Here is a 115343-nt window from a genome sequence, read left to right on the forward strand (position 1 = left end):
GAGGATTGACCGGTCGATATAGAGCAGCACGTGCCCCTCATCGTCCAGGTGACGTACCACATGCTGTTCGATCAGCTTTTCATACAGGGTTTTGCCCGCCATGCTCATGTCCACGCGAAAGTTAAACAAGTCATCAGAGACCTTAGGGTAAACCCATTCGGCGTCAGATCATCAACACGCTCCGTGCAGTGATAGTGCATGATTTGTCATCGCGGCAGCGGATTTAATTTGACCTAAGTCGTGCCCGTCGTTATAAATAATAACCGCGCTCCGTTAGCGGATATATTGTTGCTTTTTCCTGCATTGCTGCTGTATTCCTGCCGTTTATTTCGCCACCCCGCTTTTATGAAAGTTAATTAATTGCCATCAATAGTTAATTAACTAAAAACAAGTTAATCTTTTCGTAACAATCTTTTAATTTGCCAACCGAATTTTTAACGTTCATCTGCAAAGAATAAACAGGACTGGCATGACTCAGACCAAAAAACTTGTGTCCGCGCTTTCGCTGACGGCACTGCTTGTCTCTTCAGCGGTTCACGCTGAGAACGCACCAGAAAAAACCGACGTGCTGCTGATTGGCGGCGGTATCATGAGCGCCTCGCTCGGTACCTGGCTGCAGGAGCTGCAACCGGGCTGGAAACAACTGATGGTTGAGCGTCTCGACGGCGTCGCGCTGGAATCCTCCAACGGCTGGAATAACGCCGGTACTGGCCACTCTGCCAACATGGAGCTGAACTACACGCCAGAGCGTGCAGACGGTTCCATCGATGTGAGCAAAGCGCTGGAAATCAATGAATCGTTCATGATTACCCGCCAGTTCCTGACCAGCCAGGTACAGCGTGGCGTGCTGCACGATCCGCGTTCGTTCATCAACTCCACCCCGCACATGAGCTTTGTCTGGGGCGACAAAAACGTCGAATACCTGACCAAACGCTATGCGGCGCTGCAGAAAACCACCCTGTTCCAGGGCATGAAGTTCTCTACCGATCACAAGCAGATCGAGCAGTGGGCACCGCTGGTGATGGAAGGTCGCGATCCGAATCAGAAAGTGGCCGCCACCTGGACGCCGGTGGGTACCGATGTGAACTACGGTGAAATTACCCGTCAGCTGATCGGCAGCCTGCAGAAAGATCAGAACTTCAAGCTGGAAACTTCCTCTGAAGTCACCGATTTCAAACGCAACAGCGACAACTCCTGGCACGTCACCATCAAAGACGTGAAGAGCGGCGCAAACCGTGAAGTGGATGCGAGATACGTATTCATCGGCGCGGGCGGTGCGGCAATTAAGCTGCTGCAAAAAACCGGCATTCCTGAAGCCGATAACTACGGCGGTTTCCCGGTGGGCGGTTCGTTCCTGATGACCGAAAACCCGGAAATCACCAGCCGTCACCTGCAGAAAGTGTATGGTCAGGCTTCCGTAGGCGCACCGCCAATGTCGGTACCGCACATTGATGCCCGTAACCTCGACGGTAAAAAAGTGGTGCTGTTTGGGCCGTTCGCCACGTTCTCGACCAAATACCTGAAAAACGGTTCGCTGTTCGATCTGCTGAGCGCTACCACCACCAGCAACTTCATGCCGATGACGCACGTGGGCATTGATAACTTTGACCTGGTGAAATACCTGATTGGTCAGGTGATGCTGAACGATGACGACCGCTTTGCCGCGCTGAAAGAGTACTACCCGAACGCGCGTAAAGAGGACTGGAAACTGATTCAGGCCGGCCAGCGTGTGCAGATCATCAAGAAAGATGCTGAGAAAGGCGGCGTGCTGAAGCTGGGTACCGAAATCGTGACCGATCAGCAAAAAACCGTGGCGGCCCTGCTGGGTGCTTCACCGGGTGCATCTACTGCGGCTCCGATCACCCTGAACGTGATGCAGAAGCTGTTCCCGCAGCAGTTCGCGTCACCGGAGTGGCAGCAGAAGATCCGCGCTATCGTGCCAAGCTTCGGCCAGAAGCTGAACGGCAACACCGCGCTGACCCAGCAGGTATGGGATAACACCGCATCCGTGCTGCAGCTGACCAAACCGCCAGTGATTAACATGGACGATCAGCAGTCGGCACCTGCGCAGGCCAAACCGCGCGAAGAGTCCGCGAAGCAGGATATGGCGCTGTAATAGGCCATCGCTGAGTCAATCGAACCGATGCCGGTGCGCGAGCAATCGCCCATCGGCATTTTTTTATCTGGAATCTGGTGATTGCTATGTCAGGTTGCGCAATAAATTGCGCCGCTACGGTTTGTGCGCGCTGTGTTTTCTACACCTTGCAACCGCACCTGGTGTAGCGGCACGATTTATCGTGCTGGTTGTCCATCGCACTGCTGCCTGTTGCGCAATAAATTGCGCCGCTACGGTTTGTGCGCGTTGTGATTACTGCATCTTGCAACCGCACCTGGTGTAGCGGCACGATTTATCGTGCTAGTTGTCCGCTGCGCTGCTGCCCGATGCGCAATAAATTGCGCCGCTACGGTTTGTGCGCGTTGTAATTACTGCGTCTTCCAACCGCACCTGATGTAGCGGCACGATTTATCATGCTATTTGTTCGCCGCGCTGCTGCTCAATGCGCAATGAATTGCGCCGCTACGGTTTGTGCGCGCTGTGATTACTGCACCTTCCAGCCGCACCTTGTGCAGCGGCACGATTTATCGTGCTGGTTGTCCGCTGCGCTGCTGCCCAATGCGCAATGAATTGCGCCGCTACGGTTTGTGCGCGCTGTGATTACTGCACCTTCCAACCGCACCTGGTGTAACGGCACGATTTATCGTGCTAATTCAAAGGTTGCAAGACAACAGTACGTGCGGGCTTTTTGAATCTTCCGTAGGGTGCGCATTCATGCGCACCTGGAAAATAATTACGACTTTACGTAATCCGAATAGGCATTTTGCAGCGCGATGTGGTCGGCAATATATTTCGCATCGTGCCACACGCCGTAAATAAACGACGACGCCCGGTTGACCAGATTGGGCAGGCCAAGGAAATAAATACCGCGCTCGGCAGAAATACCGCGCTTGTGGAATGGCAGGCCCTGTTCATCAAACGCATCCACCTGCAGCCAGCTGAAATCAAATTTAAACCCTGTAGCCCAGATAATGGTGCTGATGCCCACCGCCTGCACGTCCAGCTGCATCAGCGGATTTAACAGGCAGTCCGGATCCGGCAACAGCTCCCACGCCTGCGGCTCGGCCGGTAAATCCAGCCCGTTGCGCTCAATGTACGCATCCGCATCGCGCAGCACCTCGAAATAGGCTCTGTCACCTTCGGCGATATTCTCTGCCAGCCCCGGCGCAAAGCGCAGCACGCCGTTATCCCAGCGCTCGGTGATGCCGACCAGCGTAATGCCCATATGGGCCAGCCGGCGGAAATCCACGGTTTTACCGCCTTCATAGCCGCTGACGGCAAAGGCCACGTGCTGTTTCTTCGGCTTGATTTTGACCTCGTCCCACAGCCCCAGCGCGCCAAGCCACCAGCAGTAATCACGGTCGCGATAGGCGCGTGGCGGGCGGTAGTGCTCGCCGACCGACAGAAACACCTCGCGGCCGGCCTGACGCAACTCCTCGGCAATCTGGGTGCCGGACGCACCCGCACCGACCACCAGCACCGCACCGGGCGCCAGCTGCTGTGGATTTTTGTACGCCGATGAGTGGATCTGCTGCGGCACCGCGCCTTCAGGCACGATGGCCGGGAACGCGGGCTTCTGAAACGGCCCGGTAGCAGCCACCACATTGTCCGCGTCGAATTCTCCCACCGACGTTACCACCCGGAAGCCACTGCGTCCGGGCAGCCGCGTCACCTGCTGTACTTCAACCCCGGTGCGCACCGGCGCGTTGAGCATCTTTGCGTAATCCTCGAAATACTGCGCCATGCGCTCTTTCGGCGGAAACGCCTCCGGCGAAATGTTATCAAACTTCAGCGAAGGAAAGCGGTCGTGCCACGCCGGGCCGTTGGCCACCAGCGAGTCCCAGCGTTCGGAGCGCCAGCGCTCGGCAATGCGGCTGCGCTCCAGCACCACGTGCGGGATCTGCATCTGCGCCAGATGTTCGCTCATGGCGATACCCGCCTGGCCCGCTCCGACGATCACGGTATTGATTTTTTCTACTGACATAGGTCATCCCCGAATAGTTGGCATGCCACCAGCGCGGCGCAAATATTGCGCCGCTGGCGATTAACACCAGGTTGTCATGTTTAACGGCGGCTTAATGGCACAGCGAAATTAATGCCCGGCCTCAACGTTTAATATTTTTCCCAGCCCGAAAAACTTATTGGCGATAATTAACATCGCGGCGGTCACCACAATATAAATAACCGACAGCGCCGCCAGCGTCGGGTCGGCAAATTCACGCACGTAGTTGTACATCGCCACCGGCAGCGTCTGCGTCGCCTGGGTGGTAATAAACAGCGAGGCGGTAAATTCATTGAAAGAGAGAATTGCCGCGAACAGCCAGCCACCAAACAGGCCCGGCAGAATCAGCGGCACGGTAATGGTCCATACCACGCGCAGCGGCGATGCGCCGAGGCTGGCCGCCGCCAGTTCTATCCGCTGCTCGAGATTTTTCAGCGATACATAGACGCTGCGCAGCACGAACGGCAGCACCAACACCACATGGCAGAAAATCACCAGCGCGTAGCCGCGTCCCAGATTGAGCTGCGACACCAGCATCAGCAGGCCGAGGCCAATGGTGAAATGCGGAATAAACAGCGGCGACAGCAGAATGCTCTCCAGCACCTGTTTGCAGGGAAAGCGATAGCGCTCAATGGCAATCGCCAGCGTGGCACCGATGATCACCGCCAGCGTTGACGCCCATGCTGTGACAATCAGTCCGGACCAGAAGCCGTGACGAAAATCGTCGTAGCTCAGCGCCCGCTCAAACCAGCGCAGCGACCAGCCTTTCGGCGGGAAGAACAGTACGGAGGTGCTGCTGAACGACGAGATAAACACCACGACGGTGGGCAACATGACAAACGTCAGAATGGCGATCACCAGCAGTTTGCCCAGCAGCGCAATCAGTTTGTCGTTGTGAGAACGGGTCATATCAGTGCCCTCCCATGGCGTGCAGGAAGCGCGTCATGCGCTTCAGCGCCAGCAGCAGCAGAATGGTCAGCAGCAGGCCAGCAATGCTCAGCGCTGCGGCAAACGGGAAGTTCATCGAGGAGAAGCCCAGCTGATACACCAGCGTAGCCACGGTACTGACGCGTCCGCCGCCAATCAGTTGTGGCGTCGCGAAAGCGCTAAAGGTCCAGGCAAACGCGGTGGTCAGGCTGGCGATGATGCCGGGAATCGACAGCGGAATGGTCACCGTTAGCAGCGCGCGTACCGGCCCGGCACCAAGGCTGGTGGCGGCTTTTTCGTAGTCCGGATTGATGTGTGACAGCGCCGTCGCCAGCATCAGCACCATGATCGGCATGGTGACATGCACCAGCGCGACCACCACGCCGGTCTGGGTAAACATAAACTGGATCGGCTGGCTGATGATGCCCAGCGCCAGCAGCAGGCTATTAAGAAAGCCGCTGTTACCCAGCACGATAATCCACGAATAGGTGCGCACCACTTCCCCCAGAAACAGCGGAGTAATCGCGATGATCAGAATGGTGGATTTGATCCACGCAGTGCGGGTGCGCACCAGCGCATAGGCCAGTGGGTAACTCATCAGCAAACCAAATAAAGCCGTTTTGGCGCTGAGCAGCACAGTATTGAGAAACGCGTCGCCGTAGATGCGTTTGAACAGGCCACTGAAATTGGCCAGCGTAAAGCCGCCGACATCCAGCGAGCCGGGGATGTACGCACGCACGCTGAACTGCATCACCGCAAACATCGCGACGACCAGCCCCATCGCGGTCAGCGTGGCGGGAAGAATGAACCAGGGTAAAAATGTCGGTTTTTTCGTCATGGACGTTACTGCCTGCATAGGTGGTACCGGCTACGGCGAGGCACCCGCCCCGCCGCAGCACCAGGACAATCAGTGAGACATGATGTTTTCAGAGAACCACTGACGCCACTCGGCAGTTTTCTCCGCACGCAGTTGGGGATCGGTATTGATGGTGGCATTCCACTGCGCCGGCGTGGTCAGCATGCCTGGCAGCTTCGCCAGCTCCGGATCGATATGCGCGTTGGTCACCGTCGGGCTACCGCGATAGATCTTCGCCACCTGCTGCTGAATTTCCGGTTTCAGTGCGATGTTGATGAACTTGTACGCCAGATCGGCATGTTTGCTGCCTTTATTGATGCCGACGGTATCCACGCCGAGGATCGCGCCCTCTTTCGGTATCGCCAGCTTGATGTTGACCCCTTCCGCAATCATGCTGTAGGCGTTCATTGACAGCATCACCTGCACCGGCGTTTCTCCGGTAGAGATCAGCTGCTGGCTGTTGGCATCATCGGTGTAGAACGATTTGATGTTAGGAATCAGCGCTTTCAGCTTCGCCTGGCCCTGCTGCCAGTGCGCGGCATCGCTGCCGGAGAGTTTGGCGGCCACGGCGATGATGTGGCTCGGATCCCAGTCGGGCAGCGCCAGCGTGCCTTTCAGCTCCGGCTTCCACAGGTCGTTCCAGCTGGTAAAGGTTTCCCCTTTCGGCACCAAATCCGGACGGTAGCCAATGGTGTAGACGTAGCCCCACACGCCAAGATGATACGGGCTGACTTTCGCCTGCTGCACCAGATTGACCGCGTTAGGAATTTTGCTCATGTCGAGCTTCTCGAACAGGCCGCTGTTGGCATACAGATAGCCGACGTGCGCGGTGGTAAAGGTCACGTCAGTTTCCGGCGAACCGCCCGCCAGTTTGGCTTTGTTGAGGCGATCGATGGTGCCGCCGGTGACGAACTGCACTTCGACGCCGGTCTCTTTGGTGAACTCTTTGGCGATGGTTTGATCGATCAGATCTTTAAAGCTGCCGCCCCAGGTGCTGACAATCAGCTTGTCGGCGGCCATGGCATTCCCTGCGCTCAGAATTCCCGTGGTTAACAACGTTAAGGCACACATCTTACGCAACATATTTTTGTCCCCAGTGAATGAAAAGGCTGTTATCGCTGCTCTGAACCACCGTTGATTCGCCACGGCGCGCTGCGCCAAAACAGTGCGAAAGTGAAAAGCAGGTGTCACAGCGATTCTGCCGCTGGCCGCTGCTGCGGTAAAACAGCCTTTTCCTCGCCGTTGCATCGGAATTTCTGACGCTAAAAAAGTCGCTGCTTTGCAACGGATTTTCTTAAGCCTTAGTGAGGCAGAAGCGAATGGGCGTGAAGGGTCAGGCAGGGGATTATGCTGCTATTCGCTGTCCGGCATGATAAATGCATGGAAACAGGGGTAAATAGAAAAGCCGGCGCGACAAGATCGCGCTGGCGACACCAGGAGAATCTGCATGCTCAGTCGCATCACCCAGCGCCAGCTGGAATACTTCGTCGCGTCCGGCGAAGCCGGCAGCATTATTGGCGCATCCGAACGTATTCACGTGTCGTCACCGTCGATCTCTGCCGCCATTACCCACATCGAATCCGAGCTGGGGGTGCAGCTGTTTGTGCGCCACCACGCGCAGGGCGTGTCGCTCACCGCCATTGGCCATCAGGTATTAAAAGAGGCGAAGCTGATCCTGGAACAGATGTCGAATCTGTATACCATCGCCTCAGAGTCGCTGAACAACGTGCGCGGCCCGCTGCGCGTCGGCTGTCTCGACACGCTGGCCCCGATGCTGACGCCGGAGCTGGTGTTTGGCTTTGGCCGCGCCTTCCCCGGTGTGCGCATCACGCTGGTGGAGGGCAATCATGAACAGCTGCTGAAACAGCTGCGCGCCGCCGATATCGATATCGCGCTGACCTACGATCTGGTGCCGGCCAGCGACATCGCGTTTCAGTCGCTGGCGCAGTTGCCGCCGTATGTGATGGTCGGCGAACATCACCCGTTTGCCAGTCAGTCTGCGGTGACCATTCAGGATCTCGCTACGGTGCCGATGGTGCTGCTGGATATGCCGTGGAGCCGCGAATATTTTCTCAGCCTGTTTAGCGAAGCAGGCGTTACGCCCAACATTGTAATGCGCTCCGGCAATATGGAAGTGGTACGCGCGATGGTGGCCAACGGCGTGGGATTTGGCATCGCCAATGTGCGGCCCAAAGCCAATCTGTCGCAGGATGGCAAACGGGTGATCCGCGTGCGCCTTGCCGGTGTGAACCGGCCAATGTTGCTGGGATACGCCACGGTGGCCCACGTGCAGCAGTCGATGGTGGTCAACGCCTTCGCCGAACGCTGCCGCATGTTCATCTCCGATCAATACATTCCCGGCATGGCCGCACCAAGCTACTTCGACCCGCAGGTGGTGCGCGTCGCCTGACGCGCTCAGTAACCCCGCGCGGGGAACACCTGGTTGAGCACCGGTTCGCCGCGCATCACCCGCTGGATGTTATCAGCCACCTGACGTGCGGCGCTGGCCGGGATCGCTACCGACGCCAGATGCGGGGTGATCAGCACATTTTCCATGCTCCACAGCGCATCGTCGGGCGGCAGCGGCTCACGATCGAACACGTCTAATGTCGCGTGGGCGATCTGTCCGCTCTGCAGCGCCGCGGTCAGCGCGGGCTGATCGACAATCGCGCCGCGCGACACGTTGATCAGCGCGCAGCCCGGCGGCAACCGCGCCAGGCGCTGCGCATCCAGCAATCCGTGGGTTTCCGGCGTGAGCGGCAGCATCACCACCAGAATGTCGCTGCTGGCCAGAAACGCATCCAGCGCCTGCATACCGCTGACGCAGTGAATGCCGTCCAGCGCTTTGCGCGACCGCGACCAGCCGCGCACGTCGAAGCCCTGACGCGCCAGTTCGCGCGCCGCATACGCACCCAGTTCGCCCAGCCCCAACACGCCCACGCGAATCGACGCCGGCTCGCGCGGATGCAGATAGTGCCAGCGATGTTCACGCTGTGCACGCTCAAATGCCGGTATATCACGCGCGTAACGCAACACGGCAAACAGCACGTAACCGGCCATCATGCGCGCCATATCCGGGTCCGATAGCCGGACGATCGGGATGTCAGGCAGGTCGTCGCGCCCTACCAGCGAGTCGACGCCCGCGCCCAGATTCACCAGCAATTTCAGCTGGCGATACGGGGCAAAAAAACCGCGCGGCGGCTTCCACGCCAGCGCAAACTGCACGCTATCGGCATCCGCAACCTGATCGGCACGGCAGATAGTGACATCCGGTAACTGCGGTGCCAGCAGCGCCGACCACGCCTCAAAGCTGTCGAACTCGCTGTAAAACACCAGAGTCGTCATGCGCTGGGCTCCTGTAGCAGCGTCGCCAGCGCATCGATAGCCAGTTCATAACCCAGCGCGCCCAGCCCGGCGATCACGCCGGTGGCGGCTTTCGACACCAGCGACTGATGACGAAACGGCTCGCGCTGCCAGATATTGCTCATGTGCGCTTCGATGATCGGGCCATCAAACATCAGCAGCGCATCCAGAATCGGCACCGAGCGATACGACAACCCGGCGGCATTGATGATCAGCCCGTTTGCCTGCTGGCGCGCTTCCTGAATCCAGTCCACCAGCACCCCTTCATGGTTGCTCTGACGAAACTGCAGCCTAAGGCCGTGCGCGTCGGCGCGCCGCTGACAGCGCTCACCGATGCTGGCGAAACTGTCGCTGCCGTAAGTACCGTGGCGATCCATGCCGTACAGATTGGCATTCGGCCCATTGAGAAAGAAAATCTGAGACATGGCGGCTCCGTTACAGGTGCGGGCGCGTCGCGGCCATCGCCGGATGCGCGTCAAAAAGGGCAAACCAGGCGGCGCTCTGCGGATGCGTGGCGCGCCAGTTGAGTTCAGCAAAACGGAAGTCGAGGTAGCCCAATCCGCAGCCGATGGCGATCAGCCCGAGATCGTCGGGCGTGCGGCTGAACGCCTCCGCCTGCTGCTCAATGGCCGCCAGCGCAGCCGCCACTTTGGTCAGCTGCGCATCGCGCCACGCTGACCACTGCTTTTCCAGCGGGCGGGCGCTGGTTTCATAGCGCGCCAGCAGCGCGGCGTCCAGCAGCCCATCACCCAGCGCCTGGCGCGTGAGGCACAGCCAGCGTGCCTCGCCGTCTGCCGGCAGCAGCTGGCCCGCGGCGCGCTGGTTAAGGTATTCGCAGATCACCCGGCTGTCGTACAAACATAGCCCCTGTTCGGTGCGCAGCGCCGGCACTTTAGCCAGCGGATTAAACGCGGCAATGCGCGCATCGCGCTCAATGGGGTGCGCCGCCGACGCCAGCAGGGTGATCTCCGGCGCCAGACCCAGCAGCTGGGCGCACACCATCACTTTTCGCACGTAAGGCGAGGTAGAGGCGTAATAGAGCTCCATCATGACGTGACCTCCGCATCTGGCAGCAGCAGCACTTTGCCGATATTGGCATTGGCTTCGAGGATGCGGTGCGCCTGCGCGGCGGCCGTCAGCGGTAATCGCTGATGCACCTGCGGCATGATGCGCCCGGCGGCCAGTAAAGGCAGCAGATGGGCGCGCACGCACTGCGCCAGACGCGCTTTTTCCGCCGCGCTTTTCGGTCGCAGCGTGGAAGAGGTCAGGCTTAAGCCTTTGCGCATGATCAGCTGTAAATCGATCTCCACCGTGGCCCGCTGCATAAAGGCGAGGCTGACGTGCCGCCCGCCCGCTGCCAGCACGCTGAGGTTGCGCGCAATGTAGTCGCCGCCGACGTTATCCAGCACCACATCCACGCCGCGTTCCCGGGTCAGCGTCTGAATCACCGCCACAAAATCTTCGCTATGGCGATCGATGGCGCGCCACACGCCCAGCTGCTGCAGCGCGGCAATTTTTTCCGCACCGCCGGCGGTGGCAATCACCCGCGCGCCGCAAGCCTGGGCGCACTGGATCGCCAGCGTGCCCACGCCGCTGGCCGCGCCGTGAATCAGCACGCTGTCGCCCGGCATCAGACGCCCCAGCTCAAACAGGTTGTGCCAGACGGTAAACGCGGCTTCGGGAAACCCCGCCGCGTGGCTGAGCGGCAGCGTGTCGGGCACCGGCAGGCACAGGTCGGCGCGCGCCACGCAGTATTGTGCATAACCGCCGCCGCTCAGCAGCGCCATCACCGCCATGCCCGGCTGCAGTTCGCTGACGCCTGCGCCGAGCGCAACGATGACGCCCGCTGCTTCCAGCCCGAGAATATCGCTGCAGCCTGGCGGCGGTGGCATGCCGTTGCGCTGCAGAATATCGGGCCGGTTAACCCCTGCGCTGACGACGCGCAGCAGCACTTCGCCCGGTCCCGGCTGCGGCACCGGGCGCTGCACCGCAGTCAGCACCTCTGCACCACCCGGCTGTGCGGCGATGATCGCCGTCATGGTTTCCGTTGCCATGCGTTAACCCTGTGCGTCGCTGGCGAAGGCGCAAACGCCCTCGTCATCAAACGTCAGCCCCACCACGCTGCCGACCGGCCAGCGCGTCAGCGCCTCCAGTCCGGACTGACGGGCAAACAGTGAGGCACTGCCGAGCGCCGGGATATCAAGGTGCACGTCAACGTGATCGCCCTGAAACACGTGCGTCAGCACCGTGGCGCTGAGCAGTGCCTGCGGACCAAGCGGCGCCAGCTGCACATTTTCCGGACGCACATACACATCGAGCCGGTCGCCGACGCTGGCCTGCACCCGTTTGGCCGGCAGGCGCAGCGTGTTGCCGCCCAGCTCCAGCAGCGCGCTGGTGTCGCGGCCGGCGTAGCGGCCCGGCAGAATATTCACGTCACCGACGAAGCTGGCGACAAACGGATCCTGCGGGCGGCGATAGATCTCATCCGGCGGCCCAATCTGGCGCACGTGACCGGCCGACATCACTACCACGCGGTCGCTCATGCTCAGCGCTTCGCCCTGATCGTGGGTAACAAAGACCGTGGTCACGCCGAGTTTGCGCTGAATCGCTTTCAGCTCGACCTGCATGGATAAACGCAAATTTTTGTCCAGTGCGGAGAACGGCTCATCCAGCAGCAACACTTTGGGGCGAATCACCAGCGCGCGTGCCAGCGCCACGCGCTGCTGCTGCCCGCCGGACAGTTCACGCGGCTTGCGCTGGCCATAACCCGCCAGCTTCACCAGCGCCAGCGCCTGCTCAACCCGCTCGGCGATTTCCGCTTTCGGCACGCCGCGCATGCGCAGGCCGTAGCCAACGTTTTTCTCCACCGTCATGTGCGGAAACAGCGCGTAGTTCTGGAACACGATGCCGATCTCACGCTGATAGGGCGGGATTTCCGTTACCAGTTCGCCATCGATAAAAATCTCACCGCCGTCGGCTTCGGCAAAGCCGGCCATCAGGTTCAGCAGCGTGGTTTTACCGCAGCCGGACGGGCCGAGCAGCGTAATGAACTCACCTTCGTGGATGGTGAGAGAAATTTTATGCAGCGCGATGGCATCACCAAAGCGCTTCAGGACGCCATCCAGCTGCACCGCCACGTTGGCCTTATGCGGCGCCGATGACAGCGGCTGCGGAAACGGGGTTACTTCTGCACTGACCATACAATCTCCGGATTCGGACGGGGTGGCTCGTCGCGGGTTCATTCGCACATCCAGGTCGCCAGCCGGCGTAACAGGCTGTCACAGGCGCCCAGCTGTGCGAGGGTGATAAATTCGTCGGGCTTATGGCCCTGCTCCATACTGCCGGGACCGCACACCACGCAGGGGATGCCGGCGGCGGCAAACAGTCCGCCTTCAGTGCCAAACGCCACGGTGCCGAAGCTGTCGCTGCCGCTCAGCCGGGCAATCAGCTGTGCCGCAGCACTGTGCGCGGCGGTATCCAGTCCTGGATAGGCGCTGAGCGGCGAGAAGCGGATAGCGCTGGCGGGCTGTACCGCGCGCATCTGCGGCTCCAGCGTCTGCTGCGCATATGCCACCAGCTCCTCTGCCACCTGCTGCGCATCCTCCTGCGGCAGCGTGCGCACTTCGAAATCAAAACTGCAGGCGTCAGGCACGATATTCAGCGCGCGTCCGCCGTGGATCACCCCGGTTTGCACGGTGGTAAATGGCGGATCGAAGCGCGCATCCTGTCGTTCCGGCGCCGCCAGACGTTCACCGATGACGGTTAAGCGCTGGATCAGCTTCGCGGCGTATTCAATCGCATTGACGCCCTGCGGCGCGTACGCCGAGTGGCAGGCCGCGCCCTGCACTTCGCAGCGCATCGCCAGTTTGCCTTTGTGGCCCAGCACCGGACGCAGTTCTGTCGGCTCGCCAATCAGGCAGATCGCCGGTCGATCGCTGCGCTGCGCCAGCGAATCCACCAGCGAGCGCACGCCGAGGCAGCCCACCTCTTCGTCATAGGAGATGGCCAGGTGCAGCGGCTGACGCAGCGGCTGGGTGAGAAAATGCGGCACGGCAGCCAGCATACAGGCGAGGAAACCTTTCATGTCTGCCGTGCCGCGTCCGTACAGCTTGCCGTCACGTTCGGTGAGCGCAAACGGCGGCACCGTCCACGTCTGGCCATCAACCGGCACCACATCGCTGTGGCCCGATAGCATCACCCCGCCGCTGCCGGCTGGCCCGAGCCGCGCATAGAGATTGGCCTTGCTGCGTTCTGCGTTGTGCATCAGTTCACAGGTCACGCCCAGCCCGCTGAGGTAACGCCAGCAGAAATCGATCAGCGCAAGATTGGATTCGCGGCTGGTGGTATCGAAAGCCACCAGGTGTTCGAGCAGGTTACGGCTGGTCAACATCGCGTCTCCTCACGCTTATTCATCGCCTGGCACGCCGTAACGGGGTGCCAGCGTGGGATTGAGCGCGCGCGTCAGGTAATCCTGCATCTGCGGCTGATAGGCCAGCCACAGCTGATGAAGTTCCGCGATGGGATCGCCCTCCGTCCAGTCAACGCGCAGATCAACCAGCGGCCACGACGGTTCGCCCACCACTGCCAGCGCCGACGAGTGAACCGGCCCGGCTTCGCCTCCGGCGGCCATCCCGGCCTGCATGGCCGCGATTAACCGTGCGGCCAGTTCGCCCGGCTGCTGCGTAAACGCGCTGACCATCGCCGCAATCACCTCGGGATTCGCCAGCAAATTACCGGCTGCCACGCAGTCGCTGCCGCACAGCGCGTGATTCATCCCCAGCGTGTGCGTTCCGCTGAAGCAGGCACTGCTGCCGTCGGCCGCCAGCACCGTAAGCTGGCGATAATCAAAAAAGTCATCGCTGGCAAGGCCGCTCTGCAGCGCCTGCTGCGCCGTCTCGCCCTGACTCAGACGATCAAGGATGCGCGACCCCAGCGCCGGCAGCGTGATGTTTTGCGTGGAGACCGCGCCGACGCCGGCACGCAGCCACGGACAGCGTGCGCCGACCGCAATACTCGACGAGCTGACCGCAATGCCCAACTGGCCGGTTTGCGCGCAGCGTCCAACAATCGATAACGTCATGATGCGGCGCTCCTTATTGCGGCTGCCAGTCGTCGGGGATCACCGCAATCACGTCGATCTCCATCAGCCACTGCGGCTGGCCCAGTCCCGAGATCACCAGACCGGTGGAGATGGGAAACACGCCTTTCAGCCACTTGCCCACCACCTGATACACCGGCTCGCGATAGCGCGGGTCGATGATGTAGGTGGTGGTTTTCACGATGTGCGACAGGTCGCTGCCCGCTTCTTCGAGCAGTTGCTTCACGTTTTTCATCGCCTGCTCGGCCTGCGCTGCCGGATCGCCCAGCCCCACCAGGTTGCCTTCGAAGTCGGTGCCAATCTGGCCACGCACGTAAACGGTGTTGCCGGCGCGCACGGCCTGACACAGGTCGTTGTCCAGCGACTGATTAGGATAGGTATCTTTGGTGTTGAATTTGCGGATGCGGGTATGGGTGCTCATGGTGCCTGCCAGCGTTTAATTGGTTTCCGCAAGGTATACCGGGCTTAGCGCAGCAGGGAAAACAGCATTAACTGAGGTGTTGCTTTAAAAAATCCGAAGGAGTGCGGCAGGCCTGCTGGCCCGCCGGTGAGTGATTAATACGCAGCCTTATTTGGCCGCATAAACCGCATCACAAAATGCTTTGCGCGCGCCCAGTTTGGCTGACAGGCGTGCAGCCGCTTCGCGCATCAACACGCCTAACTCCTCATCTTTGCGATTCAGCGTCAGACGCGAAACCGGGCCGGTCAGCGCCAGCGCAGCGGTCAGCCGGTCATTTTCGGCGAATACCGGTACGGCAAAGGCCGCGATGTGCGGATCGCGCGCGCCCGAACTGAATATCGGCAGCGACGGCAGCGCATCGAAAAGATTTTCATTCATGCCCCAGAAACGCAGCACCTTACTGATGGCTGAGTTATCGAGCGGAAAAATTGTCCCCGGCAGGCGCGTATGACGCAGGCCATCAGACGATTCAGCACGAAACAGGCACAGACGCTGGCCGTTATCCAGTACGTACCAGCTGGCGCTCTCGTTGGTCGCCGTTGCCAGTGCCTGCAATTCCGGCTGCACCACGCTGGCCAGATGGAATGATTGCTCATAAAGCTTGCCGAGGTATAACAGACGCGGGCCGAGCGTGTAGACCCCGCTGTCACTGCGCACCACATAGCCCATCCTTTCCAGCGAGTTCATCAGACGATAGACAGTGGTTTTGTGATAGCCGGAAAGCTGCGACAGCGCAGTCAGCGACAGGCTCTCTTCGCCCGGCTTAAAACAATCCAGCAGCGACAACGCCTTCTCCACCGCATTAACGCCTTCATTTCCCATTTTTTCCTCCTGATTTGTGCCGTCCTGAGTGTACCTGAAAACTGTGAGTCACATCGTGTTTACATCACAAACACCTTCGTAACACTGGCATGCGGCGTCAGATCGTCGATATAGTTGTTTTATATTGTACAACATTGTTGTACCAGGTAAAACAAACCACGAGGTGAATTATGTCTGTCTCTGCAAATAACCTGATCAACCGCAACATCGAGCGCGTCAGTGCCCTGTCCGTCAGCCAGGCCGCCGCATTCCAGGCGGCGATTCTGGCCGATGTCGCCGGTCGTCGCGGCACCCTGCATGGCCGCGTTAAGCCGCTGTCGCCGCAGATGAAAGTCGCCGGGCCGGCCATCACGGTGGAAGTGCGTCCGGGCGATAACCTGGCGATTCACGCAGCGCTGGCTATCGCCCAGCCGGGTGATGTGCTGGTGGTGGACGGCAAAGGCGACATCAGTTGCGCGCTGCTGGGTGAAATCATGGCAACCCAGGCCGAAGCGTCCGGCATCGCCGGCATCATCATTGATGGCGCGGTGCGTGATGCTGACGCCCTCGCGCAGGGCAGCTATCCGGTGTTTGCTGCCGGCCTCAACCCGAGCGGCCCCACCAAAAGTATTCCCGGACGCGTTAACCATCCGGTGTCGGTGGCCGGTGCGCCGATTGAGCCGGGCGACCTGGTGGTCGGCGATGCCGATGGCGTGGTGGTGATCGCTAAACAGGATGTGGAACGCATCATTGCCCTGGCGGCGAAGAAGCTGGACGCCGAAACGCGCCGCATCGCGGGTATTAAGCAGGGCGATTTACGTCCGGGCTGGCTGGAAGATGCCCTGCGCGCGGCCGGTATGTTAGCAGAAGGAGAATCGCTGTAATGAGCAACGTAAAAACTATCCTCATCACCGGCAGCGACCTGGCTGCTGAAGCCATCGAGCTGCTGCAGGACTATCAGCTGATTTATGCCGGACGCCAGCCGCAGGAAGCCGATTTGATCGCGCTGTGTGAGCGCCATAATCCTCAGGCGATCATTGTGCGCTACGGCAAAATCAACGGGCGCATCATGGACGCCGCGCCGGCGCTGCGCGTGATCTCCAAGCACGGCAGCGGTATTGACGTTATCGATCAGCAGGCAGCGGCGGAACGCCAGATTGCGGTCCGCGCGGCAGTGGGCGCCAATGCCGCTGCCGTGTCGGAGCATGCGTGGGCGCTGATTCTCGCCTGTGCTAAATCGGTGCCGCAGCTGGACCGCCGGATGCGCGACGGGCACTGGGATAAAGCGCAGCATAAATCGCTGGAGCTGGAAGGACGCACGCTCGGCCTGGTCGGTCTGGGTGCCATCGGCAGCCGCGTAGCGCGCATCGGCCAGGCCTTCGGTATGCAGGTGCTGGCCTACGATCCTTATGCGCAAACCTTGCCGGCTGGCTGTGAAGCGGTTGAATCACTGGATGAACTGTACAGCCGTGCCGATGTGGTGTCGCTGCACTGTCCGCTGACGGACAGCAATCACCAGATGATCAACGCGGCCGCCCTCGCCCGTTTTAAGCCTGGCGCGATTCTGGTCAACACCGCGCGCGGCGGACTGATTGACGATCAGGCGGTGGCGACCGCGCTGCAAAACGGCACGCTGCGTGCCGCCGGACTGGACAGCTTCACCAGCGAGCCGCTGACTGCACCGCATCTGTGGCAGTCGCTCAACAATGTGATTATTACGCCGCACATTGGTGGCGTGAGCGACAATGCTTACGTGCGCATGGGCACCGGTGCCGCGCGCAACGCGTTGCAGGTTCTGCAGGAGCAGGAGGCGGTATCATGACCGTGCTCACCGTACCGGAGGTGCGCGAGTTAACGCTGTTTTCGCGCCTGCCTGAAGCGTTTCGCCGGCCGGACGCCGGCAATGTCTGGGCTGCCGCCAATCGCGGCGGCCAGCTTACCGACTCCTTTCTCGAAGGCCCGGTGTGGCATCCCTCCGGCTGTCTGTATGTCACCGACATTCCCTATGGCCGCATCTTTCGCGTCGATATGAGCGGCAACTGGGAGCTGGTGGTGCAGTATGACGGTGAGCCCAACGGCATGAAGCTGACCGATCCGGACACGCTGATCATCACCGATTACCGTAACGGCCTGATGAAGCTGTCAATCAGCAGCGCCACTATCACGCCGTGGCTGACGCGGCGTAATAGCGAAAGCTTTCGCGGCGTCAACGATTTAACGCCTGACAGTCGCGGCAATCTCTATTTTACCGATCAGGGCCAGACCGGGCTGCACGATGCCAGCGGACGCGTCTATCGGCTCAGTCCGGATGGCCGGCTGGATCTGCTGCTGGATAACTGCCCGAGCCCGAACGGCCTGGTGCTTTCGCCGGATGAGAAAATCCTCTACGTGGCGATGACGCGCGGCAACTGCGTGTGGCGCGTGCCGCTGCTGGCGGATGGTTCGGTGAGCAAAGTTGGACTGTTCTTTACCTCGCACGGACCCAGCGGGCCGGACGGGCTGACCATCAATCAGCGCGGCGAACTGCTGATCGCCAATCCCGGCCTGGGGCGCGTCTGGCGTCTTAACGATCTGGCTGAACCGGAAGAGATTCTGCTCAGTCCGCTGGGTCGCTCCACCACAAACCTGTGCTTCGGCGGGGCCGACCTTAACCAGCTGTTTATCACCGAATCGGTCAGCGGCAGCATCCTGACCTGCACCCAGAACACGCCAGGCCGCGCGTTGCCGGCCATCGATACCTCGTTTCTCTGACTACAACTCTGCGTCATCCGAACGCACCGGAGATTACTATGACCCTGCACTCAACATCCAGCCCTGCGCCGGCTCAGCCGGCTGCGGTGCCACCCCGCCATGAAACGCTCAGCGAACAGGATTTCCAGGACAGTGAGCAGGCGGCCGCCAAAGCCTTTCGTCGCATTCTGCCGTTTATCTTTATCTGCTATGTGGTCAGCTACCTTGACCGCACCAACGTCAGCTTTGCCGCGCTGGGCATGAACGCCGATCTCGGCATCACCGCCGAACAGTTTGGCTTCGGCGCAGGCATGTTTTTTATCGGCTATTTCCTGTTTGAAATTCCCAGCAATCTGATCATGCAAAAAGTGGGCGCGCGCATCTGGATCGCGCGCATCATGATTTCGTGGGGATTGATTTCGATGGCGACTGCGTTCATCAGCGGCCCCGTCAGCTTTGCCGTTGCGCGCTTCTGTCTCGGCGTAGCAGAGGCCGGCTTTACCCCCGGCATCTATCTGTTCTTTACCTACTGGTTTCCCGGCAGCTGGCGCGCCAAAATCACCGCCGCGTTCCTGGTCGGCATTCCGGTGGCCAATATCATCGGCTCACCGATTTCCGGCGCGCTGATGCAGATCACCGGCCATGAGCATATCCGTAACTGGCAGTGGCTGCTGTTGATTGAAGGCTTACCGGCGGTGATCCTCGGCGTCATGTGCCTATTTGTGCTGAGCGACCGGCCGGAGAAAGCGCGCTGGCTGGCACCGCGTGAACAGCAGTTGCTGAGCCGCCGGCTGGCCGATGAGCAGCAGCAAATCGCGGCAACGCACGGTTCCCAGATGCGCGACGCGCTGCGCAATCCGCTGCTGTATCTGCTGGCGTTTATTAACTTTTGCGGCATTGTGGGTTCGATCGGCGTGGGACTGTGGATGCCGCAAATCATCAAACAGCTCGGTGTGAGCCATACGGCAACCGGCTTTCTTGCCGCGCTGCCCTATGTCTGCGGTGCCGTGAGCATGCTGTTGTGGGCGCGCCGCGCTAATGCATCAGCGCACCGTATTCGCTGGATCAGCGGCGCGCTGGTGATCGCCGCCTTAGCCCTGATGTGCAGCGCGCTGAGCGATGCGCCGGTGATCAAAATGCTGGCACTGTGCTGCACCGTCAGCGGTATTCTGGCGTTTCAGGCCTCCTTCTGGGCGCTGCCTTCCGGCTTTTTGACCGGCAATGCCGCGGCAGGCGGCTTAGCTATGATTGTCTCGATTGGTAATCTCGGCGGCTTCTTCGGCCCGTCGCTGATCGGCTATGTGCGTCAGTCTACCGGCGGCTTTATGTGGGCGCTGCTGGCGGTGGCGGCAGTCCTGATGATTGGCGCACTGGCGGTCGCCATGGTGAAAGATCCGTGGCGCCAGCGCAGCGCTGAGCAGAGATAATAACGCCGCGTTTCCCGGTGTGCCTGTGGCGCATCGGGAAACGGCTGTTTTAAAGGATGAAAGCAGGATAACGTCAGACGTGATGAGCCAGATGCGTGCCCTCCCTGGCACAGGCTCATGAGATTATTTCCCGGTGCTGGCCACCGGCTGTTCCGCTTCAACGTGCAGCTTTTTGCTGCGTCCCATCAGCAATACCGCAATGCCGCCCGCCGCGCACAGCAGCGCCAGAGGAATCATCGCCATCGCATGGCTGCCGGTTTTCTCATTGATGATGCCGTAAACGTTCACCATCAGCCCACCACCAATCAGGTTGGCCATCGCGCCGATAGCAGCCAGACCGGCCGCAGCGGTGGTTGAGGACATCCAGCCCGAGGCCAGCGCCCAGAATGGCCCTTTCATCGAGTAGGCACCAATCAGCACCAGTGACAGAATCACCACGCTGCCCGCCAGCGTATCGGTCAGGAACGCCGCCAGCAGTCCACCGGCAATCAGGAACAGCGTCAGCGCGGTGTGCCAGCGACGCTCACCGCTGCGGTCAGAGCTGCGGCCCCAGACAATCATCAGAATCGATGCCAGACCGTACGGAATCGCATTCATCAAACCGGTGGTGAAGTTATCCAGACCAAATGATTTCAGCAGCTGCGGTGACCAGACGCTCAGCGTCGAACCCGCTGCCGACGCGCCGGCGTAAATCAGCGCCATCACCCAGATATGCTTGTGGCGCAGCAGCTGCCACAGGGTGATATGACCAATTGCTTTACGCTGGGCATTCTCTTCAGCCAGTTTGCCGCTCAGCCAGTTGCGCTGTTCGCTGGTCAGCCAGTGGGCATTTTCCGGACGGTTGCTGAGCAGGAAGAAAGCCAGCACCCCCAGCACAATCGCCGGGAATCCTTCGATGATAAATAGCCAGTGCCAGCCGCGCAGGCCGAACCAGCCGTCCATCGTCAGGATTGCGCCCGAGATCGGCGAGCCAATAAAGTTGGCTGCCGGGATCGCCACCATAAAGGTCGCAATCACGCGCGCGCGATATTTCGCCGGAATCCAGTAAGTCAAATATAGGATCACGCCGGGAAAGAAGCCGGCTTCGGCAGCGCCCAGCAGAAAGCGCAGCACGTACAGCATTTCCGCACTGCTGACGAACGCGGTGCACACCGAGACAATGCCCCAGGTCACCATGATGCGCGAAATCCAGATTTTGGCGCCAATCTTCTGCATCGCGAGGTTGCTTGGCACCTCAAACAGAAAATAGCCAACAAAAAACAGGCTGCTGGCCAGGCCAAACACCGCTTTGCTCAGCCCGAGGTCTTCATTCATTTGCAGGGACGCCATGCCGATGTTGCCGCGATCAATAATGGCGATCAGATAGCAGACGATCAGGAACGGCAGAATGCGCCAGATGACGCGTTTTACGGTCTGCTGCTCAATATCGGGCACAGCGGCCGCGCGGGTTATCTTGTCAGACATAGAGTTCCTCACAGAGTCATGGCTTAACGCAAATCGGCCAGTGTTGTTGTTTTACTCTGTACAACATGTGTGTACATAGTAAAACCATTATGTTTGGCCGCGCGACCCTGCGCAGAAAAATGTGTCCGGGCTGCGTGATTTGTCACAAAAAGGTAGCCAGTTGATTATGGATATGTGATGCAGCTGTCAGTTTCTGCTGCAGCACGGGAAAATACCAGCATTCATTCCGTCAGGCGACAGTGGAATTACTTTGCAACATCTTGCCGTTTTCCCGCGGCGTCATTCTGCGGTATACCCATTGCCTCACCGCATAACGCGCTTATCAGGATGCAAAAATGTTCGTAAAGCACTATGACGTAGATGAAAGCCATATCGATTTTCAGGGCGTGGTCGACGGGCTGTACTACCCGTTTTACATGGAGTGGACGCGCCACGCTTACATGCGCGAGGCGCTGGGTATCGACATTGAAGAAGAGTTCAGTCAGGGCAAGATTTACATGGTGCTGGAGTACACGCTGCGCTTCCGCAAGAGCCTGGTGAAAGGCGATAAGGTGGAAGTCACCTGCGCGCTGGAGCAGAATGAGAAGCGCAACCGCGTGAACTTCGTGCAGCAAATCAAGGTCGACGGCGTGGTGTATGCCGAGGCCACGTTTGTCGCCACCTGCCTCGCCAATGGGCGCCCGTCAATGCCGGAAGCGGTAACGCGCGCGCTCGGCCTGTAACGTTACACACTATGTGGCAGCAGCCTGCTTTATGCCTGCTGCCACTCTGCAATCAGCGTCTCCACCAGCTGTGCCGCCGGCAGCGCGCGCACCCGCGCCACGCCCTGACCGGCCCACTGGGCACCAAAGCCGTCCTCGCCGTGCGCAGCCGCCGCTGCCGCCAGGGCTTTTCCCAGCGCATAGGTCAGCGGATAGTCGGGAATCTCCTCCGGCGTTACGTCATGGCACAATTCACAAAATGCGTTGCGCACGCAGCGCGCCTGACGCCCGGAGATCGACGCCGTCATTACCGTGCCACGCTCGCCGGCCGCCAGCAGCGCGCGACGATAGGCCGCACTGGCCGCCGATTCGGGACACAGCACAAACGCCGTACCGAGCTGAACGCCGCTGGCACCCAGTTTCATCATCGTCGCGATGCCGGCACCGTCCATCACGCCGCCCGCTGCCACCACCGGCAGCGCGGTGTGCTGACGAATCGCCTGCACCAGCGCAACGGTCGAAAGCTGCTGGTCTGGCGCGCCCGGATCAAAATGGCCGCGATGGCCACCGGCTTCATAGCCCTGCGCCACAATGATATCGATACCGCTGCGCGCAACTGCCCGCGCTTCCTGCGGACTGGTGGCGGTCGCCAGCGTGACAATGTCACGTTGTTTAAGCCGGGCGATGGCCGTGGCATCGGGAATGCCGAAATGGAAACTGACCGCCGCCGGCCGCGCCTGCTCCAGCACCGTCAGCATCGCCTCATTGTGCAAAAAGCTCTGATAGATCTCCGTTAGTGCCGGCGGCAGCGCCGTCTGGTACTGCGCAAACTGCGGGCTGAACCGGCTGATTCACGCCGCCTCGCGCGCGGCATCCCGCCTTGCCGGCGCGTGACAAAATACGTTGACGTTGATCGGGCCACGCGTCAGCGCCTGGGTGTGGGCAATCATTTCTGCCGCCTGCTGCGGTGTCACCGCGCCAACGCTAATCGATCCCAGCGCCCCGGCATTGGATACCGCTGCGGCCAGCTGCGGCGTGGCGACACCGGCCATCGGTGCCTGAATCAGCGGATACTGCAGTTTTAACAGCTGGCACAGCGCGGTCGTCATGGTGGTTTTTCTCCAACCCGTCATCGGGCGTTGATTGCGTCACGTCTCGGGCATTAACATACATTTAACATGCATCTTTTAACAAGTCCGCTGGGCACTTTTCTTACCCGCACGCGCGGCGTTGATCACTTTTTTCTCACATTTTTAACGCCACGGTCGATAATCAAAGTTGCATAGCAAAATCAGCTTTCAGCTTGCGCTGTAACAACATCAGGCAGGTCACACTATTACACACCCCACCTGCGCACATCCGTGCGTAGCGAGACAGCAGCCGGTGCCTGTGGCAAGGCTGTAATGGACAACCGGGGAAATCATGCGGTGCCGTCCACTGGACGCGCCGAATGCGTTAGCACGCGCGCATCTGCGCCTGCATTTCGTTCAACAGCATACCAAGCGCCTGAGGTCTCTCATGTTCGGGGTGAAAAAATCGAGCCTTTCTCTGCCATTTGCCAAAAGTGGCGACATCGCTAAGGATATTGAAGCGATAAAGCAGCATGTTGCGTGGATTGAGTTTTCACCGGCCGGTGAAATCCTCAGCGCTAATGCGCAATTTTTGCAGGTCACCGGCTATCAGCTGCATGAAATTCAGGGACAGCATCACCGGATTTTCTGCAGCCCTGCTTACAGCCAGTCTTCCGACTATTACGCCTTCTGGCAAACGCTGGCCGCCGGCGAATCGGTGAACGGCATTTTTGAGCGTTTCAACAAGCAGCATCAGCGCTTCTGGCTCAGCGCGACCTATTTTCCGGTGAGCGATGAGCGCGGCAAAGTGTACAAAGTGATCAAGGTCGCGAGCGACATCACCGCGCGTCATCAGGAGCTGGAGCATAAAGAGGCGGTGATAACGGCGCTGGATCGTTCGATGGCGGTGATTGAATTCACGCCGGACGGTCACATCATTACCGCCAACGCCAACTTCCTCACCCACATGGGCTATACCCTGCCAGCCATCGCCGGCCAGCATCATCGCCTGTTCTGCTTCGACAATTTTTACCGCGAGAATCCGGACTTCTGGCGCAAAATCGGCAACGGTCAGCATTTTGTCGGTCGTTTTGAACGTAAGACTGCCAGCGGCGAGCGCATCTGGCTGGAGGCGAGCTACAACCCGGTGTTTGACGGCGATGGTAAGGTCTACAAAGTGATTAAGATCGCCTCGGATATCACCGCGCGCGTCGAGGCGGCGAAGCGCGTGGCGGATATCGCGCTAACCACCTCTGAGCAGACCTCACAAATTACCGATAACGCTAATGAAGTGCTGGATGAAACGGTGCGTAACTCCGGACTGGTGGCGCAGCAGGTGAATGCCGCCGCCGAAATTGGCGCGCAACTCACCGCCTCGGCCAGGAGCATCAGCGACGTGGTGGAAACCATCAACCTGATTGCTTCACAGACCAACATTCTGGCACTGAATGCCGCGATTGAATCGGCACGCGCTGGCGAGGCCGGACGTGGCTTCAGCGTAGTGGCAGGTGAAGTGCGCCGCCTGGCGGCCTCGACCGCCAGCGCCACCAAACAGATATCCGTGGTCGTGGAGCAAAATGCCGACCTGATCCAGCAGATGTATCAGCAGCTGGATGAGGTCAGGCAATTCGTGGTGACCGAACAGGAGAAGATCAGCGTGCTGTCGCGCAGCCTGCGGGAAATCAACAGTGGCGTACACGAGTTTGTGAACGTCATTCACCGGCTGGATGTGTGACAGCGTACGCGGGAGCGCAGGCTCCCGCGCGATTACAGCCCGCTGCCCGCCTGCGGCGCGGGCTGCCGCTTCCACTTCAGCGCATTACGCAGCGCCGGTTCGGCATATTTGCTGATCAGCCAGGCAACGTAATACAGTACGCTGGCCACCACCACCGGCAGCATCGTCATCACCGCCTCACTTTTGATATAGCCATTAAGCTTAATCAATATCGCGATCATCAAATTTTCATGAATCAGATACAGGGCGTAACTGACAAATCCGATGGCGGTGAAAAAGCGCAGGGAAAGCCATCGCTCAATCTGTCTGGAATAAAAGCTGGCGATAAAAAACAGCATTACCAGTAGCAGCGGTATCACGGCGACCACGCCGCTGTTTTTAACGTAGTAGCTGAAATTAATCAGCAAGGCCAGCGCGGTCAGCGCGTAGTGATAACGTTTATCGCGCCCATGCAGACGTTCATAAACCAGACAGCCGACCATAAACCAGGCATAGTGAATAAAACCGAATTTTGAAATGACATCGATTAATAATGGATGGCCGAGTGATTTCAATACCGATGAGGCGGAAAGTAATAACATCGGCACAATCAGCGCCGGCAGACAATATTTGCGTCCGAAGGTAAAATAAACCGCGCCAATAATCAGATAAAACAGCGCTTCAACATAGAGAGACCAGAACGATCCGGCCATGGAGCGGAATTCAATGCCGGTGAGCTGCGTCAGCGTCTCAGGATTAATAAATATCAGACCGGGCAGTAGGTTGCGGCTTTCCGGTGTCATCAGCGACCACTCAGGAAAAAAGCCGCCGGCAACGTACAGCAGCAGACTGGCTATCAGCATTGCCGGAAACAGGCGCAGCCAGCGTTTTTTGAGAAAGCTGAGGTAGCCGGATGATTTATCCAGCGTCATAAATATGACAAAGCCGGAGATCATAAAAAACAACTGCACGCCGACCCAGCCAAATGCCAGCAGCGGAATATGCTGGGTAGTGGCGGCATACGGCAACAGTTCGGGCCAGCGGGCATAGGCGTGATAAGCAATCACCAGCAGGATCGCTAATCCGCGCATGCCATCAAGATGCGTGATACGTGGTTGCATAAGTGGTCTCTGGAAAGAGGAGCAGATGGGTTTCAGCAAATTAGCACTGACAAAGATTTACACTCAACAAGAATAGTCCTGGATAACGCACCATCATTTAACCGGGAAATCCTTTAAGTCCTGAACGTTAAATCACGCTCTGATAAATTATGGCTGTAATATATTTATCGTCATCAGTATGAAATAAACACTAAGCTATTAGCGCAACGGGAAAAGTTTACCGGCATTCGCCGTATTGCACCGGCGCAAACGCAGCGGCAGGGCCTGTTATTAACAGACCTTATGCAGATCTGATTACACCACGGCATCGTCGGGCTTCTGGCCGAATATGCGATCTGTTTTTGCCGCTCCGCTCACGCTTTTTTTACTTTTTCGCCCAGGTTCGGCGCAGTCATGCCGATACTCATAACGTACTTATGAAATATCATTTTACTGGTTTGTGATAAGTCTATGATGGCGAAACGTTCACTGATGGATTTCCCGACCGATGGTCGAATGCGCGGACTGATGCGCCAGCCGATGCTGCTGATGGTGCTGCTGATTTTTCTCTCCTTTATGGTGGCGCTGGTGACGCTGTGCTTTATCGCCAGCGATCTCAACCAGCAGGAGGCGCGGCAAAACCGCCTGTTGCTGGAGAAGGCGTTGCAGACGCGTCAGGAAGTGATGCAGTTTCACCTCTCCGATAATGCAGAATGGGGCGAAGCCTACCAAAACCTGCACCGCACGCTGAATACCGACTGGGCGTGGACGCGGCAGAATCTGGGTGAGTCGCTGTTTCAGACCTTTGCCTACGAGGGCGTGTTTGTCATCGCGCCGCGCGGCGACACGGTTTACAGCGTGATCGACGGTCAGCTGCAGCATCGCGATTTCACCGGCTGGCTCGGTCGCCAGCAATTGCCCGCGCTGCGTCAGCAGTTGCAGCACAATGACGGTAAGGCGCTGTCGCGCTTTGTGGTGGTAAATCAGCAGTTAGTGCTGCTGTGCGCGGCCTGGATCACTACCGGTGGCGATAACAGCGTGCCGCAGGTGCCCGGTGCGCCATCGCTGATGATCTTTGCCGATCGCCTGACGCCGCAAAAATTACAGCAGCTGGGGCACGAGTACGGCATCAACGCACTGCGGGTGGAATTCGCTGCACCCCGTGCGCCAGTGGCAGAAAGTCTGCGCCTCGCCGCCGACGGCCATGACGCCACGCTGCGCTGGGCCAGCAGCAACCCCGGCGGTAAATTGCTGACCGCCCTGCTGCCGCTGCTGGTGATCGCCATGCTAATCACGCTGTATGGCGCCATCATGCTGATGCGCAACGCGCTGCGTAAAGCGCAGCTCAATGATGAAAATACGCTGCTACTGGCGCAAAGCCAGCGGGCGCTCAGCGCCAGCGAGCGCCGCTTCCGTGATATCGCCGAAATTACCACCGACTGGATTTGGGAGATGGACGACCAGCTGCGCTTTAGCTGGGTTTCCGGCCGTTTCCCGGTAGTTACCGGGTTTACCAGCGAGGAGTGGCTGCAGCGCACGCTACTGGATTTCCTGCTGTGCGATGAACACCAGCGCGCCCGGCTTTTACAGCTGGCAGAGTCGGGCGGTCAGCTCACGCTGAACGGCTGCCGCTATCTCTCCGCTCAGCATCAGCCGCGCTACTGCAATCTGACCCTCAAGCGCGTCAGCCTGGCGCACGGCGTCAGCGGCTTTCGCGGCAGCGCCAGCGACGTAACGCTGGAAGTTGAAGCGCAGGCGCGCGCGCACTATCTGTCGCACTTCGATGAACTGACCGGACTGGCCAACCGCGTGCAAATGCGCGAATTCCTCATGGGGCAGCTGAGCCTGCCGCTGCCGGCGCAGCCGCTGCTGGCGATGATTATGATCGACCTGGATAAATTCAAACCGGTCAATGATCTCTACGGTCATGCGGCGGGCGATCAGGTGCTGCATGCGGTATCAGATCGTATCCGGCGCACGCTCAACGGCAACGGCCTGGTGGCGCGGCTCGGCGGCGATGAGTTTGTGGTGATTCTGCCGGAGGCGGGCAGCCGCGAACAGGTCGACGCGCTGTGTCAGCAGCTCATCGCCCAGCTCAATCTGCCGTTCCCGGTGTACGACAACGACATCCACATCGGCGGCAGTCTCGGCATCGCGCTGGCCCCGCAGGATGCCGACAACGCCAGCGATTTGCTGCGCTTCGCCGACATCGCGCTGTATAAAGCGAAAAACAGCGGCCGCAACCAGTGGATATTTTTCGACCGTGACATGGAAGAGAAAATTGTGCAGCGGCGCGAAATGGAGCATGAGCTGCGCGCAGCGCTGCAGGAGAACCAGCTGCGGCTGGTGTATCAGACGCGCTATGACCTGATCGCGCAGCGCATCAGCGCGGTCGAGGCGCTGGTACGCTGGCAGCATCCGCGGCTGGGCTTACTGATGCCCGATCAGTTTATTCCGCTGGCCGAAGAGACCGGCCTGATCAGCGCGCTGAGCGACTGGGTGCTGCTCAATGCCTGTGAGGATATCGCCCGTTACCGGCCGGAAATGGCGGTTTCAGTGAATATTTCCGCCAGCGAGTTGCAGGATAGCGCCTTAGCCGAACGCATCACCCGGGTGCTGCAGCTCAGCGGTCTGCCGAGCCAGCGGCTGGAAATTGAAGTCACGGAAAACGCGCTGCTGAGCGATCCGGACAAAACCCTGGCGGTGATGCAGGCGGTGAAAGCGCTGGGGGTGAGATTTCTGATTGATGATTTTGGCACCGGCTATGCGTCGCTGTGCTACCTGCGCGCCTTCCCGTTCGATGGCATCAAAATCGATAAATCCTTTATTTTTCCGCTGGCCGATTCGCCCCAGGCGCGCCAGGTGGTGGAAAACATGATTGGACTCGGCAAAGCCTATTCCCTGTCGGTAACTGCGGAAGGCGTGGAAACGCCGGTGCAGATGTCGCAGCTGCAGGAGCTGGCGTGCGATGCCATTCAGGGTTACTACATCGGACGACCGCTGCCGCTGCCGCAAATCTCGACCGAGCCGCCGCAGAGTGAACCGGCGCTGCACATGAATATTTAATAAAAGGTGGCGATCCCTCGCCAGAGGTGATTACAGCGACTGGTGCGCGGTTTCTTTGGCTTTCCATAAGGCAAACAGGGTGATCGTCAGCGCCAGCGTCACGTACAGCGACACCCACAGCGTGCTGCCCAGCTCTTTGTACAGCGAGGTGATGATCAGCGGGGCAAAACCGCCGCCGATGATGCCGGCCAGCGTATAGGCCAGTGACGAACCGGCATAGCGCACGTGACTCGGGAACTGCTCGGTGACAAACGCCGCCTGCGGACCGTACATCATGGCGTGAATCAGCAGGCCGATCACCACTGCCAGCACAATCAGCCACGGCTGGGTGCTGTCGAGCAGGACAAAAAACACAAACGACCAGACAATAGCCAGCAGCGCGCCGGCAATGTACACCGGACGGCGGCCAAGGCGGTCGGACAGCGCGCCAAACAGCGGCACCGTCAACGCGTTGCCAATCGCGCCGACCATCGTCGCCATCAGCGCCAGCGGACGCGGCAGCTGTAGCACGGTGGTGACGTATGTCAGGGTGAACACCACTACCAGCGCGTACAGCACGTCGGAGCCGATGCGCGAGCCGCCGGCGATCAGCAGTTCACGTGGATAGCGCAGGAACACCTCTTTCAGCGGCGTGTGGCTGGTTTTCTCCGCCTGCTGCATCGCCACGAAAGTCGGGGTTTCTTCCACGCCACGCCGCAGCCACAGGCCAAACATCACCAGCAGCAGACTGAGCAGGAACGGGATGCGCCAGCCCCACTCCTGAAACTGTTCGCCGCTGAGTGACAACGTCACTAAAGTGATAAAGCCGGTGCCAATCAGCGTACCGCAGGAAGGCCCGACCTGGGCGAACGAGGCGTTACGCCCGCGCTTACTGGCTTCGCCGTGCTCCATGGAGAGCAACACCGCGCCGGCCCATTCGCCGCCCAGCGCGATGCCCTGCACAAAGCGCAGCGCCACCAGCAGAATCGGGCTCCAGATGCCCCACAGCGCATATCCGGGCAGCATGCCCATCAGCGCCGTGGTCACGCCCATGATCACCAGCGTGGTGATCAATACCGCCTTGCGCCCGGCGACATCCCCGAGATGGCCAAAGATAAAACCGCCCACCGGACGCGACACATAACCCACGGCGTAAGTTGAAAACGCCAGAATGGTGCCGACCAGCGGGTCGAAACTGGGGAAAAACACATGGTTAAACACCAGCGCCGCCATGATGTTGTAAACGGTAAAGTCGTACCACTCCAGCGCGGTGCCGATGGAGCTGGCCGCGGCAAGACGGCCGGTGTGGGTTTTCCCTGCTGCGGCACGCGCGGCGTGCGGCAGAGTTGAATCAGTATTCGCCATGAGCCATCTCCTGTTTAGTGAGCTGCCAGCTAAGCGCATAAAATTCAGCGCGGGCATTGAGCGCCTGTGACGCGGCGGCCGCCAGTGTCTGGCAGGCATCGGCGCACGAACAGCTGAGCAGCAGCATTGGCCGCATGGCGCGCTGCGCCCGATCTTCCTGCGGCAGCGGCGTGCTCAGCGTGGTGTCAGGCGTGAGTAAGCGCGAGGCGATATAGCCCGGCACCGTGGCAACCTGCTGCTGCCAGGCGTTGAGCGTTGCAGTTTCAATGCCAGCCTGTAGCGTCAGCACCGCAAGGTGGCTGCCGCTGCCCTGACCGTGCTGCTGAGTGATTGCACACACGCGGCGCATCGGTTTGATCATCCGCTCCAGGTTTTTTACCGACCACGGCGTCTGGCGCGTGAAGGCGGCGTAGTAATCGGCGCTGGTGAAGGTTTCCAGCGAGCGGGTTTCATACAGTCCGAGGTACTTGCGTTCAGCATCCAGCGCCTGATAGCGCGTGCCGCTGAGAAAGCCGTCGATGGCGACCCGCTCGGCGACATGTTCATGGTCATACCATTGATTGAAATCAGCTTCGTTTTCAGCGGCGACGTTTGTGGCGACGAACAGCATGCCGTGAGGATGTGTCATTTTCAGAGACTCCGTTGCAGGATGGATTCAAGCGCCAGCGCCCAGCTGAGCAGCGCGGCATCGTGGCCATGGGTGGCGGCCAGCATCAGACCCACCGGCGCACTGCCGGGCTGATGACAAGGCAGGGAGATGGCGCAGCCGTCCAGCATGTTGATCACGCTGGTGTTGCGCAGCATCAGCAGGTTGACCTGGCGATAGCGCTCCGGGTCGTCGAGTTCGGCGATGGTCGGCGCAATCAGCGGCACGGTGGGCAGCAGCAGGCCATCGAACGGTGCCACCGCCTGCTCCACCCGCTGCCGCCAGTCGGCGCGCTGCTGATACAACAGTTGTGCGTCGGCCTCGTTCAGCAACGCGCCGCGCTCAATGCGCATCCGTACCTGCGGGTCATAACCCGTCGCGTGCGACTGCAGCAGAGACTGATGCCACTGCCAGGCTTCCCAGGCGGTGATGCCGCCACGGGCGTTCATGGTTTCCAGTTCTGCCAGTTCAGACAGCGGCAGCTCGGTGAGCGTGGCACCTTGCGCGCGCAGCTGTGCCAGCGCGTGGTGCCACGCCTGGCTGACCGCGAGATCCAGCCCGTCCAGCACCCGGGTCTGTGGAATCGCAAAGTGCGCCCGCGTGATATCACGCTCTGCCAGCTGCAAAGGCCGATCGGCGATGACGCTGTCGAGCAGCCAGCAACTGCGCACGTCATGGGCAATTACGCCAATACTGTCGAGTGCCGCCGATAGCGGTAGCGTGCCGGCCTGATTGATGCGGCTGGCACTGGGTTTGAAGCCGGTCAGCCCGCACAGCGCCGCCGGTATCCGCACCGAGCCGCCGGTGTCCGTGCCGACCGCCGCGAGGCACATGCCGTCGGCCACCGCCACCGCCGCGCCGGATGAAGAACCGCCGGGAATGCGTTTTTCGCCGCGCTGCCATGGGTTAGCTGGCGTGCCGTAGTGCGGATTGATACCGAGCCCGGAAAAAGCGAACTCGGTCATGTTGGTTTTGCCGACGATAGCGGCACCGGCCTGTTTCAGCTGCTGCACGATATGCGCGTCGCGCGCAGCGGGCGGCGCATCCGCCAGCACGCGCGAGCCGGCGCAGGTGGGTTCGTCCGCCACATCAAACAGGTCTTTGATGCTGATTGGCAGTCCATCAATCGGGCTGCGCGGCTGTTGCTGTTGCCAGCGCGTATCAGCCTGCTGCGCCTGCTGAACGGCGCTGTTAGCATAGGTCCGCGTAAACACGCGTGCGCCTTCGCCCGACGGTTGCTCAGCGGCGCGTAGTGCCTGTTGCGTCGCGGCGCTTGCGGTGAGGTCTCCGGCGCGCAGTTGCTGGCTCGCCTGCCATAAGGTGGTCATACGCGTCTCCTCAGGCAATCACCGGCAGCGTGCCGGTGACATAGTGGTGTTCCAGCGTGCGATTCAGCAGCGGATCGTGCAGCGCCATGCGGAACTCGCTGGCCGGACGGATGCCGCCAATCGCGCTCAACGTGCCGCATGACATCGCAAAGCCTTCACTGACCGGGCGATCGCCAAAGTAGCGCGCCAGCAGATCCATCGGCGTGAGCAGAGACGCCAGCGTGCCCTGCTGATAAGTCACCCAGTCGCCGTTGACTTTGATCCACGCGCGCAGCTCCAGCCGATCCCAGTGCGGCTCAACCTCTGCCATACGCCACGCATGACCGGCGACCGGCTTAACGCAGGCCTGCTTCGACAGTGCCACGCTGAAGGTTTCCAGGTGACGGTCGGTGTGATCGGAAATCAGCGACACCCAGTATTCGCCGCGATGGAAAAACACAAACGGCTCGGCTTCGCCGGAGGTTTGCTCGCCCACCACTTCCAGCGGGCTGTGCTGCGCCAGCTGCTGAGTGGCTACGCGATAAAACAGCGGGACTGCACCAGGTGCGGGCACGCCCAGCGCCTCCAGCTCCCTGATATGGTGCAGCACCGCCGCCTGGTCGCGGCCTACCCATCCGGCAATGACCAGCTGCTTAATGTCGACATCCAGCACCGGGGCGCCTTGTGAGTCGGTTGTAAAGCGTAAATGCATGCGATGATCTCCTGATGAAAAATGCGTGTGAAATTTCACTGCAATTTCAAGATAGCCATTTTCATGCCAGGTTTTTGTGTAAGATGTCTCAGTACCCCAATAAGGATCTGCGTGATGAGTGATTCAGTTGCTGAAAATGTGAAGTCACAGGCCGGACAAAAAAGCGTTTCATTGAATGAACAGGCCTATCTGGCGTTCAGGCATCGCCTGATTACGCTGCGCTATAAGCCAGGTGAATATCTCAATACCGCGCAGGTGATGGAGGATCTGGCAATGGGCCGCACGCCGGTTAACCAGGCAGTACATCGGCTGGCGACTGAAGGGTTACTGCAGATTATCCCGCGTAAAGGGGTGATGGTGGCACCGCTGTCGATTGACGATGCGCTGGAGCTGATTGAAGTACGGCTGGTAAATGAAGCGCTGTGCCTGCGGCTGGCGACGCAGCGCGTGAATCCGGCGCAGATTGCCCAGCTACAGGCGCTGAATCAGCGCATCGCCGCCGCCAGTGTGGCGCGCGACCGTGAGCAGATGATGCTGCTGGACCGCGAGTTTCATCAGGTGCTGGCTGACATCGCCGGCAACGGTCGTCTGTCAGATATTCTCAGCATCATCCACGCCCAGGCGCAGCGCTTCTGGGCAACCACCCTGTCGAGCGTGCAGCACATGCAGGAGGTGATTGCCGAGCATGACGCAATCATTGCGGCGCTGGCGCAGGGTGACGTAACACGGGCAGAAGACGCCGCGCGCGTGCACATCTATTCGTTTAAGCAAGCGCTGCTGAACGCCTGATTTTAGCCAGGGTAAAACGGGCCGGGACCGACGGATTCGCGCAGAATCAGCTCGCCGGCAAAGGTTTTGCGGTTACGCATTTCGCCTCCGTCGAGCATCGACACCAGGCGTTCAATGGTTTCCTCGATCATGCCGGTCACCGGCATGCGCACGCTGGCCAGCGCCGGAATGGTATAGGGCGCCAGCGGAATATCGTCGAAACCCAGCACCGCCACCTGCTGCGGCACGCGGATGTTATGCGCCGCCAGCGCTTTCAGCGCGCCCACCGCCATCTCATCGTTACTGGCGACCAGCGCGCTGAACGGTTTACCACGCGCCAGCAGCGTTTCCACCGCCGCCGCCCCGTGCTGCGCCTGCCATTTGCCCTCCACCACCAGCGCGTCATCTGCCACCAGCTGATGCTGCGCCAGTGCCGCGTGATAACCGGCCAGGCGCTCGCGCCCGGTTGGCGAGTCAAGCGATCCGGTGATAAAAGCGATATCGCGATGGCCGAGCGCAATCAGCTGCGCCACCGCCTCGGCGCTGGTGCGCTGCTGATCGGAGTAGATGCAGTAACTGTCGTGCTGACGCAGTCGCCGGTTGATTACCAGAATCGGATGGCGGTGCTGGGCAATGATGCTGTCCATCTCATCGATGGTGAGAAAACGCGGATAGATGATCACGCCATCGCAGCGCAGATCGAGCAGAAACTGAATCGCCGTACGCTCCTCTTCGGCGCTGTGTTTGCCGTCCACCAGCAGTAGCTGACGGCCCTGCTGCTCAAGAATACGCGCCGAATGCTGCATCATTTCACTGAAATAGCTGCCGGTATACAGCGTGTTGGTGATCACCAGGCCAATGGTCTGGCTGGATTTAGTCGCCAGATTGCGCGCCAGCAAATTCGGCCGGAAGCCGGTCTCGGCAATCGCCTGGTACACCCGATCGCGCTTTTCCTGGCTGACGTAGCCGTTACCGGACAACACGCGCGACACCGTCGCTTTTGACACGCCGGCCTTTTTTGCCACCTCAAGTATGGTTGCCATGCTTCACTCTGCTTCGCTGCTCATCGCCTCAGTGTACCTAAGCGATGAATAAGACGGGGAATTTTCTTGTCGCCCTGCGCCTGCGGTTGAAGATCCCGCCGCCCGTCAGCCGATCAACATCACAAAATTAAAACGAAGATAGCGATTTTTCTTGTCTGAATGAATGCGCCTGTTCATGATTTTGTGAAACCGGTTTCTCATGAACACATAACAGCCAGACGAAACCGACGTTTCCTCTACCCTACAATCAGAGACAAACATTCATGGCGACCAACTACGCTGACGCCGCACGAGCCATTGTGGCCTCGCTCGGCGGATTAGAGAATATTGAAGCCGTTACCCACTGCATGACACGCCTGCGCTTCGTGGTGAAAGACAGCACGCGCGTCGACAACGCCACACTGAAAGCCATTCCCGGCGTGATGGGCGTGGTGCACACCGACAGTCAGTGTCAGGTGATCATCGGCAACAACGTCAATCTCGCCTTTCAGGAAGTGATGAAACTCGGCACGCCGGGCAACAGCGGCAGCGCGCCGGTGAAACGTAAAATCACGCTGCGCAGTATCGGCGCGGGCATTCTCGATGCGCTGGTCGGCACCATGTCACCGCTGATCCCGGCGATCATTGGCGGATCGATGGTGAAACTGCTGGCGATGATGCTGGAGATGAGCGGTGTGCTGCCCAAAGGCTCGTCGACGTTAATCATCCTGAATGTGATTGGTGACGGCGCCTTCTTCTTCCTGCCGGTGATGGTGGCGGCTTCGGCGGCGCTGAAATTTAAAACCAATATGTCGCTGGCGATTGCCATTGCCGGCGTGCTGGTGCATCCCAATTTTATCGACCTGATGGCCAAAGCGGCGCAGGGTCAGGTAGTGGAATTCGCCTCGGTGCCGGTCACTGCGGTGAAATACACCTACACGGTAATCCCCGCGCTGGTGATGACGTGGATTCTGTCGCACATCGAATACTGGGTCGATCGCTTTACCCCGGCGGTGACCAAAAACTTCCTTAAACCGATGCTGATTGTGCTGATTGCTGCCCCCATCGCCATCGTCTTTATTGGCCCGCTCGGTATCTGGATCGGTAGCGGCATTTCGGCGCTGGTGTATACCATTCACGGTTATCTCGGCTGGCTGTCGGTGGCGATCATGGGCGGTCTGTGGCCGCTGCTGGTAATGACCGGCATGCATCGCGTGTTTACCCCGACCATTATTCAGACCATAGCTGAGACCGGCAAAGAAGGCATGGTGATGCCGTCAGAAATTGGCGCCAACCTGTCACTGGGCGGCTCATCGCTGGCGGTGGCGTTCAAAACCAAAAATCCGGAACTGCGGCAGACGGCGTTCGCGGCGGCAGCTTCCGCCATCGTCGCCGGCATTTCCGAACCAGCGCTGTACGGCGTGGCGGTGCGCCTGAAGCGTCCGCTGATTGCCAGCCTGATCAGCGGCTTTATCTGTGGCGCGGTGGCCGGCATTGGCGGCCTCGCCAGCCACTCGATGGCCTCACCGGGCCTGTTTACCAGCGTACAGTTTTTCGATCCCACCAACCCGATGAGCATCGTCTGGGTGGCTGGCGTGATGGTGCTGTCAGTGGTGCTGTCGTTCATTCTGACGCTGATTCTTGGCTTTGAAGATATTCCGGTGACGGAGACCGCGCCGCGCCCCGGTAAGCCGGAAGCGGCAAAGCCGCTCAGCGCGAATTAATAATGGACTGTGATTGAGGTGAGTGATGTCTGAAGTGACATTTCCTGCGGGATTTTTATGGGGCGGCGCGTTAGCCGCCAACCAGTCAGAGGGGAGTTATCGCGCCGGTGGTAAAGGCTTAACCACGGTGGATATGATTCCACACGGCGAGCACCGCATGGCGGTGAAGCTGGGGCTGGAGCCGCGCTATACGCTGCGCGACGATGAGTTCTATCCGAGCCACGACGCCATCGATTTTTATCACCGCTATAAAGAAGATATCGCCCTGATGGCGGAGATGGGCTTCACGGTGTTTCGCACCTCCATCGCCTGGAGCCGCATTTATCCCAACGGCGATGAGCTGACGCCGAACGCGGAAGGTATCGCCTTCTATCGCAGCGTATTTGAGGAGTGCCGCAAATACGGCATCGAACCGCTGGTCACGCTGTGTCACTTCGATGTGCCAATGCATCTGGTCACCGAATACGGCTCGTGGCGCAACCGTAAAATGATCGATTTCTTTGCCCGCTACGCCCGCACCTGCTTCGAAGCGTTTGATGGTCTGGTGAAATACTGGCTGACCTTCAATGAGATCAATATTCTGCTGCACAGCCCGTTCTCCGGTGCCGGTCTGGTGTTCGCGCCGGATGAACATCACGAACAGGTGAAATATCAGGCAGCGCATCATGAACTGGTCGCCAGCGCGCTGGTAACCAAAATCGCCCATGAGATCAATCCGCAGAATCAGATTGGCTGCATGCTGGCCGGCGGCAACTTTTATCCGTGGTCCTGCAAGCCGGAAGATGTGTGGGCCGCGTTACAGAAAGATCGCGAGAACTTATTCTTTATCGATGTCCAGGCGCGCGGCGCTTATCCCGCTTACGCCGCCCGGGTATTCCGCGAGAAAGGCGTGGAGATTGTCATGGCGGAGGGCGATAGCGAACTGCTGCGCCACACCGTCGATTTCATCTCCTTCAGCTATTACGCCTCGCGCTGCGCGTCGGCAGAGATGAATGAACAGAACAGCAGCGCCGCCAACGTGGTGAAGTCGCTGACCAATCCGCATCTGGCGCGCAGCTCCTGGGGCTGGGGCATTGATCCCCTTGGCCTGCGCATCACCATGAATATGATGTACGACCGCTATCAGAAGCCGCTGTTTCTGGTGGAAAACGGTCTCGGCGCGCACGATGAAATCAATGCCAGCGGGGAAATTGCAGACGATTACCGCATCAGCTACCTGCAACAGCACATTCGCGCCATGGGTGAAGCGATTGCTGACGGCGTGCCGGTGATGGGCTACACCACCTGGGGCTGCATCGATCTGGTCGCGGCGTCGACCGGTGAAATGAGTAAACGCTACGGATTTGTCTATGTCGATCGCGACGACCACGGCAACGGCACGCTCAACCGGCTGCGCAAAAAATCCTTCTGGTGGTATCAGCGGGTCATTGCCAGCAACGGCCGGGATTTGGATTTTAATTAAAAAAATGCGGTGAATGGCGCTGAATGATTGTTCAATTCAGGGCCATTGCGCCACAAAGGGAATATCCGGCGGCGCCGGGCAAATCATTTTACGAAAAATCGCGCCGCTGCGCTAATTTTGCTGCGGGCATATCCGGCAGAATTCAGCCTTAATAGGCTTATTATGCTGCGTTTTTATTCATTACTCTTTTAACTCTCTATTTAAATCCGGTCCTGACGAATTTATTCTACCCTGCCTGATCGCGGTATCAGCGCCTGTACGGCGGTACTCTTTTGTACAGCGCGATGGTACTATTTCCCGGTTGCTGTTCAGAGATAGCGCTATGTTACAACTACAATTAAAGGTGAAGGGCGACAGCCAGCTGCTCTATTTATTGCAGGGCTTACGCGCATTTCTTCCCGTATTTTCTCTCATTTATCTCCTCTGTTTTCCTGCTGCTCAGGCGGCAAACAGTGCGGTTCAGCGTGACGATCAGGCTAACCGCATCGTCAGCGGCATCATCAGTTTTAGCCACTGGCCACAGTTAACACAGCCGCCACAGCTGTGCGTATTCGCTTCAGCACAGCACCTTGCGCAGCCTCAGGGCCCGACGCCGTTCAGCGTGGTGTGGATTAACCAGACCAGCGAACTCAGCCGCCAGCGCTGCGATGCCATTTACTTCGGCGATCAGACGCCGCAGCAGCAAACTGAACTGCTGGCGATGCTACAGGGTAAAGCCGTCCTGTCCATCGCGGAAAACAACCCGGACTGTGCGGTTGGCGCGGCCTTTTGTCTGATCTTTAACCGCGATCACACCGCATTTTCCGTCAACCTTGACTCGCTGGCGCGCAGCGGTGTCAGAGTGAGCCCGGACGTGTTGTTGCTGTCCCGCAAAGGAAGCAAATAAGATGAAGTTTGATAGCATAAAAAAGATAAATCATCGATTCGCAATAAGTTGCGTCGTATCAGCACCGTCAATGCCGCCGTGATATTACTGCTGTGCTGGCTGCTGCTGACATCGACGTCTTTACTGTTTATTAAACGCTATGAGAAAAGAAACCTCGAACTCATTGCCGCCACACTCAGCACCAGCCTGACCGCCGCGACGGTATTTGAAGACAGCTATGATGCCCGCAACAAAATAGCCCTGCTCGGCAATGAAGGGATGTTTGCCTCCGCGAAGCTGGTCACGGCGGGCAATACCGTACTGGTGGACTGGCACGATCGCCAGCAAGAGAGCGGCTGGTATGAAACGCTACTGCGTCGCTGGATCTATCAGCAGCCGCTGGCGGTGGAAATTAATCACGCCGAAACCCAGGTCGGCCATTTAATGCTGGCCGGCACCGTCAGCGGTGCGGCCGACTTTATTCGCTATTCGGTGATGATTTTATCCATCGGTATGCTGTGCGTGCTGGTGATTTCCTGCCTGCTGAGTGAATTTCTGCATCGCGGTATCCTGCGCTCGCTGCGCAATATCACCAGCGCCATCCATTACGTGATTCGCTCTGGCGATTTCTCGACGCGCGTACCGCAAAATCCGACCAAAGAGTTTCAGCTGTTTTCCGAAGATCTCAACTCGCTGCTGAGTGAAATGCAGACGCTAAAAGCCTCGCTGCTACGCGATAACCGTTCACTGGCGGCCAAAGCGCTGGAGGATCCGTTAACCGGACTGGCCAACCGCTCGGCGTTTGTTGGCCGCCTGTCGCAGTTGCTCGATCAGCAGCTGGCGCATGAGAATTTTGTGCTGCTGTTTCTCGACGGCGATCGCTTCAAGAGCATTAACGATAACTGGGGCCATGCCGCCGGTGATGAAGTGTTGAAGGCCATCGCGGCGCGCCTCAGCGCGCTGGCGTATCAGGACGATCTGGTGGCGCGGCTGGGCGGTGACGAGTTTGCCATGCTGATCACCAGCCGCACCTCAGAAGCCGATCTGCAGCAGCTGACGGAAGATATTCGTACCGCAATCGCGCAATCGATTGTGATTTCGGAAGGCACGCAGATCACCACATCGGTGACCATCGGCTACGCCTGGTCGCAGCATGGCGATTCGGTGGCGTCGATTCTGGAGCGCGCCGATATGCACATGTATAAAAACAAAGGAATGAGTAAGGTACGCGTATGAAACTGAAATCATGTTTGCTGGTTATGGTGCTGGCCTGTGTCGGCTGTCAGTCAACCGGGCGTTTTAGCGACGCGCAGATTAAAGCGATGCGCGAGGCCGGCTTCAGCGAAAACGCCGAAGGCTGGGGACTGGGCCTGTCCGATAAAATCCTGTTTGGCATCAATGAATCTGACCTGACGCCCGCCAGCAAAGCCAGCATTGCGCAGATGGCGAAAAACCTGGCCGCTACCGGCATCGAACATCTGCGCGTTGACGGCCACACCGATAACTACGGCAAAGCGGATTACAACCAGCAGCTGTCGCTGAAACGCGCCAACGCGGTGGCCGATCAGTGGGCCACCGGCGCGGCGATTCCACGGCAAAACATCGTGACGCGCGGGCTGGGCATGAGCGCGCCGGTCGCCAGCAATAACACTGCGCAGGGCCGGGCGCAAAATCGCCGCGTCGCCATTGTGATCACGGCGCCGTAAGCGGTTAATCAGCGCGTCTGCGCATAGTCATACAGGCGATCGCGCGCGAGGTTCTTCATTTTGACTTCGCACATGATGTCGAAGCGATCAAACGACAGCGCCCAGTCATTCAGCGTCTGGTTGAAATAGTAGTCAGAATGGGCGCGCAGCTTCGGCTTAGAGGCGGCAAGTTGCTCCTGATCGGGAAAGCCGCTCTCCGGGATCAGCCCTTCCTGGGCGATCGAATAGTGCAGCACCGGCCGCACGCCGCGCCACGACTCCAGAATCAGCGCCACGCGTTCATCGCTGGCCTGAATAAACTGATTCTCTTTCACCCAGTGATGGTGAATATCCAGTACCACCGGACACAGCGCACGCGCCTGCAAGACGTCATCCAGCGAGCAGGAAATTTCGTCATTTTCCACCGTCAGCATATTGCGGGCTTCCGGGCTGAGGCGCATAAACGCCGCGCGAAAACCCTCAATACCGCGTTTGCCGTTCATGTGGATGTTGATTTTGAAATCCTGAAACTGCCTGCCGTAGCCCATCAGCACCGCGCACAGCGTGTGGTACTCGACATCCTCCAGCGCCCGATCCACCACGTCATCATTATCCGAAGCCAGCACCGTATACTGGCCGGGATGGAACGACAGGCGAATGTTGTGCGCGCGGGCCAATTCGCCGCAGCGGCTAAACAGCGGCTGCAGCTCGGGCAGAATATCGCCATACAGTTCTGTGGCCAGCGGCACGGTGTACAGCGGCAGCAGATCGCTGCCGATGCGCATCATGCGTAATGCATCCGGCTGCTGCGCCAGCTGTTCCAGCGTCAGAGAGAGGTTCTGCAGGTTATTTTGTGCCAGTGCCAGTAGCAGCGTGGCCGCCGCGTTACGCTCCATAGCGAGAAAGCGTGTGCGGGTGGTGGTTTTAAATGGAAATGGCTGTTTAGCCTCAGAATCAAAGTACTTACACGCAAAACCCAATTTCATTATGTTCCCCTTCAGGTCAGCTAGTGAGTCTAGCTGCCGCTGGCAATTATGCGAGGAACGCCACGTGATTAAACGGGCAGCCGCCTTGCACGGCTGCCCGCACTGTTACACGCTCGGGTAAGTGATATTGCTGCCCGGCGCTTCACGATGCAGATGGATAAAGTTCAGGTGACGCTCGTACTGATCGAGAATGTCGATGATCACCTGCTCCTTGTTGTAGTCCATCAGATCGTTACCCTGGCTGCCCTCCAGCAGGAAGGTTTCCAGCCGGTAATAGTGCGACTTACCGCTGCGGGCGCGATAGGTAAAGCCCGGTACCGAGTACTGCTGCGGCCACACCTGATAGACGAAATCCTGCTCCTCGCCGAGGTGCACGCGCAGATCAAGGTAGCCCAGCGGCTGGCCCTCTTCCGGCGCAACGCTCTCCAGCGATACGCGACCGCCGCGCAGCTCCAGCTCTTTGGCGACATCCTGCATCGCCGGATAGATCACCGTTTCCATCATCTGCTGGGTATAGCGCGTGCCCGGGTAGTTCATCAGGCGCGACAGCCGCTTTTTCCAGCTCAAACGGTCATTGCTCGCCGGAATATAGGGCGCGGTATCACGGCTGGCGCTGGCGCGGCGGTGATCTTCCACTTTGAGTGATTTATACAGCCCGGCCATCACAAAGAAGATCACGAAGCTGAACGGCAGGCCCATGATCACCGTGGTGTTTTGCAGCGCAGAGATGCCGTTGGTCATCAGCATACCCATGGTCAGCACGCCAATCGCCACCGACCAGAAAATGCGCAGCCAGTTTGGCGCATCGCTGTTGATATCCTTCAGCTTCGAGGTGAAGTTCCCCAGCACCAGCGAGCCGGAATCCGCCGAAGTAACATAAAACAGCATGCCGGTAATGGTGGCGACCGAGGCGCTGAACTTAAACGCCGGGTACTGCGCCAGCAGGCTGTAGAACCCGCGCTCGGCATGCGCCATCACTTCCTGGGCAAAACCGGCATCGCCGTGGATGATCTCGTACAGCGCCGCGTTACCGAACACCGACAGCCACAGCAGCGTGAAGGTGAACGGGATAATCAGCGTGCCGAGCACAAACTCACGGATGGTGCGGCCTCGGGAAATACGGGCGAGGAACAGGCCGACAAACGGCGACCACGCCACCCACCACGCCCAGAAAAAAAGCGTCCAGCTATTCATCCACTGCGTCGGACGATCAAACGCAAAGGTGTTGAGCGTCATGCCCATAAAGCGGTTGATGTAATCACCGACGTTCAGCACCAGCGCGTTGAGCAGGAAATCCGTCTTGCCCATAAACAGCACAAACAGAATCAGACCAAGCGCCAGCGCGACATTCAGCTCCGACAGGATGCGGATGCCTTTATCCACGCCCGAGGTCACTGAAATGGTGGCGATCACCACCGACAGTACAATCAGCGCCATCTGCGCCGTCAGCCCTTCCGGCACATCAAATAACACTTTCAGCCCGTAGTTGAGCTGTACCACGCCGATACCCAGCGTGGTGGCGATACCAAAAATGGTACCGATCACCGCCGCGATATCCACCGTGTGGCCAATCGGGCCGTTAATACGTTTGCCAAAAATCGGATAGAGCGCCGAGCGAATAGTGAGCGGCAGATTATAGCGGTAGCTGAAGTAGCCGAGCGCGATGCCCATCAGCGCATACATCGACCAGCCGGTCAGACCGTAGTGAAACAGCGTCCACACCATCGCCTGACGCGCCGCTTCCAGGGTCTGACCGGCCCCTTCCGGCGGCTGCATATACTGCGTGACCGGTTCCGCCACCGAGAAGAACATCAAATCGATGCCGATGCCGGCGGCAAACAACATCGCCGACCAGCTCAGCAGACTGAATTCGGGTTTGGACTGCTCCGGGCCCAGCTTGATGGCGCCGTAGCGTGAACAGGCCATATAGATGACGAAGACGATATACAGCGTGGCGGCCAGCATGTAGTACCAGCCAAAAGTGGACGATACCCAGTTGACGGCGCTCTGGATCCAGCCGGCAGCGAGATCGCTGTACAAAATGGTGACAAGTGAAAATGTCAGAATCAGTCCGGCAGAGGTGTAAAACACCACGGGATTGATTCTGTCTTTTTCACTGGCAGGTGGATTAATCATCGGTTACCTCTGGTTAATTTCCTGTAATTATTCAATGAAGTAGCAGGGCCGTAGCGATCGGCCTTATCGGTATCGTTCTCCTGTTTTCCCTCCTGATTGTTCGGCACGGTTCAGTATTCACCTTCCCGTTGCGCTTTCATAACAACCGAAGCACAGTATCCTAACAAGTTTCTTTTTTATATTGAACGTGCAATCAAAAAAAGTTTTAATAGGGGTCTTACATTGCGGTGGAGCTGGAGTCATGCCAAAGGTGGGAATGCAGCCGATACGTCGTCGGCAACTGATTGATGCGACCCTGAGTACCATTAACGAAGTCGGGATCAATGACGCGACCATTGCGCAGATTGCGCGGCGCGCCGGCGTCTCGACCGGCATCATCAGCCACTACTTCAAAGACAAAAACGGTTTGCTGGAAGCCACCATGCGCGACGTGACGCGTCAGCTGCGTGATGCGGTGGCGGCACGACTGAAACCGCTGGCGGGAGCCGGCACCGAAGCGCGCCTGCTGGCGATTGTCGAAGGTAACTTCGACGACACCCAGGTGCACAGCGCGGCGATGAAAGCGTGGCTGGACTTCTGGGCCAGCAGCATGCATCAGCCGCAGCTGGGTCGCCTGGAACGCGTCAGCAGCCGTCGCCTGTTTTCCACGCTCGCTGCCGAGTTTCGCCGCGAGCTGCCGCGTGAGCAGGCGCGGCTGGCCGCGCACGGTCTGGCCTCGCTGATTGATGGCCTGTGGCTGCGCGCCGCGCTGAGCGGCAAACCGTTTGATCTGGCGATTGCCAGAACGCTCACCACCCAATTCATTCGCCAGCAGCTGGCTGGCGCCGCGAATCACTGAGGAAGGAGCAACCATGTCCCGATTCACCGAGCAGCATTTATACATTGATGGTCAATACGTTGCCGCAGCAGCGGGCGACACATTCCAGACCATCAGCCCGGCCAATGGCGAAGTGCTGGCCGAGGTCCATGAAGCCGCGCAGGCGGATGTCGATCGCGCGGTCGCCGCCGCGCAAAAAGGCCAGAAAATCTGGGCGGCCATGACGGCGATGGAGCGGTCACGCATCCTGCGCCGTGCGGTGGATATCCTGCGCGAGCGTAACGATGAGCTGGCGGCGCTGGAAACCCTCGACACCGGTAAACCGCTGAGTGAAACCCAGGCGGTGGACATTGTTACCGGTGCCGATGTGCTGGAGTACTACGCCGGCCTGATCCCGGCGCTTGAAGGCCAGCAGATCCCGCTGCGTGATACCTCCTTCGTCTATACGCGCCGCGAACCGCTTGGTGTGGTCGCCGGTATTGGCGCATGGAACTATCCGATTCAGATCGCGCTGTGGAAATCTGCACCGGCGCTGGCGGCTGGTAACGCGATGATCTTTAAACCCAGCGAAGTGACGCCGCTGAGCGCGCTGAAGCTGGCAGAAATCTACAGCGAAGCCGGCGTACCGGATGGCGTGTTCAACGTGCTGAACGGACGCGGCGCGGTGACCGGTCAGCTGCTGACCGACCATCCGGGCATCGACAAAATCTCCTTCACCGGCGGCGTGGCCAGCGGCAAAAAAGTGATGGCCAACGCGGCCGGCTCCACGCTGAAAGAGGTGACCATGGAGCTGGGCGGCAAATCGCCGCTGATCGTGTTTGACGACGCCGACCTCGATCTCGCCGCCGACATCGCCATGATGGCGAACTTCTACAGCTCCGGCCAGGTGTGCACCAACGGCACGCGCGTGTTTGTGCCGACGGCATTGCAGCAGGCGTTTGAGGCAAAAATCGCTGAACGCGTGGCACGCATCAAAGCCGGCGATGTCAACGATCCGGCCACCAACTTTGGCCCGCTGGTCAGCTTCCCGCACCGTGACAATGTGTTGCGCTATATCGAATCCGGCATCAGCGAAGGCGCGCGCCTGCTGTGCGGCGGAAAACGCATGAGCGGCGCAGCGTTTGATAACGGTGCCTGGGTAGAACCGACCGTGTTCACCGATTGCCGTGATGAAATGACCATCGTGCGCGAAGAGATTTTCGGACCGGTGATGTCGATCCTGACCTACGACAGCGAGGAAGAAGTGGTGCGCCGCGCCAATGCCACCGAATACGGCCTGGCGGCGGGTCTGGTCACCCGGGATCTGAATCGCGCGCACCGCGTCATTCACCAGATTGAAGCGGGCATTTGCTGGATCAACACCTGGGGGGAATCCGCCGCTGAAATGCCGGTGGGCGGTTACAAGCACTCCGGTATTGGCCGCGAGAATGGCCTGATGACGCTGCAGAGCTACACCCAGGTGAAATCTGTGCAGGTCGAACTGACCCGTTTTCAGTCGGTATTTTAATCAAGCTTAACCTGAGGAGCGACTAATGGAATTTGATTACATCATTATCGGAGCCGGATCCGCAGGGAACGTTTTGGCAACAAGACTGACCGAAGACAGCAGCGTGAACGTCCTGCTGCTGGAGGCCGGCGGTCCCGATTACCGCTTTGATTTCCGCACGCAAATGCCGGCGGCGCTGGCCTGGCCATTACAGGGCAAACGCTACAACTGGGCGTACGAAACCGAGCCTGAGCCACACATGAATAACCGCCGCATGGAGTGCGGACGCGGTAAAGGGCTGGGCGGTTCGTCGCTGATCAACGGCATGTGCTACATCCGCGGTAACGCCATGGATCTCGACAACTGGGCGCAGCAGCCGGGTCTGGAAAACTGGACTTACCGCGACTGCCTGCCCTACTACCGCAAGTCGGAAACGCGCGATATCGGTGCTAATGATTATCACGGTGGCGAAGGCCCGGTGAGCATCACCACCTGTAAGCCAGGCAACAACCCGCTGTTCGCCGCGATGATTGAAGCCGGCGTGCAGGCGGGCTATCCGCGTACCGACGATCTCAACGGTTATCAGCAGGAAGGATTTGGTCCGATGGACCGTTTCGTGACGCCGCAGGGCCGCCGCTCCAGCACCGCGCGCGGTTATCTGGATACGGCGAAACAGCGTCCGAACCTGAAAATCATCACCCACGCCACCACCGATCGCATTCTGTTCGAGGGCAAACGCGCGGTCGGCGTGCAGTATCTGCACGGCGCCAGCGATACGTCGCACACCGTGCATGCGCGGCGTGAAGTGCTGCTGTGCGCCGGTGCTATCGCCTCGCCGCAGATTCTGCAGCGCTCCGGCGTTGGCGCGGCGGCATTGCTGAAGCAGCACGACATCCCGCTGGTGCATGATCTGCCGGGCGTCGGTGAAAACCTGCAGGATCATCTGGAGATGTACCTGCAGTACGAGTGCAAAGAGCCGGTATCGCTCTATCCGGCCCTGAAGTGGTGGAACCAGCCGAAAATTGGTGCCGAGTGGCTGTTCAAAGGCACCGGTATCGGCGCCAGCAACCAGTTTGAAGGCGGTGGCTTTATCCGCAGCCGGGAAGAGTTTGCCTGGCCCAACATTCAGTACCACTTCCTGCCGGTGGCGATTAACTACAACGGCTCGAATGCGGTAGAAGCGCATGGCTTCCAGTGTCACGTCGGTTCGATGCGTTCGCCAAGCCGCGGTCACGTGCGCATTAAGTCGCGCGATCCGCGCCGTCATCCGGCGATTCTGTTTAACTACATGGCGCACGAGCAGGACTGGCATGAGTTCCGCGATGCCATCCGCATCACGCGGCAAATCATCAACCAGCCGGCGCTGGATAAGTATCGCGGCAAAGAGATCAGTCCGGGGCTGGAGTGCCAGAGCGACGAGCAGCTGGATGAGTTTGTGCGCAACCATGCTGAGACCGCTTACCATCCGTGCGGCACCTGTAAAATGGGCAGCGATGAGATGGCGGTTGTGGATGGCGAAGGTCGCGTACACGGCCTGCAGGGGCTGCGCGTGGTCGACGCCTCAATCATGCCGCTGATCATCACCGGTAACCTGAATGCCACCACCATCATGATTGGCGAGAAGATCGCCGACAACATTCGTGGTCGCCAGCCGCTGCCGCGCAGCGAAGCGGACTACTTCGTGGCGGGCGATCGCCCGGTGCGCGGCGAGCCGCTGCGTGCATAAAGCAGTAATATCTCAGGGGAGAACGTACGGTTCTCCCCTTTTTTCGCCCTCTTCTCTCTCGCCACCCTGCCTGCCATTAAGGTCTGTCAGACTTTGCGCCGCACGGTGCTGGCGTCCGGTTGATGTAGCAAACTAACAGTATGTTGTAACTAGAATGCCTTAGCGCCTCCGCTAAGCGCCGGGCTCGTCCAGCGCCAGCGCCTGCAAAAAGCGTTGCAGGATGGCGTTGTGACGCGGGCCCTGGCGGGTGACGAGCGCGATTTGACTGTGGTAATGGAACTGCTGCGGCGCGAGGGCGCGCATTTGCTTTTTCTCCACCCACTGCGCGGCGTAGTGGTCCGGCAGGAAACCGATATAGCGCCCGGTGAGAATGAGAAATGCGATCCCTTCGCGATCGGAAGCGGTGGCGCTGCAGTTCAGCTGCTGATGCAGCGCAATCGCCTCCGCCGGCATGCGAAACAGCGGCGCTATCGCATCGCAGGCCGCCAGCGCGTGGTGTTCCGGCCGCTCCGCCTGGTTAAACAGCGGGTGCGCGTGGCTACAATAGAGCTGCGCATGTTCATCATACAGCTGTGCGTACGCCAGCCCGGAGACCGGCGCCGCCATCGGCAGCGCGCCCACGTGCAGGCGTCCTTCCAGCAGACCTCGCTCGATATCCGCCGCGGTTAACATACTGATGTTGATACGGATCCCTGCCCCGCTCTCCCGCAGCGCCGCCAGTGCATGGGTGAGACGCATGCGCGGCTGCGTCACCAGATTATTGATGATGCCGATGTTGAACTCTCCGCGCAGCTGCTGATGCATCTGGTTCACCTGCTGGCGAAAATCTTCCACCGCCGCCATCATGGTCTCGCTGTGTCGTAAAATTTCACGCCCTTCCTCGGTGAGCGCAAACCCGGCGCGACCGCGCTGGCACAGGCGCATGCCCAGCCGTTTTTCCAGATCGCTCATATGCAGGCTGATGGCCGAGCGCGTAATACCGAGCAGGCTTTCGGCGGCGGAAAAGCTGCCGCACTCGCTGACGGTTTTGAAAACGCGCAGCAGTCTGAGGTCGAAGTCGGTCACCTGGGCCAGCGTTTTCTTTTTCATTCAGGTGAGTAAATCCATAAGTGAAGACAAGTTAATTAGCATTTAACTTAACCGGCGGCGGATTGCAAACTCTGCTTAACACATGCCGGAGAAAACCCGATGTCACAGCCGATCAATACCGCCGACCTGAATTTACAGGCGCACTGGATGCCGTTCACTGCTAACCGCTATTTTCAGCAGGATCCCCGTTTTATTGTCGCCGCGCACGGCCACTGGCTGACCGATGGCGACGGCCGCCAGATTTTCGATAGTCTGTCCGGTTTATGGACCTGCGGCGCGGGCCACACGCGCCGTGAAATCCAGCAGGCAGTCGTGCAGCAACTCGGTACGCTGGATTACTCGCCGGGCTTTCAGTACGGCCATCCGCTGTCGTTTCAGCTGGCCGAGCGCATCGCCAGCCTGATGCCCGGCCATCTCAACCACGTGTTCTTTACCGGTTCGGGGTCGGAGTCGGCGGATACTGCGGTGAAAATGGCGCGCGCCTGGTGGCGGGCCAAAGGCCAGCCCAATAAAACCCGGCTGATTGGTCGCGCGCGCGGCTATCACGGCGTAAACATTGGCGGTACCAGCCTTGGTGGAATCGGCGGCAACCGTAAGGCCTTTGGTCAGCTGCTGGAGGTTGATCACCTGCCGCATACGCTGCAGCCAGAGCTGGCGTTTACCTCCGGCCAGCCTGCCACTGGGGGCGAGGCGCTGGCGGATGAGATGCTGAAGCTGATTGAACTGCATGATGCTTCGACTATTGCCGCGCTGATTGTCGAACCGCTGTCCGGATCCGCCGGCGCGATTATTCCGCCGCACGGCTACCTGCAGCGCCTGCGTGAGATCTGTACGCAGCACGATATTTTGCTGATTTTTGACGAGGTAATCACCGGCTTTGGCCGCATGGGACGCTGGAGCGGCGCGGAGTATTTTGGCGTCACACCGGATCTGCTCAACTTCGCCAAACAGATTACCAACGGTGCCATTCCGCTGGGCGGCGTGGTGGCCAGCAGCGAAATCTATCACACCTTTATGTCTCAGCCGCTGCCGCAGCACGCGGTTGAGTTTGCGCACGGCTACACCTATTCGGCGCATCCGGTGGCCTGCGCGGCCGCGCTGGCGACGCTGGACGTGCTGGAAAACGAGGCGCTGATTAGCCAGTCGGCCGAACTGGCACCGCATTTTGAACGTGCGCTGCACGGGCTGCGCGATTGTCCGCAGGTGGTGGATATCCGCAACTGCGGGCTGGTCGGTGCCATTCAGCTGGCACCCCGTGAAGGTGACGCGACCGTGCGGCCGTTTGAAGCGGGCATGGCGTTGTGGAAAGCCGGCTTTTACGTCCGCTTTGGCGGCGATACGCTGCAGTTCGGCCCGATGTTTGATACCCAGCCGGCCGAACTGGACCGGCTATTTGATGCGGTAGGCGAAGCCCTGCACGGCCTCAGATAATCTCAGTGCTGTAGCTGACCGGTTGCGGCGGAATAAATGCCTGCACCGGCGTCAGCTCGCCGCGGTATTTGCGCAGTTGCACCACGGTGATTTGTCCGCTACAGCCCTGCGCCAGCGATGAAGTACCGATATCCAGCGTCAGCACATTCGGATTACCGTGGCGACACAGCGGTCGCAGCGCGGTGGGATCGACCGGATCGTACCAGGCGCCGGTCGGCAATTGCACCACCCCCGGCATAATGCTTTCGGTGACGCGAGCGCTGGCCAGCACGTGACCGCGCTGATTGTACAACTCGATAATGTCGCCGTCGGTAATGCCGCGCGCGGCGGCATCGTGCGGATGCAGGCTGCACACCTCACGTCCTTCGCGTTTGCCGCTCAGGCTGTAGTCACCAAAATCCAGCTGGCTGTGCAGACGCGTGGCCGGCTGATTCGCGATCAACCACAGCGGATGTTCCGCATCCGGCTGCTGCTGCGGCGCGCGCCACACCGGATGGCCGGGGCAATTTTCGTAGCCAAAGCTGGCGATGGTGGCGGAAAAGATTTCGATTTTGCCGCTCGGCGTCGGTAGCGGTGCCGCCGCCGGATCGGCCCGAAACGCATTGATCATCCGCCCGCCATCTTTCAGCTGCGGCAGTTCAATCACACCCTGCAGCCAGAACTGGTCGAAGTCAGGAATCGTCACCTGATGCGCGGCCAGTTTTTCCTGCAGCTGCGCATAGTGATGGCGCAGCCAGCCGCGGGCGTCGCGTCCTTCGGTGAATGCCTCTTCACGGCCTAAACGACGCGCCAGTTCAGCAAAAATGGTGTAGTCATCCTGCGCCTGCGCGTAAGGTTGCGCCACCGGCTGCATGGCAAACAGATGACGATCGGTCGGCGCACCGCCGATATCTTCACGCTCCAGCGTCATGGTGGCAGGCAGCACGATATCCGCATGGCGCGCGCTGGCGGTCCACGCGGTCTCGTGCACAATCAGCGTATCCAGCTGGCAAAACGCCTGCCGCAGCCGCGCCAGATCCTGATGATGATGGAATGGATTGCCGCCCGCCCAGTAGGCCAGACGGATGTGCGGATAGGTTAAGCGCCGGCCGTTGTAATCAAATTGCGTGCCGGGATGCAGCAGCATATCGGCGATGCGCGCCACCGGAATCAGCCGGTCAATCCCGTTCCTGCCCTGCGGCAGCGCCGGGAAACTCACCAGATTATGATGCTTACCGTAATGGCCGAGCGCGCCGAGCGCATAGGTGTAGCCACCGCCCGGCAGCCCCGGCTGTCCCAGCGCAGCCGCCAGCACCAGCCCCAGCCATACCGGTTGCTCACCGTGTTCCGCGCGCTGCAACGCGTGCGCCACGGTAACCAGCACGCGCTTGCCGTGCAGCTGGCGGGCAAAATCGGTGATTGTTGCCGCGCTGACGCCACAAATCTCAGCCGCCCACTGCGCGTCGCGCCGCGTACCGTCCTCTTCGCCGCGAATATAGGCGACCATTTGCGGCCAGCCGACGGTGTAACGCGCGAGGAAAGCCTCATCGGTGCGCTGCTCGTCAATCAGCACCGACAGCAGACCGAGAATGAAGGCCGCATCGGTACCAGGACGCAGCGCCAGCCACTCTCCCTGCGCCTCATCGGGCAGATCGCTCTGCAACGGGCTCACCGAAATAAAGCGTGCGCCGCGTTCTGCCGCCTGCTGCATAAAGCCGCGTTCGGTATGTTCGCTCAGACCACCGCTTGCTACCTGCGAGTTTTTCAGCGCCAGGCCGCCGAACGCCAGCACGATCTCGCTATGCCGGGCGATCTCTTCCCAGCTGACGCCGCGGCGGGCGATCTCATTCATGTCGCCGACGATATGCGGTAACAGCACCGAAGCCGAACCGGAACTGTAGCTGTTCACCGAGCGCACATAGCCGCCCATCACCGTGTTAAGAAACCGGTGCACCTGGCTCTGCGCGTGGTGAAAGCGGCCGGCACTTGACCAGCCATATGAGCCACCAAAAATGCCTTCCGGCCCATACGCATCACCGACGCGCTGCAGTTCGCGCGCCACCAGCGTGTAAGCCTGCTCCCAGCTCACCGCCACATAGTCGTCATTACCGCGACGTGGATCCGCGCCGGGCCCATTTTCCAGCCAGCCACGGCGCACCATCGGTTGCGCCACGCGCGCCGGGTGATGCAGGACATTGTGAAAGTTTTGCAGCAGCGGGCTGGGATCGGGATCGCCGTGAAACGGTTCGATGGTCAGTCGATCGCCCTGCTGGCGGGCAGTAAAAGCACCCCAGTGGGCGCTGTGCATCACCGGTTTTTGCGTCATCATGCTTCCTGGAGTCAAAAATGAAAAACGGTGCTTACAGCACCGTTGCAATAAAGTTTCTTACCCGTCCGTTTTCCGGATCGTCGAGCACCTGCTGCGTCGGCCCCGCCGCCACAATCCGCCCGCCTTCCATAAACACGATGTTGTCAGCCACCTCGCGCGCAAAACCGATCTCGTGCGTCACGATCACCATGGTGATGCCGGAGTGCGCCAGCTGTTTGATCACCTGCAGCACTTCACCCACCAGTTCCGGATCGAGCGCAGACGTGGGCTCATCAAACAGCATCACGCCGGGATCCATCGCCAGCGCACGGGCGATCGCCACGCGCTGCTGCTGACCACCGGAGAGATTCTGCGGCCACTCTTCTTCGCGCCCGGCCAGCCCCACCTGCTTAAGCAGCGACAGCGCTTTGCTGGTCGCCTGCTGGCGGCTCTGTTTTTTCACCCGCATCGGCGCATCGACAATGTTTTGCAGTACGGTGCGGTGCGGGAACAGGTTGAACTGCTGAAACACCATGCCGATTTCGGCGCGCTGACGCGCAATCTCGCTGCTGCTCAGCTCGTGCAGCGCCTGGCCTTTCTGCTTGTAACCAATGATCTCGCCACCGATACGAATCGTGCCGCCATCCAGTTTTTCCAGATGGTTGATGCAGCGCAGCAGCGTCGATTTGCCTGAGCCGGACGGTCCTAGGATCACCGTCACCGAGCCGGCCGGGATATCAAGATTAACTTCATCCAGAATGGTGACGCCGGAAAAACGTTTGGTCACCTTACGTAAGGCGATCGCTTCAGCCATTGCTGACGCTCCTTTCGGCTTTAGGCGCGGAGAAACCGGGCAGTGACTTGAGCAAACTGCGCTTTTCACGGCGCGTGACGCCACGGCCAAAGTAGCGCTCGACGTAGAACTGACCAACCGACAGTACCGAAGTCATCAGCAGATACCACAGCGTCGCCACCAGCAGCAGCGGGATCACTTCATAGGTGCGCTGATAGATGATCTGCGCCGAAAACAGCACATCCTGCAGGGAGATCACCGATACCACCGCCGTGGTTTTCAGCTGGCCGATGATTTCGTTACCGGCCGGCGGCATGATGGCGCGCATCGCCTGCGGCAGTACGGTATGACGGAAAATCTGCGCCGGACGGTAACCCAGCGCACGTGCGGCTTCCAGCTGGCCATTGCCAACGCTCTGAATCCCGGCGCGCACGATCTCAGCCGCATAGGCAGACTGATGCATTACCAGCGCGATCACCGCCGCGCTGAACGGGCTGACCAGCGCATTGGACTGAGTACTCCAGATTTCACCCAGACCCGGCAGCGACAGCGAAATGGTCGGGTACAGCGCCGCGATGTTGTACCACAGGAACAGCTGTACCAGCATCGGCACGCCGCGGAAAAACCAGGTATAGAACCAGCTGACGCCGACCAGCACCGGGTTGGATGACAGGCGCATCAGCGCCAGCACCGTGCCAAAGGCGAAGCCCAGCACCACCGAAATCGCTGTCAGCTGCAGCGTCATCAGCACGCCCTGCAGGATTGACTCGCCAGTGAAGTTTTCCGCAATCACGCCCCATTCGAAGCGCGGATTGTTGATCATCGAATGCGCCATCGCCACCACGCACAACAGCACCACCAGCGCACTGAGCCAGCGTCCGTAGTAGCGTTTACCGACGATTTTCAGATCGTCGGTGTGGTCGTGAAAGTCACTCATTGAAAGATATCCTGATTACGTTTTGACTCTTTAACCGCGCCAAAGCCGATGCCCCAGTTATCCAGGATCTTCTGGTAGCTGCCATCTTTAATCAGCGAGTTCAGCGCTGCCTGTACGGCAGGTTCAAGCGCGGAATCTTTCGGGAAGGCGACCGATACCGGCGCATCATGCACGGTGATTTCGCCGCTCATGGTCAGCGGTTTGATCACTTTCACCTGCCACAGCAGGCCTTCGTATGGACCGAGGAACATCGGCACACGCCCGCTGACCACGGCCTGAACACCCGCCGGGCGATCCGGGAACACTGACACTTTAATCGGTTTTTTCCCGGCCGCTTCACAGGCTTTGCTGGCCTCTTCCAGACGGGTCACCTGGGTGGTGCCGGAACCGGCGCCGACTTCTTTACCGCACACCTCGTCGAGGGTTTTGAACGGCGCGACGTTGGCGTCTTTCCGCGAAATAATGCCGAGACGGCTGGCGTCGTAGTAACTCACGAAGTCGATAATTTTGGCGCGCGCCGGCGTGGCGTTGATGTTGGACAAGGCCACATCGTAGCGACCGGTTTTCAGTCCCGGAATGATGTTGTCGAAGCCGCCGGTATCACGCCACTGCACCTGAATGCCGAGACGCTCACCGACCGCGTTCATGATGTCAATTTCACGACCGGCCAGCGTTTTGTTGTCTTCTTTATAGAAGGTGGTGGGCGGCGTGTTGGGGTTGGTTCCTGCCACAATATAGCCACGCTTCGCCACGTCGGCGGGCACCAGGCTTTTCAGCGCGGCATCAGCCTGTACATGCAGTGAGCTGTCGGTTGGGACGGATTGTTCGGCGGCAAACGCGGTGTGCGCACTGAGAGCGAGTGCGAAAAGGGTGATACCTTTTGCGAATTTCACTGGAACCTTTCTCCTGATATTTAAAATGTTTCCCGGCAGGGAAAAGGCGTCGAGGTAGCGATGTATTTTTCCCTTTGCCCATGTCGCGTAAAGCCGCGCGGCGCAAAGGATTGTCATCCTCTGAACGTCCCGCAGCCATTCTCTGGAAGATAGGCAGCGATCACAAATGCGAAAAACAGATATCTATTGCCGAAATCCGGCAATAGGGTTCTTTGCTGGCCTGAATGCGGCCCTGTCATCGCGCAAAAATCAGATTGTTACCGCAAATCAGGCACCTGCTTATGCTGCCATGCTGAATGATTTGCTTATTAGCCATAACGTTCCTGTCTAAGCCAGCGTATCGCCCTGCTGACAAAAACTGACAAAAAAGCGGCCCGTCGAGGCGATTTGCGCAGGAATGTAAAGAAGTCGCACATCAATATACAATGCAAACCATTCTCATTATCATGCGCATTTGCTTACAAATGTTAACGCATCAGGGAGATGATATAAGTGAATGTAACTGTATGTGGCAAAAAGCGTCCGGTCGCACTGTGCCTGGCGGGCCTGTTAACCTCACCGGTGTTTGCCGCTGAACCCACGGAGAAGCTGGCCGACGATGAGTCGATGATTGTGACGGCAGAGCAGGAGCTGAAGCAGCAGCCGGGGGTTTCCACCATTACCGCTGAAGACATCAAAAAAAGTCCGCCCGTTAACGACCTCGCGGACATCATCCGCAAAATGCCCGGCGTTAACCTCACCGGTAACGGCGCCAGCGGCAGCCGCGGTAACAACCGTCAGATCGACATTCGCGGCATGGGCCCGGAAAACACCTTAGTGCTGATCGATGGCGTGCCGGTCACCTCCCGTAACTCGGTGCGTTACAGCTGGCGCGGTGAGCGCGACTCACGCGGGGATACCAACTGGGTACCGCCGGAAATGGTGGAACGCATTGAGGTGATACGCGGTCCGGCCGCTGCCCGTTATGGCTCCGGTGCCGCCGGCGGTGTGGTCAACATCATTACCAAACGCCCGACCAATGACTGGCACGGTTCGCTGTCGCTGTTCACTAACCAGCCAGAAGATGACAAGGAAGGCGCCACCCGCCGCGCAAACTTCAACCTCAGCGGTCCGCTGGCCGGTGAGGTACTCACCATGCGGCTGTACGGCAACCTGAACAAAACGGATGCCGACGCCTTCGACATCAATACCGCGCAAAATGGCGCTTACGCCGCCGGACGCGAAGGGGTGCGTAACAAAGACATTAATGGCGTGCTGTCGTGGAAAATCACCCCGACGCAGATTGTCGATTTCAGCTATGGCTACAGTCGCCAGGGCAATATTTATGCCGGCGACACGCAAAACAGCAACAGCAATGCCAGCGCCAGCGGACTGGTGGAAGCGCTGTACGGCAGCGAAACCAACCGCCTGTATCGCCAGAACTATGGAGTGGTGCACAACGGCATCTGGGACTGGGGCACCTCTAAGCTCAACTTTAGCTATGAGAAAACCAATAACACCCGCCTGAAAGAAGGCTCCGGCGGCAGCACCGAAGGGATGATCAACAGCGATACGTACGCTACCAGCCGGCTGGAGAGCTATCGCGCCGGCGGCGAGATCAATTTCCCGCTGCAGCTGCTGGTCGATCAAACCGTTACGCTGGGTGCTGAGTGGAATCGCGATGAGCTTAACGATCCGGCATCGGTACAGGCCACCAGCGCACCGGGCGTCGATTTCGGCGGCGTTTCCAGCGACGGTTCGCAGCGTGACAGTAAAAACAGCGCCACCATCAGCTCGCTCTATTTCGAAGACAACATCGCCGCCACCGACTCCACCGAAGTGATCCCCGGCCTGCGCTTCGACTATCACGATCAGTTTGGCGCTAACTGGAGCCCGAGCCTCAACCTGTCGCAGGGCCTCGGTGATTACTTCACGCTGAAAGCCGGTATTGCGCGTGCCTTTAAAGCGCCAAACCTGTATCAGTCCACTGAGGGCTACATCCTGTCGACGCGCGGCAACGGTTGTCCGATTGGCCTGTCACGCTGTTACCTGCTGGGCAGCAAAGACCTTGATCCCGAGATCAGTGTGAACAAAGAAGTGGGCATTGAATTCAGTCATCAGGGCTATGTCGCGGGCATCACCTGGTTCCGCAATGATTACAAAAACAAAATCATCTCCGGAACCACGCCGGTGGCTTCAACCGGCTCGTATAACCTGCTGCGCTGGGAAAATGGCGGCAAAGCGATCGTCGAAGGGCTGGAAGGCAATCTGAGCATCCCGCTGATCGCCGACACGCTGGAGTGGCGCACCAATGCCACCTATATGTTCCGCTCGGAGAGCAAAAAAACCGGCAACCCGCTGACGGTAATTCCTGAATTTACCATCAACTCGCAGCTGGAGTGGCAGGCGACCGAGGCGCTCAGCGCCAACATCAACTGGACGCAATACGGTCGACAGAAGCCACGTCAGTATGCGGAAACCAGCCTCGAGGCCAGCCGTGGTCTGTCGCAGCGTGAAATCAGCCCGTATTCCATTGTCGGGCTGAACCTCAACTACGACATCACCAAAAACCTGAGCGCCAACGCCGGTATCAACAACCTGTTTGATAAGCGCGTGTACCGCGAAAATGCCGGGGCATCGACCTATAACGAACCGGGCCGCGCCTGGTACGCCGGTGTCACGATGTCGTTCTGAGGAATGGACGCGATTGGTTAGAGCGAGCGAACTTAGCTGAGGGGTTTAAGCACCGCCGCCTGTGTGGCTGGCCTGCGCGCCAGCCGGATGCTCAACAGCGCGCCGGCCGCCAGACAGATCGACATACACACTATCGCCACGATGAAGGCATGGGTAATCTCTCCCGGCCCCTTGCCCGTGCCCAGCACGGCATAAAAGATCCCGCCGATAATGGCCACGCTCAGCGCCGTGCTCAGTTGCAAGGTGGAGCTGGCGATACCGGCAATCATCCCGGCCCAGGCGGGTGCCACGCGTCCGGTGACGATGTGCATCAGCGTCGGCAGCGCCAGCCCCTGGCCAAACCCCACCACAAACAGTCCCAGAGCCAGCGGCAGCGCCGCTGGTGACATCCCAACCGGCGTGCTGGCCATCAGCCACGCCAGGCCCAGCAGGCCGACCACTTCCAGCACCATCCCAGTGGCGTTAACGTAAGGCCCAATCAGCCGTCGCGCAGAAGGCGTGGATAGCGGCCCCAGCAGAAAACCCGCACCAAAGGGCAGAAAGATCAGCCCGGCGCTCAGTACGCCCTGATGCAGCGCGCCCTGTAAATAGATCGAGAACAGCAGGAAGAATACGCCAATCGAGTAGAACAGCAGCGCCAGCAGCAGGGACAGCCCCAGCCCCGGCACGCTGAAAATCGCCGGATCGATCAGCGGATCGCCGCCCTGCTTTGCCAGCCGGCTTTCATAGCGCCAGAACAGAGTGCCCAGCACCGGCACCAGCAGCAGCGATAGCCAGGCCCACAGCGGCCAGCCCGCTTCCCGTCCTTCAATCAGCGGCACGATCAGCAGACCCAGCGTCATCATCGACAGTCCCATTCCGCCAAAATCCAGCTTGCGCGCGTGCTGAGCTCGCGTCTCTTTAATCAACGGGATGCCAAACAACACCACCAGCAGCGCCACCGGCAGATTGACCAGGAAAATGGCGCGCCAGCCGCTATTGAACAGGTTGAGTGAGATCAGGATGCCGCCCAGCGCCTGACCGATCACCGAGGCCAGACCAAATACCGCGCCGTACAGGCTCAGCGCGCGCGATTTCTCCGCCTCCGGGAAAATCGCCTGAATCGAGGCCAGCGCCTGCGGTGCCATAATCGCTGCAGTGATGCCCTGCAGCACGCGGCCAGCGATCAGCGCACCCGGTGACCAGGCAAAGCCACACAGCGCAGAAGCCGCCGCAAAACCGGTCAGGCCAACGAAGAACATGCGCCCGCGGCCAAACAGATCGCCGAGGCGACCGCCGGTGATCAGCGTGACGGCATAAAACCCGGCATAGGACGAGATGACAAATTGCTCCGCCGAGCCGGACGTGGCCAAGTCGCTCTGAATCGACGGCAGCGCCACATTGACAATAAAGAAGTCCAGCGGGGGTAAAAATGCGCCTGTCAGCAGGACGATAAACATCGCCCAGCGGCGTGGCTCGGGATTTAACGCGTGCGGATCTGACATCACAACACCTCAATAAGGAACCGATTGGTTCCAATATGGATAAAAAAATTAGTCGAGCAGACGCATAGTGCAGTCCACTACGGCGTTCATTTCTGCTTCCGTTGCCCCGGTTTTACCGAGGATGCGCATCCCTTCAATCTGGCAAACCAGTAAGCGGGCCAGCACCTGCTCATCACGCTCGGGCAGTTCTCCGCTCAGCTGACCGCGCACCAGTGTTGCCGCATACAGCTGCTGCAAACGCCGGAACATGCGCCCCGAGCGTTCGGCAATCTGTTCATCATGCGCGGCCATCTCGGTGGTAAGCGACACCACCAGACAACCGCGCCGCCCTTTCTCACCGCTGGAGAGCGCGGCATAACGCAGCAGCGAGGCGCGAATCGCCGCTTTAACCGCGCCGGGCTGCGCCAGAATATCCGAGGTGGCTTTCAGACCTTCGGTCATGTAGATATCCAGCGCGGCCAGCAGCAACCCTTTTTTATCGCCGAACGCCTTGTAGAGACTGCCGCGCGATAAACCGGTTCCGGCGATCAAATCCGGTAGCGACGCCGCTTCATAGCCGCGATCCCAGAAAACGTGCATGGCGCCGCGCGCCGCCTCTTCCAGCTCGAACTCGCGCGGGCGACCGATGACGGTCAGGTTCTTCATCACTGCCCTCCCCTGTAATTATAAACCAACTGGTTCCTATCTTAGCCACAATGCAGTGGCTATTGCAAGTCAGCCGCACCCCCTTCACGTCGCGGTCGCTTATGCGTGGGTATTCTGGGTTAAGTGATGCGTTACACAAAGAACTGACGTAACGCGTCGGCCAGCGCCTGCGGTTGCTCATCCGGGATAAAGTGACCACAGTGCGCGAGACGAATCCCGCTGACGTCGGCCGCAAAAGTGCGCAGCGGCTGGGCCATATCGCCAATTGAGCCCTGATCGGCGCTCACCGCCAGCAGCGGGATCGCCAGTTTTCCCCGGGTTTGCAACAACTGACGATTCTGCTCCGCCGAGGTGCTGACCTCACGGTACGCCGCCATGCCGGCGCGCAGCGCGCCGTTTTGCTGCAGCAGCCGCACATATTCCGCCATCTCTTCGTCACCAAACACCATCGGGCTGGCTGCTTTGCGCTGCAAAAACCACTGCAGATAGAGCGCTTCACGACCGGCGATCAGCGCTTCCGGCAGATCCGGCAACAGGTGAAAAGCAAAATGCCAGGTTTTCCAGGCTTTGTCCGGCGTCGCAGGCAGCGCATCCGGCAGCGTCACGCCGGGAATGCCGGCATCCAGCAGCGCCAGTTTGCTGATGGCATCACCGTGCAGCATCGCCAGCGGCCAGGCAACCCAGGCACCCACGTCATGCGCGGCCAGGTAGTAACGCTCAACACCTAACTGCTGCAACAATCCCTGCACGCTGTGCGCCAGCGAGGTGGTGTCATAACCGCTGGCAGGCTTGTCGGAGTCGCCCTGGCCGGGCAGATCCGGCGCAATGATGAAATAGTCTGCCGCCAGCTGCGCCATCACCTTACGCCAGGCAAACCAGCTCTGTGGAAAGCCCGCCAGCAGTACCAGCGTTGGCCCCTGCACATTGCCGCCGCTGACATAGTGCAGCCGCACACCCGCCACCGTGGCGTAAGCATGGTTAAATTGCGGCAGGTGATCGACGGGCTGTGACCAGCGCGGCGCGGCGTCCAGGGCAGGCAGTGACATAAGCGTTCTCCGGTTATTTTGGTAAAGAGTGTTTCCTTATTGGATGCGATTCTGCGCTACCGCGCCGTTAACGCGGACTCATTAAGGAAATGTTTATTTCCTTAATATTAACGACAGCCACGCGCGCCTTGCAAGCGAGTCTGTGAAATAGATCCGGAAGCGAACGGCGGAGTGAATCGTCCCGCCGCCGCGCCTGAGTGATGTGCGGTTATCCCGCCTTCTTCGCCGTGGGTTTCAGCGATCGATTGAGATCCTGAATGCGTTTCATGGTTTTAACCGTGCGTGCCGAACTGGCGGAGGCCACCGCCAGAATCAGCATTTCGAGGCACACCAGCACCGTGCCGTGCAGCGGCATGCGACCATTTTCACCGCCGCGCGGCACGTTAATCACTACATCCGCCTGCTGCGCAAACGCCGAATCCAGCGCGTGGGTCAGCAGAATCACCGGCATACCCAGCCGCTGCGCCTCTTTCAGCGTCGTCATGCCCTCACGGTGCGCCGATTTCTGCGCCATCATGATCAGTACATCGCCGCGCTGTAGCGTTATCAGCTGTTCCGCCAGCGCAATTCCGGCACGGTTAAGCGTCACCGCCGGCAGGCCGATGCGCCGGAACAGTCGCGCGCTGTACTCCGCCAGAATGCCGGAAGCGTTGATGCCAAACAGCGCCACCTGACGCGCTTCCAGCAACAGTGTCACCGCAGCCGCCACCGCCTGACGGTTAACCGGTTCTGCCAGTACTTCGCAGGCGCGCTGATGGCCGCCCAGCACAAAATCGATGCCGGAGTTGATGTCACACGACAGTTCGCTGATGGTCGCGATCATCTTCTCTTCCGAGTTTTGCGCCGGGCCAAACCACGCGGCCAGCGTGGTTTTCAGATCGCGCAAACCGGCAAAGCCCAGCGCCTGCACGGTGCGTACCACGGTGGCGTCAGAAGTTTGGGTGGCCTGGGCGATATCCAATGCAGTCGCGTCTAATATAGCCTCACGATGTTCGTGGATATATCGCGCCACCGTTTGCAGGCTGGCCGATAATGTCGTGACGCGCGCACGGTAGCGTTCACCGAATACATCCACCCGATTTTTAATGTTATTTGCCGCCATTATGTTGCCTGTTAGTAATATCGCATCGTTGTGAACCGCGTCGGCAGGCCGGCTTGTAGTAAAAATTTGCGCCGCTACCGCTGCCCACTCCCTTCGCGCCTGGCTTAACCCGGCCAGCTTCAAACGCTATAAAACAAATAATAAGCTGATTTAAAATAAATTTTCTGACAATCCGGGTTCAAAAGTTTCTGCCGCGTTCTGCTGTAGTATCCACACCATCATTTACGTTTACTACTACATTTTTTCATGTTTGAATGATTCTCAATTACATCTCAGCCGCCTTTTTCCGCTGACTGATGGCATGACAATGCCGGGCCGCGAATGTCCTGTTCGTCACCGGCAGCATTTTACTGATAGCTTCGTTGCGCGGAATAAATAATCCCGCAATTACACCAGGTTTATATTCGATGCAGAACAACTCACCGCGGGCGGTTAAATTACTGTGCCATCCGGCTATCCTTGCCGCTATTTACGGCGTAACGGCACTCAGCAGTACTGACAGCCTTGCCGCTGAACAAAACAGCACCCTCACCGTGACGGCGCAGCAGCAAAACAGTGACGACGGCTATAGCGCCACCAGCAGTTCGGTCGCCAGTAAAACGCCGGTGTCGCGCCTTAATGAAGCCCAATCGGTGAGCGTGGTGACGCAACAGCAGCTGGAGGATTATCAGGCCGCCAGCCTCGCCGACGCGCTGCGCTTTGTCAGCGGCGTAAGCGAAGGTAATACGCTGGCAGGTACCGAAGATGGCTTTGTACGGCGCGGCTTTGGCAGCAACTCGGATGGTTCCATCTATCGTGATGGCGTGCGCAGCAGCCAGGGGTTGAATTTCGACGCCACCACCGAACGTGTCGAGGTGCTGAAGGGCTCGGCTTCGCTGCTGTACGGTATCCAGAATCCCGGTGGCGTGATCAATATTGTGAGCAAAAAGCCGCAATACACCTGGCACACCAAAGTCAGCGGTCGCGCAGCCAGCGAGGGCGGCGGCGCCGGTACGCTGGACGTCACCGGTCCGCTCGGCAACGGTTTTGCTTTCCGCCTGATTGCCGAAAAGCAGAATCAGGATTACTGGCGCAATTTCGGCAGCGATAAACACACCTTAATCGCCCCCTCGCTACAGTGGTATGGCGAGCAGGCCAGCTTCCTTATCAGCTACGAAGATTATCAGTACGATATTCCCTACGATCGCGGCACGGCGTTTGTTAACGGTAAGCCGGTAGCGATTGGCTATAAAGATCGCCTGGACGACAAAGCTAACCATGCGTGGGGCCACAATAAAACCCTGAACGCGCACTACGACTGGCAGTTCAATGAGGCGTGGAGCACGCGCCTGACTTTTGGCTGGAACCAGCGTCAGTACGACAACAACGAAGTGCGGGTTACGGCAATCAACCCCACTACCGGCGTGGTGACGCGCCGCGCCGACGCCAACCGTGGCTTCAACCATAAAACCAAATACGTGGCGTGGGATGTGATCGGTTCGCCGCAGCTGTTTGGCATGACGCACGATGTGGTGTTCGGCACCGATTATGAAATGAACCAGACTTACCGTGCGCACCAGTATCAGGGTAAAGCGAACACCGGCTTCAACCTGTACGATCCGCAATACGATATGCTGGCACCGATCACCAACAGCAGCAGTGAAAACAGCGCCAACGCCAACCTGCTTAACCGCCTGCACAGTCGCTCGGTATATGCCAAAGACAGCATTTCGCTCACCGACGACTGGATTGCGGTGCTGGGCGGACGCTATCAGCACTATGAACAGCGCGCGTCAAAGGGCTTCGATCCGGTGGTGCAAACGCTGGACAGCGAGGGCAACAAGTTCCTGCCGCAGGCCGGGCTGATTTACAAACTGACGCCGGATGTCTCACTGTACAGCAGCGTGAGCAAATCCTTCACGCCGTCGACTGACGTCGACGATGACGGCAACGTCGGCAAGCCAGAACAGGGCACCACATGGGAAGTGGGCAGCAAGTGGCAGATTTCGCCCCGGCTGTTTGCCAGCGTAGCGCTGTACCGTATCGACGAACGTGATATGTCGCTTAATATCAACGGCACCACGCGCGCCATCAATAAAGCGCGTTCGAGCGGCGCTGAATTTGAGCTCAATGGGGAAGTGCTGCCGGGCTGGGATCTGAGCGCCAACTACAGCTACGATAAGGCCGAAATCGTCGACGATGGCGTCAACCCGGCGAACAAGGGCAACCGCCTGCAGAACGCACCGCGTCACGCCGGGGCACTTTACCTGAGCCATAATCTGACGCTGAACGGCATTCCCGGTGACTTCCGCGTCGGCGGCGGTGCGCGCTACGTTGGCTCACGCGCCGGCGATCCGGAGAACAGCTTTACGCTGCCGGATTATGTGGTCGCCGACAGCTTTATCGCCTGGAATAATCAGCTGTTTGGCGAGAAAACCCAGCTGAAGCTTAACCTGAATAACCTGTTCAATAAGCACTATTACACCTCCAGCGGCGGCAACCTGCGCGTGCGCGAAGGGGAAACCCGTAACCTGATGGTCGAGGCCAGCGTTGAATTCTGATCGAGCGAAAAAGCCGCTGACGTGGCGTGCCTGGCTGGCTGCCCTCCTGCTGCTGGCGTTCAGCACCAGCACGCTGGCCAGGGTGATCACCGATATTGACGGCAATCGGGTGGAGATTCCCGATAGTCCGCAGCGCATCGTGCTGGGTGAGAGCCGCATGCTGTATACCCTGGCGCTGCTGGCGCCGGATGACCCGTTCCGCCACATCGTCGGCTGGCCGCGCGATCTGCAAAAGTATGACAGCCAGACGTGGAACATTTTTGCGCAGCGGTTTCCGCAGATGCTGAACATCCCGACGCTCGGATCGGGCGGCCCTCAGGCGATCAATCCGGAGCAGATTCTCGCCCTGCGGCCGGACGTGGTCATTCTGCCCAGCCTGGCGCGCTACGATGATGCCGATCTGAGGCTGGTCAGCATCCTGAATGCTGCGCATATTCCGGTAGTGAAGATCGATCTGCGCGTACATCTGTTAAAGAACACCCGGCGCAGCGTAGAGATTTTTGGTGAGGTGCTGAATCAGCAGGCGCGCGCGGCGGCGTTCAACCGCTTTTACAGTGCGCATCTGCAGGTGATCGAGGAACGGCTGGCGCGCTATCACGGGCCTAAACCCACGGTGCTGTTGCAGTTGCATCTGGGACGGCGCAACGAGTGCTGCGTGACGGCGATTAACGGCAGTCTGGGCGAGCTGCTCAACGCCGCCGGCGGCGACAATATTGCTGGCAAAACCCAGCACGGCGTGTTTGGCCGTTTGAGTGAGGAGCAGGTGATCGCAGCCCAGCCTGAGTATTACTTTGCCACCGGCTTTGGCGATAACGCCAGCGCAGGCCTGCTGCGCCTCGGGCCGGACGTCGCGCCCGACGCGGTGCTGAGCAGTTTTCGTCAGCTCACCGCGCAGCAGAACGGCTTGCGTGAGCTGAAGGCGATTCGCAACGGCCATGCGGCGGCAATCTGGATGAATTTTTATCTCAGCCCGTGGCACATTGCGGCAACCGAGTTCATGGCAAAAACGCTGTACCCGCAGCTGTTCGCCGACATCGATCCGCAGCAGACGCTGGAAACCCTGTTCCGTGATTTCCTGCCGATCCCCTATCGCGGCACACTGTTTATGCGGATTCCGGCGGTGGATTCATCCAGCCAGCACAAGCCATAGCGGCGCAGCGGTTGGATCAGCGCGATAAATCGCGCCGCTACAAAGCGTGCCAGCGAATAATTCCGTTATTACATACTGCACCAATCGTAGCGGCGCAATTTATTGCGCGAAAACACAGGGCGCAGCGGTTGGATCAGCGCGATAAATCGCGCCGCTACAAAGCGTGCCAGTGACCAGTACCGTTATCACATTCTGCACCAATCGTAGCGGCGCAATTTATTGCGTAAAAACACAGCTGCGCAGCGGTTTGATCAGCGTGATAAATCGCGCCGCTACGAAACCTGCCAGTGACCAGTACCGTTATCACATTCTGCACCAATCGTAGCGGCGCAATTTATTGCGTAAAAACACAGCTGCGCAGCGGTTTGATCAGCGTGATAAATCGCGCCGCTACGAAACCTGCCAGCGACCAGTACCGTTATCACATTCTGCACCAATCGTAGCGGCGCAATTTATTGCGCAAAAACACAGCGGCGCAGCGTTTAGATCAGCGCGATAAATCGCGCCGCTACGAAACGTGCCAGCGACCAGTACCGTTATCAAATTCTGCACCAATTGCAGCGGCGCAATTTATTGCGCGAAAACACAGCGGCGAAGCGTTTAGATCAGCGCGATAAATCGCGCCGCTACGAAACCTGCCAGCAACCAGTACCGTTATCACATTCTGCACCAATCGTAGCGGCGCAATTTATTGCGCAAAAACACAGCGGCGCAGAGGTTTGATCAGCGTGATAAATCGCGCCGCTACGAAACGTGCCAGCGACCAGTACCGTTATCAAATTCTGCACCAATCGTAGCGGCGCAATTTATTGCGCGAAAACACAGCGGCGCAGCGTTTAGATCAGCGCGATAAATCGCGCCGCTACAAAGCGTGCCAGCGACCCGTACCGTTATCACATTCTGCACCAATCGTAGCGGCGCAATTTATTGCGCAAAAACACAGCGGCACTGCGGTTGAATCAGCGCGATAAATCGCGCCGCTACGAAACGTGCCAGCGACCAGTACCGTTATCACATTCTGCACCAATCGTAGCGGCGCAATTTATTGCGCAAAAACACAGCGGCGCAGAGGTTTGATCAGCGTGATAAATCGCGCCGCTACGAAACGTGCCAGCGAATAATACCGTTATAAATACTTATTTATGCCTGCGGCTGGCGCTTAAACACCCAGAATGCCCAACTGTGGTACAGCAGCGTCAGCGGCAACACAATCAATAAACCCGTCACCACAAACCCCTGCGTCACCGGCGAGGAGGCCTGCTGGTGCATCTCCAGCTGCCACGGCAGCAACCACGGATAAAGCCCGCACGCCAGCGCCGCGACCACCACGCCCGTCTGTACCAACGTGATCATCAGCAACGCCACCATCGCTTCCCGCCACAGCGTAAGCAGCTGCAGCAGCCACAGCGCTGGCAACAGGCTCAGCAACACTTTTCCCGGCCAGCGCTGCCAGCTCTGCTGCCACAGCGCCGGCTCCAGCAGCAGCACGGCGATAAAGCAAGCCAGCGTCACCACCCACCACAGCATGGCCAGCGCCCGCGCCCGCTCCACCACCGGCTCGCCAATGCGCCAGCACAGCCAGCAGCAGCCCAGCAGCAGATCAACCGCCACCAGCCCGAGGCCGCACAGCAGCGGCACCAGCGAAAAATCAATCACAATCCCGCTGGGCGGACGCGACACCAGCATCAACCCGCTCATCCAGCCTGGCAAAAACGCCGTCAGCAGCGAGCTGACCATCAGCAGCCGGTCCAGCCAGCGTCGCCCGGTCTCGCCAGGCTGACCGCGATACGCCAGCGCCAGCCCGCGCAAAAACAGCGCCAGCAGGAAGAGAAACAGCGGCACCTTCAGCGTTTGTAGCAGCAGACTGTACAGCGGCGGAAACAGCGCCAGCATGCCGCCTGCCAGCAACACCAGCCAGGTTTCATTGGCATCCCACAGCGGCAGCAGGCTGTGCACCATCCACTGCCGTTCTTGTGGCTGGTCGAAACTGTACAGCAGCATCCCCACGCCGCTATCCGTGCCATCCAGCGCCAGATACATCAGCAGGGCAAACAGCAGGAGCACCGCAGAAAGTTCGACCAACATCCTCACCCTCCTCAGGCTGGCGTCTGTATGGTTTCCGCTACTGCCGTCGCCTGCGGATCCGGCAGCGGTGCCGCCAGGTGGCGCAGCAGATAACACAGGCCAAAGGCAAAACTCAGTGCGTAAATCACCACCACCGACACGAAAATGGCGACGCTGCTGCCGAGGGACATTGGTGCCAGGCTGTCGGCGGTACGTAGCATGCCGTATACCGTCCACGGCTGCCGGCCGACCTCCGTCACCACCCAGCCCGCCAGCAGTGCAATGAAGCCAGCCGGTGACATCAGCGCCAGCAGACGCAGCACGCGCCGCGACTGATCAAGACGACCGCGCCAGCGCTGCACATTGCCCGCCAGGCTGCTCAACAGCATCAGCAGCGCCAGTCCCACCATCAGGCGAAAGGCAAAAAACACCGGCAGCACCGGCGGCAGGCTGTCGCGCGGAAACTCACCCAGGCTTTTGATGTGGCCGCTGAGGTTATGGCGCAGGTAGAGCGAGCCGATAGCCGGGAGCGCCAGCTCGGCGTGATTCCGCTGCTGCGCCTGATCGGGCAGCGCAAACAGCCGCAGCGGCTCGCCCTCCCCTGGCGCAGGCGGCTGCCAGCTGCCCTCGATCGCCGCCAGTTTGGCGGGCTGATAGTCACGGGTGTTTTCGCCGTGCAAATCGCCCACCACCATCTGCAGCGGCAGGATGCACAGCGACACCGTCAGCGCGCTGCGCAGCATCAGCCGGCTGGCGGCCTCGCCAGCATTACGCAGCAGGCGCCACGCTGCGACGCCACCCAGCAAAAACGCCACGCTGATCCATGAGGCCAGCAGCATGTGCGCCAGCCGCCAGCCAAACGAGGGCGCGGAAATCAAACTCCAGGCGCTGTCCGGCGTGAACTGGCCGGCGTCATTGAGCGTAAAACCGCGCGGCGTTTGCATCCAGGAGTTAGCGGCAAGGATCCAGAAAGCGCTGAAAATCGCGCCAAGCGCCACCAGACAGGTAATGGCGAAATGCACGCCGGGTTTCACCCGATCGATGCCAAACAGCATCACGCCGGTCAGCGCCGACTCGAGGAAAAAAGCGATCAGCACTTCATACAGCATCAGCGGACCGATAATGCCGCCCGCTTTGCTGGCAAACACCGACCAGTGGGTGCCGAACTGAAACTCCATGATCACGCCGGAAACCGTGCCAATCGCCACGGTGAGCGCGAATACCTTGATCCAGAAGTGCAGCGCCTGATGCGCTTCCGGCCGCCTGCCCCATAGCCAGCGCGCTTCAAACCACACCAGAAACGGGGCCAGCCCCAGCGTCAGCGCCGCCAGGGTAATGTGCATGCCCATCGTCAGGGCAAACTGACCGCGCGCGATCAGCAGCACCCACTCCTGGCTACTCACGGCTCGGCTTACCGCTGTAGCGGGTGATCGGCTTCTCCTCGTCACCCTGCATTGCGCGCGCAAAGGTTTCCAGCGCCGCCAGCAGTGGCCGGATGCCCTGCCACAGCGCCTCATCATTCAGCAGTTTAAGTACGCCGCTGACGCCCGGCGCGCTTTTTTCCTGCTGCGCCGTGTCGCTGGCCGGCTTCATCGCCAGCAGGGCATCGCGCAGCGCCAGCAGCAAATGGTTGAAACGCTCCGGCGGTACGGTACTGAGGGTCATAAACAGCAGCGACAGGTTCTGCACCGCATTCTGCGTGCCGGGCCGGTTAAGCCCGGCGGCGACGATTTTGCCGATGTCATTGTTGGCTTTCACCACGTCATTAGCCAGGCGCAGGAAACCGTGCTGATGCAGATTCTCCAGCAGTTCGTTCAGCGCCTCCTGCGCGCTGGGTTCGGTGCGCGTCGGAGTGGGTTGATAGTGCAGCGGTTCGGCCATTAGCTTTTCTCCGGATGCGAAACGTGTTCAGGCGGCAGCCGGTATTCAGGCTGCTGCCATTTTTGTTCAACGGGCAGATGATCCAGCGGCGTGCGCTGGCCGTGGCGGAAGTTGTGCAGCGGAATCGGGTGCGGCTGTGGCGCATGCGCCAGTTTGCGCATCGTCACCGCAATCTCTTTGTAGGCCGGGGTGTTGACGTCGGGATCGTGGTGTTCACCGGTCAGCCCGTTCACCCCCGGTTTGCCATGGTGGATAGGAATGAACAGCACATTGCCGGCCATCCGTTCGGTCACCACCACTGGCACCTCTACGCTGCCCCGGCGCGAACGCAGCTCCACCCAGTCGCCCTGCTGTAATTGCCGCTCCTGCGCCAGCTGCGGCGAAATCTCAACAAACCAGTTGGGCGACAGCGATTTGATGCGCCCGCCCTGCCCGGTCTGATTGGTCGACTGGAAATGCTCCAGCATGCGGCCATTGTTCAGCAGCAGGTCGTACTGCGCATCGGGCGCTTCCATCGGCGGCTGCCACGTTAGCGGGTAGAGACGCGCTTTGCCATCAGGAAAGGCGAACGCCTCGGTATACAGCAGCGGCGTGCTGCTGCCGTCGGCGTTTACCGGCCACAGCTGTGACTGCCAGCCGACAAGGTTCTCATAGCTGACCCCGGCAAACAGCGCGGCGATACCGGCAGCTTCTGCCATGATGGCGCCGGGATTTGGGTAGTGCCAGTGATGGCCGAGACGCGCCGCGACCTCAGTCAATATCTGCCAGTCAGGCCGGCTGTCGCCGAGCGGCGCAAACGCAGGCGAGAAGTGCTGAATGCGCCGTTCGGTATTCACGAAGGTGCCCTCTTTCTCCAGGCTTGGACAGCCAGGCAGCACCACATCCGCGAACTGCGCGGTGCGGCTCATGAAGATGTCCTGCACCACCATGAAATCCAGCCGGCTGAAGGCTTCGTGCACTTTGGTTGAGTCCGCATCAGAAAAGGCGGTCTCTTCGCCGATGATGTACATGGCGCGCACCCGCTGTTTATGCGCGTCTTCCACCATCATGAAGTTATCCAGCCCGGCCTCTGAGGAAAGCGCTTCCGGCGCCACGCCCCAGGCGCGCGCCCACTTTTCCCGTACCTGCGCATCGGTCACTTTTTCGTAGCCGGGATAGACATTGCTTAAGCAGCCAAAATCGCTGGCACCCTGCACATTATTGTGACCGCGCATCGGATAGCCGCCGGTGCCGGGCCGGCCGTAGTTGCCGGTCACCAGCAGCAGATTGGAGAGCGCAGTGCTGGTATCCGCACCGTGGCTGTGCTGCGTAATGCCCATCGCCCACAGCAGGCAGGCGCTGCCCGCGTTGCCGATCATCTCGGCGGCCTCAGTCAGCTGCGCCACGCTCAGGCCGGTGACCTCACTGGCCATCTCAAGGGTGAAAGGCGCCAGCGAGGCGCGGTATTCCGCCACCTGATTCACGCGCTCGCGCAGGAATGCTTCATCAGCATAACCGTGGTCAAACATGTAGCGCGCCATCGCCGACGCCCACACCATGTCGGTGCCGGGGCGGATGCGCAGATAACAATCGGCGCGCTCGGCCATTTCGTGACGGCGCGGATCGACCACCAGCAGCTTCTGTCCGCGATGTTTGTGGCTCTGTTTGATATGTGAAGCGAAAACCGGGTGGTTTTCCGCCAGGTTGCTGCCAACGGTGATGATCAGGTCGGTCTGCTGCAGATCGCGCAGCGTACCGGCATCGCCGCCGTAGCCCACGGTGCGAAACAGCCCTTCCGTCGCCGGGTTCTGGCAATAGCGCGAGGAGTTGTCCACGTTGTTGGTGCCGAAAATCAGACGGGCGATCTTCTGCGTCAGGTAGGCTTCCTCATTGCTGGCTTTACTGGAACCAATAAAACCAATCGCGTTACCGCCGTGCTGGCGTGCCACCGCGCGCAGGCCATCAGCCACACGCTGTAGCGCCTCTTCCCAGCTGGCCGGGCGGAACTGGCCGTTTTCACGAATCAGCGGCGTGGTCAGCCGGTTTGGGCTGTTAACGAAATCCCAGCCGAATTTGCCTTTGACACAGGTTGAGATGCCGTTGACCGGCGCATCGGCCACCGGCTGGATTTTGAGGATGTGGCGATCGCGCGTCCAGACTTCAAAACTGCAGCCGACGCCGCAATAGGTGCAGACGGTTTTGGTTTTTTTGATTTCGACTTTGCGCAGCGCATCATCGATCAGCGAAATTCCGGTGATCGGCTCCATGCCGATGCTGTTTTCCAGTGATTTGACGAAATCAATCAGCGGCCGCTTCAGGTCTTCATCCATCGCGGTGAAGGGACCGGCGTCGGGCTGCATGGTTTTTTCCAGTAGCGCGTTGCACGGACAGACGGTCACGCAGTGCCCGCAGCTGACGCAGCTGGAACCGGCAATCTGCGTCCCGCCATCCCACAGCACGCGCGGGTGATCGGCGCTGTAATCAATCGACAGCGTCTCATTCACCTCGACATTCTGGCAGGCCTCCACGCAGCGTCCGCACAGAATGCACTGATCCGGATCGTAGGTATAAAACGGATTACTGTGGTCTTTGCTGTCCGGTTTGCGCTGGTAGGGGTAATACTGAATCGGAATGTGCATGTCCGCGACGGTGTTATGCAACGTGCAGTCGCCGGTATTGTGTTCACATACCGTGCAATAAAGCTCGTGGCGATTGAGGATGCGGTCCATGCCCTCCTGCTGTGCCGCCTGCAGTACCGCACTCTGGCTGACCACGCGTAAGCCCTCGGCGCTGCGTAACGTGCAGCCGCGCACCGCTTCGCCATCCACCTCCACCCAGCAAACATCACAGGTTTGCAGCGGCGGCAGCGCCGGGTGATAACAGACATGAGGCAGTTTTTTTCCCTGCTCCTGCAGAAAATCAATTAACGGTTGATTTGCGGTTCCGCTTAAGCGCTCACCATTAAATATAATGGTACATTGTGCTTCGCTCATTTAACGCCTCGTTTAAGCCATCGCTCATAATTATTCGGGCCGGCCAGCGCCGGTTATTATGTAAAGTTATGCTTAGAGCTTAGAAACAAATATCTTTCGCGCAAGCAGGCCGATTCGCTTAATAACTCGCATGGCTTACGCAGCGTTAAAATAATCATTACGTTAGTGATTTTGTAACTAAAAATATCATTTCAGTTACGCCCGTCCCGCTTTAATAAATCGCGACTGCTTATTTTTTGACGTGACAAATATCACATCTCTGCCAGGCTTAATTTACACGTTCCACTGTACAAGGAGATAGGTATGACTTCATTTACTAACAAAACGCTGATTACCCAGGAATATCCAAAGCCGCCATTCAAAAAGCAGCATCAGCCCATTCCGGGATTAGCCAGTAAGATGGAACCCCGTCCCGATCACGGTGAAACCAGCTATCGCGGCACTGGCCGTTTAACCGGGCGCAAGGCGCTGATTACCGGTGGCGACTCCGGTATTGGTCGCGCGGTAGCCATTGCGTATGCCCGTGAAGGGGCAGACGTGGCGATCAACTACCTGCCGGAAGAGGAGCAGGACGCCGCTGAAGTGGTGCAATTAATCGAAGCGGAAGGCCGTAAAGCGGTGGCTATTCCCGGTGATATTCGCTCAGAATCTTTTTGCCAGCAGCTGGTAAAAGAGGCAGCAGAAAAACTCGACGGCCTGGATATTCTGGTGAATAACGCCGGTCGCCAGCAATTTAATGAGTCTATCCGTACGCTCTCAACGGAAGATTTTGACGCCACCTTTAAGACCAATGTTTATGCGATGTTCTGGATCACCAAAGCGGCACTGGAATATCTGCCTGCCGGATCATCCATTATTAATACCTCGTCGGTTCAGGCGTATGAACCGAGCGCCATCCTGCTGGATTATGCGCAAACCAAAGCCGCGATCGCCGCCTTTACTAAAGCGCTGGCGAAGCAGCTGGGCGAGCAGCAAATTCGCGTCAATGCCGTCGCGCCAGGACCGTACTGGACCGCGCTGCAGGTGTGCGGCGGTCAGCCGCAGGAAAAAATCGAGAAGTTTGGTGCCAGCGCGCCGCTGGGGCGTCCGGGTCAGCCGGCTGAAATCGCACCGTTGTACGTGACCTTCGCTGAAACCACCAACAGCTTCACCTCAGGTCAGGTGTGGTGCTCCGATGGCGGTACCGGTACCGTCTGACCGGGGAATTCCACCCGCATTACGTGGCTGCCAGCAGGCGGCCACGCTGCCGTTTCTGCTGACAGGGAAGATCCATGAATAATCAAACGTTCCAGTCGCCGGTGCGCGAACGGGGCTTCGCGCGTCTCGGTGACTACGCGGCCATCGGCGAGGGCCGGTCGGTGGCGCTGATCGCGCCCGACGGCGCGATTGACTGGTGGTGCGCGCCCAACCTTGACTCCGCCCCGCTGTTTGATCGCCTGCTCGATCCCGAGATCGGCGGTTTTTTCCAGATCGAACCTGATGCCCCTTATCGTACCGAACGCGCCTATCGTGCTGACAGCAACGTGCTGGAAACCCGCTTTTTTACCGATAACGGCAGCGTGCTGCTGACCGAATCGCTAAACAGCACGCTGGCAGGCCGTCTGCCGTGGAGTGAGCTGGCGCGGCGCGTGGAAGGCGTTGACGGCGAAGTGACGCTGCGCCTGAAGCTGCGCTTTGGCACCGTTGCCGAAACCCGCTCGCCGTGGCAGGACAGCACCGAACAGGGCGACGTCTACCACGTTGGCGATCTGCTGGCGATGCTGCGCACCAGCGAGGACTGGCAGATCGAACAGCGTGACGATGAGCAAATCAGCGCTACGCTGCGGACGGCTGCGGACAGTCGATCGCTAGTGGCGTTGCTGGTCACCGAGCGCGAACCGCTGGCGGTGCCGCCGCTGGAGGCGATCGATACCCGGATTGAAACCAGCCATACCGCCTGGTGCGACTGGACCCGCAGCCTGAGCTATCAGGGGCGCTTTGCTGAGCACGTGCGCCGCTCGGCGCTGTCGCTGAAATTTTTATGGTATTCCCCCACCGGCGCGCTGGCGGCGGCAGCCACTACCTCGCTGCCGGAAGGCATTGGCGGGGAAAAGAACTATGACTACCGCTACGCATGGGTACGCGATGCCTGTCTGATCATCAAAGCCTTTGTTTTTCTCGGTGCGCTGGAAGATTGTAAAGCGGCGTTCTCCTGGCTGTCGAAAACCATCATTCGCCACGGTACCGCGCTGCGCACCTGCTACACGCTGGAAGGCGACGAAGTGCCTGCCGAACGCTTCGTGCCGCTGCGTGGCTATCATCATTCCCAGCCGGTACGCGTGGGCAACAACGCCCGCGACCAGCTGCAGCTGAGCATGTACGGTGATATGCTGGCGACCGCCGAGTTGTTTATACGCGCCGGGCACGTGCTGGACTTAGCCACCTCGCGCATGCTGGGTGCGCTGGCCAATCACTGTGCCGATCGGTGGCGGCTGAAAGACAGCGGTATCTGGGAACTGCCGGAACAGCAGCACTATACCCATTCGAAAATGGCCTGCTGGCTGGCCCTCGACCGTGCCGTGGCGCTGGCCGAAGCGCGCCACATTGAACCGACCTGGCTGAAACGCTGGCAGCGCGAGCGCGACCGCATCAGCAGCTGGATTGAAGCGCACTGCTGGAACGAAGAGAAACAGGCGTATGTGTTTTATCCCGACAGCAACGGCAGGCTGGACGCTGCGCTGGCGCTGGTGCATCCCTATGGCAGCCGCGTCAACCCGGCACGTATGCAGGCCACCTACCGTGCCATTGAGCAGGAACTGGGACACGGTAGCGCCATGCTGTATCGCTACAGCGGCACGGAACAGGAAGAGAGCACTTTTATCGCCTGCTCGTTCTGGCTGGTGGAAGCCTGGGCGGCGCTGGGCGAGACAACGCGTGCCGAAAGCGCTATGCAGCAGATCCTCGACAAGCTGTGCCAGCGCGGCAACGTGGAAACCTTCAATGAAATGTTCGACGTGCGCAGCGATGAGTGGCGCGGCAATATGCCGCAGGGCCTCAGTCATCTGGCGTTGATTTGCGCCGCACAGGCGTTGACCGATCATGGCTGAAATGCCCCGCCGGCTGGCGGGGCATGATGTTAACGCGAAGGCTGTGGCGCACGAAACACCAGCAGGATACCCGCCAGAATCGCCGCCATGCCCAGCAGGCTCAGCCACGGCAGTCGGTTACCCAGCAGCAGATAGTCGAGCAGCGCGGTAATCACCGGCACCAGATAAAACAGGCTGGTGACGTTAACGATACTGCCCGCGCTCAGTAAGCGATACAGCAGCAGCTGGGCCACCACGGAGATCATCACGCCGAGGAACAGCGCGGCCAGCCAGAAATGTAGCGTGAAGCTGACATGAAAAGGTTTAACCGGCAGCAACAGCAGGCACAGCAGTAAACTCACGCCGTACTGCAGCGGCAGCACCTGCGCCGGATGCTGCGTCACCCGCTGCTGCATGATGGCACCGAAGGTCATGCACAGCAGCGCGGCCAGCGCAAACAGCACGCCGCTGAGCGGCAGCTGCGACACCGCCAGACTGCGCCACACCAGCAGTATCAGCCCCGCCAGCGCGACCGTTAAGCCCAGCAAGCGCCTGCCCGGCAAACGCCGCTCCACCAGGCACAGCGTCAGAATAGGCTGGATGCCCATGATGGTGGCGATCAGCCCTGGCGTCACGCCCTCCGCCATCGCCTGGAAATAACACAGCGAATAAGCGCCGATCAACACTAGGCCGGTCAGCATCACGCGCGGGCGCGTACCGGGCTGCGGCAGCCAGCGGCGGCGAAACAGTCCCACCAGCAACAGTGCGACCAGCGCGATGCTAAAACGCACCACCAGCAGTGCCAGCGGTGAGGCATTATCCAGCCCGAGACGCGAGAAAATGGCTGCGCTGCCCCACAGCAGCACAAAGCCTGACGTCGCTGCCTGCGAAGTCAGCGAAGAAGAAGAACGCATAGCATTGCTCCTGAAACAAACGTTGTTAGCGCGCTCGCTAAGCGAGGCGCAGAAAGTTCGATACTTAGCGAATCACAACGCGTGCCGGAGGTGGCGGGCAGCAAGGCGCATACAGGCGAAAGTCAGATGACGATGCGGAATCAGCAGAGAGTGTCATAAACGCGCCTGTAGCATGGGGTTGAGGCCAAAAGTTAACAGATTGTTTACACCCTGTCATCCATTCAGCCGTTGCGGAAACACCTCACGCAGCCAGTCGATCAGTACCCGCAGGCGCTGGGTGAGATGGCGGCTTTGCGGATAAACCACGTGGAACGGATAGTCGGACGGACGCCAGTCGGCGAGGATCTCCACCAGCCGTCCGGCCTGCAAATCCGCGGCCGCAGCGTAACGGAACGTCTGGATGATGCCCAGACCCGCCACCGCCGCAGCAAGGTGCGCGTTGCTCTCATTGACGCCAACGCGGTGCGAGGTCTTGACCTCGATTCGCTCTTCGCCGTGGCGGAAGCGCAGCGGAAAGGCGCGCCCGCTCTGCGGCGACAGATAGCTGATGATGCGGTGGCCGTTGTTCAGCTCCTGCGGATACGCCGGAATGCCGTAGGTCCGCAGATAGCCGGGCGTGGCACAGGTGATCATTTGCGCATTGCCTAAGTGCCGTGCCACCAGTGACGAATCGCTCAGCGGACCGCCGCGCACTACGCAGTCCACGTTATCACTGATGAGATCCACGGTGCGATCGGACACGCCAAGGTCCAGGGTGATATCGGGAAACCTGGCGACAAAATCGGGCAGCGCCGGCAGCAGCACATCACGCGCCGTTGAACCGCCGATATCCATACGCAGCTGACCGCGCGGCTTTGCCGTGACGCTATTGAACGCACAATCGATATCTTCCAGATCGCGCACGATGCGCAGCGCACGCTCGTAGTAATCGCGCCCTTCTGCCGTCACCGTGACCCGGCGCGTGGTGCGTTGCAACAGGCGCACACCGAGATGCGCTTCCAGCTCCTGCACCAGCTTACTCAGGGTAGCGTTAGGCATATCCAGTGAATTGGCGGCCCGGGTAAAGTTGCCTGCCTCAACCACGCGAGCGAACGCCCGGATTGCCAGCAATTGATCCATTGTCGCCCCTTACCTGATTATCCACCCAGAGAAATAGTCCTTTCGATTTTACACCATTTATCCGTAAAAGCGGCAGCGCTACAGTGCACTTCAGCGACGGCAAGGCCGTCACCACTTAACCTGATCAACTGTGGAGTACATACTATGAACCTGATTCTGCAAGACAAAATCGCTTTAGTGACCGGCGGCACCTCCGGTATTGGCCTCGCCACCGCCCAGGAACTGGCGGCACAAGGCGCACGCGTGTTTATCACCGGTCGTCGTCAGGCTGAGCTGGATGCGGCCGTCGCCAGCATCGGCGCCACCGCCACCGGCATTCGCGCCGATGCGGCACAGTTAAGCGATCTGGATGCCGTCTATGCGCAGATTGCGCGCCAGGCCGGCCGGCTGGATATTCTGTTTGCCAACGCCGGTGGCGGCGACATGCTGCCGCTGGGGGCCATCACAGAAGAACATTTTGATCGTATCTTTAGCACCAACGTCCGCGGCGTGCTGTTCACCGTGCAGAAAGCGCTGCCGCTGCTGAGCGATAAGGCATCGGTGATTCTCACCGGCTCCACCGCCGCGATTCAGGGTACGCCGGGCTTCAGCGTCTACAGCGCCAGTAAAGCGGCGGTGCGTAACTTTGCCCGCTCGTGGGCGCTGGATGTGAAAGACCGCGGCATCCGCATTAACGTGGTGAGCCCCGGCCCGGTGCAGACGCCAGGCTTAGGCGGACTGGTGCCGGAAGATCAGCGCCAGGGGCTGTTCGATGCGCTGGCCGCACAGGTGCCGCTCGGTCGTCTGGGTGAGCCAGGAGAGATTGGCAAGGTGGTGGCGTTTCTCGCCTCCGACGCCGCCAGCTTTATTAATGCAGCCGAGCTGTTTGTCGATGGCAGTATGGCGCAGGTGTAAGCGGGTGTTGTACCGGTGCGCCGCCTGGCGCACCGGCTTTCTGCCTGAAGCATGGCTGCGGTTACCGCAGCGAATGCTCACCTGCTACCGCAGCCGGCTCGCCTGCGGTGAGCTGCTGCTCCAGCTGCTCCAGCGATATGCCTTTGGTCTCCGGCACGCGACTCAGCACAAAGACAAAACCCGCCGCACAAATCACGCCATACAGCATAAAGCTGCCCGCTGCACCGAGTCCGGCATTGAGGATGGGAAAGGTGTAGGTCAGTACAAAACAGGCAATCCACAGCGCCAGCGTGGCGACCGACATCGCCAGACCGCGAATCCGGTTGGGGAAAATTTCCGCCAGCAGCACCCAGGTGACCGGCGCCAGCGTCAGCGCATAAACCGCAATCGCCGCCAGTACCAGAATCAGCACCGGCCAGCCGGTGATGCCCAGCGTGTAGGCACCGGCAATCAGTGCATAACACAGCGTCAGTCCTCCGGCACCGATCAGCATCAGTTTGCGGCGGCCGAGCCGATCCACCAGCGGCAGTGCCAGAACTGTTGCCAGCAAATTGATCAGGCCGGTGGCCACGATCGACTTCAGCGTGCCGTTGATATCGAAACCAGCCGAAGCAAAAATCTCCTGCGCATAGTTGAAAATCACGTTGATACCGCACCACTGCTGGAAAATCGCCAGCACGATGCCGGTGATGACAATCGGCAGCGTGCGCGGTGCCAGCAGCGAGCCGGCGCGGGCACGCGTTTGCTGGCGATCCTGCTCCAGCGCGCGGGCAATCTCGCGCTGCGTCTGCTGCGCATAAGCAGGCGAACCAATTTTATTCAGCATCGCCAGCGCGCGCTGTGGCTGACCCGCCAGCATCAGCCAGCGCGGTGATTCCGGCACCCACATCATCAGCAGCAGAAACACCAGCGACGGCACGGCGGCCGAGGCGAACATCCAGCGCCAGCCAACCTGACCGTTCCAGGTTTCACGCAGCGCCGCATGGGTTGATGCGCCGACGACCGGATCGGCAATCATCAGGTTGATCAGCTGCGCCGCCAGCACGCCAATGACGATTGTTAGCTGGTTAACCGCGACAAACTTGCCACGCTTGTCTGCCGGGCTGATCTCCGCGATGTACATCGGGCTGAGCGCCGAGGCGATACCAATGCCGACGCCGCCGAGAATCCGCCACCAGACAAACAGCGTAAAGCTGCTGGCCAGCGCGGTGCCGATCGCCGACACCACAAACAGCAGTGCGGCGACAATCAGCGGCAGCCGCCGCCCCAGCTTGTCCGCTGACCAGCCGGACACCAGCGCGCCAAACACGCAGCCCACCAGCGCCGAGCTCATCGCCCAGCCGGATGCCGCCGGATCGGTGACGTTGAACCAGGCCTCATAGAAGGGTTTGGCCCCGCCAATCACCACCCAGTCATAGCCAAACAGCAAACCGCCGCAGGCTGCCACCAGACAGATGCTCCACACGTAACGCATATTCAGATGTTGATGATTGTTCACGGCCACTCTCCGCACCAGGGTCAAAGTGCGGCTATCTCACCACCGATACCGCAGGGTGAAAGTTCAGGCCCTCACAGATTTTAGTAACAGGAGTTTAGTAAACTACGCCGTACCGGGATCGGCCTCGACATAAAGGTAACCGATGCCGAGGACCTGACGCGCGCGGTCCAGCTGACCAAAATGCACGTTGGTGGCTTTGCTTTTCAGCGCATCGCGCGGATCGAAGGGATTGAAATCAATCTGGTGCACAATGGTCTGCAGCCAGCTCTCACCAAAAGTACAGCTGCGACCGTACAGCCAGATTTGATTGATATTCAGCGTATTAAGGAAATTGTACAGACTCATGCCGATGGCTTCCGCGCTGCGCTGCGCCCACTCGACGATCCACGGCTCGCCGGCCTGCCAGGCGGCCAGCAGCTGACGGCTGGTAGGCTGCACCGCCTGCGGCGCGCGCTGATGCGCCAGCCGCTTCAGCGTGCTGAGCGAGGCGACCGTCTCCAGGCAGCCCTGCCGTCCGCAGTTACAGCGCTCCCCGCGCGGATCAATAATGGTGTGGCCAATCTGCCCGCTGCCGTACAGGTTGCCGCGAAAGATCTCGCCGTTGATGACAAATGATGAGCCGATGCCGTAATCGACATTGATGACGCAGAATTCGGCCAGCACATTTCGGTTCAGCCACTTTTCCGCCAGCGCCAGCATCACGCAGTCGTTATCGACGCGGACGTCAACCGCCAGCTTCTCCTCCAGCAGAAACTTCAGCTGCAGCGGGCTGCGCCACGCCGCCTGCGGCATATGCTGCGAGACGCCGGTTACCGGATCGACCTGCCCGTGCACCGCCAGCGCCAGATTAATCTGCCGCTTCGGCCAGCGTTTACAGGTCGCGCGCCACACCGTTTCAATCTCTGCCAGCAGCTGCTCTGGCGTCTGCGCGTTGATGCTGATTTGCTGATAGTCGCCCTGCGCCACCAGCTGCGCATCCGCCAGCTGCAGTTCAATGCTGGTCGGCTTGACGCACAGGCACAGCGTCCACGCGCCTTGCGCTGGCAGCTGAAAACTGCCGTTGCTGTTGCCGCGCGTGCTCAGCGTGGCGCTGGAGTGCTGCACGTGGCCCTGCTCCAGCAGCTCCTGCAAAATCTTGCTGGCTGCCGGTATGGTCAGGCCGCTGAGCTGCGCCAGCTGCGATTTGCTCAGACGTTTATGACGCCACATCAGCTGCATAAACAGCGCTTTGTTGTGCTTACGCACCTGGAAATTATTCAGTCCGACGGTTTTCACGCGGCCTCCTTTCGCTTCATCCGCGCTCATCTTACTAAACAGTGTTTACTGACTTCTGTGATGGTTGCGCCATCCTGCGCGCCTGCCGTGCTTTAGAGTCCCTGCTCATAACAACCTGTTCGCGCTATCCCGGTAAAAAACGTTCCGATAAGGCCGGGCGAACGCTTTATCTGGCTGTGCTGACACCAACCCTACAGAGAAAACATAATGACAACATTACCTGCAACCCATCCGTGGCTGATCCGCCTCGGCATTCCGCCCGCGCTGGCCTGGGGCTATCTGGCGGTCCTGCTGTTTATGATTGGCGACGGCGTCGAGTCCAACTATCTCGCGCCCTATCTGCACGAAAACGGCTTTTCCCTGAATATCGCTGCATGGGTAATCGCCTTTTACGGCGTCACCGTCACGCTGGGCTCATGGCTGGCCGGTTCGCTGTCAACGCTGATTGGCCCGCGTAAAGTGATGCTGGCGGGCGGCCTGATCTGGATTGTGTTTGAAGTGCTGTTCCTGGCCGTGGCGCTGCCGTCGCACAGCGTGCTGCTGCTGGCACTAACCTATGGCCTGCGCGGCGTGGCTTACCCGATGTTTGCCTACGCCTTTCTGGTGTGGATTCAGTCGGCGGCCCCGGCGGAGATGCGCGGCTCCGCCACCGGCTGGTTCTGGCTGGCATTTACCGGCGGGCTGCCGACGCTCGGTTCGCTGGTAGCGATCTTCTCTATCCGCCTGGTGGGCGAATACGCCACCTTCTGGCTGTCGCTGGGTCTGGTGGCGATCGGTTTGCTGGTGATGCTGCTGGCGCTGAAAGAGCGCAGCGGTTATCAGTCGCTGCTGGATGCCGAACATCGTCAGCAGGGCACGCTGCGCACGCTGATGGGCGGCATCGATATTTTGTGGCGTGAGCCGCGCATCGCTGCCGCGGCAGTGGTGCGCATCATCAACACCACGCCCTATTTCGGCTTCTTTATTTTTCTGCCGGGCTTTTTCACCGAACAGATTGGCTTTTCTCAGACCGAATACCTCAGCCTGATCACCATCATGGGACTGGTGGGCATGAGCTTTAATCCGATCGTCGGCAAGCTGAGCGACCGCATCGGCTGGCGCAAAGTGCTGACGGTGTTCGGCGGCCTCGGTTCCGGCGTCTCGATGCTGCTGATGTACTTTGTGCCACAGTGGAGTCACGGCAGCTTTGTGCTCAGCGTGATCTGCGCCTGCCTGTACGGCATCACGCTGTGCGGCTACGTGCCCGCCGCCGCGCTGTTCTCCTCGCTGTGCCAGCCGAAGGACAAAGGTAACGCCATGGCGATTTACTGCTTCGCCGCCGGTTTGTCCACCTTCTTCGGTCCGGCGCTGTACGGGGCGATCAACGCGCTGCTCGGCACGCTTGGGGTGATTTGGGGCTACGCCTTCCTGTATCTGGTGAGTGCGTTTATCTCGTGGCGTTATCTGCTCAGTCCGCTCGATCCGGGCGAGCAGCACAACCCGGCGGCGCAGCGCCTGCGCCGGTTAGATTCCATCGCGTCGGAGTAAACAGAGCGTTATGAAAGAGTACGATTACATTGTGGTGGGCGGCGGGAGCGCGGGCTGTATCGTTGCCGCGCGCCTGGTCAGCGAAGGAAATGCGCGCGTGCTGCTGCTGGAGGCCGGGCGCGACGAATACCATCCGGTGCTGAAAATGCCCGCCGGCTATATGAAGTTTCTCGCCAGCGACCGGTTTCTGACGATGCATCAAACCGAAGCGCAGCCGCAGCTCAACGGACGCGGCGTGATCGTGCCGCAGGCCAAAGTGCTGGGCGGCGGTTCGACTGTCAACGCCATGGTCTACATGCGCGGTCATAAACAGGATTACGCCGACTGGAACCGCGCGCTGGGCCATCAGGGCATCGACTGGTCGTGGGAGGCGCTGCTGCCGCACTTTACCGCCATCGAAGATAATGATCACCTCGGCGCACCCAATCACGGCGTTGGCGGCCCGATGAAAGTGTCGCATCTCGGCCACTTCAGTCCGCTGAGCCGCGCCTATGTCAAAACCCTGCAGGGGCTGGGTATTCCCTACACGCCGGATTTTAACAGCGGCAATCCGTCTGGCGTCGGCTTCATGCAGCACACCATTGACGGTCAGACACGACAGCGCTGCAGCGTGGTCGATGCGTTTATCAACCCGCTGCGCCATGACGCACGGCTGACGCTGGTCACCGGTGCGCAGGTTGAAGAGGTGCTGTTTGACGGCACCTGCGCCAGCGGCGTGCGCTATCGTCAGGATGGCCAGCCGCAACAGGCGCGCGCCAGCCGCGAAGTGATTCTGGCCGCCGGTGCCTACCAGACGCCAAAACTGCTGATGCTCTCCGGCATCGGTCCGCAGGAGCAGCTGAAACAGCACGGCATAGCCGTGCGCCATGCCTTGCCGGGCGTGGGTAAAAACCTGCAGGACCATTACGAAGTGCCGGTGGTTGCCAGCACGCGCGGTGCGTTTGGCTACTACGGCCAGGATCGTGGCTGGCCAATGGTCAAAGCCGGACTGCAATATCTGCTGTTCAAAAGCGGCCCGGTGACCACCACCGGCGTGGAAACCTGCGCCTTTTTCGATCCGCTCGATTTCACGGCGACGCCCACCATTCAGATGTTCTGCGTGCCGACGGTCTATCTCGATCGCGATGTGATGGGTGCCGATCCCGGTGACGGTGTCACGGTGAACTCCCTGCTGCTGCGCCCTAAAGCCACCGGTGAAGTCACGCTGCGCGATAACAACGCCAGCAGCCTGCCGGTGATCGATACGCAGATTTTCGGCCATCCGGACGATTTAGCCCGCACCCTCGCCGGTTTTCGCTTTGCGCGTCAGGTGCTGGCGGCCGCGCCCATCCGCGAGATGGTCGATCAGGAGATCTTCCCTGGTGCGGAAGTCACCAGTGATGAAGCGATTGGCGCCCACTGCCGGCGCATGGTGAAAACCGGCTATCACCCGGTCGGCACCTGCCGCATGGGACACGATGACGATCCGCTGGCGGTGCTGCACGACGACCTGCGCGTGCGCGGCGTACAGCGGCTGCGCGTGGTGGATGCCTCGATGATGCCGAATATTATCAGTGGCAACACCAATGCGGTGGTGATGGCCGTGGCGCATCGCGCTGCGGAGCTGGTTCTGCAGTCGCAGATTGTTGAGCACAAGGAGGCCGTGTATGAGTGACAAACTGGCGCGCCTGCAACAGGCGCTGGCGCACTGGCAGCTGGATGCGGTATTGCTGACGCGCCGCGATAACATCGCCTGGCTGACCGACGGGGCCAGCTATTATGTAGTGGATCGCGCCGAGACTGGCGTTGCCAGCCTGCTGATTGGCCGCGACAGCGTGCTGCTGCTGGCACCGGACAATGAGCTACCGCGCATTCTGGCCGAAGAGCCGCTGCCGTTCAGCTGTGCGACCCGGCACTATCCGTGGTACCAGTCGCTGAGCAGCGTGCTGCCGGCGGGCAATATCGGCAGCGATACGCCCATGGCAGGATTGAGCGATATCCAGCCGCAGATGATTACGCTGCGCCAGGGGCTGAGCGCAGCGGAACAGCAGCGCTTTCGCACGCTGGGACAGGAGACGGCGCAGGTTGTCGAAACGGTGGCGCGCCAGCTGCGCGCGGGCGTCAGCGAATGGCAGGTCGAAGCCGACATTGCCGCCGGCTGTCTGGCGCGCGGCATTCGCCCGATGTGCACGCTGGTGGCCGCCGATGAGCGCATCGCCGCATTTAAACATCCGGTGCCGACGCACAAAACGCTGCAGCGCATGATGCTGATCACCCTCGGTGCCGAACGGCACGGTTTGCATGTCAGCCTGACGCGCCTGGTGCATCTCGGCGAACCCGACGCGGCGCTGCGCCAGCGCATTGTGACGCTGGCGGAGATCCATGCCGATATGCTGTATGCCACCCAGGTGCAGCGCAGCTGGTCAGCGGTTTTTGCCGACATCACTCAGGCTTATCAACGCCACGGTCACGCTGAGGCATGGCGCGATCATCATCAGGGCGGTCCGGCCGGTTACGGCTGTCGCGACTGGATTATCACCCCGGAGAGTCGCGGCGAGGTGCAGCCCGACACCGCCGTGGCGTGGAACCCGACGCTGAGCGGCGTGAAAAGCGAAGACACTTTTTTGCTCAGCCGCAGCGGGCTGGTGCCGCTCACGCGCAGCGACAGCTGGCCGCTGATTCGCCTGCAGCGCGGTGATAATACCTTAGAGCTGGCCGACTGGCTGATTCTCCCGACATCCTCATAAGGAAGCGACTATGTCCCCACGTTTAGCCAATAAAACCGCCATCATTACCGGTGCCGGTAGCGGCATCGGCAGCGCCATCGCCACCCTGTTTGCGCGCGAAGGCGCCCGCCTGGCGCTGTTTGATCGCGACGCACACAGCAGCGAAGCGCTGGCGGCGCAGCTACAGCAGCAGTCCGGCCAGCGCTGTCTGGCCTGCGCAGCCGATGTCACGCAGCCGCAGCAGGTTAGCCGCGCGGTACAGCAGGCGCAGCAGGCGCTGGGAGATATTGATATCCTGATCAACTGCGCTGGCGTAAACGTTTTTCGCGATCCGCTGACGCTGGACGAGGATGACTGGCAGCGCTGCATGAACACCAATCTGAAAGGGCCGTACAACCTGATACGCAGCGTCCTGCCGGCGATGCTGGCGCGTCAGTATGGCAACATCGTTAACGTTGCATCGGTGCACGGGCACAAAATCATTCCCGGCGCGTTCCCTTATCCGGTGGCTAAACACGGGCTGATCGGCCTGACGCGTTCCCTGGGCGTGGAGTACGCCGCGCAGGGCATCCGCGTAAACAGTATTTCGCCCGGTTTGATCATGACGCCAGCCGCTGAAGCCTGGCTGGCGAGCTGTCCGGATCCGCAGGCCGAGCGCGCGCGTCAGGCGGCGCTGCTGCCGTGTAAACGCATCGGCGAGCCGGATGAAGTGGCTTACACAGCGCTGTTTCTCGCCAGCGACGAGGCGCGCTTCATCAATGCCACCGATATCCTGATCGACGGTGGGCGCAGCCAGATGTATCACGAGTAAAGCGGAATCGCCGGTTACGGATGCACGCGCCGGCAACGATCGGCCCCCTCTGCCACCGGATGGGCGGCGATATCAGCGCGGTCAGTGCGGATTGTCGCAGTATCGACGTCAAAGCGCTTGTCGCGGTCAGCCAGCAGCGCCGGATTGAGCTGACCGTCGGCGGTAAAGCCCATCATCAGCGTCGGCGCGCCCAGCGGCAGCGTTTTATCGCGGTCGGTATGCCAGGTGTGCCAGGTTTTTCCGTAGGTGTTGACGATTTTGCTCATCAGCGCGTGCTCCGCGGCCGGCGGCAGGCCGGGCGCAATCAGCGTACCGGATTTCACTTCATAGCGATGGCTGTGCCAGTACTGCTTTTCCTGCGCCGGCAGTTGCTTAAATAAACGTTCGCTGATGATATATTCCACGCCCATTAATTTGGCGTCTTTTTTGTTACCGTCATAAATAACCGCCTGCATCACATCGTCATTAAGAATGGTGACGTAGTGATGGGCCTCCATCTGCCCCTGCTGATTCCCGCAGTAATAATGAAAACCATCCAGATACGTATTGATCGCCTCAATCGGCGGCCGCGACTGCAACGCCGCCGCCCCGCTCTCCAGCAGCGCGGTTTTCCCCGCTTCCGGCGCACCAGGTGCCGTAACCGGCGAGGCGCTGTTATTCGCGCCACAGCCGGATAATAACAATAACGCCAGCGCGCTAAATACACGGTTTCGCATTTCATCACCCCATTCTTATATTGAGTGATAAACATAGTTAATCAGCGTCAGGACGCGAGCGCAGCGGGAACCCTATCCGGCGGCGGATTAAAACCGCCACGCGGTAAATAACCAACCATTCAGCTGGCCGCCGATTCAGTGATGAATGTGTCAGCCACTGTCAGCAAAGTGACAGGCTGTGAGGCTAAACTGGAGGGTGGGTGAATAAGTTTCGTGAGCGAACAGACGATTCCGCTATCATGAGTGAACGCTCATAAAACAAGGCTGCACCGATGAGAGAGTTACCGCCTACCGCCATGCTGCGCGCGTTTGAAGTGGCAACGCGCCATCCGACCTTTACCGCCGCCGCTGAAGAGCTGTTTATCACCCAAAGCGCCGTCAGCCATCAGCTCAAAAACCTGGAAGAGATCTGGGGCGTGCAGCTGTTTCAGCGCGGCAAAACGCTGAGTCTGACGCCGGCCGGCGCGGCGCTGGCACCGATTGTGCGCGAGTTTTTCAGTAATCTGGAAACCACCTTAGCCGACTTACGCGAACAGAAAGGCCGCGTGCGGCTGCGCGTGAATACCACTTACTCATTTGCGCTGAAGTGGCTGTTGCCGCGCCTGCCGGGCCTGACGCGCCTGCACCCGGAAATTCTGGTAACGCTGGAAAGCACCGATGATGCCATAACCTTCTCGCGCCAGGATTCTGATGTGGCGATCCGCTTTGGCCATGGCAATTATCCGGCGCTGCACAGCGAATTTATGTTTCGTGAACAGCTGTTTCCGGTTGCCAGTCCGGCGCTGCTGCAGCGCTTCGGCACGCCACAGGAACCGGCAGAACTGCTGCGCTACCCGCTGCTGATGCGTGATGGCGCCGATCTGGTGCCAAAATGGGAGATCTGGTTTAAACAGGTCGGCCTGACGCTGGATGCCTTACAGGAGAGCGTACGTTTTGCCGATACCAATATGACGCTGGAAGCCGCGCTGCTGGGGCAAGGCGTGGCGCTGGCGCGCAGCGGTCACGTTGAAAAAGAGCTGCGCGACGGCAGCCTGGTGCGGCTGTTCAGCGTCGCGTTTTCCTCGCCCGCCGCCTACTATTTCGTGTGTCCGCAGGGCATCGAAAGCCAGCCGCACATCGTTGATTTTCGACGCTGGCTGCTCGCCGAATCACGTCAGGCGCAGCAGGATTATCAGTGAAGTATGAGTATTTACTCATAGCGCAATGATGAATCTTCGCTTTCCAATCCATTTGCAGCTGCATAGCATCAACCCATGCCTGATAACATTATTGTCTTAATGCTGTGCGCCGCACTGCTGCACGCCAGCTGGAACACCTTACTGCGCGGCGGATCCGATCGCCTGTGGTCAATGACCATTATGTGCGTGGCGATCGCGCTGGTGTGTGCGCTCAGTACGCTGTTTCTGCCGCTGCCGGCGCGCGCCAGCTGGAAATATGCGCTGCTGTCGGCGCTGCTGCACGTCGGCTATAACCTGTGCCTGGTGCGCAGCTACCAGAGCGGCGATCTCGGCCAGACCTATCCGATTGCGCGCGGATCGTCGCCGCTGCTGGTGACCTGCGCCGCCGCGCTGTTTGCCGGCGAGCACATCGCCTTTACTACGCTGTGCGGCATCGTGCTGGTGTCCGCTGGCATTGTGTCGCTGGCGCTGCGCGGCGGCAAACTGGCGCTGCCGGGCCTGCGCTACACGCTGGCGACCGGTGCCTTTATCGCCGCGTACAGCGTGGTGGACGGCATGGGCGTGCGCGTTGCCGGCAATGCATTTGCGTATACCGCGTGGATGTGCAGCTTGTGGGGCATATTAATGCCGGCGGTCTACATCGCGCTGCGCGACAGCAAAAGCCTGCTGCAGTGGCGACCGGGCGTGCTGAGCGCCGCGGCGGGTGGCCTGGTTTCGCTGCTGGCCTACGGCATCATCATTTACGCCATGACGGCAGCGCCGATGGGCGCGGTGTCGGCGCTGCGTGAAACCAGCGTGCTGTTTGCCGCAGTGCTGGGCGCGCTGTTTCTCGGTGAAGCATTAACGGTAAGAAAAATGCTGGCGTGTGCGGTGATTGCACTCGGCACGCTGATGATCGGTTAAGCGATGAGGAGATGGCAGCATGTCTGAACGTTGTAAAATCGCCCTGCTGGGCCCCGGTGCAATTGGCACCACCGTCGCGGCGGTGCTGCATGAAGCCGGGCGCACCCCGCTGCTGTGCGGCCGCACGGCCCATGCACAGTTAACGCTGCGCCACGATGCGGGCGAAATCAGCGTGCCCGGTCCGGTATTGCATGATGCCTCGCACGTGACACAACGCTGCGATTTGCTGTTCGTGGCGGTTAAAACCACCCAGGTCGCGGACAGCGCCGCGTGGCTGGCCACTCTGTGCGATGAAAAAACCGTGGTGTGCGCGCTGCAAAATGGCGTCGAGCAGCAGAGCCAGCTGGCGCCTTATGTCAACGGCGCCACGGTATTACCTTCGGTGGTGTGGTTCCCGGCGCAGCGCGAGCCGGATGCGTCAGTCTGGCTGCGCGCCCAGCCTCGCCTGACCCTGCCGGATGTGCCGCAGGCCGCGCGCGTAGTGGATGCGCTGCGCGATACGCGCTGCGAGGTGGCACTGGCCGCGGACTTCCTCTCCATCGCCTGGCGCAAACTGTTACAAAATGCCGCCGCCGGTTTGATGGTGCTGGCCAACCGTCGCGCCGGCATGTTTAGCCGCGGCGATATCACGCAGCTGGGATTAGCCTATTTACAGGAGTGCCTGACGGTGGCGCGCGCGGCCGGTGCGGTGCTGGACGACAGCGTGCCGCAGGAAATTATTGATGGCTTTCACCGCGCGCCGCCCGATCTGAGCACCTCGATCCTCGCCGATCGCCAGGCCAACCGCCCGCTGGAGTGGGATACCCGCAATGGTGTGGTACAGCGCTATGGGCGTCAGCATGCTATTGCTACGCCGATTAGCGATGTCGTGGTGCCGCTGCTGGCAGCGGGCAGCGAAGGGCCGGGCTGATAAATAGGTTGCCGGACGCGCGGGGAGAAACAGCTATGCTGCGAATTGTTTATACAACGGCCAGGTTTTGATTGCGCCGCTACCAAGAGGGTGCGATGTTCAGCTGATTTAAACCATCGCCTCCGCGGCATAATCATGATAACGGCAACAGGACGCACATATGACAGATTACGTTTTTTATCGCAAACAACAGGTTATCGCCACGCTGGAACGATCGGATTCGGAACGTGCCCGGCTGCTGATGGCGGACGGTTACAGCAAGATGGACGAAGAAATTAATGCAGCCAGCGCGCAGGCGGCGCTGCGGCGGCTGGCTGATATTCGCCATGAAGAGCACATGACCGAACACGCTTTTGCCACCGGTTCGGTATTCAGCGCGGTGGTCAGCGCCCTGTTCAGACACTGACGTTATGCGCCAAACGCTCCATCAATAGTGTGCATGGCGCCGGTGACGAAACCGGCTTCGGGTCCTGCCAGCCACGCCACCATGCCTGCCACCTCTTCAGAACGGCCATGGCGTTTGATGGCCATGAAGCTGTGCATCAGATCTTTCATCGGACCATTTTCCGGATTGGCATCGGTATCAATCGGGCCCGGTTGCACCACGTTAATGGTGATGCCGCGCGGGCCGAAATCCCGCGCCAGGCCGCGCGCCAGACCCTGTAAAGCGGATTTACTTAGCGCATAAGACGCCATACCGGGAATCGGCATACGGTCGCCATTGACCGAACCGATAATGATGATGCGGCCGCCGGCTGGCATCTGTCGGGCGGCTTCAACCGCAGCATGATACGGCGCGTGAATGTTAATGCGGAACAGGCGATCGACCGCGTCCGGATCCTGTTCCAGCGCATCGCCGAACAGGGCGATACCAGCATTAACCACCAGCACATCCAGCGGTCCACTGTCGCGCACGGTAGCAATCACCGCATCGCGCTCTGAGCTGTCGGTATGAACAGCAGCCGAACCGGTTTCGTGCGCCAGTTTTTCGGCGGCCTCAGGCGAACCTGAGAAGGTGAAGGTCACGCTGGCACCCTCATCAGCAAAGCGACGCACGATAGCCGCACCAATACCGCGACTGCCGCCCAGAACCAGAACCTGCTTATCTTTAAATATGCTCATTTGCATCTCCACGTGTGATTTCTTAGTATGCATTACAAAATGAGCCCGATTTAATGTCAATGCAATTTTGTAGCGAGCACTATAAAACATGAAATCACCTGGTCGTCCCCGCAACTTTGACCCCGAACACGCCGTAGCAGTCGCGCAGGGGTTATTCCATGCCAAAGGTTATGACGCCGTCAGCGTCGCCGATGTCACTGACGCGCTGGGCATCAACCCGCCGAGCTTTTACAGCGCGTTCGGTAATAAGGCCGGATTGTATGCCCGCGTTCTCGATCGCTACGCCACTACCGGCTCGATTCCCCTGGCTGAGATACTGCGCGACGACCGCCCGGTGGCCGAAGCCCTCGATGCATTACTGAAAGCGGCGGCGCTGCATTATGCCCGGGATGAGGTGTGTGCGGGTTGTCTGGTGCTGGAAGGAATTCGCTGTCAGGATCAGCAGGCACGCGAGGCGGCCAGAGTGTTTCATCGCGCCGCTGAGGACACCATCCGGTGCTATATTGCGGCCCGCTACCCACAGGACGCGCAGCGCCTGACCGACTTTGTCAGCACCGTGATGTCCGGACTTTCTGCCAGAGCGCGTCAGGGCCACAGCGTTGAGCAACTGCTGGCCAGCGCGCAGCTGGCGGGTCTGGCGGTGGCTGCTGCGCTTGAGGCGTGATCGCTTTTCAGCGATGTTCTGACTGCGAAGTGATGCCGATCAACTGGCTGAGTCGGTGTCCGCCACCGACCGCTGGAACATGCGCATAATGCCGCCAAGATGCCAGTGCAGAAGTTCCAGCGCCTGTTCATCCTCGTAATTAGTTAACCGCGCCACGATCGCTTCATGATCGTTTTGCGAACCCTGGAACTCATCCGGCGTGCGCGTCAGGTGATTGAGAAAGGCGCGAATGCGGTTGATGCTGGTTTTGTAAAAACCGACCAGCTCGCTGTTCTGGCTGCTTTCAATCAGTGCCATATGAAACGCCGCATCGGTTTCGCGGTAGGTCTCCGGCGCGTTTTGTAATGCATCGCGTCCACGCGCCAGCTGTTCGTTCAGGCGCGCGATCAGCGCCTGACGATCGTGTTGCAGTGCCAGCTTTAATGCGCCTGATTCCAGAATCTGCCGCATCTCACAGGTTTCGCGCATCTCCCGCTCATTGAACGAAAACACAAAAGTGCCGCGCTGCGGGATAATTTGCACCAGACGCTCCATCTCCAGCTTTTGCAGCGCCGCTCTTACCGGCGTCCGGCTCACGTTAAGCTGGGTGGCAATATCGTTCTCGGAAATTAATGCACCGGGTGCAATCTGGCAGTTCACGATCAGGTCACGAATATGATCGGCCAGAATGCTGCTCAGTGACTGCGGGCGGAGGATGTTTTTCGATGACCAGTCAATGATGAGTTTATCGGCGGGCATAGCGTGGCGAGCGTCCTTTAAACAGCGAGCATTTAGGGGGTCAGAATGACGGTGGGCACTGTGTTTTGTAGTATACAAGAGACAGATCCCCCAAACAATAACGGGCCTGTTTGAGGGAGCGTTGGGTTATGAGGTGAACAAGTATGTCTGCTGCTGAATATGCGCTGGATTAAGTGCCATGCCCATGCCGGGTCCCTGCGGTACCGGGATTAACCCGTTTTGCGGCACCAGCGGATCGCGCAGGAAGTACTGATGAATATCGTTCCATTTCACCAGATACTCCTGATAAGGCGTGTGGATTGGCGATTGCGTGGTGCTGAAATGGGCCGTTGCGATGCTGGAATGACCGTGCGGGATTACCTGCAAATCGTACAGGGTGGCGATAGCAGCAATTTTTAACGTTTCTGAAAGCCCACCGCACCAGTAGATATCGGGCTGAATCACATCCAGCGCCCCGGATTCAAAGAAGCGTTTGAAACCCCAGCGCGTGTACTCATGTTCGCCTCCCGCCATCGGGATGGACAGTTTGTCTTTGAGTCGTTGCATACTGCCGATTCTGTCGGCCATCACGCACTCTTCCAGCCAGCGCGGGCGATACGGCTCAATGCCCTTTGCCAGTTCAAGCAGATACGTCACATCCATCGACTGCCAGCAATCAAACATCAGATCGTAATCATCCCCTACGGCTTCGCGCAGCGTTTTTGCCAGTTCGATGTTTTTCTTCAGCCCTTCCCTGCCGCTCATCGGGCCGTGGCGGAAAAACCATTTTTGTCCGCGATATCCCAGCGCCTTATACTCCAGCGCCCGCTCGTGCACCTGCGCCATATCCTGCACCGCAAAGCCCAGCATCGATGCGTATGCCGGTATTTCTTCCTGTAACGAACCGCCCAGCAGGCGAAACACCGGTTGCTGCATCCATTTGGCACGCAAATCCCACAAGGCACAATCCACCGCGCTGATCGCCAGCATGCCATCGCCCTGACGCCCATGAATCTGCGCCCGGTACATCTGATCCCACAAACGCTCGGTGTCGCGCGAATCCTGACCCAGCAACAACGGCCGCAGCTGGCCATGAATGATTGATGCAACGGCATGCGGCACCGGCCCTGCCAGCCCGTCCACGCCCTCATCAGAAACGATCTCAAGAAACACGGTGGTAATGGCAAAACCATCTTCCAGCTGAACGCCACCGTCATGATTATTCACAGTACGAAACTGCGCATAGACATCGGTGGGACGCGCGAGACGCTCCTCCCAGAAATCGCCCTCTCCCGGCATCACGCCTTTCACCTGAAGTAACCGGACATCAATAATCTTCATACTACTGCCCCTCACGTTGTTCATTGCTGGCCTGATAAGCCGGTAAACGCTGGCGACGAAAGATGATGCTCAGAGTAATGATCGAGAGCATCGCCATCGCCGCCAGCCAGTAAAATCCGCCGTTATAACTGCCGCTGCGGTCGCGTATCACGCCGATGACCCACGGATTCACCACACTGGCAATACTGCCCAGCGCATTGATCAGGGCGAGGCCACCCGCCACCACGGACGCCGGGATAAACTGCGCGGGCAATCCCCAGAACACCGGCATCGCGCCGAAAAAGCCAAATGCCGAACAGCACAAAAACATCATTTTCACCAGCGAGTTATCGAACCACGCGACGCATAACAGCCCGACAAAGGAGAAGATCAGCGCCAGATAGTTGGCCAGCAGTCGCGACCCGGGGCGATCGGCTATGCGTCCCAGCACCAGCATGCCGGCCAGACCAAATACGTAAGGGATGATGGTGATGAACCCGGTCTGAACATGACTTAAGCCGGTTTCGCTGATGATCAGCGGCAGGAAGGTGCTCACCGCACCGTTGAGGTTCGCCAGTCCGTAATAGGTGAGGCTGAACAACAACACCAGCGGGCTGAACAGCGCTTTCAGCAGACCGCCATGGCCGCGCGACGGCAGTTTTTGCCGCTCAGCAGCGAGTGTTGTCACCAGCCAGTGCTGCTCATCTGCGCTGAGGAAGCGGGCATCTTCCGGCCGATCGGGCAACGCAAAGGGGACGATCAATCCCAGCACAATCGCCGGAATGGCCTCCAGCAGAAACATCAGCTGCCAGCCGCGCAGCCCCAGCCATCCGTGCAGCTCTAACAACAGGCTGGAAACCGGCGTGCCTATAATCAGCGCGATCGGAATGCCGGTCATAAACGAGGCGATGATGCGTCCGCGCCACGCCACCGGAAACCACAGGGTGAGATAAAACACGATGCCGGGGAAGAAACCGGCTTCAGCGGCACCCAGCAGCGCGCGCATCACATAGAGGCTGTTTTCACTCCACACAAACATATGCGCACCGGAGATGATGCCCCAGGTCACCATAATGCGGGCGATCCACCAGCGTGCGCCCACCCTTTTCATCAACAGATTGGAGGGCAGTTCGAGGATGGCGTAAGGCAGGAAAAACAAACCGGCGGCAAGGCCAAAACTGGCGGCGCTGATGCCGAGATCGGCATTCATGGTGAGGGCGGCCACGCCGATATTGGCGCGATCGATCACCGCAATAACGTAGCAGCCAATCAGCAGCGGAATCAGTCGCCACGACAGTTTACGGATCACCCGCTTTTCAATTTCAGTATCTGTACTTTGCATGGTCTTTCCCGGTGTTGGTGACATGGATAAAAAATGCACTTGTATACAAGTTCTGTTGTATACATCCGCTGAACACTCTTCAATGGGCTGAGTACGGAAATGAGATATGAAACGTTTCAGCGTGAAGCCGCTGGTAAACGTTTATAAGAGGGGCGAGCCGGGCGAAGATGAGCTAAAAACGTGGTGATTAATCGAAGTGAACAGAGTGCGCTGGCACACTCCGGGCAGGGTTATTTTATGCGAAGCCATTGTATAAACGCGCGCATGGCAGGTGACATGGCTTTACCCGCTATCCAGCAAAGTGAATAACCCGGGAATTCCATCTCCCAGGGTTGCAGAAGGCGACAAAGCTTGCCGGAGGCCAGCAATGCACTGACCCGTTCCGCCGTTAACTGGGCAATACCTGCGCCAGCAATAGCGGCCTGCCGCTGCCTTTCGCGATCGTCTACCACCAGATTTCCGTGCACGGGAATATCAAAAATTTTCCCCTCATTTAAGAACTGCCAGGGCTCTACCCTGCTACTTCCCGGCCAGCGCCAGCCGATGCAATTGTGATTGATCAGATCTTCCGGGACTTCAACCGCACCATGCTTTGCCAGATATGCTGGCGCAGCGACCACAATCTGATGGAGCGGCTTGCCTAATGGAATAGCAACAAATCCCGGTTCCAGCACCTCGCCTAAGCGCAGTGATAAATCATAGCCGCCGCGGCTCAGATCGACCGGCGCATCGCTGGTTGTGATATCCAGCTGCACGTTGGGATAATCAGTAAGAAACCCGGCAATATTGTGATCAAGAAACATTTCAGCACCCGATCGAAAAGCATGAACGCGAATCAGCCCCTTAATATCCTGGCTTCTGGCGTGTGCCTGCTGCAGGGTCTCATGCAGATTAGTCATAATGGGTGCAGTCTAAAGAAACAAGGACTTGCCATCATCGGTAAGATATACCGCCCGGGTGGTCCGGTTCAGCAAACGTTGCCCGAGTTGTGCTTCCAGCGCGGTGATTTGCTGACTGACGGCTGACGCAGATACCCCTAATATTTCCGCAGCGGCTCTGAAATTCAGTTGCTGAGCAACCACGACGAAAGCCCGTAAAGCCAGATACTCCGCGCTGTTAATCATTATTGATGTCCTTTATTAATTGCCACTTAACACACCATTAAGATACAGGAACTTCACGCCTGTAAGTATCTCGTTATAATCACTCAAATCATAATTAATAAATAATATCAGGAGCACTTTATGCTGCAGGAAAACCTTGAATTAGCGCAGAGATTACAAATTATCGAAGACAAACTGGCGATTTATGAATTGATTGCGTCACATCCTCCCAGCGCAGATACTGCAATGGCGGAATATACATTATCGGTTTATCTGGAAAAGAGTGAATTCAATCGCGGTCCTCATCTTGATGGCGCGGAGGGTGCAGAGGCGATAGCCGCCTTTATTTTGCGGCCTGAGCATGAGGAAGCACTGGCTAACGGATTAGCGCATTTTACCGGATTACCCTTGATTGATCTGCGCGGAGACAGCGCGGTAGTCACCTCTTATTTACAGTTAATTTATCTGGATGATAAAGGCGAATCACGCATGCTGGCCAATCACGGCAGCTCTCCTGGGTATCGCATACACCGCGTTGTAGTGAATCGCTGGGAGTTAAAACGCATTGCGGGCCAATGGAAAATTCATCGCAGGACGTTGATTCCGGTGGACGGTAGCGGTTTATCACGCGCATTGCTTTCCCAGGGGCTGAAAGATGTATTCAGCCGACAATCACGATAATTAACGCGACAAGACAGTCATTGAGCCAGACCACGATATGCAGCGACGTCATCAATGACAATCCGCTACGAGACTGGCTGCGCAGGTTGGTGTCCAGCATGGCAACAGTCTGACTATTCCTTTCAGCCAAATCCTTTGGTGATGTACTTGCCAGTAACGTATGAAATTTATCAAAGTCGACATTCTTATCCTGTAGCAATGCAGCATATTTCCCTATAAATCATCGCCTCACCAAAGAATATCATGTGCAGAATGCTATCAGCTTTAAGCATCAGCATAATGGGTTATTTCAGCCGCTGCGCCTTTTGACAGTCTCATACTCTAACGCTACGCTTAATTGCAAGGATATATGTCGCAAACTTGCGTAAAGATAAAATATTTCCTAAGGTGACCGCCTTTCAGCCTCTTATAGCTTTCATTTCCCTTTGTGAAGTGCCGGCTGCGAAAGCTATAAGATCGCTCCAATTTTACTCATGGGGAGTTTATGAGCACCGGAACGATGACCAATAAACCTGATTTGACCGTTGACGATATTACCGTCATTGACAACAAATTATTGAAACGCGCCGTCAGCGCCGCAGCGCTGGGTAATACCATGGAGTGGTTTGATTTCGGCGTTTATAGTTACCTTGCCGTGATTATCGGCCAGGTATTTTTCCCGGACGCCAGTAATACCGCGCAGCTTATTGCGTCGTTTGGCACTTTTGCGGCCGCGTTTTTAGTGCGCCCGATTGGCGGCATGGTATTTGGTCCACTCGGCGATCGCTTTGGCCGGCAGAAAGTGCTGGCCTTTACCATGATTATGATGTCGATTGGTACCTTCTGTATTGGCCTGATTCCCAGCTATGCCAGTATCGGTATTGCCGCGCCGATCCTGCTGTTGCTGGCGCGTCTGGTGCAGGGCTTTTCCACCGGCGGTGAATATGGCGGTGCCGCCACCTTTATTGCGGAATACTCCACCGACAAACGCCGCGGCTTTATGGGCAGCTTCCTGGAGTTTGGTACGCTGGCCGGTTATCTGCTGGGCGCCAGCCTGGTGACCGGTATGATTGCGCTGCTGCCGCATCAGGCGATGATGGACTGGGGCTGGCGCATACCGTTCTTCCTGGCCGCGCCGCTGGGGCTGTTTGGCCTGTATATCCGCCTGAAGCTGGAAGAGACACCCGCGTTTAAAGAGCATATGGATAAGCGTGAAGAGGCCGAACATAACAAGCCGCAGCTCACGCTGTGGCAAATGCTGCGCACGCAGAGTAAGCCGCTATTGAAGTGTATTGGTCTGGTGCTGCTGTTTAACGTGTCTAATTATATGCTAACCGCCTATATGCCGAGTTATTTAACCGGCATTCTGGGGCTGAGCGAAATATCCGGTCTGCTGCTGGTGATGGTGGTGATGTTTATCATGATGCCGCTGACCTTAATGTGGGGCCATTTCACCGACCGCATCGGCCGTAAACCGGTGATTGGTTTCGGCGCGCTGGGATTATTAGTGCTGGCGATCCCGGCGTTTATGCTGATTGGTTCTGGCAACATGCTATGGGTATTTGCCGGTCTGGCCGTGCTGGGCTTACTGCATACCTGCTTTAGCGGCACCATGCCAGCGACATTACCGGCACTGTTTGTCACCGATATTCGTTACAGCGCGCTGGCTATCGGCTTTAATTTATCAGTCTCGCTGTTCGGTGGCACCACGCCGTTAATTACCGCATGGCTGGTCGACACTACGCACAATACCATGATGCCGGCGTATTACATGATGGGTGCCGGCGTGATTGGTTTGTTAACGGTATTGACGCTGAGTGAGACAGCACGTAAGCCACTGAAAGGTTCATCCCCTGCGGTGGCGACTAAAGCCGAGGCGCATAAACTGATTGATAAACTGCGTAAACAGCGCAGCCGTAAAAAACAGCAGCCAGCATAATCCCCGCTGATATTCACATCAGGTGCGCTCAATGCGCACCTTTTTTGTGCCCTGCGTCAGACTTATAGCTCAGATAATCGCCCCGGGCTGCGGTAGACTGACATTCTCTGACTGTTTTTTACACATTAAGGGTTAATGATGTCATCTGCCGTGTCTCCCGCCGTTAATCAAAAGCGCGTACTGATTGCCGGATCCGTCGGCAATTTTATCGAGTGGTATGAATTCGCCGTGTACGGTTTCATGGCCACGCTGATCGCTAAACATTTCTTTCAGCTGGAAGGAGAAAGCGCCCTCACCAGCCTGATCCTCACCTATGCGGCCTTCGCGGTGGCGTTCTTTTTTCGCCCGTTAGGGGCAGTACTGTTTGGCCGCCTGGGCGATCGCTATGGCCGTAAACCGGTGCTGATCGCGGTGCTGGTATTGATGACGCTGGCCACCGTCGCCATCGGTCTGGTCCCGGTTTATGCCAGCATTGGCGTGGCTGCGCCGCTGCTGATTACACTGCTACGCATTTTGCAGGGACTGTTTGCCGGCGGAGAATACGGCGGTGCGGTCTCGCTGATGACCGAATCGGCGCCGCCCGGCAAGCGCGGATTTTATGGCGCATGGCAGTCGCTGACGGTGGCGCTCGGACTGCTGGCGGGCGCGGGCGTGGTGGCAGTACTGCCGCTGCTGCTGGGAGACGCCGCCATGAACGCCTGGGGCTGGCGCATTCCCTTCCTGCTGGCGCTGCCGCTCGGCGCAGTGGCGCTGTGGCTGCGCACCGGCCTCGACGAATCACCGCAGTTCAGCCAGACACCGGCGGCACCACAACAGCAGGCGTCGCTGGGTGTCACGCTGCGCGCTATCGTGCTAGGCATTGGGCGGTTAATGGTATGGTCGGCCGCCGGTTATACCTACCTGGTGATCATGCCCACCTATCTGCAGGCCGCGCTGCATACCGGCTTTAACCAGGCGCTGCTGATTGCGGTCATCTCTAACCTCGGCTTTGCCGCCACCATCCTGCCGGCCGGCATACTCAGCGATCGCTATGGCCGCCGCACATTAATGCTGCTGGCGACGTTTTTGCTGCTGGTGCTGGCTTTCCCGCTGCTGAAAGTGCTGCAGCATCCGGAGAGCGATATGGCGATCAAAGCGCTGGTGGTGTTTATCGCCGGTGCGCTGGTGGGCATGCTGGCCGGACCGGGACCGGCGATGCTGGCCGAGATGTTCCCGACCCGCGTGCGTTACACCGGGCTGGGGCTGGCCTATTCGCTCTCCAACGCGCTGTTTTCCGGCTGCGCGGGTCTGATCATTACCGGCCTGATGAAGCAAACCGGCAACGCCGACATTCCCGCCTGGTATGTGATGGCCACCGCCGTAGTGAGTTTTGTCGCGCTGCTTTCGCTCAATAAGGACGATCACCGCAGACCCCTTTGAGAAAAAGCGTTTGTGCAGGTAAGCACCTGTCATTGGTCGCCATCAATGGCGACCCTACAGGGGCCGAAAGATTTTTTTTACAGGAGTGATGAATATATAGGCATATATATGTCTGAAATAACATAGAAAATAAATCAAGACATGCCTGATATTTTATCCAGCTCAAAAACAGTGCCATTATAAATAACAAAACCCCGGCACATCAGTGTACCGGGGATAACCAACACTACCAGTTAAATTTATTACTATCTTCCCACTCTTTGACTTCCTTCTCTGCTTGATCTTTACCGTAGCCGTAGCGCTCCTGAATGCGGCCGACTAATTGATCGCGTTTCCCTTCGGCTACGTCTAAATCGTCATCTGTAAGCTGGCCCCATTTCTCTTTCACTTTTCCTTTGAACTGCTTCCAGTTTCCGCTGATACGATCTTCGTTCATCAGTGTTCTCCTCATTTAGGTGACAGTGCCGCCTGGCATTATTTCGCGCATCGGTTAACTGCGCAGAGATAAGCGTAGCCTATGGCTGAGATTAAAAGGTGCTTAAGCGAACAAATCGGAAAATTTACGTAACGGTACTGTTTAAAGCGCAGCGGGAATTAAATCTGAAAATATAGGCTATGATTTTTCAGGGTACTCAGTGATTTATCTGCGTACCCGTTTGCTACCAGGGCATTTAGTCTTTTGTATTCAGAGAGTAAATGGTTTTAAGGAACGCGAATCGCTTGATGTCGTCCATTCCCCGTGCGGGGCTTAACGAGGCAATAGAATGGAATCCACAACGTTGGAAAAATCCTGGGGTGCTGAAATCCTTGCTGACGGCAGCGTGCGGTTTCGCCTTTGGGCACCCGGTCAGCAGCAAATTACCCTTCACGCCGATGGCCAGCAGCATGCCATGCAGCCGCAGCAGGATGGCTGGTTCAGCCTGACGCTGCGCGGGCCTGGTCACGGCAGCGAATATCACTACGAGCTGGCCGATGGCAGCACGGTGCCCGATCCGGCCGCGCGGGCACAACGCGCCGATGTCAACGGCCCTTCTCTGGTTATCGACCCTCACCATTACGACTGGCAGCAGCGTGACTGGCAGGGACGGCCGTGGCACGAAACGGTGGTCTACGAGCTGCACATCGGCACCTTTACCGCCGAAGGCACCTTCCGCGCGGCTATCGCAAAACTCCCCGCGCTGGCTGACCTCGGTATCACCATGATCGAAGTGCTGCCGGTATCGCAGTTTGGCGGCGCGCGCGGCTGGGGCTATGACGGCGTTCTGCTGTATGCGCCGCACTCGGCGTATGGCTCACCGGATGATTTCAAAGCCTTTGTCGATGCCGCGCACGCATTGGAACTGTCGGTGGTGCTGGATATTGTGCTCAACCACTTTGGTCCGGAAGGCAATTACCTGCCGCTACTGGCGCCGGCCTTTTTCCACGAAGAGCGCATGACGCCGTGGGGCGCCGGGATTGCTTACGATATCGATGCCGCGCGGCGTTATATCGTCGAAGCACCGCTCTACTGGCTGAAAGAGTTTAACCTCGACGGCCTGCGCTTCGATGCCATCGACCAGATTGAGGACACGTCCAGCAAGCATGTGCTGATCGAAATTGCCGAACGTATTCGCAGCGAAATCCACTCTCGCCCGATCCATCTCACCACCGAAGACAGCCGCAACGTGATCTTCCTGCATCCGCGCGATGCGGACGGTAACGCGCCACTGTTCAGCGGTGAATGGAACGACGATTTTCATAATGCCATTCACGTCTTTGCCACTGGCGAGACGCACGCGTATTACCAGGATTTCGCCGACGTACCGGAGAAATTAATCGCGCGCATTCTCACCGAGGGCTTTGCTTATCAGGGCGAGCTGTCGCCACAGAGCGGCCAGCGGCGCGGCGTACCCAGCGCAGGCCAGCCGCCGGTGGCGTTTGTCGACTTCATCCAGAACCACGATCAGGTAGGCAATCGCGCCCAGGGCGAACGCCTGATTAGTCTGGCCGGTGTCGATCGCACCAAAGTGCTGCTCGCCACCCTGCTACTGTCACCGCATATTCCGCTGCTGTTTATGGGCGAAGAGTACGGTGAAACCAACCCGTTCCTGTTCTTTACCGATTTCCACGGCGATCTGGCGAAAGCGGTGCGTGAAGGACGGGCGCGCGAATTTACCGGTCACGCCGGTCATGACGATACGGTACCGGATCCCAATGCTGAAGAGACCTTCACGCGTTCGAAACTGGACTGGAGCAAAGTGGAAAATCCCGCAGGCCAGGCGTGGCTGACGCTTACGCGCCAGCTGCTGGCGTTGCGCCAGCAGCACATCGTGCCGCTGCTGCCGGATGCCCGCAGGCATAACGGCCAGGTGCTGCGCACCGCACCAGGCTTTGTCGCCGTCAGCTGGCAGTTCCCGCAGGGCCAGCTGTCGCTGGCGCTGAATATTGGACAGCAGAGCCAGCCGCTGCCCGCTATGCCCGGCGAGACGCTCTTTGCGTGGCCACAGGAAAGCGGCGAGCTGCCGCAGCACTCTCTCATCGTGCGTCTGGCAAAAGGAGCAGCGCAATGAGTATTCCAACCGCGACTTACCGTATCCAGTTCCGTAACGGCATGACGTTTGACCGCGCGGCGCAGCTGGTGCCCTATCTGCAGCAGCTGGGTATCAGCCATCTTTACGCCTCGCCGATCTTTACCGCCACCCGCGACTCGACGCACGGCTATGACGTCACCGACGCCAATGAGATTGACCCGGCAATTGGCGGACGCGCCGGTTTTGACCGCCTCAGCGCGGCGCTGCAGCAGGCCGGGATTGGCCTGATCCTCGATATTGTGCCTAACCACATGGCGGCGTCGCTGGAAAATGCCTGGTGGCGCGATGTGATTGAACACGGGGAAGCCAGCCGCTACGCGCGCTACTTTGATATCGACTGGTCACGCAGGCTGACGCTGCCGTTCCTTGGCGATGATTTTGACCGCGTGCTGGCCAATGATGAACTCAGCATCAAGGCCGATCCGCACAGCGGCAATCCGGCGCTGGTCTATTACGACAGTTACTACCCGCTGACGCCCGCCAGCTGGCAGCAGCGTAAAGACGAGGTGCTGGCGCTGCGCGATCGCGCGGCCATCGCGGAACTGCATGCGCAACAGCCGTGGCAGCTAATGAACTGGCGTGAGGCGCGCAGCGCGCTCTCCTACCGCCGCTTCTTTGAAATTACCGGGCTGGTCGGCGTGCGCGTCGAAGATGAAGAGGTGTTCGCGGCTTCGCATCGCCTGATTCTTGAACTGGTACACAGCGGTGTGGTGAGCGGGCTGCGCGTCGACCACGTTGACGGGCTGGCCGATCCGCTCGGCTATCTGCAACAGCTGCGTCAGGCCGCGGGCGACGCGTGTTATATCACGGTGGAGAAGATTCTCGCTGACGGTGAGCAACTGCCCGCCGACTGGCCGGTGTCCGGCACCACCGGTTACGAGTTTATCGCCGCGCTGTCGCATGCGCTGATTGATGATAATCAGATCGATATGCTGCATCTGGCCTATGAAGCGGTATCCGCTGAACGTAACGACGTGGCGGCTGGCCTGCGTGCGGCACGTGAACTGATGGTCGATCGTAACTTTGCCGGGGAATTCAGCCGCCTGCTGGCGCTGGCTACCGAGGCAGCCGATCTGGTGCATCGCAACTTCAGTGAGGCTGAGCTGCACGTGGCGCTGCGCGAGCTGCTGATCGCCTTCCCGGTGTATCGCACCTACGGCCGGAAAGCCGGTATGCCGCTGGAAGGCGAAGCGTTGCTATTACAGGTGCTGGAGCAGGTTAAACACAGCGCCTCGCCTGCGGCGCTGAGCTTTTTGCAGGCATTACTGCTGGGGGCGATCACTGAACAGGGCGAGCAGGATGCGGCGGAATTCCGCGCCCGCTTCCAGCAGCTGACCGGCCCGCTGATGGCGAAATCGGTCGAAGACACGCTGTTTTTCCGCAATCACGTGGCGCTGGCGATCAACGAAGTGGGTGCCGAACCGCTGCCGCATGCGTTTTCGCTTGAACGCTTTCACCACGAAATGCAAACCCGCCTGCAGCACCAGCCGGATGGGCTGTCGGGTACCTCCACGCACGATACCAAACGCGGCGAGGATGCACGCGCGCGGCTGTATACCCTGAGTGAAGCGCCGGCGCTGTGGGCGGAAAACGTCACGCGCTGGCGGCAGATGAATCAACCACACGTAGTCGCGCTGGCGGACGGCCCGGCTCCCGAACCGCCGGTCGAGTGGATGCTGTATCAGGCGCTGGCCGGCGTCTGGCCCACCACGCTGCAGCCGGAGGACACAGCGGCACTCGACGCGCTGCGCGATCGCTTTTTACCGTTTGTGGAAAAAGCCCTGCGCGAGGCGAAGTTACGCACCGACTGGGCGGACGGCAATGAGGCTTACGAAAACGCTGTACTGGAGTATGCCCGTCAGCTGCTGTCGCCCACCAATCCGGCGTTCCTGCAGGACTTTAGCCACGCGCTACAGCCGTTCATCCGTGCCGGACTGGTTAACAGCCTGAGCCAGACGGTGATCAAACTGACCGCGCCGGGCGTGCCGGATATCTATCAGGGCTGCGAAGCGCTGGATTTCAGCCTGGTCGATCCGGACAACCGGCGCGAGCCGGATTTCGCTCAGCTGACGGCGCAGCTGGATGTCCACGCCGCACCGGACTTTGCCAGCCAGCAGGACTGGCTGAGCGGTCGGCTGAAACAGCAGATGGTTGCGCGCCTGTTGCATCTGCGCCGCGACCATCCGTCGCTGTTCCGCTTTGGTGATTATCAGCCGCTGAGCGCATCGGGTGAACACGCAGAAAAAGTGATCGCTTTTGCCCGGCAGGACAGCGATCACGCGCTGCTGGTGATTACGCCACGGCTGATTTTCAATGGTGCACAGTGGAGTCTTACCCGACTGGCACTGCCGGAATCGCTGGCGCATCGCCACTATCGCAATGTGCTGACCGGTGAAACCGTAGTGATTAATGATGATATTACGCTGGACAATGTGAGCTATAGCGCGCCGCTGGTGCTGATTAGCCAGTAGCGTCCCCGATAAACCTGTTGTTTTACATGACTATCTATTCACTGGATGGAGAGGATTGAATGTCTAACGGTAAACCTTTAGAAATCACCGCTGGATCGGGGCACCAGCTCGGCGCCAACTTTGATGGGGACGGCGTCAATTTTGCGCTGTTTTCAGCACACGCGGAACGGGTCGAACTCTGTCTGTACGATGAGAACGGTCAGCATGAAATCGCCCGCTTCGATCTGCCGGAATATACCCACGAAATCTGGCACGGCTACGTGCCCGGGCTGAAACCCGGCGCGCTGTATGGTTATCGCGTTCACGGACCGTTCGATCCGGAAAACGGTCACCGTTTTAACCCGAGCAAATTACTGATTGATCCCTACGCCCGCGAGTTGCAGGGCAACATCGACTGGAATGAAGCGCATTTCGCTTACGATTTACTGCACGAAGATAAAGATCTGACGCTGGATACCCGTGACAGCGCGCCATTTACCCCCAAGTGTCGGGTAATTGATACCAATGAGTTTGACTGGCAGGACCATAACCGGCCCAGCATTCCGTGGTCCAGCACGGTGATTTATGAAACCCACGTCAAAGGTTTCACCCAGCTTAATCAGGGCATTCCGGCAGAGATGCGCGGCACCTATGACGGCATGAGCCACAAATCCACCGTCGACTACATCAAAAGCCTCGGCGTGACGTCAGTGGAATTGCTGCCGGTGCACTGGTTCCCGGACGACCAGCACCTGCTGGATCGCGGACTGAAAAACTTCTGGGGCTATAACTCGCTGGCCTTTTTTGCGCCTGCCAGCCGCTACTTCGGTCCGCGCGGTATTCAGGGCTTTCGCGACATGGTGCGCGCTTTCCACGATGCCGGCATCGAAGTGATTCTCGACGTGGTGTATAACCACACCGCGGAAGGCAACGAACTGGGGCCGACGCTGTCGTTTAAAGGGATTGATAACTTCTCTTATTACCGCACGCTGCCGGATCAGCACCGTTATTACATCAACGATACCGGCACTGGCAACACAGTGAATACCTCCCATCCGCGCGTGCTGCAGCTGGTGACGGATTCGCTGCGCTACTGGGCAGAATCGATGCATATCGACGGTTTTCGCTTCGACCTCGGCACCATTCTCGGCCGCGAGCCGGAAGGGTTCGATCAGCGTGGCGGCTTCTTTGATGCCATGACGCAGGATCCGGTGTTGTCTAAGCTAAAACTGATCGGCGAACCCTGGGACATCGGCCCCGGTGGCTACCAGGTGGGTGGTTTCCCGCCCGGCTGGGCCGAATGGAACGACAAATATCGCGACACGGTGCGTGAGTACTGGAAAGGCGACAACGTCTCAACCGACTTTGCCGCGCGCCTGCTTGGTTCCGGCGATATGTACGATCAACGCGGCCGCCGCCCGTGGGCCAGCGTCAATTTTATCACCGCGCACGATGGCTTTACGCTGAACGATCTGGTCTCGTACAACGACAAGCACAACGATGCCAACGGGGAAGATAACAACGACGGCCATAACGATAACCGTTCATACAACTACGGTGCCGAAGGCCCCACCGACGACGAAGGCATCAACGCGGTGCGCGAGCGGCAGAAGCGTAACTTCCTCGCCACGCTGTTTTTCTCTCACGGCACACCGATGCTGCTGGCGGGCGATGAGTTTGGCCGCAGCCAGATGGGCAATAACAATGGCTATTGCCAGGACAGCGAGATTTCCTGGCTGCACTGGGAAGATCTGCCGGCTTCCGCTGATGCGTTACGCGATTTCACCCGTCAGATCATCGCATTGCGCGCGCAGCAGCCGCTGCTGCGACGCGAAAGCTGGCGCGACGGCATGGAGATTAAATGGTTTAACGCCGGCGGCGGTTTTCAGCAGGCGGAACAGTGGGACGAGGGCTCGACGCTCGGCGTGTACATTGGGCGTCCGGATCTGCAAACCGAAGAGGGTATCTGGCACGATGTGCTGATGCTGTTCAATCCGTTTGAAGGCAATGTGCCGTTCCGCATCCCGCAGTTTGGTGAAGGCGGCTGGGTGCTGGAGCTGACCACCTCCGACAGCGCCAGTAAGGGATTGGTAATTACCAAAGAGAAGGATTTCGAGCTGGAGGGCCGCAGCCTGGCGCTATTCCGCCGGCCGTGAGTGGAACGCAAGGTGCCGGTTTCCAGGTGCGCATGAATGCGCACCCTACAGAAACAACGGGACATGCACTCCCCGTTTCCAGGTGCGCATGAATGCGTACCCTGCGGAAATAACGGGACATGCACCGTAGGGTCGCCGTTCACGGCGACCGGCTCCACTGTTAACCCGCCAGCCTCTTCTGCTACCCGGCGCTAAAATTTCATTAACTAAAAACCACAATCTGCCGATGTTCTTTAATCTGCCCTTGTACCCGCCGCGTCAGGCGTCGGGGTGCGTTTAGATTAAGGATAATAAGATGAACATCTCCCAACGATTGTTACTGACCTTTTCCATGCTGTTTGGCGCCATCATTCTGCAAGCCGTGCTCGCCATCTCACTGCTTTCCAGCTTCCAGGAGCGCTTTGAATATGTGCAAACCAATGCCATCCCTTCGATCAAAGACCTCAACACGTTAATTGATCGCAGCAATCAGCTGGCGCTGACGCTTTACAAACATCAGACTCAGCTGCAGGATAGCAACATGCCTGCGGTTGAAGCGGACATTGATAAACAGATCGGCGGCCTGAAATCGCTCACCGATTACTACCTGACTCACAACCTCTCCAGTGACGAAGATAAGCGACTGACCGAGCTGGCCTTTGCCAATATTCAGCGCGTGAGCGAGCGGCTGCCGGCGTTTCTCACTGCCTCGCGCGCGCATCAGAACGCCATCAGCCTTGATCTGATCGAGGGGCAGAACGGCATTGGTGCCGCCATTCGCCAGCTGGTCACCAATTACCAGCAGCAGCTGATGCTGAATATTTCTATCGGCGATGAGTTACGCGCCACCAACCTCAGCACCTTCCATGAAGTGCTGTGGACCACCATTACCGGCGTGATAGCCACAGTGATTATTTTTGGCCTGTTCGCCCTGTTCACCGTGCTGCGCATTCGTCGCAGTCTGTCCGATGTCGGCAAAGTCATGATGCGCGCCAGCGAAAATCTCGACCTGACGCTGAGCGCCGACGAAAGCCGTCGCGATGAGGTGGGCACCATGGCGCACTCTTTCAATCAGCTGATGCGCAGCGTCGCCAGTTCGTTAAGCGCCGTGCGCAGCGCCTCACATTCGGTGGGCAGCGCGTCAGTGGAGATCGCCGCCGGTAACGAAGACCTCTCTGCGCGTACCGAGCAGCAGGCTGCTTCGCTGGAGCAGACCGCGGCCAGCATGACTGAACTGAGTGAAACCGTACGTCAGACCGCCGATAACACGCGCCAGGCCAGCCAGCTGGCGGCTAACGCCAGTGCGCTGTCGGAAAAAAGTGGTACCTCGCTCAGCACCATGCTCTCGACCATGGATGACATTCGTGGCAGCTCGCGCAAGGTCACGGACATTGTTTCGATGATCGAAGGCATCGCTTTCCAGACCAATATTCTGGCGCTCAACGCCGCAGTCGAAGCCGCACGCGCCGGTGAGCACGGCAAGGGCTTTGCGGTGGTGGCCGGCGAAGTACGCAGCCTGTCTCAGCGCTCCACTTCGGCCGCACGCGAAATTAAGGGACTGATTGAAGAGTCGCATCGACTGACTGAAGCCGGGGCCGCCCAGGCCAGCGACGTCAGCAGCAATATGCAGGTGATGAATGACGCTATCCATCAGGTCAGCGAACTGATGAGCGAAATCGCCGCGGCCGCGGTTGAGCAGAGTCAGGGCATCAGCCAGGTGCAGCAGGCGGTGAATCAGATGGATGATGTGACGCAGCAGAACGCCGCGCTGGTGGAACAGGCCTCAGCCGCGTCGCAATCGCTGCAGGAACAGGCCCAGACGCTCAACCAGCTGGTGACCCGCTTCGTGCTGGCAGAATCCGGCGCAACGCCGGTCATCAAGCCGGCGCCGGCGAGCCACAAAGCGCCACAGCCGGGACGCCTGGCACTGGCCAGCGATGCCGACTGGCAGAGTTTCTAATCCCTTTGCCCTCCGCGTCGTCGCGCGGAGGGGCTTTCTCCCACTGACCAATTCCCCCCGGCGCGCTGGCGCAAGCGACATCGCCTCAACGAGCGCCAGCAAAACTGCTATTCTGTGAACCATGCTAACGGCCATCAGCAACGAAAGCGTTTCACCCCCGCTTGCCCACCGCTCCCTAAAGGAACCTTATGCACCCTCAGCAACAGACACGCGGTAAATGGGCCATCTTTGGCCTGATGTTTATTCCTGGCTTTACCTGGGCTTCCTGGGTTAGCCGCACGCCCTTTATGCGTGATGTGCTGCACGCCTCGACGGAAATGATGGGTCTGATTCTGTTTGGCTTCTCCTGTGGCTCCATGCTGGGCGTGCTGCTGGCCGGTAAGCTGGTCGCGCACTTTGGCACCAGCCGGGTGATGCGCTCGGGTTACCTGATCCTGCTCGGTGGCCTGGTGCTGATGACCGTTGCGTTGACGCTCGCCAGTAGCGGGCTGGTGTTTACCAGTCTGGTGTTGCTGGGCGGCGGAACCGCGTTGATGGATGTGGTGGTTAATGTCGAAGGGGCAGCGTTTGAGCGGCGCATCGGCAAGTCAATCATGACCATCATTCACGGCTTCTTCAGTTTCGGCACGCTGATCGGCGCACTGGCGGGGCTGGCCATGACCGCAGCCGATATCAGCACCCACTGGCACTTTAGCGTGGTGCTGCTGGTTAACCTGCTGATTGCCGCCCTGGCGCTGCGCCATCTGCCCGCCACCAGCGACAGCGAACGTAGCGAACAGCCGCATCATGGCGGCTTTCTGGCCCAGGTTGGACGTGAACTGCGTGACCGCCAGCTGCTGGTGCTCGGCGTGGTGATTCTGGCGATGGCGCTGGCGGAAGGCTCGGCTAACGACTGGCTGCCGTTACTGATGATCGACGGCCATAACCTCAATCATACCCAAAGCACGCTGGTCTACGCGGGCTTCACCGCTGGCATGACGCTGGGGCGCTTTCTCGGCGGGCTGGTGGTTGATCGTCTGGGCCGTGTCTGGGTACTGCGCGCCAGCGCTTTCTCCGCCGCGCTGGGGCTGACGCTGGTGATTTTCTCCGATAACCCATGGCTGGCGGCGGCGGCCGTACTGTTCTGGGGCGTCGGCGCGTCGCTCGGCTTCCCGCTAACGGTCTCGGCGGCGGGCGATGGCCATAACAGCGCGGTGCGCGTCACGATTGCCGCCACGCTGGGCTATCTGGCGTTTCTGGTCGGCCCGCCCGGACTGGGCTTTATCGGCGAACATGCCGGATTGCGCATGGCGATGCTGCCGGTACTGATCATGGTACTGCTGGCGCTGGTGTGCGCCGGTGCGGCTGGCCGCCCGCGTCAGGCAAAAACACCGGCGGAACAATAAATCTCAGGGCACACGCCAGCTGCCCTGCCAGCCATCCGCAGTGGCCTCAAATCGCGCGCGTTGATGGGGCTCGCGGCTGACATCCAGCCACTCCACGCTATGCAAGGTGATCTGCACCAGCGCGAAGTGCTCGTCGGGCCCGGTGCCCGCCTTTTGCGCGCTGGCAGGCAGTGCGTCATCAGGATGGGCAATCACGCTGCCCGGCCTGACCGGTGACTGAAACAACGCGTGTGAGTGCGGGCGCAATGCATGCCAGGCTGCGGCACGCTGTTGTGCATCGTCAACGCGCTGAGCCGTGCCTGCCAGCCTGAGCTGAACGCGACTGGCGGCATCATAAGCCAGTAACGCCACCTGCGGCTGGGCTGCAATATCCTGCATTTTGGCGCTGCGCCGATCGGCGGTAAACCGCAGGGCCGGCAGCGTGGGCAAAAACTGCCGTATCACCACGGTGCGCAGGCTGGGCTGACCGTCGGCACTCACCGTTGCCAGCTGCATCAGGGTGAAAGCTGAACGCGATGTGGTGGCAGTGCTAAGCAACTGCCAGATAACTTGCAGGCGGTCGTCGAGCGAGATCATGATTCCCTTCCTTAGCGGGCGTGAAGCGGGTTGCTGCCCGCACGTTTCAGCGCCGACAGCGCCAGCGCGCTGAGCAGTAACCCAATAACGATTAGCAGCGCGTAGCTTAGCCACTGCAGCAGCAGAATGCCCAGCACCCCGCCAGCGAGAAATGCCAGCACGGTGTAGCAATGCAGTTTTAGCCGCTCAATGTACAGCGGCGCGTCTTTCGGTGACTCTTTGCGACGCAGCACATCGAACAGCATCGCCAGCTCAATGCCGATATCGGTTGACGTGCCAGAGACATGCGTCGTGCGCACGCGGGCATTGGAGATGCGCGTTACCACCGCATTTTGCAGGCCCATCAGAAAGCTCAGGCTGAGAATCAGTAACACACCGCCCTCGCTGAAATGAAAGCCGCTTTCGACAATCCCCAGCACCAGCAACGCAATGCCCTCCAGCAGAATATTGATGGCGTAGATGCCGCGTATCTGCCGCCTGCGGCCGGAATTGATGATCAGCGTGGAGACCGACGAACCGGCGATGAATAACAGCACAATCAGCAGGAAGAACAGCCCGATATGCAGATTGGCTTTCGCCAGATGATCGGACAGTGACGAGACGTTACCGGTCATGTTGGCGGAGAAGAAACCAACCGTTTCGAACGCCGCAGTGTTCAGTGCGCCCGCCACGGCGGCCAGCGTCGCCGCCAGGCGGATGTCGGTGTTGAAAGTGCGCGTATCCTCAGTGGAGATCAGCATGAAAAGGTCCCGGCCCGGCAAAAGGTTTATCATCCTCCGGCAGTCAAAAATTCTCAACTAGCAGGGCTGAACATTAACGCGGTTCGCTGTCGATCAGCGCACGCCGGGCCAGGCGTTTGGGCAGGATTTGACCCTGTCACCGATAAGCCGGATAATTTGGAAACGATTCATTCTAAATAGCCCGCATTATGACCAGTAAACCCAATCCGGCGCCGGCTGCCAGAGAGCGCGGCAGACCGCGCAACTTTGATATCGACGAAGCGCTCGACAGCGCTATGATCGTGTTCCGCCAGAAGGGTTTTCATGCGGCCTCGATTGCCGATTTAGGTGAAGCGATGAACCTGACGGCGGGCAGTATCTATAAAGCGTTTCAGGATAAACGTTCCCTGTTTCTGCGGGTGTTTGAGCGCTACATCCTGCTGCGCAATGTGGACCTGCGCACCCGTTTGCAACAGTACCCGACCGGCCGGGCGCGCATTGCTGAGCTGCTGCAGTTTTATCTCGACTCAGCCAGCGAGATCGAGGGCAGACGTGGCTGCCTGGTGGTTGGCAGTACCGTGGAACTGCAAACGCTGGACGAAGAGTTATCCCAGCTGGTGCGTGAAGCGGTATTACGCAACCGCAACTTCCTGACTTCGCTGGTTGAACAGGGACAAGAGGACGGATCGATTTCGCCACGACTGGATGCCGACACCGCCGCTGGACTGCTGCTTTGCGTGGCATTTGGTATGCGCGTGGTAGGCAAAATTCAGGATGTGACTAATGGCAAAGAAACCATTAATATGGTGCTCAGCATTCTGGACTGATTCGTCTGGCCTATTAGGAAATAGGCGTTTCCTAATTAATATTCGCCGCGATAACGTTTTAAACCCTGGAATCGCGCGCTTAATAATATTTATCAGTCAGTAACATATTACTTAGATTTATGTTTATTTGTTCCGGGGGTTGAGTGAAGCACGATGAATTAGAAGATGCCGATGAGATCTATCTTTTATTGGGCAAAGTCGTCACACAGATTGTACAACCGGGTGAAACCTTATCTGTTCAGCAAATAATTGGCGCGCTGTATCGCACGGGCTTGCGCTCGGAGAATCCGGCCATCCAGCAGGCCTGCGATAATGCGATCAGGCTGCTGGCCAAAAAGCTGAATTAACGCACTGCTATCAGGGTAATGATGATGCGATACGATCCTTTTCATAATAATTCTGAAGATGCATTACCATGGACTGGTGGATCGCTGCAGGCAAAGCAGCATGAGTTACTTGGCACGCTGGTGCAGGAAATTTTGTGCAGCGGCAAGTTGCTGAACCGAAAAACCCTGTTTGTCGCGCTAATAGCACGTCTCGACCAGTGCGACGATGTGATATTGAAAACGCATTACGAGGCTATTTTTTCTCTGCTGCTTGGTCGCCTGGCCGCTGAGTAATATCGCAACGCTATCCTGCCTTCCCAATATACGCGGCGAAACACATTAGCCGCGCCTGGTAATTTCCTCCTCATCAATTGCACGCTAAACCGCATTAATTGTGCAAAGAAAGCGAGTCAGGTCAGACCAGAATCCGGATTTTGTTCTACGCTTATAGCTGGACTTCAGACCAATCAGGGAAATTACTATGAAGAAACTGACTGTAGCGGCTGTGTTATTGACATCGATTTTTGCCATCGCCGGCTGTTCATCGAATCAGGCGATTAAAACCACCGACGGACGCACTATCGTCACCGATGGTAAGCCACAGGTGGATAGTGATACTGGCCTGGTCTCATATAAAGATGCGCAAACCGGTAAAACAGAACAGATTAACCGTGACCAGATCACCAATATGAGTGAACTGAATAACTGATCTACTCGATAGGGAGAGCGACATGAAAAAAGTGATTTTGTTACCACTGGCAGCCATTGTGGCACTGAGCGCCCTGACCGGCTGTACCCGTACCAGCTACGCCATTCATACCAATGATGGCCGTACCATTGTCAGCGATGGTAAACCGCAGGAAGCGGAAAGCGGACTGCTGGGCTACGTTGATGCCAATGGTGTCAAACAGCAGATCAACAAAGCGGATGTCAAAGAGGTCTCTGAGATTCCGCATTAATCGGTTCTTATCAAGCCCGCGCAGCGGGCTTTTTTGTGCCAGAATTTTGTGATTGAACCCATACGCAGGGCCGTCGTAGGAGAGCAATCCGGCCCAACGCGGCGCCTTTGGTCAGGGACGCACGACGGTGAGTTTAAACGGCCCGCTGTTTTTCGCAGCATGCGCGACTGAATCATTCACTCTCTCAAGCGGAAACTCGGTTACGTCATAGTGGCTCAGATCAAGCAGTCCCGCGCGTATAAGGCCGCAGAGCGTAGGGACTGCCGAAGGTTCATACATCCACTGCCCTTTTACGGTAATGAGGTTACGCATTATCCAGGGATAAGGTAGCGAAAGATCGTCCCCACCCAGCATGCCAACACCGCCCATAAGGACTGCACGACCATAAGGTCTGACTGACATAATCGCATTCCGGACGACAGAGGCCTGCGCAGACGGCGGAAGGAAATCAAGGACCGCATCAATGGGTCCCCCGGCCATGTGCTTCATGGCAGCAATATCGATCTCTGCTGTACCTGTGAGCTTTACTGTTTCCACACGCGATCCAAAACGTTTTTTCAAATCGTTCAGCACCCGTTCACTACGGCCCGGTGCGATGACTTTATGGGCTCCCATGGCCAGGGCAGCAAGCACAGCGGAACTGCCGAAATTACCGGTTGCACCACTGACCAGCAGGCGCTCTCCCGCTTTCAAATCCATAGATAACAATCCGCCATAGGCTATAAGCAGCGTATTGATGGCACACCATCGCCCCGCTTCTGCAGGCGATATGTCGCCAATGGGCACTGCGTTTTCAGTCGGAATGCGTATTTGTTCAGCAAGACTACCATTCAGGTGATATTGCTGGATTTTTTGTCCTCCTTCACCACGGGCACTCCATCCCTGGAGGACAATTTCTGGCGACAGCGCGTTGTCACGGGAACGCACCGTCGGATCGCAGAATACCCAGTCTCCTGGTTTCAGCCAGGCTGAGTCAGGGCCGGTCTGGCGAACCTTTCCGATGGCACCACAGCCCGGGATGACCGGCACAGGTAAAAGATATTTTCTCTCCCCACTCAGTACTTCAT

General features: G+C 59.0%; 97 protein-coding genes and 2 pseudogenes (2 of these 99 cut by a window edge). 47 read left to right on the plus strand and 52 right to left on the minus strand.

The annotated features are described in order from the left end of the window. Positions 1-102, minus strand: partial view of a 3-isopropylmalate dehydratase large subunit gene (gene leuC / locus C1N84_RS19575; protein WP_058770123.1) — the 5' portion only. It extends 1320 nt beyond the left edge of the window; only the first 102 of its 1422 coding nucleotides appear in the window; it begins with the start codon at positions 100-102; its stop codon lies off the left edge, out of view. A gap of 367 nt (positions 103-469) precedes the next feature. Between leuC and mqo the strand changes: the two genes are divergently transcribed. Continuing rightward, positions 470-2116, plus strand: coding sequence for a malate dehydrogenase (quinone) (gene mqo, locus C1N84_RS19580; protein ID WP_264444581.1), 1647 nt, complete (start codon positions 470-472; stop codon positions 2114-2116). Between the two features lie 733 nt (positions 2117-2849). On the opposite strand, the gene C1N84_RS19585 is transcribed toward mqo, so the two are convergent. The 4 genes from C1N84_RS19585 to C1N84_RS19600 all read right to left on the minus strand — a co-directional run bounded on the left by C1N84_RS19585 (position 2850) and on the right by C1N84_RS19600 (position 6984). Beyond that, positions 2850-4100 (minus strand): flavin-containing monooxygenase, encoded by a 1251-nt coding sequence (locus C1N84_RS19585; RefSeq protein WP_264251977.1) that lies wholly within the window; start codon positions 4098-4100, stop codon positions 2850-2852. Between the two features lie 108 nt (positions 4101-4208). Beyond that, complete coding sequence (locus C1N84_RS19590) at positions 4209-5027, minus strand: ABC transporter permease (RefSeq protein ID WP_058781434.1); 819 nt, start codon at positions 5025-5027, stop codon at positions 4209-4211. A gap of 1 nt (position 5028) precedes the next feature. After that, positions 5029-5883, minus strand: a complete 855-nt coding sequence (locus C1N84_RS19595) for an ABC transporter permease (protein ID WP_021509491.1) — start codon at positions 5881-5883, stop codon at positions 5029-5031. A gap of 69 nt (positions 5884-5952) precedes the next feature. Further along, positions 5953-6984: a polyamine ABC transporter substrate-binding protein gene (locus C1N84_RS19600; RefSeq protein WP_058758799.1), complete on the minus strand. Its 1032-nt coding sequence runs from the start codon at positions 6982-6984 to the stop codon at positions 5953-5955. Between the two features lie 364 nt (positions 6985-7348). On the opposite strand from C1N84_RS19600, the gene C1N84_RS19605 reads away from it, so the two are divergent. Continuing rightward, positions 7349-8311: a LysR family transcriptional regulator gene (locus C1N84_RS19605; protein ID WP_021509493.1), complete on the plus strand. Its 963-nt coding sequence runs from the start codon at positions 7349-7351 to the stop codon at positions 8309-8311. A 5-nt stretch (positions 8312-8316) separates the two neighbouring features. Here C1N84_RS19605 and C1N84_RS19610 read toward each other — a convergent pair whose 3' ends face one another. The 9 genes from C1N84_RS19610 to C1N84_RS19650 form a co-directional block, all read right to left on the minus strand. Then, entirely contained in the window at positions 8317-9246 is a 930-nt protein-coding gene (locus C1N84_RS19610) for a 2-hydroxyacid dehydrogenase (protein WP_394541892.1), read from the minus strand. Continuing rightward, positions 9243-9689 carry a type II 3-dehydroquinate dehydratase gene (locus C1N84_RS19615; protein ID WP_088517647.1) on the minus strand — a complete coding sequence of 149 codons (447 nt, stop codon included), beginning with the start codon at positions 9687-9689 and terminating at the stop codon, positions 9243-9245. Before C1N84_RS19615 ends, C1N84_RS19610 begins: the two co-directional genes overlap by 4 nt. Before the next feature lie 10 nt (positions 9690-9699). Next, the gene (locus C1N84_RS19620) at positions 9700-10314 is read right to left on the minus strand and encodes a glutathione S-transferase (protein ID WP_058775058.1); all 615 of its coding nucleotides are present in this window, start codon (positions 10312-10314) and stop codon (positions 9700-9702) included. Then, positions 10311-11318 carry an NAD(P)H-quinone oxidoreductase gene (locus C1N84_RS19625; protein ID WP_394541893.1) on the minus strand — a complete coding sequence of 336 codons (1008 nt, stop codon included), beginning with the start codon at positions 11316-11318 and terminating at the stop codon, positions 10311-10313. The genes C1N84_RS19620 and C1N84_RS19625 overlap by 4 nt, the downstream gene beginning before the upstream one ends. 3 nt (positions 11319-11321) lie before the next feature. Beyond that, positions 11322-12464 carry an ABC transporter ATP-binding protein gene (locus tag C1N84_RS19630; RefSeq protein ID WP_241798480.1) on the minus strand — a complete coding sequence of 381 codons (1143 nt, stop codon included), beginning with the start codon at positions 12462-12464 and terminating at the stop codon, positions 11322-11324. Between the two features lie 38 nt (positions 12465-12502). Further along, positions 12503-13654 carry an acetylornithine deacetylase gene (gene argE, locus C1N84_RS19635; protein WP_394541894.1) on the minus strand — a complete coding sequence of 384 codons (1152 nt, stop codon included), beginning with the start codon at positions 13652-13654 and terminating at the stop codon, positions 12503-12505. Positions 13655-13669: 15 nt separating this feature from the next. After that, entirely contained in the window at positions 13670-14344 is a 675-nt protein-coding gene (locus tag C1N84_RS19640) for a DUF1028 domain-containing protein (RefSeq protein WP_394541895.1), read from the minus strand. A 13-nt stretch (positions 14345-14357) separates the two neighbouring features. Beyond that, entirely contained in the window at positions 14358-14783 is a 426-nt protein-coding gene (locus C1N84_RS19645; protein ID WP_021509501.1) for a RidA family protein, read from the minus strand. Between the two features lie 147 nt (positions 14784-14930). Continuing rightward, a complete protein-coding gene (locus tag C1N84_RS19650) occupies positions 14931-15644 on the minus strand; it encodes an IclR family transcriptional regulator (protein ID WP_021509502.1) in 714 nt (237 codons plus the stop codon). A gap of 170 nt (positions 15645-15814) precedes the next feature. Here C1N84_RS19650 and C1N84_RS19655 point away from each other — a divergent pair, with 170 nt between their 5' ends. From C1N84_RS19655 to C1N84_RS19670, 4 genes are read left to right on the plus strand one after another with little or no spacing between them, the layout of a single operon-like run. After that, positions 15815-16507, plus strand: a complete 693-nt coding sequence (locus tag C1N84_RS19655; RefSeq protein ID WP_394541896.1) for an RraA family protein — start codon at positions 15815-15817, stop codon at positions 16505-16507. After that, positions 16507-17445: a hydroxyacid dehydrogenase gene (locus tag C1N84_RS19660; RefSeq protein WP_141496042.1), complete on the plus strand. Its 939-nt coding sequence runs from the start codon at positions 16507-16509 to the stop codon at positions 17443-17445. The genes C1N84_RS19655 and C1N84_RS19660 overlap by 1 nt, the downstream gene beginning before the upstream one ends. Next, positions 17442-18374: an SMP-30/gluconolactonase/LRE family protein gene (locus C1N84_RS19665; protein ID WP_021509505.1), complete on the plus strand. Its 933-nt coding sequence runs from the start codon at positions 17442-17444 to the stop codon at positions 18372-18374. Before C1N84_RS19660 ends, C1N84_RS19665 begins: the two co-directional genes overlap by 4 nt. A 38-nt stretch (positions 18375-18412) precedes the next feature. Continuing rightward, positions 18413-19780 (plus strand): MFS transporter, encoded by a 1368-nt coding sequence (locus C1N84_RS19670; protein WP_058775064.1) that lies wholly within the window; start codon positions 18413-18415, stop codon positions 19778-19780. A 123-nt stretch (positions 19781-19903) separates the two neighbouring features. On the opposite strand, the gene C1N84_RS19675 is transcribed toward C1N84_RS19670, so the two are convergent. Further along, the gene (locus C1N84_RS19675; protein ID WP_021509507.1) at positions 19904-21244 is read right to left on the minus strand and encodes an MFS transporter; all 1341 of its coding nucleotides are present in this window, start codon (positions 21242-21244) and stop codon (positions 19904-19906) included. 335 nt (positions 21245-21579) lie between these two features. On the opposite strand from C1N84_RS19675, the gene C1N84_RS19680 reads away from it, so the two are divergent. Continuing rightward, positions 21580-21966: an acyl-CoA thioesterase gene (locus C1N84_RS19680; RefSeq protein ID WP_021509508.1), complete on the plus strand. Its 387-nt coding sequence runs from the start codon at positions 21580-21582 to the stop codon at positions 21964-21966. Between the two features lie 29 nt (positions 21967-21995). On the opposite strand, the pseudogene C1N84_RS19685 reads toward C1N84_RS19680, so the two are convergent. Then, a pseudogene (locus tag C1N84_RS19685) lies at positions 21996-23054 on the minus strand (NAD(P)H-dependent flavin oxidoreductase). Between the two features lie 409 nt (positions 23055-23463). On the opposite strand from C1N84_RS19685, the gene C1N84_RS19690 reads away from it, so the two are divergent. After that, on the plus strand, positions 23464-24750 hold the full coding sequence (locus C1N84_RS19690; RefSeq protein ID WP_021509510.1) for a methyl-accepting chemotaxis protein: 1287 nt from the start codon (positions 23464-23466) through the stop codon (positions 24748-24750). Positions 24751-24782: 32 nt separating this feature from the next. Here C1N84_RS19690 and C1N84_RS19695 read toward each other — a convergent pair whose 3' ends face one another. Continuing rightward, positions 24783-25850, minus strand: coding sequence for an acyltransferase family protein (locus tag C1N84_RS19695; RefSeq protein WP_394541897.1), 1068 nt, complete (start codon positions 25848-25850; stop codon positions 24783-24785). A 450-nt stretch (positions 25851-26300) separates the two neighbouring features. On the opposite strand from C1N84_RS19695, the gene C1N84_RS19700 reads away from it, so the two are divergent. Beyond that, entirely contained in the window at positions 26301-28895 is a 2595-nt protein-coding gene (locus tag C1N84_RS19700; protein ID WP_394541898.1) for a bifunctional diguanylate cyclase/phosphodiesterase, read from the plus strand. Between the two features lie 30 nt (positions 28896-28925). Here the strand turns inward: C1N84_RS19700 and C1N84_RS19705 are convergent, their stop codons facing one another. The 4 genes from C1N84_RS19705 to C1N84_RS19720 are packed head-to-tail and all read right to left on the minus strand — an operon-like array spanning position 28926 to position 32904. Beyond that, a complete protein-coding gene (locus tag C1N84_RS19705; RefSeq protein ID WP_058775067.1) occupies positions 28926-30239 on the minus strand; it encodes an MFS transporter in 1314 nt (437 codons plus the stop codon). Beyond that, entirely contained in the window at positions 30226-30867 is a 642-nt protein-coding gene (locus tag C1N84_RS19710) for a DUF4286 family protein (RefSeq protein ID WP_166719256.1), read from the minus strand. The genes C1N84_RS19705 and C1N84_RS19710 overlap by 14 nt, the downstream gene beginning before the upstream one ends. Before the next feature lie 2 nt (positions 30868-30869). Then, the gene (locus tag C1N84_RS19715; RefSeq protein WP_394541899.1) at positions 30870-32213 is read right to left on the minus strand and encodes an amidase; all 1344 of its coding nucleotides are present in this window, start codon (positions 32211-32213) and stop codon (positions 30870-30872) included. Between the two features lie 10 nt (positions 32214-32223). Continuing rightward, a complete protein-coding gene (locus tag C1N84_RS19720; protein WP_264444551.1) occupies positions 32224-32904 on the minus strand; it encodes a DUF2848 domain-containing protein in 681 nt (226 codons plus the stop codon). Positions 32905-33018: 114 nt separating this feature from the next. Between C1N84_RS19720 and C1N84_RS19725 the strand changes: the two genes are divergently transcribed. Then, positions 33019-33693 (plus strand): GntR family transcriptional regulator, encoded by a 675-nt coding sequence (locus C1N84_RS19725; protein ID WP_215481366.1) that lies wholly within the window; start codon positions 33019-33021, stop codon positions 33691-33693. A gap of 2 nt (positions 33694-33695) precedes the next feature. On the opposite strand, the gene C1N84_RS19730 is transcribed toward C1N84_RS19725, so the two are convergent. Further along, on the minus strand, positions 33696-34715 hold the full coding sequence (locus tag C1N84_RS19730) for a LacI family DNA-binding transcriptional regulator (RefSeq protein ID WP_394541900.1): 1020 nt from the start codon (positions 34713-34715) through the stop codon (positions 33696-33698). Between the two features lie 263 nt (positions 34716-34978). Here C1N84_RS19730 and ascF point away from each other — a divergent pair, with 263 nt between their 5' ends. From ascF to C1N84_RS19755, 5 genes and pseudogenes are all read left to right on the plus strand, one after another. After that, complete coding sequence (gene ascF / locus C1N84_RS19735) at positions 34979-36418, plus strand: PTS cellobiose/arbutin/salicin transporter subunit IIBC (protein ID WP_215481367.1); 1440 nt, start codon at positions 34979-34981, stop codon at positions 36416-36418. Between the two features lie 25 nt (positions 36419-36443). After that, positions 36444-37880, plus strand: coding sequence for a 6-phospho-beta-glucosidase (locus C1N84_RS19740; RefSeq protein WP_264444545.1), 1437 nt, complete (start codon positions 36444-36446; stop codon positions 37878-37880). Between the two features lie 322 nt (positions 37881-38202). Beyond that, positions 38203-38766, plus strand: a complete 564-nt coding sequence (locus C1N84_RS19745) for a YfiR family protein (protein ID WP_058775074.1) — start codon at positions 38203-38205, stop codon at positions 38764-38766. A 1-nt stretch (position 38767) separates the two neighbouring features. Then, a pseudogene (locus tag C1N84_RS19750) lies at positions 38768-39981 on the plus strand (diguanylate cyclase domain-containing protein). Continuing rightward, the gene (locus C1N84_RS19755) at positions 39978-40451 is read left to right on the plus strand and encodes an OmpA family protein (RefSeq protein ID WP_262264783.1); all 474 of its coding nucleotides are present in this window, start codon (positions 39978-39980) and stop codon (positions 40449-40451) included. The pseudogene C1N84_RS19750 and the gene C1N84_RS19755 overlap by 4 nt, the downstream one beginning before the upstream one ends. An 8-nt stretch (positions 40452-40459) precedes the next feature. On the opposite strand, the gene C1N84_RS19760 is transcribed toward C1N84_RS19755, so the two are convergent. Beyond that, the gene (locus C1N84_RS19760; RefSeq protein WP_141496054.1) at positions 40460-41416 is read right to left on the minus strand and encodes an apurinic/apyrimidinic endonuclease family protein; all 957 of its coding nucleotides are present in this window, start codon (positions 41414-41416) and stop codon (positions 40460-40462) included. A 105-nt stretch (positions 41417-41521) separates the two neighbouring features. Next, the gene (locus tag C1N84_RS19765; protein ID WP_021509525.1) at positions 41522-43552 is read right to left on the minus strand and encodes a choline transporter; all 2031 of its coding nucleotides are present in this window, start codon (positions 43550-43552) and stop codon (positions 41522-41524) included. Positions 43553-43793: 241 nt separating this feature from the next. Here C1N84_RS19765 and betI point away from each other — a divergent pair, with 241 nt between their 5' ends. The 3 genes from betI to betA are packed head-to-tail and all read left to right on the plus strand — an operon-like array spanning position 43794 to position 47581. Then, entirely contained in the window at positions 43794-44390 is a 597-nt protein-coding gene (betI, locus tag C1N84_RS19770; RefSeq protein ID WP_058758824.1) for a transcriptional regulator BetI, read from the plus strand. Between the two features lie 13 nt (positions 44391-44403). Then, the gene (gene betB, locus C1N84_RS19775) at positions 44404-45876 is read left to right on the plus strand and encodes a betaine-aldehyde dehydrogenase (protein ID WP_215481370.1); all 1473 of its coding nucleotides are present in this window, start codon (positions 44404-44406) and stop codon (positions 45874-45876) included. A gap of 25 nt (positions 45877-45901) precedes the next feature. After that, positions 45902-47581 carry a choline dehydrogenase gene (gene betA / locus C1N84_RS19780; protein WP_021509528.1) on the plus strand — a complete coding sequence of 560 codons (1680 nt, stop codon included), beginning with the start codon at positions 45902-45904 and terminating at the stop codon, positions 47579-47581. 171 nt (positions 47582-47752) lie between these two features. Here the strand turns inward: betA and C1N84_RS19785 are convergent, their stop codons facing one another. Next, the gene (locus C1N84_RS19785) at positions 47753-48670 is read right to left on the minus strand and encodes a LysR family transcriptional regulator (RefSeq protein ID WP_264444535.1); all 918 of its coding nucleotides are present in this window, start codon (positions 48668-48670) and stop codon (positions 47753-47755) included. 99 nt (positions 48671-48769) lie between these two features. On the opposite strand from C1N84_RS19785, the gene C1N84_RS19790 reads away from it, so the two are divergent. Continuing rightward, entirely contained in the window at positions 48770-50101 is a 1332-nt protein-coding gene (locus C1N84_RS19790) for an aspartate aminotransferase family protein (RefSeq protein WP_264444533.1), read from the plus strand. Here C1N84_RS19790 and C1N84_RS19795 read toward each other — a convergent pair. The 4 genes from C1N84_RS19795 to C1N84_RS19810 are packed head-to-tail and all read right to left on the minus strand — an operon-like array spanning position 50094 to position 55011. Continuing rightward, positions 50094-52406: a molybdopterin-dependent oxidoreductase gene (locus C1N84_RS19795; protein WP_058758828.1), complete on the minus strand. Its 2313-nt coding sequence runs from the start codon at positions 52404-52406 to the stop codon at positions 50094-50096. The two genes, C1N84_RS19790 and C1N84_RS19795, sit on opposite strands and share 8 nt — an antisense overlap. 34 nt (positions 52407-52440) lie before the next feature. Beyond that, entirely contained in the window at positions 52441-53202 is a 762-nt protein-coding gene (locus C1N84_RS19800; RefSeq protein ID WP_058758829.1) for an amino acid ABC transporter ATP-binding protein, read from the minus strand. Then, entirely contained in the window at positions 53195-54118 is a 924-nt protein-coding gene (locus C1N84_RS19805) for an amino acid ABC transporter permease (protein WP_021509533.1), read from the minus strand. Before C1N84_RS19805 ends, C1N84_RS19800 begins: the two co-directional genes overlap by 8 nt. Then, the gene (locus C1N84_RS19810) at positions 54115-55011 is read right to left on the minus strand and encodes an ABC transporter substrate-binding protein (RefSeq protein ID WP_021509534.1); all 897 of its coding nucleotides are present in this window, start codon (positions 55009-55011) and stop codon (positions 54115-54117) included. The genes C1N84_RS19805 and C1N84_RS19810 overlap by 4 nt, the downstream gene beginning before the upstream one ends. Before the next feature lie 492 nt (positions 55012-55503). On the opposite strand from C1N84_RS19810, the gene C1N84_RS19815 reads away from it, so the two are divergent. Continuing rightward, positions 55504-57684, plus strand: a complete 2181-nt coding sequence (locus C1N84_RS19815; RefSeq protein WP_276557016.1) for a TonB-dependent siderophore receptor — start codon at positions 55504-55506, stop codon at positions 57682-57684. A 32-nt stretch (positions 57685-57716) separates the two neighbouring features. Here C1N84_RS19815 and C1N84_RS19820 read toward each other — a convergent pair whose 3' ends face one another. From C1N84_RS19820 to C1N84_RS19835, 4 genes are all read right to left on the minus strand, one after another. Then, positions 57717-59168, minus strand: a complete 1452-nt coding sequence (locus C1N84_RS19820; protein WP_262264779.1) for an MFS transporter — start codon at positions 59166-59168, stop codon at positions 57717-57719. Positions 59169-59216: 48 nt separating this feature from the next. After that, on the minus strand, positions 59217-59813 hold the full coding sequence (locus C1N84_RS19825) for a TetR/AcrR family transcriptional regulator (RefSeq protein WP_262264778.1): 597 nt from the start codon (positions 59811-59813) through the stop codon (positions 59217-59219). Positions 59814-59944: 131 nt separating this feature from the next. After that, the gene (locus tag C1N84_RS19830) at positions 59945-60859 is read right to left on the minus strand and encodes an alpha/beta fold hydrolase (protein ID WP_264444526.1); all 915 of its coding nucleotides are present in this window, start codon (positions 60857-60859) and stop codon (positions 59945-59947) included. Between the two features lie 208 nt (positions 60860-61067). Continuing rightward, complete coding sequence (locus C1N84_RS19835) at positions 61068-61961, minus strand: MurR/RpiR family transcriptional regulator (RefSeq protein WP_264444525.1); 894 nt, start codon at positions 61959-61961, stop codon at positions 61068-61070. 407 nt (positions 61962-62368) lie between these two features. Between C1N84_RS19835 and C1N84_RS19840 the strand changes: the two genes are divergently transcribed. Both C1N84_RS19840 and C1N84_RS19845 read left to right on the plus strand, forming a co-directional pair. Then, positions 62369-64501 (plus strand): TonB-dependent siderophore receptor, encoded by a 2133-nt coding sequence (locus C1N84_RS19840; RefSeq protein WP_150360209.1) that lies wholly within the window; start codon positions 62369-62371, stop codon positions 64499-64501. Further along, on the plus strand, positions 64491-65651 hold the full coding sequence (locus C1N84_RS19845) for an ABC transporter substrate-binding protein (RefSeq protein ID WP_264444522.1): 1161 nt from the start codon (positions 64491-64493) through the stop codon (positions 65649-65651). Before C1N84_RS19840 ends, C1N84_RS19845 begins: the two co-directional genes overlap by 11 nt. A gap of 1140 nt (positions 65652-66791) precedes the next feature. Here the strand turns inward: C1N84_RS19845 and C1N84_RS19850 are convergent. From C1N84_RS19850 to fdhF, 4 genes are read right to left on the minus strand one after another with little or no spacing between them, the layout of a single operon-like run. Next, positions 66792-67736: a cytochrome d ubiquinol oxidase subunit II gene (locus C1N84_RS19850; protein WP_264444520.1), complete on the minus strand. Its 945-nt coding sequence runs from the start codon at positions 67734-67736 to the stop codon at positions 66792-66794. A gap of 11 nt (positions 67737-67747) precedes the next feature. Beyond that, the gene (locus C1N84_RS19855; protein ID WP_166710753.1) at positions 67748-69118 is read right to left on the minus strand and encodes a cytochrome ubiquinol oxidase subunit I; all 1371 of its coding nucleotides are present in this window, start codon (positions 69116-69118) and stop codon (positions 67748-67750) included. After that, complete coding sequence (locus C1N84_RS19860; RefSeq protein ID WP_150360207.1) at positions 69111-69596, minus strand: DUF1641 domain-containing protein; 486 nt, start codon at positions 69594-69596, stop codon at positions 69111-69113. The genes C1N84_RS19855 and C1N84_RS19860 overlap by 8 nt, the downstream gene beginning before the upstream one ends. Next, on the minus strand, positions 69596-72568 hold the full coding sequence (gene fdhF / locus C1N84_RS19865) for a formate dehydrogenase subunit alpha (RefSeq protein ID WP_238562267.1): 2973 nt from the start codon (positions 72566-72568) through the stop codon (positions 69596-69598). The genes C1N84_RS19860 and fdhF overlap by 1 nt, the downstream gene beginning before the upstream one ends. A 303-nt stretch (positions 72569-72871) precedes the next feature. Here fdhF and C1N84_RS19870 point away from each other — a divergent pair, with 303 nt between their 5' ends. Then, the gene (locus C1N84_RS19870) at positions 72872-73765 is read left to right on the plus strand and encodes an SDR family oxidoreductase (protein WP_021509546.1); all 894 of its coding nucleotides are present in this window, start codon (positions 72872-72874) and stop codon (positions 73763-73765) included. Positions 73766-73839: 74 nt separating this feature from the next. Further along, positions 73840-75654 carry a glycoside hydrolase family 15 protein gene (locus C1N84_RS19875; protein WP_264444513.1) on the plus strand — a complete coding sequence of 605 codons (1815 nt, stop codon included), beginning with the start codon at positions 73840-73842 and terminating at the stop codon, positions 75652-75654. A gap of 29 nt (positions 75655-75683) precedes the next feature. Here the strand turns inward: C1N84_RS19875 and C1N84_RS19880 are convergent, their stop codons facing one another. Together C1N84_RS19880 and C1N84_RS19885 are read right to left on the minus strand one after the other, a co-directional pair. Next, positions 75684-76547, minus strand: a complete 864-nt coding sequence (locus C1N84_RS19880) for a DMT family transporter (protein ID WP_264444511.1) — start codon at positions 76545-76547, stop codon at positions 75684-75686. A gap of 213 nt (positions 76548-76760) precedes the next feature. Next, complete coding sequence (locus C1N84_RS19885; RefSeq protein WP_241798495.1) at positions 76761-77666, minus strand: LysR family transcriptional regulator; 906 nt, start codon at positions 77664-77666, stop codon at positions 76761-76763. 144 nt (positions 77667-77810) lie between these two features. On the opposite strand from C1N84_RS19885, the gene C1N84_RS19890 reads away from it, so the two are divergent. Next, positions 77811-78560, plus strand: a complete 750-nt coding sequence (locus tag C1N84_RS19890; protein ID WP_264444507.1) for an SDR family oxidoreductase — start codon at positions 77811-77813, stop codon at positions 78558-78560. 61 nt (positions 78561-78621) lie between these two features. Here the strand turns inward: C1N84_RS19890 and C1N84_RS19895 are convergent, their stop codons facing one another. Then, entirely contained in the window at positions 78622-80058 is a 1437-nt protein-coding gene (locus C1N84_RS19895) for a sugar porter family MFS transporter (RefSeq protein WP_264444505.1), read from the minus strand. Between the two features lie 102 nt (positions 80059-80160). Next, complete coding sequence (locus tag C1N84_RS19900) at positions 80161-81333, minus strand: ROK family protein (RefSeq protein WP_264444503.1); 1173 nt, start codon at positions 81331-81333, stop codon at positions 80161-80163. A gap of 207 nt (positions 81334-81540) precedes the next feature. Here C1N84_RS19900 and C1N84_RS19905 point away from each other — a divergent pair, with 207 nt between their 5' ends. From C1N84_RS19905 to C1N84_RS19920, 4 genes are read left to right on the plus strand one after another with little or no spacing between them, the layout of a single operon-like run. Then, entirely contained in the window at positions 81541-82860 is a 1320-nt protein-coding gene (locus C1N84_RS19905; protein WP_264444501.1) for an MFS transporter, read from the plus strand. Positions 82861-82870: 10 nt separating this feature from the next. Next, positions 82871-84514, plus strand: a complete 1644-nt coding sequence (locus C1N84_RS19910; RefSeq protein ID WP_264444499.1) for a GMC family oxidoreductase — start codon at positions 82871-82873, stop codon at positions 84512-84514. Next, on the plus strand, positions 84507-85586 hold the full coding sequence (locus C1N84_RS19915) for a M24 family metallopeptidase (protein WP_264444496.1): 1080 nt from the start codon (positions 84507-84509) through the stop codon (positions 85584-85586). The genes C1N84_RS19910 and C1N84_RS19915 overlap by 8 nt, the downstream gene beginning before the upstream one ends. Before the next feature lie 10 nt (positions 85587-85596). Further along, a complete protein-coding gene (locus C1N84_RS19920) occupies positions 85597-86376 on the plus strand; it encodes an SDR family oxidoreductase (protein ID WP_104187187.1) in 780 nt (259 codons plus the stop codon). 14 nt (positions 86377-86390) lie between these two features. Here C1N84_RS19920 and C1N84_RS19925 read toward each other — a convergent pair whose 3' ends face one another. Further along, complete coding sequence (locus C1N84_RS19925) at positions 86391-87092, minus strand: OBAP family protein (RefSeq protein WP_104187186.1); 702 nt, start codon at positions 87090-87092, stop codon at positions 86391-86393. 272 nt (positions 87093-87364) lie between these two features. Between C1N84_RS19925 and gcvA the strand changes: the two genes are divergently transcribed. The 4 genes from gcvA (at position 87365) to C1N84_RS19945 (ending at position 90489) form a co-directional block, all read left to right on the plus strand. Further along, positions 87365-88270, plus strand: a complete 906-nt coding sequence (gene gcvA / locus C1N84_RS19930) for a transcriptional regulator GcvA (RefSeq protein ID WP_264444493.1) — start codon at positions 87365-87367, stop codon at positions 88268-88270. A gap of 75 nt (positions 88271-88345) precedes the next feature. Then, complete coding sequence (locus tag C1N84_RS19935; protein WP_394541901.1) at positions 88346-89173, plus strand: EamA family transporter; 828 nt, start codon at positions 88346-88348, stop codon at positions 89171-89173. Between the two features lie 19 nt (positions 89174-89192). Continuing rightward, entirely contained in the window at positions 89193-90083 is an 891-nt protein-coding gene (locus tag C1N84_RS19940; RefSeq protein WP_058758851.1) for an oxidoreductase, read from the plus strand. A 160-nt stretch (positions 90084-90243) separates the two neighbouring features. Beyond that, complete coding sequence (locus C1N84_RS19945; RefSeq protein ID WP_058775103.1) at positions 90244-90489, plus strand: hypothetical protein; 246 nt, start codon at positions 90244-90246, stop codon at positions 90487-90489. Positions 90490-90491: 2 nt separating this feature from the next. Here the strand turns inward: C1N84_RS19945 and bdcA are convergent, their stop codons facing one another. Beyond that, positions 90492-91205: an SDR family oxidoreductase gene (gene bdcA / locus C1N84_RS19950; protein WP_104187182.1), complete on the minus strand. Its 714-nt coding sequence runs from the start codon at positions 91203-91205 to the stop codon at positions 90492-90494. A gap of 88 nt (positions 91206-91293) precedes the next feature. On the opposite strand from bdcA, the gene C1N84_RS19955 reads away from it, so the two are divergent. Then, positions 91294-91869, plus strand: a complete 576-nt coding sequence (locus C1N84_RS19955; RefSeq protein WP_104187180.1) for a TetR/AcrR family transcriptional regulator — start codon at positions 91294-91296, stop codon at positions 91867-91869. A gap of 39 nt (positions 91870-91908) precedes the next feature. On the opposite strand, the gene C1N84_RS19960 is transcribed toward C1N84_RS19955, so the two are convergent. The 5 genes from C1N84_RS19960 to C1N84_RS19980 form a co-directional block, all read right to left on the minus strand. Next, complete coding sequence (locus C1N84_RS19960; RefSeq protein ID WP_104187178.1) at positions 91909-92607, minus strand: GntR family transcriptional regulator; 699 nt, start codon at positions 92605-92607, stop codon at positions 91909-91911. A gap of 126 nt (positions 92608-92733) precedes the next feature. Next, a complete protein-coding gene (locus C1N84_RS19965; RefSeq protein ID WP_158252658.1) occupies positions 92734-93927 on the minus strand; it encodes an enolase C-terminal domain-like protein in 1194 nt (397 codons plus the stop codon). 1 nt (position 93928) lies between these two features. Further along, the gene (locus C1N84_RS19970; protein WP_394541902.1) at positions 93929-95248 is read right to left on the minus strand and encodes an MFS transporter; all 1320 of its coding nucleotides are present in this window, start codon (positions 95246-95248) and stop codon (positions 93929-93931) included. Between the two features lie 230 nt (positions 95249-95478). Then, positions 95479-96147 (minus strand): LysR substrate-binding domain-containing protein, encoded by a 669-nt coding sequence (locus C1N84_RS19975; RefSeq protein WP_136546180.1) that lies wholly within the window; start codon positions 96145-96147, stop codon positions 95479-95481. Positions 96148-96159: 12 nt separating this feature from the next. Next, a complete protein-coding gene (locus C1N84_RS19980; RefSeq protein WP_136546178.1) occupies positions 96160-96372 on the minus strand; it encodes a helix-turn-helix domain-containing protein in 213 nt (70 codons plus the stop codon). A 120-nt stretch (positions 96373-96492) separates the two neighbouring features. On the opposite strand from C1N84_RS19980, the gene C1N84_RS19985 reads away from it, so the two are divergent. The 3 genes from C1N84_RS19985 to C1N84_RS19995 all read left to right on the plus strand — a co-directional run bounded on the left by C1N84_RS19985 (position 96493) and on the right by C1N84_RS19995 (position 100369). Continuing rightward, positions 96493-97032, plus strand: a complete 540-nt coding sequence (locus tag C1N84_RS19985) for a nuclear transport factor 2 family protein (protein ID WP_104187173.1) — start codon at positions 96493-96495, stop codon at positions 97030-97032. Positions 97033-97516: 484 nt separating this feature from the next. Then, entirely contained in the window at positions 97517-98950 is a 1434-nt protein-coding gene (gene proP / locus C1N84_RS19990; RefSeq protein ID WP_031280122.1) for a glycine betaine/L-proline transporter ProP, read from the plus strand. A gap of 138 nt (positions 98951-99088) precedes the next feature. Further along, complete coding sequence (locus C1N84_RS19995; RefSeq protein ID WP_394541918.1) at positions 99089-100369, plus strand: MFS transporter; 1281 nt, start codon at positions 99089-99091, stop codon at positions 100367-100369. 226 nt (positions 100370-100595) lie between these two features. On the opposite strand, the gene C1N84_RS20000 is transcribed toward C1N84_RS19995, so the two are convergent. Next, entirely contained in the window at positions 100596-100805 is a 210-nt protein-coding gene (locus tag C1N84_RS20000) for a CsbD family protein (RefSeq protein WP_021509571.1), read from the minus strand. 328 nt (positions 100806-101133) lie between these two features. On the opposite strand from C1N84_RS20000, the gene treZ reads away from it, so the two are divergent. The 5 genes from treZ to C1N84_RS20025 all read left to right on the plus strand — a co-directional run bounded on the left by treZ (position 101134) and on the right by C1N84_RS20025 (position 110869). Continuing rightward, positions 101134-102918, plus strand: coding sequence for a malto-oligosyltrehalose trehalohydrolase (gene treZ, locus C1N84_RS20005; protein ID WP_264444471.1), 1785 nt, complete (start codon positions 101134-101136; stop codon positions 102916-102918). Next, complete coding sequence (gene treY, locus C1N84_RS20010) at positions 102915-105410, plus strand: malto-oligosyltrehalose synthase (protein ID WP_264444468.1); 2496 nt, start codon at positions 102915-102917, stop codon at positions 105408-105410. The genes treZ and treY overlap by 4 nt, the downstream gene beginning before the upstream one ends. Before the next feature lie 59 nt (positions 105411-105469). After that, a complete protein-coding gene (gene glgX / locus C1N84_RS20015; protein WP_264444465.1) occupies positions 105470-107545 on the plus strand; it encodes a glycogen debranching protein GlgX in 2076 nt (691 codons plus the stop codon). A 295-nt stretch (positions 107546-107840) separates the two neighbouring features. After that, entirely contained in the window at positions 107841-109484 is a 1644-nt protein-coding gene (locus C1N84_RS20020; RefSeq protein WP_264444463.1) for a methyl-accepting chemotaxis protein, read from the plus strand. 188 nt (positions 109485-109672) lie between these two features. Beyond that, positions 109673-110869 (plus strand): MFS transporter, encoded by a 1197-nt coding sequence (locus C1N84_RS20025; protein WP_222952291.1) that lies wholly within the window; start codon positions 109673-109675, stop codon positions 110867-110869. Between the two features lie 3 nt (positions 110870-110872). On the opposite strand, the gene C1N84_RS20030 is transcribed toward C1N84_RS20025, so the two are convergent. Beyond that, the gene (locus C1N84_RS20030) at positions 110873-111445 is read right to left on the minus strand and encodes a pyridoxamine 5'-phosphate oxidase family protein (RefSeq protein ID WP_264444457.1); all 573 of its coding nucleotides are present in this window, start codon (positions 111443-111445) and stop codon (positions 110873-110875) included. A gap of 11 nt (positions 111446-111456) precedes the next feature. After that, a complete protein-coding gene (locus tag C1N84_RS20035) occupies positions 111457-112185 on the minus strand; it encodes a YoaK family protein (RefSeq protein ID WP_010615793.1) in 729 nt (242 codons plus the stop codon). A gap of 188 nt (positions 112186-112373) precedes the next feature. On the opposite strand from C1N84_RS20035, the gene C1N84_RS20040 reads away from it, so the two are divergent. From C1N84_RS20040 to C1N84_RS20060, 5 genes are all read left to right on the plus strand, one after another. After that, a complete protein-coding gene (locus C1N84_RS20040) occupies positions 112374-112991 on the plus strand; it encodes a TetR/AcrR family transcriptional regulator (RefSeq protein ID WP_058775115.1) in 618 nt (205 codons plus the stop codon). A 143-nt stretch (positions 112992-113134) separates the two neighbouring features. After that, the gene (locus C1N84_RS20045) at positions 113135-113338 is read left to right on the plus strand and encodes a hypothetical protein (protein WP_021508701.1); all 204 of its coding nucleotides are present in this window, start codon (positions 113135-113137) and stop codon (positions 113336-113338) included. Between the two features lie 18 nt (positions 113339-113356). Beyond that, positions 113357-113611, plus strand: a complete 255-nt coding sequence (locus C1N84_RS20050; protein ID WP_125310694.1) for a biofilm development regulator YmgB/AriR family protein — start codon at positions 113357-113359, stop codon at positions 113609-113611. A gap of 187 nt (positions 113612-113798) precedes the next feature. After that, positions 113799-114026: a YgdI/YgdR family lipoprotein gene (locus C1N84_RS20055; protein WP_021508703.1), complete on the plus strand. Its 228-nt coding sequence runs from the start codon at positions 113799-113801 to the stop codon at positions 114024-114026. Positions 114027-114048: 22 nt separating this feature from the next. Next, positions 114049-114276, plus strand: coding sequence for a YgdI/YgdR family lipoprotein (locus C1N84_RS20060; protein ID WP_021508704.1), 228 nt, complete (start codon positions 114049-114051; stop codon positions 114274-114276). 111 nt (positions 114277-114387) lie between these two features. On the opposite strand, the gene C1N84_RS20065 is transcribed toward C1N84_RS20060, so the two are convergent. Beyond that, positions 114388-115343 carry the 3' portion of a zinc-binding dehydrogenase gene (locus tag C1N84_RS20065; protein WP_159377524.1) on the minus strand. It continues 124 nt past the right edge of the window, so the window shows 956 of its 1080 coding nt (coding positions 125-1080); the start codon falls outside the window, past its right edge; it ends in the stop codon at positions 114388-114390.

The organism is Pantoea sp. SGAir0418, assembly GCF_043529865.1.

Bases quoted from the DNA above. Each gene is read 5' to 3' on its own strand.
- mqo (WP_264444581.1), top strand. From the start codon at position 470: ATGACTCAGACCAAAAAACTTGTGTCCGCGCTTTCGCTGACGGCACTG.
- C1N84_RS19585 (WP_264251977.1), bottom strand. From the start codon at position 4,100: ATGTCAGTAGAAAAAATCAATACCGTGATCGTCGGAGCGGGCCAGGCG.
- C1N84_RS19590 (WP_058781434.1), bottom strand. From the start codon at position 5,027: ATGACCCGTTCTCACAACGACAAACTGATTGCGCTGCTGGGCAAACTG.
- C1N84_RS19595 (WP_021509491.1), bottom strand. From the start codon at position 5,883: ATGACGAAAAAACCGACATTTTTACCCTGGTTCATTCTTCCCGCCACG.
- C1N84_RS19600 (WP_058758799.1), bottom strand. From the start codon at position 6,984: ATGTTGCGTAAGATGTGTGCCTTAACGTTGTTAACCACGGGAATTCTG.
- C1N84_RS19605 (WP_021509493.1), top strand. From the start codon at position 7,349: ATGCTCAGTCGCATCACCCAGCGCCAGCTGGAATACTTCGTCGCGTCC.
- C1N84_RS19610 (WP_394541892.1), bottom strand. From the start codon at position 9,246: ATGACGACTCTGGTGTTTTACAGCGAGTTCGACAGCTTTGAGGCGTGG.
- C1N84_RS19615 (WP_088517647.1), bottom strand. From the start codon at position 9,689: ATGTCTCAGATTTTCTTTCTCAATGGGCCGAATGCCAATCTGTACGGC.
- C1N84_RS19620 (WP_058775058.1), bottom strand. From the start codon at position 10,314: ATGATGGAGCTCTATTACGCCTCTACCTCGCCTTACGTGCGAAAAGTG.
- C1N84_RS19625 (WP_394541893.1), bottom strand. From the start codon at position 11,318: ATGGCAACGGAAACCATGACGGCGATCATCGCCGCACAGCCGGGTGGT.
- C1N84_RS19630 (WP_241798480.1), bottom strand. From the start codon at position 12,464: ATGGTCAGTGCAGAAGTAACCCCGTTTCCGCAGCCGCTGTCATCGGCG.
- argE (WP_394541894.1), bottom strand. From the start codon at position 13,654: ATGTTGACCAGCCGTAACCTGCTCGAACACCTGGTGGCTTTCGATACC.
- C1N84_RS19640 (WP_394541895.1), bottom strand. From the start codon at position 14,344: ATGACGTTATCGATTGTTGGACGCTGCGCGCAAACCGGCCAGTTGGGC.
- C1N84_RS19645 (WP_021509501.1), bottom strand. From the start codon at position 14,783: ATGAGCACCCATACCCGCATCCGCAAATTCAACACCAAAGATACCTAT.
- C1N84_RS19650 (WP_021509502.1), bottom strand. From the start codon at position 15,644: ATGGGAAATGAAGGCGTTAATGCGGTGGAGAAGGCGTTGTCGCTGCTG.
- C1N84_RS19655 (WP_394541896.1), top strand. From the start codon at position 15,815: ATGTCTGTCTCTGCAAATAACCTGATCAACCGCAACATCGAGCGCGTC.
- C1N84_RS19660 (WP_141496042.1), top strand. From the start codon at position 16,507: ATGAGCAACGTAAAAACTATCCTCATCACCGGCAGCGACCTGGCTGCT.
- C1N84_RS19665 (WP_021509505.1), top strand. From the start codon at position 17,442: ATGACCGTGCTCACCGTACCGGAGGTGCGCGAGTTAACGCTGTTTTCG.
- C1N84_RS19670 (WP_058775064.1), top strand. From the start codon at position 18,413: ATGACCCTGCACTCAACATCCAGCCCTGCGCCGGCTCAGCCGGCTGCG.
- C1N84_RS19675 (WP_021509507.1), bottom strand. From the start codon at position 21,244: ATGTCTGACAAGATAACCCGCGCGGCCGCTGTGCCCGATATTGAGCAG.
- C1N84_RS19680 (WP_021509508.1), top strand. From the start codon at position 21,580: ATGTTCGTAAAGCACTATGACGTAGATGAAAGCCATATCGATTTTCAG.
- C1N84_RS19690 (WP_021509510.1), top strand. From the start codon at position 23,464: ATGTTCGGGGTGAAAAAATCGAGCCTTTCTCTGCCATTTGCCAAAAGT.
- C1N84_RS19695 (WP_394541897.1), bottom strand. From the start codon at position 25,850: ATGCAACCACGTATCACGCATCTTGATGGCATGCGCGGATTAGCGATC.
- C1N84_RS19700 (WP_394541898.1), top strand. From the start codon at position 26,301: ATGATGGCGAAACGTTCACTGATGGATTTCCCGACCGATGGTCGAATG.
- C1N84_RS19705 (WP_058775067.1), bottom strand. From the start codon at position 30,239: ATGGCGAATACTGATTCAACTCTGCCGCACGCCGCGCGTGCCGCAGCA.
- C1N84_RS19710 (WP_166719256.1), bottom strand. From the start codon at position 30,867: ATGACACATCCTCACGGCATGCTGTTCGTCGCCACAAACGTCGCCGCT.
- C1N84_RS19715 (WP_394541899.1), bottom strand. From the start codon at position 32,213: ATGACCACCTTATGGCAGGCGAGCCAGCAACTGCGCGCCGGAGACCTC.
- C1N84_RS19720 (WP_264444551.1), bottom strand. From the start codon at position 32,904: ATGCATTTACGCTTTACAACCGACTCACAAGGCGCCCCGGTGCTGGAT.
- C1N84_RS19725 (WP_215481366.1), top strand. From the start codon at position 33,019: ATGAGTGATTCAGTTGCTGAAAATGTGAAGTCACAGGCCGGACAAAAA.
- C1N84_RS19730 (WP_394541900.1), bottom strand. From the start codon at position 34,715: ATGGCAACCATACTTGAGGTGGCAAAAAAGGCCGGCGTGTCAAAAGCG.
- ascF (WP_215481367.1), top strand. From the start codon at position 34,979: ATGGCGACCAACTACGCTGACGCCGCACGAGCCATTGTGGCCTCGCTC.
- C1N84_RS19740 (WP_264444545.1), top strand. From the start codon at position 36,444: ATGTCTGAAGTGACATTTCCTGCGGGATTTTTATGGGGCGGCGCGTTA.
- C1N84_RS19745 (WP_058775074.1), top strand. From the start codon at position 38,203: ATGTTACAACTACAATTAAAGGTGAAGGGCGACAGCCAGCTGCTCTAT.
- C1N84_RS19755 (WP_262264783.1), top strand. From the start codon at position 39,978: ATGAAACTGAAATCATGTTTGCTGGTTATGGTGCTGGCCTGTGTCGGC.
- C1N84_RS19760 (WP_141496054.1), bottom strand. From the start codon at position 41,416: ATGAAATTGGGTTTTGCGTGTAAGTACTTTGATTCTGAGGCTAAACAG.
- C1N84_RS19765 (WP_021509525.1), bottom strand. From the start codon at position 43,552: ATGATTAATCCACCTGCCAGTGAAAAAGACAGAATCAATCCCGTGGTG.
- betI (WP_058758824.1), top strand. From the start codon at position 43,794: ATGCCAAAGGTGGGAATGCAGCCGATACGTCGTCGGCAACTGATTGAT.
- betB (WP_215481370.1), top strand. From the start codon at position 44,404: ATGTCCCGATTCACCGAGCAGCATTTATACATTGATGGTCAATACGTT.
- betA (WP_021509528.1), top strand. From the start codon at position 45,902: ATGGAATTTGATTACATCATTATCGGAGCCGGATCCGCAGGGAACGTT.
- C1N84_RS19785 (WP_264444535.1), bottom strand. From the start codon at position 48,670: ATGAAAAAGAAAACGCTGGCCCAGGTGACCGACTTCGACCTCAGACTG.
- C1N84_RS19790 (WP_264444533.1), top strand. From the start codon at position 48,770: ATGTCACAGCCGATCAATACCGCCGACCTGAATTTACAGGCGCACTGG.
- C1N84_RS19795 (WP_058758828.1), bottom strand. From the start codon at position 52,406: ATGACGCAAAAACCGGTGATGCACAGCGCCCACTGGGGTGCTTTTACT.
- C1N84_RS19800 (WP_058758829.1), bottom strand. From the start codon at position 53,202: ATGGCTGAAGCGATCGCCTTACGTAAGGTGACCAAACGTTTTTCCGGC.
- C1N84_RS19805 (WP_021509533.1), bottom strand. From the start codon at position 54,118: ATGAGTGACTTTCACGACCACACCGACGATCTGAAAATCGTCGGTAAA.
- C1N84_RS19820 (WP_262264779.1), bottom strand. From the start codon at position 59,168: ATGTCAGATCCGCACGCGTTAAATCCCGAGCCACGCCGCTGGGCGATG.
- C1N84_RS19825 (WP_262264778.1), bottom strand. From the start codon at position 59,813: ATGAAGAACCTGACCGTCATCGGTCGCCCGCGCGAGTTCGAGCTGGAA.
- C1N84_RS19830 (WP_264444526.1), bottom strand. From the start codon at position 60,859: ATGTCACTGCCTGCCCTGGACGCCGCGCCGCGCTGGTCACAGCCCGTC.
- C1N84_RS19835 (WP_264444525.1), bottom strand. From the start codon at position 61,961: ATGGCGGCAAATAACATTAAAAATCGGGTGGATGTATTCGGTGAACGC.
- C1N84_RS19840 (WP_150360209.1), top strand. From the start codon at position 62,369: ATGCAGAACAACTCACCGCGGGCGGTTAAATTACTGTGCCATCCGGCT.
- C1N84_RS19850 (WP_264444520.1), bottom strand. From the start codon at position 67,736: ATGTTGGTCGAACTTTCTGCGGTGCTCCTGCTGTTTGCCCTGCTGATG.
- C1N84_RS19860 (WP_150360207.1), bottom strand. From the start codon at position 69,596: ATGGCCGAACCGCTGCACTATCAACCCACTCCGACGCGCACCGAACCC.
- fdhF (WP_238562267.1), bottom strand. From the start codon at position 72,568: ATGAGCGAAGCACAATGTACCATTATATTTAATGGTGAGCGCTTAAGC.
- C1N84_RS19870 (WP_021509546.1), top strand. From the start codon at position 72,872: ATGACTTCATTTACTAACAAAACGCTGATTACCCAGGAATATCCAAAG.
- C1N84_RS19875 (WP_264444513.1), top strand. From the start codon at position 73,840: ATGAATAATCAAACGTTCCAGTCGCCGGTGCGCGAACGGGGCTTCGCG.
- C1N84_RS19880 (WP_264444511.1), bottom strand. From the start codon at position 76,547: ATGCGTTCTTCTTCTTCGCTGACTTCGCAGGCAGCGACGTCAGGCTTT.
- C1N84_RS19885 (WP_241798495.1), bottom strand. From the start codon at position 77,666: ATGGATCAATTGCTGGCAATCCGGGCGTTCGCTCGCGTGGTTGAGGCA.
- C1N84_RS19890 (WP_264444507.1), top strand. From the start codon at position 77,811: ATGAACCTGATTCTGCAAGACAAAATCGCTTTAGTGACCGGCGGCACC.
- C1N84_RS19905 (WP_264444501.1), top strand. From the start codon at position 81,541: ATGACAACATTACCTGCAACCCATCCGTGGCTGATCCGCCTCGGCATT.
- C1N84_RS19910 (WP_264444499.1), top strand. From the start codon at position 82,871: ATGAAAGAGTACGATTACATTGTGGTGGGCGGCGGGAGCGCGGGCTGT.
- C1N84_RS19915 (WP_264444496.1), top strand. From the start codon at position 84,507: ATGAGTGACAAACTGGCGCGCCTGCAACAGGCGCTGGCGCACTGGCAG.
- C1N84_RS19920 (WP_104187187.1), top strand. From the start codon at position 85,597: ATGTCCCCACGTTTAGCCAATAAAACCGCCATCATTACCGGTGCCGGT.
- C1N84_RS19925 (WP_104187186.1), bottom strand. From the start codon at position 87,092: ATGCGAAACCGTGTATTTAGCGCGCTGGCGTTATTGTTATTATCCGGC.
- gcvA (WP_264444493.1), top strand. From the start codon at position 87,365: ATGAGAGAGTTACCGCCTACCGCCATGCTGCGCGCGTTTGAAGTGGCA.
- C1N84_RS19935 (WP_394541901.1), top strand. From the start codon at position 88,346: ATGCCTGATAACATTATTGTCTTAATGCTGTGCGCCGCACTGCTGCAC.
- C1N84_RS19940 (WP_058758851.1), top strand. From the start codon at position 89,193: ATGTCTGAACGTTGTAAAATCGCCCTGCTGGGCCCCGGTGCAATTGGC.
- C1N84_RS19945 (WP_058775103.1), top strand. From the start codon at position 90,244: ATGACAGATTACGTTTTTTATCGCAAACAACAGGTTATCGCCACGCTG.
- bdcA (WP_104187182.1), bottom strand. From the start codon at position 91,205: ATGAGCATATTTAAAGATAAGCAGGTTCTGGTTCTGGGCGGCAGTCGC.
- C1N84_RS19955 (WP_104187180.1), top strand. From the start codon at position 91,294: ATGAAATCACCTGGTCGTCCCCGCAACTTTGACCCCGAACACGCCGTA.
- C1N84_RS19960 (WP_104187178.1), bottom strand. From the start codon at position 92,607: ATGCCCGCCGATAAACTCATCATTGACTGGTCATCGAAAAACATCCTC.
- C1N84_RS19965 (WP_158252658.1), bottom strand. From the start codon at position 93,927: ATGAAGATTATTGATGTCCGGTTACTTCAGGTGAAAGGCGTGATGCCG.
- C1N84_RS19970 (WP_394541902.1), bottom strand. From the start codon at position 95,248: ATGCAAAGTACAGATACTGAAATTGAAAAGCGGGTGATCCGTAAACTG.
- C1N84_RS19975 (WP_136546180.1), bottom strand. From the start codon at position 96,147: ATGACTAATCTGCATGAGACCCTGCAGCAGGCACACGCCAGAAGCCAG.
- C1N84_RS19980 (WP_136546178.1), bottom strand. From the start codon at position 96,372: ATGATTAACAGCGCGGAGTATCTGGCTTTACGGGCTTTCGTCGTGGTT.
- C1N84_RS19985 (WP_104187173.1), top strand. From the start codon at position 96,493: ATGCTGCAGGAAAACCTTGAATTAGCGCAGAGATTACAAATTATCGAA.
- proP (WP_031280122.1), top strand. From the start codon at position 97,517: ATGAGCACCGGAACGATGACCAATAAACCTGATTTGACCGTTGACGAT.
- C1N84_RS19995 (WP_394541918.1), top strand. From the start codon at position 99,089: ATGTCATCTGCCGTGTCTCCCGCCGTTAATCAAAAGCGCGTACTGATT.
- C1N84_RS20000 (WP_021509571.1), bottom strand. From the start codon at position 100,805: ATGAACGAAGATCGTATCAGCGGAAACTGGAAGCAGTTCAAAGGAAAA.
- treZ (WP_264444471.1), top strand. From the start codon at position 101,134: ATGGAATCCACAACGTTGGAAAAATCCTGGGGTGCTGAAATCCTTGCT.
- treY (WP_264444468.1), top strand. From the start codon at position 102,915: ATGAGTATTCCAACCGCGACTTACCGTATCCAGTTCCGTAACGGCATG.
- glgX (WP_264444465.1), top strand. From the start codon at position 105,470: ATGTCTAACGGTAAACCTTTAGAAATCACCGCTGGATCGGGGCACCAG.
- C1N84_RS20020 (WP_264444463.1), top strand. From the start codon at position 107,841: ATGAACATCTCCCAACGATTGTTACTGACCTTTTCCATGCTGTTTGGC.
- C1N84_RS20025 (WP_222952291.1), top strand. From the start codon at position 109,673: ATGCACCCTCAGCAACAGACACGCGGTAAATGGGCCATCTTTGGCCTG.
- C1N84_RS20030 (WP_264444457.1), bottom strand. From the start codon at position 111,445: ATGATCTCGCTCGACGACCGCCTGCAAGTTATCTGGCAGTTGCTTAGC.
- C1N84_RS20035 (WP_010615793.1), bottom strand. From the start codon at position 112,185: ATGCTGATCTCCACTGAGGATACGCGCACTTTCAACACCGACATCCGC.
- C1N84_RS20040 (WP_058775115.1), top strand. From the start codon at position 112,374: ATGACCAGTAAACCCAATCCGGCGCCGGCTGCCAGAGAGCGCGGCAGA.
- C1N84_RS20050 (WP_125310694.1), top strand. From the start codon at position 113,357: ATGATGATGCGATACGATCCTTTTCATAATAATTCTGAAGATGCATTA.
- C1N84_RS20055 (WP_021508703.1), top strand. From the start codon at position 113,799: ATGAAGAAACTGACTGTAGCGGCTGTGTTATTGACATCGATTTTTGCC.
- C1N84_RS20060 (WP_021508704.1), top strand. From the start codon at position 114,049: ATGAAAAAAGTGATTTTGTTACCACTGGCAGCCATTGTGGCACTGAGC.